The sequence below is a fragment of the Algoriphagus persicinus genome (assembly GCF_035156415.1).
In the GTDB taxonomy this organism is placed as follows: Bacteria; Bacteroidota; Bacteroidia; order Cytophagales; family Cyclobacteriaceae; genus Algoriphagus; species Algoriphagus persicinus.
Genome location: NZ_JAYEEY010000005.1, coordinates 115,344 through 211,414 on the forward strand (window position 1 = coordinate 115,344; position 96,071 = coordinate 211,414).

General features: G+C 40.4%; 85 protein-coding genes, 1 tRNA gene and 1 pseudogene (1 of these 87 only partly in view). 47 read left to right on the plus strand and 40 right to left on the minus strand.

Annotated elements, in window-relative coordinates; translation table 11 throughout:
* Together U3A58_RS05750 and U3A58_RS05755 are read left to right on the plus strand one after the other, a co-directional pair.
* Positions 1–704, plus strand: partial view of a type 1 glutamine amidotransferase gene (locus tag U3A58_RS05750; RefSeq protein ID WP_323822449.1) — the 3' portion only. The gene continues 121 nt to the left of window position 1, outside the view; the window shows 704 of its 825 coding nt (coding positions 122–825); the start codon falls outside the window, past its left edge; it ends in the stop codon at positions 702–704.
* Between the two features lie 6 nt (positions 705–710).
* Positions 711–1,901 (plus strand): hypothetical protein, encoded by a 1,191-nt coding sequence (locus tag U3A58_RS05755; protein ID WP_323822450.1) that lies wholly within the window; start codon positions 711–713, stop codon positions 1,899–1,901.
* Positions 1,902–1,966: 65 nt separating this feature from the next.
* Here U3A58_RS05755 and pyrE read toward each other — a convergent pair whose 3' ends face one another.
* Positions 1,967–2,611, minus strand: a complete 645-nt coding sequence (pyrE, locus tag U3A58_RS05760; RefSeq protein ID WP_323822451.1) for an orotate phosphoribosyltransferase — start codon at positions 2,609–2,611, stop codon at positions 1,967–1,969.
* A gap of 98 nt (positions 2,612–2,709) precedes the next feature.
* Here pyrE and U3A58_RS05765 point away from each other — a divergent pair, with 98 nt between their 5' ends.
* Positions 2,710–3,396, plus strand: a complete 687-nt coding sequence (locus U3A58_RS05765) for an NUDIX hydrolase (RefSeq protein WP_323822452.1) — start codon at positions 2,710–2,712, stop codon at positions 3,394–3,396.
* On the opposite strand, the gene coaD is transcribed toward U3A58_RS05765, so the two are convergent.
* The 4 genes from coaD to U3A58_RS05785 form a co-directional block, all read right to left on the minus strand.
* The gene (coaD, locus tag U3A58_RS05770; protein WP_323822453.1) at positions 3,384–3,839 is read right to left on the minus strand and encodes a pantetheine-phosphate adenylyltransferase; all 456 of its coding nucleotides are present in this window, start codon (positions 3,837–3,839) and stop codon (positions 3,384–3,386) included. The genes U3A58_RS05765 and coaD overlap by 13 nt on opposite strands.
* A 118-nt stretch (positions 3,840–3,957) precedes the next feature.
* Entirely contained in the window at positions 3,958–4,776 is an 819-nt protein-coding gene (locus U3A58_RS05775) for a DUF3822 family protein (RefSeq protein WP_323822454.1), read from the minus strand.
* A gap of 11 nt (positions 4,777–4,787) precedes the next feature.
* Positions 4,788–5,369, minus strand: a complete 582-nt coding sequence (locus U3A58_RS05780; RefSeq protein WP_323822455.1) for a hypothetical protein — start codon at positions 5,367–5,369, stop codon at positions 4,788–4,790.
* Positions 5,370–5,417: 48 nt separating this feature from the next.
* Positions 5,418–5,927, minus strand: coding sequence for an NUDIX hydrolase (locus U3A58_RS05785; RefSeq protein ID WP_323822456.1), 510 nt, complete (start codon positions 5,925–5,927; stop codon positions 5,418–5,420).
* Between the two features lie 14 nt (positions 5,928–5,941).
* On the opposite strand from U3A58_RS05785, the gene U3A58_RS05790 reads away from it, so the two are divergent.
* From U3A58_RS05790 to U3A58_RS05805, 4 genes are all read left to right on the plus strand, one after another.
* Positions 5,942–7,393, plus strand: coding sequence for an ATP-dependent DNA helicase (locus U3A58_RS05790; protein WP_323822457.1), 1,452 nt, complete (start codon positions 5,942–5,944; stop codon positions 7,391–7,393).
* 126 nt (positions 7,394–7,519) lie between these two features.
* Positions 7,520–7,651: a hypothetical protein gene (locus U3A58_RS05795; RefSeq protein WP_323822458.1), complete on the plus strand. Its 132-nt coding sequence runs from the start codon at positions 7,520–7,522 to the stop codon at positions 7,649–7,651.
* A 40-nt stretch (positions 7,652–7,691) separates the two neighbouring features.
* On the plus strand, positions 7,692–8,087 hold the full coding sequence (locus U3A58_RS05800; protein WP_323822459.1) for a DUF1573 domain-containing protein: 396 nt from the start codon (positions 7,692–7,694) through the stop codon (positions 8,085–8,087).
* Between the two features lie 302 nt (positions 8,088–8,389).
* Positions 8,390–8,524, plus strand: a complete 135-nt coding sequence (locus U3A58_RS05805) for a hypothetical protein (RefSeq protein WP_323822460.1) — start codon at positions 8,390–8,392, stop codon at positions 8,522–8,524.
* 24 nt (positions 8,525–8,548) lie between these two features.
* Here the strand turns inward: U3A58_RS05805 and U3A58_RS05810 are convergent, their stop codons facing one another.
* The gene (locus tag U3A58_RS05810; protein ID WP_323822461.1) at positions 8,549–8,752 is read right to left on the minus strand and encodes a transposase domain-containing protein; all 204 of its coding nucleotides are present in this window, start codon (positions 8,750–8,752) and stop codon (positions 8,549–8,551) included.
* Positions 8,753–9,163: 411 nt separating this feature from the next.
* On the opposite strand from U3A58_RS05810, the gene U3A58_RS05815 reads away from it, so the two are divergent.
* From U3A58_RS05815 to U3A58_RS05835, 5 genes are all read left to right on the plus strand, one after another.
* The gene (locus U3A58_RS05815; RefSeq protein ID WP_323822462.1) at positions 9,164–9,847 is read left to right on the plus strand and encodes a response regulator transcription factor; all 684 of its coding nucleotides are present in this window, start codon (positions 9,164–9,166) and stop codon (positions 9,845–9,847) included.
* A complete protein-coding gene (locus U3A58_RS05820; RefSeq protein WP_323822463.1) occupies positions 9,844–9,972 on the plus strand; it encodes a hypothetical protein in 129 nt (42 codons plus the stop codon). Before U3A58_RS05815 ends, U3A58_RS05820 begins: the two co-directional genes overlap by 4 nt.
* An 18-nt stretch (positions 9,973–9,990) precedes the next feature.
* Entirely contained in the window at positions 9,991–11,244 is a 1,254-nt protein-coding gene (locus tag U3A58_RS05825; protein ID WP_323822464.1) for a sensor histidine kinase, read from the plus strand.
* A 63-nt stretch (positions 11,245–11,307) separates the two neighbouring features.
* Positions 11,308–13,644: a TonB-dependent receptor gene (locus tag U3A58_RS05830; RefSeq protein WP_323822465.1), complete on the plus strand. Its 2,337-nt coding sequence runs from the start codon at positions 11,308–11,310 to the stop codon at positions 13,642–13,644.
* A gap of 394 nt (positions 13,645–14,038) precedes the next feature.
* Complete coding sequence (locus tag U3A58_RS05835; RefSeq protein ID WP_323822466.1) at positions 14,039–14,389, plus strand: TfoX/Sxy family protein; 351 nt, start codon at positions 14,039–14,041, stop codon at positions 14,387–14,389.
* A gap of 528 nt (positions 14,390–14,917) precedes the next feature.
* Here U3A58_RS05835 and U3A58_RS05840 read toward each other — a convergent pair.
* From U3A58_RS05840 to U3A58_RS05850, 3 genes are all read right to left on the minus strand, one after another.
* On the minus strand, positions 14,918–15,778 hold the full coding sequence (locus U3A58_RS05840) for a universal stress protein (RefSeq protein WP_323822467.1): 861 nt from the start codon (positions 15,776–15,778) through the stop codon (positions 14,918–14,920).
* A 152-nt stretch (positions 15,779–15,930) separates the two neighbouring features.
* Positions 15,931–17,520 (minus strand): BCCT family transporter, encoded by a 1,590-nt coding sequence (locus U3A58_RS05845; RefSeq protein ID WP_323822468.1) that lies wholly within the window; start codon positions 17,518–17,520, stop codon positions 15,931–15,933.
* An 11-nt stretch (positions 17,521–17,531) separates the two neighbouring features.
* Positions 17,532–18,875, minus strand: a complete 1,344-nt coding sequence (locus tag U3A58_RS05850; RefSeq protein ID WP_323822469.1) for a porin — start codon at positions 18,873–18,875, stop codon at positions 17,532–17,534.
* Positions 18,876–19,376: 501 nt separating this feature from the next.
* On the opposite strand from U3A58_RS05850, the gene U3A58_RS05855 reads away from it, so the two are divergent.
* The 3 genes from U3A58_RS05855 (at position 19,377) to U3A58_RS05860 (ending at position 20,748) form a co-directional block, all read left to right on the plus strand.
* Positions 19,377–19,664 carry a hypothetical protein gene (locus U3A58_RS05855; RefSeq protein ID WP_323822470.1) on the plus strand — a complete coding sequence of 96 codons (288 nt, stop codon included), beginning with the start codon at positions 19,377–19,379 and terminating at the stop codon, positions 19,662–19,664.
* Between the two features lies 1 nt (position 19,665).
* Positions 19,666–19,983 (plus strand): ABC transporter permease, encoded by a 318-nt coding sequence (locus tag U3A58_RS21770; RefSeq protein ID WP_416377283.1) that lies wholly within the window; start codon positions 19,666–19,668, stop codon positions 19,981–19,983.
* Positions 19,984–20,244: 261 nt separating this feature from the next.
* Entirely contained in the window at positions 20,245–20,748 is a 504-nt protein-coding gene (locus U3A58_RS05860; protein ID WP_323822471.1) for a pepsin/retropepsin-like aspartic protease family protein, read from the plus strand.
* Positions 20,749–20,919: 171 nt separating this feature from the next.
* On the opposite strand, the gene U3A58_RS05865 is transcribed toward U3A58_RS05860, so the two are convergent.
* The 3 genes from U3A58_RS05865 to U3A58_RS05875 are packed head-to-tail and all read right to left on the minus strand — an operon-like array spanning position 20,920 to position 21,699.
* On the minus strand, positions 20,920–21,081 hold the full coding sequence (locus U3A58_RS05865; protein WP_323822472.1) for a hypothetical protein: 162 nt from the start codon (positions 21,079–21,081) through the stop codon (positions 20,920–20,922).
* Positions 21,082–21,131: 50 nt separating this feature from the next.
* Positions 21,132–21,392 carry a hypothetical protein gene (locus tag U3A58_RS05870; protein WP_323822473.1) on the minus strand — a complete coding sequence of 87 codons (261 nt, stop codon included), beginning with the start codon at positions 21,390–21,392 and terminating at the stop codon, positions 21,132–21,134.
* A 25-nt stretch (positions 21,393–21,417) separates the two neighbouring features.
* Complete coding sequence (locus U3A58_RS05875; protein WP_323822474.1) at positions 21,418–21,699, minus strand: hypothetical protein; 282 nt, start codon at positions 21,697–21,699, stop codon at positions 21,418–21,420.
* 318 nt (positions 21,700–22,017) lie between these two features.
* Here U3A58_RS05875 and U3A58_RS05880 point away from each other — a divergent pair, with 318 nt between their 5' ends.
* From U3A58_RS05880 to mobC, 3 genes are read left to right on the plus strand one after another with little or no spacing between them, the layout of a single operon-like run.
* Positions 22,018–22,404: a plasmid mobilization protein gene (locus U3A58_RS05880; RefSeq protein WP_323822475.1), complete on the plus strand. Its 387-nt coding sequence runs from the start codon at positions 22,018–22,020 to the stop codon at positions 22,402–22,404.
* Positions 22,389–23,675: a relaxase/mobilization nuclease domain-containing protein gene (locus tag U3A58_RS05885; protein ID WP_323822476.1), complete on the plus strand. Its 1,287-nt coding sequence runs from the start codon at positions 22,389–22,391 to the stop codon at positions 23,673–23,675. The genes U3A58_RS05880 and U3A58_RS05885 overlap by 16 nt, the downstream gene beginning before the upstream one ends.
* Positions 23,676–23,694: 19 nt before the next feature.
* Positions 23,695–25,686 carry a conjugal transfer protein MobC gene (mobC, locus tag U3A58_RS05890; protein ID WP_323822477.1) on the plus strand — a complete coding sequence of 664 codons (1,992 nt, stop codon included), beginning with the start codon at positions 23,695–23,697 and terminating at the stop codon, positions 25,684–25,686.
* A 206-nt stretch (positions 25,687–25,892) separates the two neighbouring features.
* Here the strand turns inward: mobC and U3A58_RS05895 are convergent, their stop codons facing one another.
* The 9 genes from U3A58_RS05895 to sucC all read right to left on the minus strand — a co-directional run bounded on the left by U3A58_RS05895 (position 25,893) and on the right by sucC (position 36,742).
* The gene (locus U3A58_RS05895; RefSeq protein ID WP_323822478.1) at positions 25,893–28,979 is read right to left on the minus strand and encodes an efflux RND transporter permease subunit; all 3,087 of its coding nucleotides are present in this window, start codon (positions 28,977–28,979) and stop codon (positions 25,893–25,895) included.
* 12 nt (positions 28,980–28,991) lie between these two features.
* The gene (locus U3A58_RS05900; RefSeq protein ID WP_323822479.1) at positions 28,992–30,485 is read right to left on the minus strand and encodes an efflux RND transporter periplasmic adaptor subunit; all 1,494 of its coding nucleotides are present in this window, start codon (positions 30,483–30,485) and stop codon (positions 28,992–28,994) included.
* A gap of 39 nt (positions 30,486–30,524) precedes the next feature.
* Positions 30,525–30,746: a hypothetical protein gene (locus tag U3A58_RS05905; protein ID WP_323822480.1), complete on the minus strand. Its 222-nt coding sequence runs from the start codon at positions 30,744–30,746 to the stop codon at positions 30,525–30,527.
* A 19-nt stretch (positions 30,747–30,765) separates the two neighbouring features.
* Positions 30,766–31,950 carry a TolC family protein gene (locus U3A58_RS05910; RefSeq protein ID WP_323822481.1) on the minus strand — a complete coding sequence of 395 codons (1,185 nt, stop codon included), beginning with the start codon at positions 31,948–31,950 and terminating at the stop codon, positions 30,766–30,768.
* Positions 31,951–32,033: 83 nt separating this feature from the next.
* Positions 32,034–32,402, minus strand: a complete 369-nt coding sequence (locus U3A58_RS05915) for a hypothetical protein (protein ID WP_323822482.1) — start codon at positions 32,400–32,402, stop codon at positions 32,034–32,036.
* 373 nt (positions 32,403–32,775) lie between these two features.
* Positions 32,776–33,747, minus strand: a complete 972-nt coding sequence (rhuM, locus tag U3A58_RS05920; protein WP_323822483.1) for a RhuM family protein — start codon at positions 33,745–33,747, stop codon at positions 32,776–32,778.
* Positions 33,748–33,817: 70 nt separating this feature from the next.
* Complete coding sequence (locus U3A58_RS05925; protein ID WP_323822484.1) at positions 33,818–35,032, minus strand: site-specific integrase; 1,215 nt, start codon at positions 35,030–35,032, stop codon at positions 33,818–33,820.
* A gap of 382 nt (positions 35,033–35,414) precedes the next feature.
* A tRNA-Arg gene (locus tag U3A58_RS05930) sits at positions 35,415–35,488 on the minus strand.
* Between the two features lie 39 nt (positions 35,489–35,527).
* Positions 35,528–36,742, minus strand: coding sequence for an ADP-forming succinate--CoA ligase subunit beta (gene sucC, locus U3A58_RS05935; RefSeq protein ID WP_323822485.1), 1,215 nt, complete (start codon positions 36,740–36,742; stop codon positions 35,528–35,530).
* A gap of 231 nt (positions 36,743–36,973) precedes the next feature.
* Between sucC and U3A58_RS05940 the strand changes: the two genes are divergently transcribed.
* Positions 36,974–37,624: an ABC transporter ATP-binding protein gene (locus U3A58_RS05940; protein ID WP_323822486.1), complete on the plus strand. Its 651-nt coding sequence runs from the start codon at positions 36,974–36,976 to the stop codon at positions 37,622–37,624.
* 238 nt (positions 37,625–37,862) lie between these two features.
* Here the strand turns inward: U3A58_RS05940 and U3A58_RS05945 are convergent, their stop codons facing one another.
* Positions 37,863–38,312: a peroxiredoxin gene (locus U3A58_RS05945; RefSeq protein ID WP_323822487.1), complete on the minus strand. Its 450-nt coding sequence runs from the start codon at positions 38,310–38,312 to the stop codon at positions 37,863–37,865.
* Between the two features lie 142 nt (positions 38,313–38,454).
* On the opposite strand from U3A58_RS05945, the gene U3A58_RS05950 reads away from it, so the two are divergent.
* The 5 genes from U3A58_RS05950 (at position 38,455) to U3A58_RS05970 (ending at position 42,915) form a co-directional block, all read left to right on the plus strand.
* A complete protein-coding gene (locus tag U3A58_RS05950) occupies positions 38,455–39,267 on the plus strand; it encodes a DMT family transporter (RefSeq protein WP_323822530.1) in 813 nt (270 codons plus the stop codon).
* Positions 39,268–39,323: 56 nt separating this feature from the next.
* Positions 39,324–40,820: a nicotinate phosphoribosyltransferase gene (locus U3A58_RS05955; RefSeq protein ID WP_323822488.1), complete on the plus strand. Its 1,497-nt coding sequence runs from the start codon at positions 39,324–39,326 to the stop codon at positions 40,818–40,820.
* Positions 40,798–41,433, plus strand: coding sequence for a bifunctional nicotinamidase/pyrazinamidase (gene pncA / locus U3A58_RS05960; RefSeq protein WP_323822489.1), 636 nt, complete (start codon positions 40,798–40,800; stop codon positions 41,431–41,433). The genes U3A58_RS05955 and pncA overlap by 23 nt, the downstream gene beginning before the upstream one ends.
* Before the next feature lie 2 nt (positions 41,434–41,435).
* Positions 41,436–41,951, plus strand: a complete 516-nt coding sequence (locus tag U3A58_RS05965) for an acyl-CoA thioesterase (protein ID WP_323822490.1) — start codon at positions 41,436–41,438, stop codon at positions 41,949–41,951.
* A 376-nt stretch (positions 41,952–42,327) separates the two neighbouring features.
* Entirely contained in the window at positions 42,328–42,915 is a 588-nt protein-coding gene (locus tag U3A58_RS05970) for a hypothetical protein (RefSeq protein WP_323822491.1), read from the plus strand.
* A 372-nt stretch (positions 42,916–43,287) separates the two neighbouring features.
* Here the strand turns inward: U3A58_RS05970 and U3A58_RS05975 are convergent, their stop codons facing one another.
* Positions 43,288–44,532: an ADP-ribosylglycohydrolase family protein gene (locus U3A58_RS05975; RefSeq protein ID WP_323822492.1), complete on the minus strand. Its 1,245-nt coding sequence runs from the start codon at positions 44,530–44,532 to the stop codon at positions 43,288–43,290.
* On the minus strand, positions 44,529–45,494 hold the full coding sequence (locus U3A58_RS05980) for a phosphotransferase (protein ID WP_323822493.1): 966 nt from the start codon (positions 45,492–45,494) through the stop codon (positions 44,529–44,531). Before U3A58_RS05980 ends, U3A58_RS05975 begins: the two co-directional genes overlap by 4 nt.
* A 174-nt stretch (positions 45,495–45,668) precedes the next feature.
* On the opposite strand from U3A58_RS05980, the gene U3A58_RS05985 reads away from it, so the two are divergent.
* Entirely contained in the window at positions 45,669–46,826 is a 1,158-nt protein-coding gene (locus U3A58_RS05985) for an acyl-CoA dehydrogenase family protein (RefSeq protein WP_323822494.1), read from the plus strand.
* A 74-nt stretch (positions 46,827–46,900) separates the two neighbouring features.
* Complete coding sequence (locus U3A58_RS05990) at positions 46,901–48,583, plus strand: AMP-binding protein (protein ID WP_323822495.1); 1,683 nt, start codon at positions 46,901–46,903, stop codon at positions 48,581–48,583.
* 38 nt (positions 48,584–48,621) lie between these two features.
* On the opposite strand, the gene U3A58_RS05995 is transcribed toward U3A58_RS05990, so the two are convergent.
* Positions 48,622–48,852 (minus strand): hypothetical protein, encoded by a 231-nt coding sequence (locus U3A58_RS05995; protein ID WP_323822496.1) that lies wholly within the window; start codon positions 48,850–48,852, stop codon positions 48,622–48,624.
* A gap of 102 nt (positions 48,853–48,954) precedes the next feature.
* Positions 48,955–50,523, minus strand: a complete 1,569-nt coding sequence (hutH, locus tag U3A58_RS06000; protein WP_323822497.1) for a histidine ammonia-lyase — start codon at positions 50,521–50,523, stop codon at positions 48,955–48,957.
* A 339-nt stretch (positions 50,524–50,862) separates the two neighbouring features.
* Between hutH and U3A58_RS06005 the strand changes: the two genes are divergently transcribed.
* The 3 genes from U3A58_RS06005 (at position 50,863) to U3A58_RS06015 (ending at position 53,498) form a co-directional block, all read left to right on the plus strand.
* Positions 50,863–51,378 (plus strand): VanZ family protein, encoded by a 516-nt coding sequence (locus tag U3A58_RS06005; RefSeq protein ID WP_323822498.1) that lies wholly within the window; start codon positions 50,863–50,865, stop codon positions 51,376–51,378.
* Positions 51,379–51,645: 267 nt separating this feature from the next.
* Positions 51,646–52,452 (plus strand): helix-turn-helix domain-containing protein, encoded by an 807-nt coding sequence (locus U3A58_RS06010; protein WP_323822499.1) that lies wholly within the window; start codon positions 51,646–51,648, stop codon positions 52,450–52,452.
* 224 nt (positions 52,453–52,676) lie between these two features.
* Positions 52,677–53,498 (plus strand): helix-turn-helix domain-containing protein, encoded by an 822-nt coding sequence (locus tag U3A58_RS06015; RefSeq protein WP_323822500.1) that lies wholly within the window; start codon positions 52,677–52,679, stop codon positions 53,496–53,498.
* On the opposite strand, the gene menD is transcribed toward U3A58_RS06015, so the two are convergent.
* From menD to U3A58_RS06030, 3 genes are read right to left on the minus strand one after another with little or no spacing between them, the layout of a single operon-like run.
* Positions 53,470–55,161 (minus strand): 2-succinyl-5-enolpyruvyl-6-hydroxy-3-cyclohexene-1-carboxylic-acid synthase, encoded by a 1,692-nt coding sequence (menD, locus tag U3A58_RS06020; protein WP_323822501.1) that lies wholly within the window; start codon positions 55,159–55,161, stop codon positions 53,470–53,472. The genes U3A58_RS06015 and menD overlap by 29 nt on opposite strands.
* A complete protein-coding gene (locus U3A58_RS06025; protein ID WP_323822502.1) occupies positions 55,158–56,375 on the minus strand; it encodes a chorismate-binding protein in 1,218 nt (405 codons plus the stop codon). Before U3A58_RS06025 ends, menD begins: the two co-directional genes overlap by 4 nt.
* Positions 56,372–56,797, minus strand: coding sequence for a hotdog fold thioesterase (locus U3A58_RS06030; protein WP_323822503.1), 426 nt, complete (start codon positions 56,795–56,797; stop codon positions 56,372–56,374). Before U3A58_RS06030 ends, U3A58_RS06025 begins: the two co-directional genes overlap by 4 nt.
* Before the next feature lie 52 nt (positions 56,798–56,849).
* On the opposite strand from U3A58_RS06030, the gene U3A58_RS06035 reads away from it, so the two are divergent.
* Positions 56,850–57,470 carry a histidine phosphatase family protein gene (locus U3A58_RS06035; protein ID WP_323822504.1) on the plus strand — a complete coding sequence of 207 codons (621 nt, stop codon included), beginning with the start codon at positions 56,850–56,852 and terminating at the stop codon, positions 57,468–57,470.
* Here the strand turns inward: U3A58_RS06035 and U3A58_RS06040 are convergent.
* From U3A58_RS06040 to U3A58_RS06050, 3 genes are all read right to left on the minus strand, one after another.
* Positions 57,457–57,870 (minus strand): hypothetical protein, encoded by a 414-nt coding sequence (locus tag U3A58_RS06040; protein WP_323822505.1) that lies wholly within the window; start codon positions 57,868–57,870, stop codon positions 57,457–57,459. The genes U3A58_RS06035 and U3A58_RS06040 overlap by 14 nt on opposite strands.
* A gap of 109 nt (positions 57,871–57,979) precedes the next feature.
* A complete protein-coding gene (locus U3A58_RS06045; protein ID WP_323822506.1) occupies positions 57,980–58,768 on the minus strand; it encodes a zinc ribbon domain-containing protein in 789 nt (262 codons plus the stop codon).
* Positions 58,769–58,771: 3 nt separating this feature from the next.
* On the minus strand, positions 58,772–59,872 hold the full coding sequence (locus U3A58_RS06050; RefSeq protein ID WP_323822507.1) for a Nif3-like dinuclear metal center hexameric protein: 1,101 nt from the start codon (positions 59,870–59,872) through the stop codon (positions 58,772–58,774).
* A gap of 39 nt (positions 59,873–59,911) precedes the next feature.
* Here U3A58_RS06050 and lpxK point away from each other — a divergent pair, with 39 nt between their 5' ends.
* The 4 genes from lpxK (at position 59,912) to U3A58_RS06070 (ending at position 64,897) form a co-directional block, all read left to right on the plus strand.
* Positions 59,912–60,967: a tetraacyldisaccharide 4'-kinase gene (lpxK, locus tag U3A58_RS06055; protein ID WP_323822508.1), complete on the plus strand. Its 1,056-nt coding sequence runs from the start codon at positions 59,912–59,914 to the stop codon at positions 60,965–60,967.
* Positions 60,968–62,932, plus strand: coding sequence for a putative porin (locus U3A58_RS06060; RefSeq protein ID WP_323822509.1), 1,965 nt, complete (start codon positions 60,968–60,970; stop codon positions 62,930–62,932).
* A gap of 2 nt (positions 62,933–62,934) precedes the next feature.
* Complete coding sequence (locus U3A58_RS06065) at positions 62,935–63,546, plus strand: MiaE family protein (RefSeq protein WP_323822531.1); 612 nt, start codon at positions 62,935–62,937, stop codon at positions 63,544–63,546.
* A gap of 106 nt (positions 63,547–63,652) precedes the next feature.
* On the plus strand, positions 63,653–64,897 hold the full coding sequence (locus U3A58_RS06070) for an ABC transporter permease (RefSeq protein WP_323822510.1): 1,245 nt from the start codon (positions 63,653–63,655) through the stop codon (positions 64,895–64,897).
* Here the strand turns inward: U3A58_RS06070 and U3A58_RS06075 are convergent.
* The 4 genes from U3A58_RS06075 to sbnA form a co-directional block, all read right to left on the minus strand.
* Positions 64,841–65,299 carry a DUF3891 family protein gene (locus U3A58_RS06075; protein WP_323822511.1) on the minus strand — a complete coding sequence of 153 codons (459 nt, stop codon included), beginning with the start codon at positions 65,297–65,299 and terminating at the stop codon, positions 64,841–64,843. The two genes, U3A58_RS06070 and U3A58_RS06075, sit on opposite strands and share 57 nt — an antisense overlap.
* Before the next feature lie 177 nt (positions 65,300–65,476).
* Positions 65,477–66,913: a type III PLP-dependent enzyme domain-containing protein gene (locus U3A58_RS06080; protein ID WP_323822512.1), complete on the minus strand. Its 1,437-nt coding sequence runs from the start codon at positions 66,911–66,913 to the stop codon at positions 65,477–65,479.
* The gene (locus U3A58_RS06085) at positions 66,910–68,724 is read right to left on the minus strand and encodes an FAD/NAD(P)-binding protein (protein ID WP_323822513.1); all 1,815 of its coding nucleotides are present in this window, start codon (positions 68,722–68,724) and stop codon (positions 66,910–66,912) included. Before U3A58_RS06085 ends, U3A58_RS06080 begins: the two co-directional genes overlap by 4 nt.
* A 33-nt stretch (positions 68,725–68,757) precedes the next feature.
* Positions 68,758–69,741, minus strand: coding sequence for a 2,3-diaminopropionate biosynthesis protein SbnA (sbnA, locus tag U3A58_RS06090; RefSeq protein ID WP_323822514.1), 984 nt, complete (start codon positions 69,739–69,741; stop codon positions 68,758–68,760).
* A gap of 669 nt (positions 69,742–70,410) precedes the next feature.
* Between sbnA and U3A58_RS21775 the strand changes: the two genes are divergently transcribed.
* The 9 genes from U3A58_RS21775 to U3A58_RS06130 all read left to right on the plus strand — a co-directional run bounded on the left by U3A58_RS21775 (position 70,411) and on the right by U3A58_RS06130 (position 80,661).
* On the plus strand, positions 70,411–70,683 hold the full coding sequence (locus tag U3A58_RS21775; protein ID WP_416377286.1) for an ATP dependent DNA ligase: 273 nt from the start codon (positions 70,411–70,413) through the stop codon (positions 70,681–70,683).
* Between the two features lie 322 nt (positions 70,684–71,005).
* Entirely contained in the window at positions 71,006–72,205 is a 1,200-nt protein-coding gene (locus U3A58_RS06095) for an AI-2E family transporter (protein WP_323822515.1), read from the plus strand.
* Between the two features lie 341 nt (positions 72,206–72,546).
* Positions 72,547–72,738, plus strand: coding sequence for a hypothetical protein (locus tag U3A58_RS06100; protein WP_323822516.1), 192 nt, complete (start codon positions 72,547–72,549; stop codon positions 72,736–72,738).
* A 540-nt stretch (positions 72,739–73,278) separates the two neighbouring features.
* Positions 73,279–75,420 carry a catalase gene (locus U3A58_RS06105; protein ID WP_323822517.1) on the plus strand — a complete coding sequence of 714 codons (2,142 nt, stop codon included), beginning with the start codon at positions 73,279–73,281 and terminating at the stop codon, positions 75,418–75,420.
* A gap of 57 nt (positions 75,421–75,477) precedes the next feature.
* Positions 75,478–75,978, plus strand: coding sequence for a DUF6789 family protein (locus U3A58_RS06110; RefSeq protein WP_323822518.1), 501 nt, complete (start codon positions 75,478–75,480; stop codon positions 75,976–75,978).
* Between the two features lie 110 nt (positions 75,979–76,088).
* Positions 76,089–77,288 carry a peptidoglycan DD-metalloendopeptidase family protein gene (locus U3A58_RS06115; RefSeq protein WP_323822519.1) on the plus strand — a complete coding sequence of 400 codons (1,200 nt, stop codon included), beginning with the start codon at positions 76,089–76,091 and terminating at the stop codon, positions 77,286–77,288.
* Between the two features lie 159 nt (positions 77,289–77,447).
* Entirely contained in the window at positions 77,448–77,771 is a 324-nt protein-coding gene (locus tag U3A58_RS06120) for a hypothetical protein (protein ID WP_323822520.1), read from the plus strand.
* Positions 77,768–79,600: a flavohemoglobin expression-modulating QEGLA motif protein gene (locus U3A58_RS06125; protein ID WP_323822521.1), complete on the plus strand. Its 1,833-nt coding sequence runs from the start codon at positions 77,768–77,770 to the stop codon at positions 79,598–79,600. Before U3A58_RS06120 ends, U3A58_RS06125 begins: the two co-directional genes overlap by 4 nt.
* Positions 79,601–79,617: 17 nt before the next feature.
* Complete coding sequence (locus tag U3A58_RS06130) at positions 79,618–80,661, plus strand: ATP-grasp domain-containing protein (RefSeq protein ID WP_323822522.1); 1,044 nt, start codon at positions 79,618–79,620, stop codon at positions 80,659–80,661.
* A 117-nt stretch (positions 80,662–80,778) separates the two neighbouring features.
* Here the strand turns inward: U3A58_RS06130 and U3A58_RS06135 are convergent, their stop codons facing one another.
* The gene (locus U3A58_RS06135) at positions 80,779–81,723 is read right to left on the minus strand and encodes a succinylglutamate desuccinylase/aspartoacylase family protein (RefSeq protein WP_323822523.1); all 945 of its coding nucleotides are present in this window, start codon (positions 81,721–81,723) and stop codon (positions 80,779–80,781) included.
* Between the two features lie 310 nt (positions 81,724–82,033).
* Between U3A58_RS06135 and U3A58_RS21780 the strand changes: the two are divergent.
* A pseudogene (locus U3A58_RS21780) lies at positions 82,034–83,835 on the plus strand (GMC oxidoreductase).
* Positions 83,836–84,144: 309 nt separating this feature from the next.
* On the opposite strand, the gene U3A58_RS06150 reads toward U3A58_RS21780, so the two are convergent.
* The 3 genes from U3A58_RS06150 to mtaB all read right to left on the minus strand — a co-directional run bounded on the left by U3A58_RS06150 (position 84,145) and on the right by mtaB (position 88,057).
* Positions 84,145–86,154, minus strand: a complete 2,010-nt coding sequence (locus U3A58_RS06150) for an alpha amylase C-terminal domain-containing protein (protein ID WP_323822524.1) — start codon at positions 86,152–86,154, stop codon at positions 84,145–84,147.
* Between the two features lie 167 nt (positions 86,155–86,321).
* Positions 86,322–86,675 (minus strand): DUF805 domain-containing protein, encoded by a 354-nt coding sequence (locus U3A58_RS06155; protein WP_323822525.1) that lies wholly within the window; start codon positions 86,673–86,675, stop codon positions 86,322–86,324.
* A gap of 62 nt (positions 86,676–86,737) precedes the next feature.
* A complete protein-coding gene (gene mtaB, locus U3A58_RS06160; RefSeq protein WP_323822526.1) occupies positions 86,738–88,057 on the minus strand; it encodes a tRNA (N(6)-L-threonylcarbamoyladenosine(37)-C(2))-methylthiotransferase MtaB in 1,320 nt (439 codons plus the stop codon).
* A 232-nt stretch (positions 88,058–88,289) separates the two neighbouring features.
* Here mtaB and U3A58_RS06165 point away from each other — a divergent pair, with 232 nt between their 5' ends.
* The 3 genes from U3A58_RS06165 to U3A58_RS06175 all read left to right on the plus strand — a co-directional run bounded on the left by U3A58_RS06165 (position 88,290) and on the right by U3A58_RS06175 (position 95,921).
* A complete protein-coding gene (locus U3A58_RS06165; RefSeq protein ID WP_323822527.1) occupies positions 88,290–90,452 on the plus strand; it encodes a glutamine synthetase III family protein in 2,163 nt (720 codons plus the stop codon).
* Between the two features lie 539 nt (positions 90,453–90,991).
* The gene (locus U3A58_RS06170; RefSeq protein ID WP_323822528.1) at positions 90,992–94,309 is read left to right on the plus strand and encodes a SusC/RagA family TonB-linked outer membrane protein; all 3,318 of its coding nucleotides are present in this window, start codon (positions 90,992–90,994) and stop codon (positions 94,307–94,309) included.
* 28 nt (positions 94,310–94,337) lie between these two features.
* Positions 94,338–95,921 carry a SusD/RagB family nutrient-binding outer membrane lipoprotein gene (locus U3A58_RS06175; protein WP_323822529.1) on the plus strand — a complete coding sequence of 528 codons (1,584 nt, stop codon included), beginning with the start codon at positions 94,338–94,340 and terminating at the stop codon, positions 95,919–95,921.
* Positions 95,922–96,071 lie beyond the last annotated feature (150 nt).

The window sequence follows — 96,071 nt, forward strand, 5'->3', positions numbered from 1 at the left end:
TGAGAGGCAAAGCCGAAATTCCTGAAATCTGGGATTATGACCTCTTTATTTCAACCGGTGGACCGGGTAATCCGATGGATGGAGATGGTGATTGGGACTTGAAATATTTTGATTTTTTGGATCAAATTTGGATATGGAATCAAAATCATAATCATAAGAAATACATACTCTTCATTTGTCATTCTTTCCAGATGGCTTGTAGGCATTTTGGGTTAGGTACGCTGACAAAAAGAAAATCTACCTCCTTTGGTGTGATGCCGGTACATATGACAGCCGAAGGTCAAAAGGATTCCTTGCTGCACAATCTTGCTAATCCTTTTTGGGCGATAGACTCTAGAGATTACCAAGTAGGGCAGCCTGATATGAAGAAATTCAAATTGCTAGGGGCCAAAATCATCGCGCTGGAAAAGATCCGGGATCATGTAGAATACGAGCGTGCAATTATGGCAATTCGATTTTCTCAGGAAATGGTGGGGACGCAATTTCATCCTGAGGCAGATCCTGTAAGTTTTCTGGCACATTTGAAAAAAGCTGAGGTTAAAGAGAAAATTATTACGTCCATGGGTAAAATCAAGTTTAGAAAGATGCTGGAACACTTAGTAGATGAGGATAAAATATACAAGACGAATGAGACGTTGATTCCAAATTTTCTTGAGCAATCCATTCAAAAAGTAAAAGCTTCGAAATCGCTAATCTTAATTTGACGCACTATGATTGAATCCCGCAGAGCTCAGTTTAATAAGGGATTTTCTGTAGAGAAATATCGGACATTCCTTGATAATTTAGCAGAGGACTTCCATTTTTCGCCTACTTTCAGAGTAGCAGAAACCCCCTTTTTCATCCCTAATGGATTGAAAAACCAACTGGAAGAAGCCTGTAAAGAAGTATTTGATTTTGTCAGAAAACCTGACTTCAAAGCAATTACGCAGCGCGCTATAGATCTGAATACCGCAGTGCCAAATGAAGATACCCATACTCAGTTTATGGCGATTGATTTCGGTATTTGTGAAGAAAATGGACGGATTGTACCAAAACTCATCGAGGTTCAGGGATTTCCATCCATCTTTAATTTTCAGTTTAATCTTTTCCGGAAGATTCAGAAGTACTATCCTTTTACTTCAGAAATGACTCCTTATCTGTCGGGAATGGATGAAGACTCCTATTTGAATAAGTTGAAGGAAGTTGTGCTAAATGGCAACGACATCTCAGAAGTTGTTCTGTTAGAAATTGAGCCGGAGAAGCAGAATACAAAGATTGACTTTTACTATTGCCATAGAGATCTAGGCATTCCAATCATCTGCGTGACGGAAGTGATCAAAGAAGGGGAGCAACTTTTTTATAGAAATGAAGCTGGAGAAAAAGTGAGGATCAAGCGGATTTATAACCGAGTGATTTTTGATGAGTTGGATCTTCGTAGGGACTTGAAGCTACAGTTCAGTTTTGAAGAAAAGCTGGATGTGGAGTGGGCAGGACATCCGAACTGGTACACCAGGATTTCTAAGTTTATTTTACCTTATCTACATGGGCAATATTTTATAGAAACTACCCTATTAAGAGAAATAACAGAAATACCTGAGGATTTAGAGAATTATGTGCTGAAGCCTTTGTTTTCATTTTCAGGTTCAGGGGTGATTTTCAATGTGAAAAAAGCTGATGTAGAAGCTGTGAAAGATAAGGGTCTGTACATTCTCCAGAAGAAGGTGACTTATGCTCCTGTCATTCAATCTCCTGACGGAAAAGTGAAAGTAGAAGTCAGGATTCTTGCGCTGTGGCCAGAAGCAGAGGAGAAACCAACGATGGTGGGGAATCTGGTAAGACTGAGCCGCGGGGAAATGATAGGCGTGAAATTTAACAAAGACAAAGACTGGGTAGGAGGGTCTATAGGTCTTTTTGAAAAGTAGGCTTTGGTAAGTAGCAAATAATAAAGGCAGTGGGAATTCACTGCCTTTTGTAGTTTTTAGAAGAATTATTGTTTCCAGCTTGCCGGATCTTTTCTCCATTCCGAAAGAGATTCCAGCATGTCGTCGTTGATATATTTTCTCTGAACTGCCATGGGAAGCATCGCTTCGTAATGACTTAGGCATACCAATTTTACACCTGCTTTTTCGAAGTTTTGCGCAGCCACATCAAAGCCATAGCTAAAAATGGCAACCATTCCCAACACTTCAAATCCTGCGTCAAGCAGATCTTGAGTTGCTTTCAGTGAGCTACCTCCTGTAGAGACTAGATCTTCGACCACCACTACCTTTTGGCCTGGCACGACCTTGCCTTCGATCATATTTTCCATTCCATGGCCTTTGGCCTTAGATCGCACATAAATGAATGGAAGATCAAGATCATTGGCAAGTAAAGCTCCCTGAGGTATTCCGGCAGTAGCCACTCCTGCGATTGCTTCTACGTTTGGAAAATAATGCTGAATGCTTCTGATCAATTGTTCTTTAATCATTGTCCGCACCTTTGGAAAAGACAGAGAAAGTCTGTTGTCACAGTAAATTGGTGATTTCCAGCCAGATGCCCAGGTGAAAGGCTTTTCAGGCTGAAGTCTAATTGCTTTAATCTCCAATAATTTATCTGCTACCTCAGCAGCTACATTCACATCTAAAATTTCCATAAATCAAAAATAATAGATTAACGCTGGCTAAGGTTGTAGCAGGTGAAAAAAATATGCACTTTTGACTTATTCTAACCATGCCAAACCTTTGATTCAACATGAGAATCTTCGTGAATGATAAACCTTTTGACCTGATTAGCTATGAGGAACTGAATCCCTCGAAGTCTTACGAAACTGTTTATCACCAGCAAGAAGACTTGCCTGCCCATTTACCATGGAAAGATGATATATTATTTCATGAGCCTTCCCATGACTTAGTTATCCGCTTACTGTATCTGCTTCGTACCCGCAAGCTCAAGGATTTGGATTCCATCACTTTGGTCAGCAAGGATAAGGCTGCTTTGAAAAAGTTTGTGAAAAGTCGCTTTTCTATCATAAAGGCTGCCGGTGGGGTAGTTGCTAAAAAGGATAAAATTCTGCTGATTTTCCGGCTTGGAAAATGGGATTTTCCCAAAGGAAAATTCGAAAAAGGGGAGACTCCAAAGCAATGTGCTGTTCGTGAAGTGGAAGAAGAATGCGCCATAAAAGTCAAGGCGTGCAACCCAATCTGCAATACCTGGCATACCTACACACAGGACAGAAAAAGTATCCTAAAGAAGACGTACTGGTTTGAGATGGACTGTGTGAATGATGCTCAGATGACCCCGCAGAAAGAAGAGGGTATTGAGGATATCAGATGGTTTTATGAGGCAGATGCTAAAATCGCTTTAATCAATTCCTATCCATCGATGCGTTATCTATTTAAGCAGTACATAAAGAGTCATCTGAAACCTCAGACATTATAAGGGAGGAATTCTGCCACATTGCCCCCAAAGCGATGTACTTCTCGAATAATAGTGGAGCTGATGGCTGCATATCTTGGTGAAGTAATCAGGAATACGGTCTCCAATTCATCATTTAGGTAGCGATTCATCTGGCTGATGGTATTCTCATATTCGAAATCAGTCGTATTTCTCAAGCCTCTGATCAGGTACTTTGCGTCATGTTTTTTGGCAAGTGTAGATGTTAGTTCGTTGTACACGATGACCTTCACTCCGGGTATATTTTCATACACACTTTCTACTTTAGCCACCATATCATCGATCTCAAAGTATCTAGATTTTTTGGTGGAATTGTAGCCAATTCCGATAATTACCTCATCAAATAAATCCAGACTTCTCATTACGATATCGTGATGACCAAGTGTATAGGGGTCAAATGAGCCGGGGAAAATGGCGGTTTTTTTCATGTGATTATAATTGTTTTTTAAAGGCCATAACCTGTCCCGTGACGAAGGAAACGGGATGGAATCTCGCATGGTAGATAATCCTAATGGGTGACGCTTGAGTCATGCTCGATTTCATGGATCAATCATATTGCCAATTAGATTCAAATAGGTTTACTGATTTCAAATGCTTGAATCCGTGGGTGAAATTCTGATTGGCATGTGGAGTCAATAGTCGGAAATGATGAAAGTATTCCTTTCCCCAATTTTCAGTAATCCCACTTTCATCGGTAGCTCCAAAAAGGCTGACCCGCATATGGTTTCGATCAAATTTCAATTGCTCAACAAGAATCAACGAATATTTCAGAATATCCTCTTTGGAGTCAACAGAGAAGATGTTGAATGCTGAAAGTTCTTGATTTAAAAAGGCTGCGGCATAGATTTGATTGTCAAATAGGCTGATCAAGATTTCTTGTCCTATCAGATTAAATCGCTCTTTGAATAGATAAGAAAGGAATGAAACGGATCCATGATGGAAGGTCAAATCTGTAAAACGGGCTTCTAGGGATTTCCTCAGCTTGTCGGAAATGCACGAAAGTACCTGAAGATTATTGCTGTCCAGGGGCGTATTGAAATAGCTTGTATTGGCTTGTTGTTCTCTCGCAAACGCTAAGTAAGTGGCTTCATTGCCAGGGTGAAATAAAACACCAGGGATGAGACTGAAGTCAGACTGGTGCAGGTAGATTTTGGCAGGGATATCAGTTTTTAATAAATGATCTGAAATCACCAATTGATCTAAGGTGTTCCAATCGAAGTGAATGTATTCGTGAATACAAATATTGCTCTGGTTTTTATCCTTGGCAAAAATGAACAGAGAATCCGGATACAAAAAAAGTGATAGGCTTGCTGCATCTTCCACATCAAACCTATCACTCTTAAATACTTTAAGGTTGCTTTCCAAAATGGGAGGTTTTATTTCCAGTTACCTTCAGTAGAGGCATCTGTTCTTGAACCTACTTTTAAGGCTTTTTCATTATTGTTCAATCTTCTTTGTGGATTTAATGGAGCAGGATCTCTAATCTCAAATACGGAGATTTCATAAGAATTTCTTTCCACCTTGTCTGCGAAGAATTCGAACTGCTTTCCACCAGAACCTGGAACTACTGCAAGAGCGTCAAGCCTGAAGTCAGGATATTTTCTTTCGTTGAACAAGGAATCGATAACCGGTACTGAACCAAGGGTGTCGAATTTTACTGTAGTCTCTTCTTTGCCGTAGTCAAGAAGCGTGGTAGTCTCTGTTCTTTGGATAAGCCAGATCTTACCAGATTCGATAAATGTTTTAAGTTCATTCCAGTTTTCGGCATATCTTCCGTTAGAAGCCTGAAATGCCAATTCTGCATCCCTCAGCATTTGCAATTTTTCGATGATTGCAGCTTCGACTAGCGCAACTCTTTCTTTAGATTTCACATCATCTTCAACACCTTTCCAGAGAAAGTAGCCGAGAACAATTGCCACTGCGAAGAAGACCAAGGATAGTACTTTTGATAAATTCATTTGCTAAAATTTTAAGAATCTGGGTAAGGTTGAAGGTTATAAATCGTGCTATTTTAGAGAATTATTTTCAAAATTAAAATATCCTCGCAACAATACTAAGTCCTCAAGGCATTTAATTTCCCAAAAGATTTGATGAAGGGCTTCTTTTGGCAATGACTGGATTTCATTTATGCTCATCCACTTGATTTCTGAGATAATTTGTGAATCTGCATAAAGCTCAGGATCCATGCCTAGTGTCAATTTCCCTCCTATTTTTTCCACACGAAAGAAATGTTCCATCGCATGAAGTGGCGCAGCAAGGTATTCGTTTACGAAAAGATACTCTTTTACTTCTATATCCAGGCCGGTTTCTTCAGAAAACTCTCGTTTTAAATTTTCTATAGCAGGCTGTCCAAAATGCATTGCCCCACCGGGAACAGACCACAGGATCTTGCCATTTCCCATTAAATGTTTGATCATCAGGATTTTTCCGTCCTCTAGGAGAATGCCATTTACGCGCGATCTGAGATGATTTCCGAACTTTGCTTCGATTTCCTTGCTGATTTTGTCTTTTGGCATTTACATTCGTTTGTATGAGTAAAGATAATGAGTCATTGCTGAGGCCTTCCGCATTGCTGGGTAAATATTTTCCATTTGAGCCTACATCAGGGCAGGCTGCATTTTTCTCTAAGATGGATCACTTTCTCCTTATGGAGCCGGAGAAAAAGCCGACCTTCGTCCTGCGTGGCTATGCGGGTACGGGTAAGACCTCTGTTATCTCAGCATTAGTGAAAGCTCTCCCCAAATTGTCCATGCGCTCATTATTATTGGCTCCCACTGGCCGAGCTGCCAAGGTAATGAGCAATTACAGTGGTCGGGCTGCTTACACGATCCATAAGATTATCTACAAGCCCAAAGCTGAGGATGGGAGTTTGGGAGGAGGGTTTATTCTTCAAAAGAATTATTATAAGGACACCGTCTTTATAATCGATGAATCATCCATGCTGGCCGATGACGGTGGGATGTCCGGCAATTTACTTGGGGATTTGATCAGCTTTGTTTTTCATGGAAAAAATAGCCGGTTGATCTTAGTAGGGGATACCGCGCAGCTTCCGCCTGTAGGAAGTGAGTTTAGCCCTGCCCTCGAAGCTGATTACTTGTTGAGACATTTCCGATTGGATGCAGATTTTATTGAATTGACTGAAGTGATGCGGCAGCGCTTGGAATCAGGCATACTTTATAATGCTACCAATCTGAGGTATCAACTGCAGCAGGAGAAGCAAGAAATTAAGATCAGTACCAATCAGTTCAAAGATACCTTCAAAATGACCGGAGAGCGACTGGAGGATGGCCTGAGGTATGCGTATGATAAGTTTGATACAGAAAATACGACCATCATCACCAGATCAAATAAGGCGGCGGTACAGTATAATCTATACATCAGACGAACTATCCATTTTTTTGAAGATGAAATCAGCTCTGGAGATTTGTTGATGATCGTTAAAAATAACTACACCTATATGGCGGAGTCCGAAAAGGTTAATTTCCTCGCAAATGGAGATATGGCTGAGGTGATGAAAATCCGCTCTTTTGAGGAATTCTATGGCCTTCGCTTTGCCACGCTCGAACTTAGGCTGCTAGACTATCCGGACGAACCGCATTTTGAAGCAAAAGTTATTCTGGATACGCTGTATTCCCCCAGTCCCTCGCTGACAAGAGATCAATATAAAAGTCTTTATCAGCAAGTATCAGAAGATTATGCAGATGTGGCAAGTAAAGTGGAGCGTAAGGAATTGATTCGGAAAGATCCATTTCTGAATGCCTTGCAAATTAAGTTTGCCTATGCGTTGACTTGTCATAAGGCTCAAGGCGGACAGTGGAAAGCAGTTTTTGTAGACCAGGGCTATCTTCCCGAAAATCAAGTGGATAAGGATTTTACAAGATGGCTTTATACAGCAATTACCAGAGCGACAGAAGAATTATACTTAGTGAATTTTGCCCCGATATTCTTTGTAAAACCTAAAGAAGTAGAAGATTCGAGTTAAGAAGGTTTTGAAAATATACCTGCTTCAAAATTCCTTTTGGCAAGGTATTTTCCATACTTTCCTTAGTGAGAGCATCTTAATGCGTTGAAATCCGTTATTTTGAAGTTGATACAAAAAATTGAATATTTGAAATCGAGCATGACTCAAGCGTCACACACTGGAATGCTTATCAACCATGCGAGATTCTCCCGATCCGCGGCGGCGGACGGGACAGGCTATCCCGTTTCCTTCGTCTCGGGACAGGTTATGACCAATTAAAATCAATTAATAAGCATAAGAAAACCAAATAATAATAGCCATGAAAAAATTAGGATTCCTATTGACCGTTTTTGCTCTGATGTTTGCATTTATTGCCAATGCCCAAGAACAAAGTGGTGCTGTAATCACTTTCAAAGAAAAATCAATTGATTTCGGTGACATCACCCAAGGAGATAAAGTAGAGCACACATTTCTATTGACCAACACCGGATCTGCTCCGTTGATTATTTCCAATGTTGCAGCCACTTGTGGATGTACAGTGCCCAGCTGGCCGAAGGATCCAATTGCCCCGGGTAAATCCTCAGAGATCAAAGTGTCCTTCAATTCAGCAGGTAAAATGGGCAAGCAAAATTCCGTAGTGAGAATTTATTCTAATGCTTCGGAGCCTATCGAAAAAGTATCATTGATTTCCAACGTGCTGCCGAAGACAAAGTAAGTACGTATTATGACGAGTCCTTAATCTCGGGATAAGGTAGCCCTTTATCCTCCGGGCGGCATAAAGCTCCCATGCAATCCTCAGCTGGTTTATTCCTATTCCTTGGGATCTTTATTGGAACAGGGTAGGGGGCATTCCATAATTCATGTTTCACCAAAACAAAGAAAAATTATGGAAGATTTAACTTAATCAGTCCGCTTAAATGAAGTAGCTAAAATCAGGATCCATCCGAGCATCCCATAAAATTTGGTTTAGGAATTTAAGGGAATCGGTTTAAGCCGGATTTTGTATTTGGTTTCGTAATGAAGCAAGTAATTGCAAGAAAATCAGGCCGTTTGGAGACTGAGGCACAGCACTGCTGTGGTGAAGTCGAAAACAGTAACCCAGCGGCCGATTTTGAAGCAATTAAAGTCCGCAACAGAATTGCTAATGCATAATGCGGGTTTAAGCCTGTGCGGCTGCTAAGCTAAGGGAATAAGTTGGCACAGGTCTATTTGCCTATGGCTCTGGATTCTTTCAAAGACATTCTTCAGCCATTGAAATTCATTGACCTTGTTCTTTTTGCAGCTGGCCATAAAGGAGTACATCCCGGCAGCCATCCCTGCTACCTGACGTGATCCGGGGAAAAAAGACTTTACTTCCCATTGCCATGGGTCTGACCGCATTTTCTACCAAGTTGTTGTTGATTTTCTATCTGGCCATGCGGTAGGTACGCACTCAGTGCCTCTCATCTGGGCAGGGTAAGTCGATGGCTTTTCCCATCGGACTCTGCATTTGTATTGGTTCTCCTTACACCATTTATCCAGCCTGTCAATTACGGGGTGGGAGTGTTTCTTTCCGCTGTCCGTTGTCTCCAATCTAAGGTAGTATGTCCACCTGATTCTTTCCACTTACAGACCGGGGAATAGTACTCTTCGTGGGGTGTCTTTTTTTTATCGATTTATAATTGAGCTCAAAAGCCTCAAATCCGAAGGTGAATTGATAGTACTTCAGAATTCCTTCAAAAGAAAACCGTAGCTTATCGGAGACAAAGTTATGATCCGTAATTTGCTTAGTTATCCTGGAATGAGTTTTTCATGAAGATATTGTTGGTAGAAGATAATATAGACCTGACAGAGAATATCAGTAAATACCTTCTCAATGAAGGAATTCGTTGTGAATCTTCGCGTACACTATTTGATGCTCAGGACAAACTACTCAGCTACGCCTATGACTGTGTACTTCTTGATCTTATGCTTCCCGATGGAAGTGGGCTACAGCTACTGGATGTCATCAAAGCGCACAAAATTGAAACGAATGTGCTCATAATATCTGCTAAGGATTCTTTGGATGATAGGCTCTCTGGGTTGGATCAGGGCGCTGACGATTACCTACCCAAGCCCTTTCATCTTTCAGAACTATTGGCACGATTGAAAGCTATCTACCGAAGGACTAAAATGCAGGGCTTTGATGAAATGAATTTTAACGAAATCACTATACTGAATTCCAGTTTTCAGGCTTTGGTGAATGACAAGGTTCTGGATCTTACCAAAAAAGAATTTGACCTCCTCTTATTTTTTCTAATAAATAAAAATAGGGTGGTGGGTAAGCAGGCTATTGCGCAGCATCTGTGGGGAGATTACACTGATGATCTTTCAAATTTTGATTTTGTGTATCAGCATGTCAAAAATTTACGAAAAAAAATATCTCTTGCCGGGGGCAAAGGTTACATAAATACAGTCTATGGATTAGGGTACAAATTTGACACTTCAGTGGAATGAAATCGAGCATGACTCAAGCGTCACAGAGAGATGGTTATCCGATAAGCGAGATTCTCCCGATCCGCCGCGGCGGACGGGACAGGCTATCCCGTTTCCTTTGTCACGGGACAGGTTATGACCTATAAAAAACAAATTATAATCACATGAAACTCATTAATATCATCAGTCTTTGGTTTTTGGGTATCACTGTAGCAGCATTGCTTTTCGGTACTGCCTTTATATACAATAAACTAAGCTCGGAAATAGATTTTGAGCTTGGAATGGAGCTTGATCGGCAGATAAGTTCTTATGCAGAGCGTATAAGGAATGGCGCACCCGTACACAAACTCGCCATGGACAAATTGGAAATACAGCAAATCCCGATGGATTTGCCTATAGAAGATATTTGGCTCCGTGACACACTTGCCTATCACGATCCGATGAACAACAATGAGATACAGCTCAAAGCCAGCCGTTCTTTTAAAATAGATGGAAAGCACTATCGGATTTCTTATTATAATTTGGTGGTAGAAGCAGATGATATCACAGAGACAGTTGTCACCACCATGCTTGTGGTATTTTTCATTCAGTTGGTGTTTATAGGTTTTTTTCTCCGGGTGATTTCCAAAAAGATTTTCCGTCCTTTCAATGAAAGTCTGAATCGGCTACAATGGTTTTCATTCCAAAAAAACGAGCCTCTGGAGTTTTCTGCCAACGGCATTTATGAGTTTGACCGGCTAAATATGTTTCTGGAAAAAATGTCAAAAAAGCTCCTAAAGGACTATCGGCAGATTAAAGAGTTTTCAGAGAATCTCTCGCATGAAATTCAAACCCCCTCAGCGGTAGTTAGAGGGAAACTTGAATTGCTAATGAATGAAGATGTTTCTGAACCTCAGGCTGTATTTATCCAATCTGCATACGACAACAATGAGCGAATTCGTAGAATTGTCAAGTCATTAGCGATTTTAGCCAAGCTGGAAAATGAAGAATTTGAGTCTCCCGACCCTTATAATTTCAGCGAGGCAATGCATCATCTCCTAGGAAGCTTAGAAGAAATTATTCAGATCCATGCCATACGATTGGACCTAGAGATAGAGGATGAAGTAGTCCTGGATATCCATCCTTATGTTGCCGAGATTCTACTTCACAATCTGATAGGAAATGCCATTAAGCATAATTTAGAAGGAGGATCAATAGAAATCCAATTGGATCAACACGTACTGGAAATAAAAAATACCGGAAAAGAACCTTCTTTCCAACCAGAAGAGATGCTCAATAGATTCAAAAAAGAATCCGACTATTCAGATTCAGTAGGCTTAGGATTAGCTATTGTAAACCAAATCTGTAAAAACTACGGATTCCGTCTCCAATACAAATTTGAGAAGCAACTTCATGTAGTTCGCATACAATTTAGATGACCTGCTTCAAAATTGGTATAGAATGTTGGTGTAAACTTACACTAAAACCAACTGATTATCCCGATGAAGCTACACTATAAATTTCTTCTAATTCTAGCCTTGATAGCCAGTCCTCTAATTGGATTGGCTCAGACTTTTGAACTCACTGGTACACTTCGTGACCAGGAAAGGAATGAGGGACTCGGCTTTGTTCAAGTGGCACTTTTTGAAACTGAAAATTCCGCAACTCCCATTACTTATAGCGATACCGATGTACAAGGTCAATTTGTTCTCCAGGCAGAACCAGGAGACTATGTGCTGAAAGCATTTTTTATCGGCTATAAAGACCTTGTTAAGGATGTGCAGGTGAATGCTGATGTTTCTCTTGGTGAACTGACTATGGTAAGCGATGTGGCAAAGCTCGAAGAAGTGGTGGTTCAGACTACTAAGATGCCCGTACGATCGAGTTTAGAAGGGATCATAATATCCCCTGAAAACAATCTAGCTAATGTCGGTGGTACCTTATTGGACATTTTGAGAAATACGCCTTCTATTTCGGTTTCTGAAGATGGTAGCATTTCACTGAGAGGAAGTAATGGTACCAATATTTTAATAAACGGAAGGAATTCTTCGCTCACCCAAAATTTGGATCAGCTTCCGGCAAGTGCAGTGGAGGAAATCAAGATCATCAACAATCCAAATGCAAGATATGATGCAGCCGCAGAAGGTGGAGTGATAGATATTGTATTAAAAAAGGGGCAAGACCTTGGGACTCATGGGGGAGTGGAAGCAACCTATGGAACAAGGGGAAGAACCAGTATGGGTGGAAGAATAAATCATCGTAACGCCAGATTCAATGTGTTTGGAGGATATAATTACCGGAACTGGAAGAGTATTGGAGAGCGGAGTTCCATTCGGGAAATTTTCGAAGACCAGGAAAAGCTTGATCAAAATACCATAAGTTCAGAGCGGGAACCAAGCCATAACCTTAATTATGGAGCTGATTATTACTTCGGTAATAATGTGTTAAGCTATGAAGGTGTTTACCAATATGGACACCAATTCCAGACAAATACGCTTTTTTCTGAACTAACAAGTTTAGCAACAAGTGGTTCGGAGGAATCATTTGATTATGTCAGAAGAAACAATGAGGATGAGATAGATGAAGGATTGGATAATGCTTTGATTTTTGAGCATAATTTTAAAAATAAAGGGCATTTACTTCGGGCTACTGCAAGTCACTCTTATCGTAATCAGTATAAAACGCAGAATATTGGCATTTTTACCAATACGCTAAATCCATCACCGGAGAATTTGACTGGAGAAGAGCAGGCATTCACTGACGAAGTGAGAAATATTACCGTGCTGCAGGCTGATTATATTCAACCCTGGGAGACAGGAAAATTTGAAACAGGTTTGAAATCAAACATAAGAAAGTTTGATAATGATTATCGCTACTTGAGATATATGGAAACCAGTGATTCTTTTGTTGAAGACCCAGCTGTCAGTAACCAGTTTCTTTATAAAGATCAGATTCATGCTGGATACGCCATATTTTCATCTAAAAAAGAAAAATTTGAATATGCACTGGGACTTCGAGGTGAGTATACTCAAGTGGATACTTATCTGAAGAATACAGATGAAGCAAATAACCAGCGCTATTTCAACCTCTTCCCAAGTGTTCAGGGTATGTACAATCTAAATGAAAATCATTCCTTGAAAGTTACCTATTCTAGAAGGATAGACAGACCTACATCATGGAGATTGAATCCTTTTCCAGATATCACAGATTCCTTGAATATCAGACGTGGTAACCCCGATCTAGAACCAGAAATGATCAATTCTTTTGAACTTGGGCATTTGGCAAATTTTGAAAAATCAAGCTTCACAACCAATTTGTTTTACAGGCAGGTAAATGGTCAGCTTGACTTTATCACCATCGTGGAAAATGGAATTTCCTATTCTCAACCATCAAACTTGTTATCTTCCCAATCGTATGGTATGGAATTCATCGGTATCTCAGAAGTTAATAGTTGGTATTCAGTGAATGGTGGACTTACACTTTTCAGAATAGCAGTGGATGGATCAAATATCAGTGAGGATTTCACCAATTCGGGTTTTTCTTGGAATGCAAAACTTACTCAGGATTTCAAATTACCGCTAGGTATTAATCTACAATTGGTAGCTAATTACGATTCACCCGAAGTTGAAGCCCAAGGTCGGGATCTTGCACAATACTACATGGATGCTAGTGTTCAAAAGTCTTTTATCGAGGACAAAGCAAGTATTCTATTCAGTTTGAGAGATGTGTTCAATACACGGAGATTTGCAGGACAAACGCTGACAAACACCTTTTCTCAGGAATTCAGAGCGAAGAGGGAAACCAGAATCTTTCTGATAACAGCAAGATATAATTTCTAACTAAGGCTCATATCCTCACTGACTTTAGCGTCTAGGATCTTGGCATAGTGTTGCGTTTGTTCCAATGATTTATGGCCAAGCATTTTGACAAGGGTTCTAGTGGAAGCCCATTACTTAGCTTGACAGTGGTAGCAAAAGTATGTCTTTCCATATGAAATTGAGTATGTCGCAGAACGACACACAGAGGGATGATTATCAGATAGCCTGTCCCGATCCGCCGCGGCGGCTCGGGACAGGCTATCTGACCACTGAAAAACAATTGTAAACACATGAAATTTGGAATCATTGGCAAACTGATGGACGTTCTTATGGGAAAACGTCAATCCGATAAACAGATAAAAATTTTCTTCACGGAATTAAAAGATTATGTTGAGAAGAATATAAATTAAACATCATGGCTTATAGCGAATTTTTAGCCGATAGAGTCCGCCAGCGATTCTCTTCAAAATCATCTGTGGTTGAAAAAAAGATGATGGGCGGACTTATTTTTATGGTAAACGAGAAAATGTGCATTGGTGTAGATACTGACCGTAAAACCGGAGATGACAGATTGATGGTAAGGGTTGGCAAAGAGCCTTATGAAAAACTTTTAAAAAAGAAAGGATGTAGGGAAATGGACTTTACTGGTAAACCTATGAAAGGATTTTTGTTTATCTATCCGGAGGGTATTGACAGTGAAAAAGACCTTGACTTTTGGGTTAGTAAAGCTCTTCAGTTTAATAATCAAGCAGTGAAATCAAAATAAGTGTTCACTCATCACTTTACCATTGCACGGAGAAACAAATCAAAATAAACAACTGAATACTTGCATAAGTAAATACTTATGTTTACTACTTGAATAAGTAAACGCTTATATATAATGGCAGAAATAGCAAGACGAGATGTTTTTCAAGCAATGGCCGACCCCACAAGACGGAAGATTATTGAACTCATAGCTATACCTCCACAGGTGTTTCTCCACAATAGGTAAGTATCAAAAAAAGAGCTAGGAGACAGATTGGCTTCATCTGCTAAAAAATAGAATCAAAAATTCATAAATCCAATAAAAAAGATATGATAGGTTTGAAGAAATTAAATAGCTACTTATTGCATTTTCAAAATAGATGAGCTTGAACAGCCATGTACCAAGGACTTTCATCCGGAGTATTTACACCTTACTATACTATATAGCAACTTGTGGCCAACGATCTTTTGCAAGAAAAAGGTCAGAACACGCCCAAAAAGCTTGGTTTTGACCTAAGGGAAAGTTGGCTTTATTAGCATAGCTGTGATTCTAGTTTATAATCACGACAGTAATATTTTTATCGTTTGCAATTAAATTTTCGGCTACACTACCAAGTAATAAATCCGAGTCATCAGATTTTCCTTTCTTAGAAATGATAATCAAATCTGCTTTATACTCTTTGGCTTTTTTAAAAATTGCAGTACCTATAGGCTCGCTTTCTACCAATAGTGTTTCGAGCTGAGCAGTTACAGTTGTTTTTTTCTTGAGTTTTTCAAATTTGGCATATGCTTCGTTTTCTAAGCTTTTCTGGATTTTTTTCTCATTCCCTAGGAAAGGGAAATAATGTATTCCGATCCTTAGAATATGAATCAGGATCAAATCAGCATTCGTATTGCTGGCGATAAGTTCTGAAACTTCAAGTACCCGGCTCGAATAGGAAGAAAAATCAATGGGAGAAAGAATTTTGCTGATTGTCGGTTTTGCAGTTTCCGGTACAAGAATCAAATTACATTGTAGAAGGCGGACCATCTTGCTACTGAATACCCCAGAGCCTTCTAGCCCCATCTTTTTTCCCAAAAAGAAAAGATCAAAATTACTTTTGTTGATCCAATTGACTAGTTCGCTAAAATCTGGTTTGGGGTGGATATATATAGTAATATGACTATTATTTGACCCAAAAACTGCATCAACATTAGCTTGGATTTCTCTGTGGATAAGCTCTTCCAGTGTTAAATTCCTTTTGTCCAATACGGCTTGCAATTCCGAGGAGACTTCTTCGATTTCTATTTGGTGAATAATACACAGCTCATCAAAGTCGAAAAGTTTATCATACCCTTTTATAAACTGAAGGATCGTCTCATCCATTTCAGTTAAGTCTGCTGCTAGAGCTATTCTTTTTAGATTTTTCATAAGATTATAATTTTTTTCTAAAAGGCCATATTGAATCTCGCATACCTTATATTATACCAGTGTGTAACACTTGAGTAATGCCTGTCTGGCTCATGCAGGCTCGATTTCATCTCAAATTTATTTTATCATTGTCAGATGCTGGAAATTCAATTTTATGGCTCTTGGGATTTCTCTTCACTCTTTTTGATACTTTTCTTGATCTTTTTCTCGTACCGTTTTTTATCAGCTGGTTTTTCAAGTTGTTCCAACTTCTGATACTCTGATTTTAATCCTTTATTTAATGAATACACCATAAATAAAAGTATCACCAAAAACGGTAGTCCAGTGGTGATGGTAGCTGTCTGCAACGCACCCAATCCACCACCGACTAGCAGCACTGCTGCAACGGCCCCCTCTGTTATAGCCCAAAAAACCCGTTGGGCAACTGGGGACTCTAACTTACCACCGGAAGTAATATTGTCAATCACTAAAGAACCTGAATCCGAGGAAGTAACGAAGAATGATGCCACAAGAAATAAACTTATAATAGAACCTAAAAGACTAAAAGGAAACTGGTCAATAAAGACAAAAAGTGCAGTCGAAGTATCTGAAATAATCTCATTAGCCAATACATGGGTGCCAGATTGTGAATCCAGGTAAATGGCGGATCCTCCCATGGCTGTCATCCATAGAAATGTGAGCAAGGAAGGGATTAACAAAACGCCAAAAATAAACTCTCGAATAGTTCTTCCTTTAGATACTCTAGCGATAAACATCCCGACAAATGGAGACCATGATATCCACCAAGCCCAGTAAAACACCGTCCAATCTCCTTGCCATCCTTCATCTATGAAGGCTTCTGTCCAGGTAGACACGGAGATAAAATCACTCAAATACGTTCCGACATTTTGGGGAAACCCTCTTAAAATATAAAGCGTGGGGCCAAAAATTAAAATGAAAAGCAGGAAAATTGCCGCAATTCTAATGTTCCATTCACTCAAAAACTTGACTCCCTTATCTATCCCGGAAACTACTGATACCGTTGCTATGGAGGTTATGGAAGCAATCAATATTACCTGGGTAGTAGATGTATTTGGTATTTCAAAAAGGTAAAAGAGGCCACCACTGAGTTGCTGTACCCCAAACCCAAGTGAGGTGGCTAGGCCGAACAAAGTTGCCAAAACTGCAAAAACATCAATTGTGTCTCCGATCCAACCATAGATTCGATCACCCAAAACGGGATAAAATACAGACCGGATCGTAAGAGGTAACTTCTTGTTATAGGTGAAAAATGCTAATGCTAAAGCTACAATGGCATAAATAGCCCAAGCATGTAGTCCCCAATGGAGAAAAGTCAAGTTCATCGCACTTTGTGCAGCTTCGGTACTGTAATTTTCGGAAGTAGGGGAGTTTGCATAATGACTAACAGGCTCCGCGACACCCCAAAATAGTAAGCCAATACCCATACCAGCACTGAATAGCATGGCAAACCATGCGGAAGTGGAAAATTCGGGTTTAGCGTCATTTCCCCCAAGCCTGATCTTTCCATATTTACTAAAGCCTACATAGATGCAAAAAAGGATGAATAGGTTGACCGCTAAGATAAATAGCCAACCTGTTTTATCGGTTATAAAATCCTTGATGCTGAGAAAGATCTGTTCCATAGGTTCCCCAATCCAGAGCGTAAGGCTTATAAAAAAGAATATGAGAAAGGTGGCAGGCCAAAATACCGGTGGGTGGATATCGAAGTATTTATTTTTCATGTTAAATGGTTTTAGAAATAATAACCAAGGTTAATGTTTAGTCTAGTGTTCCAAGGAGGATTGCGGTCAATGGGATTGGTATCGCTGATGGGATCCTGGTAATTGATTCCCCTGCCTGTTCCTATGGAGTTTCCTCCAAATGAATCGGTAAGCCATGGTTGGTTTATTCCTCTGGCAATATCAAAATAGCAATATATTTTACCTGCGCTCACCAGAGCACCCGGCACAAACATATGCGTGGGAGCAAAGCGCTGGTTTTCTCCGTTTATGCGGATTTCCCCGAATTTTTGCATGTAAGTATAGTCGCTGTATAGCTGAATATTTCGAATAGGGCCCCAGTTTACGGGAAGATCATAGGAAACGCCAATGGTGTACATCGCTGCCTCGGAGGCTACATCGTAAGTACCAAAACCATAAGCACCCATTTGGACAAAATCCAGAACGACTTCGTCGTCGTCTTGGACATTTTTGAAATTATAATACAAGGCCTGAGTCTTTAGATTCCACTTTCCCCAATTGTTTTCAAAATGAATGGCCCCAGCGAATTGTCTGCCAGTGTGCGTAGTTTGCTGATTGTAAACCTCATGGGTTTGTAGGGAAAGGCCGACTTCACCGGATTTAAGAAGTTTTGCAGCCCTTAAATTGACTTGCCTTCGTTCGATATTCCTGTTTCCTGGGATGGGAACTACATCGTATGAATACCTGGCAGAGGCAGGGACTCCATAACTCAGTTCGTTGGTCCCTCTTGGTTCTGAAAGTAAAAAGTATGCAATATTAAATCGCCAGTTTTCAAATTCTTTAGTAAAGTTAAATCCGATTTGGTGATCATCTTCAAGTCCAACGTAATAAGGGGTCGTAAACCACCAACTGTGGGAGGCATAGGTCAAGAGGCCAAATGGAACTTGGGTAATGCCAACCTGCAAATTGGTCGTAGGATTGAACCGGTAACCAATCCATCCATATTTGATAAAATGGGTATTGAAAGTAGGGTAAAATCGATATTCAAAAGAAAGCTGCAAGCCATCGCTATAGGAGTCTACATTGATTCGCCAAGTGTCCCATGTCCAATCGTTTCTGAGATCTGTGCCCAAAGGGAAGGTTTTTCCCTCGTAGTGTGTGTAGATTGTATTTAACCGGAGCGCTCCTCCGATTTTAAGCCAAGAAGTGTCTTTTCTGGTTTCTTGAGCAGCAAAGTTTGCAAACTCCAGCGTGGCTTTGGAGTGGCCATAATCGTTCTTAAAAAGGTTAGCTAGTGTATATTCCCGCTTGACAGAATCTACAGGTAGATCTCTTGCCAAGATGGGAGTGGAGACAAGTAATAGTTGCAAATGTAAAAAGAAACTTAAACGCATCATAAGATTTTCCTGCTTCAAAAAAAATAGACCTAAACTGCTGATTATTAGTAGTTAATACAAGGATTTTAGATTCATGAAATCTATAATTTCTTTTAAAAACCTTTTTTAAATAAGCTTTTAGGAGACGGATGTCCTAATACATCCTGATATATTTTTAAGTATATCCACATAAATAGGGAAATATGAGTTGTTGTTTTTTGTCAAATTTCACCTTCAACTTCGCTTATAAATAATTCGCCTTCCAACCTGAGTTCGATTAATAAAGTGTAGAATTATTGGGATGTGAATATAAATAGAACCGGTGCACTTGAGGATATTTAAGTATCTGAAATTCAAACATACACATGTGGGTCACATGGTTCTATCTAACAATAAAATTACTGAAATTTTCTATTTAGTCGATGAATTTTAAGAGAAAGCAATTTTAATAACCCAATAGGTAAGACAATAAAACTGAATGAAGCGGATGCCTACAATGAAGCAAAGACAATCATCGGGGTAGTGAAAGATTTTCGTTTTGGCTCACTAAGAGAATCTATAAAGCCGATGGTGCTATCAATGTTGCAAATCCCGTACGGCCAAATAGTAGTGAAATTTGAAAAATCAAGAGGGCAGGAGGCTATTGCTGCCTTGGAAAAGGCTTACAAAAAAGCGATGCCGGATGCCGTTTTTGAGTATGATTTTTTGGATGAGTTGAATGCCCAAGAATTTGTAAGAGCAGCGTGGGCAGAAAATAGTAAACACTGCTGCATCACTAGCTTTTATAACCTGTTGCTTTGGTTTATTTAGTATGGCTCATTTATCTGCTATCCAAAGGATAAAGAAAATTGGAATTAGAAAAATTATAGGGGCGACAGTCTCAGAAATATTACTATTGTTTTCGGCTAATTTTCTAAAACTTATCCTCTTTTCATTCGTCATAGCCGCTCCCATAGCGTGGTACACTTCAAATTACTGGTTACAGGATTATGCGTATCGAATCGATCTGACATTCAGAATATTTGCTATTTCAGGATTCGCTTCACTGGTAGTTGGTGCAACTACCATCAGTTTCCAGGCAATTAAGGCCGCACTGATGAATCCGGTGGAGAGTTTGAAGAGCGAGTGATGAAAGTGTAAGGTAATTATCAAGAAGTCGATATTCTTGACTACAGTGAATAGCCGATCATTTTTTGCAGGTGTATTCGCTGGTTGAATTGCACGCTTGTGGGCATAATTGATCGCTTATTAAGTGCGGAGTTTTTTAATGTGTGGTTTAAGGGCTTCTGGAGGAGGTTTTAGCTGGCATCGTAATGGAAAGGGATAATATTACTATGGATCAATTGATTGATTTCTAGTTAATTAAGTAATCATATTATTCCGAATTCTTATGTGTTTCAATACTATAAAAACAATACTTCTGGTCATTACTCTGACTGTCTTATCACCGGAACTGTCCAGAGCTCAGGGAGGCTATTATACAGTTAAAATCCACAATCTCTATCCCAAGCCTATCGTGAAAGTTACCATAAACGGCAAAAAAGCTTATTTACTGTTGGACACAGGATCAGACATCGACCTAATGCATAGCATTGCTGTCAAGAAATATAATATTTCAATTAATACGAGAAACATCGGATCCAAAGAAATGCTTGCTAGCGTGAATGGTATGGAGCGCACTTTTGATTATGTCTATGATATTGACATGATGATCGGAGAAAAACACATATATGGTAATTTTATTTCAATGGATATTGGCAGTATAGTCACCTCTATTCGCAATAAAACAGGGATGACCATTTCAGGTATTATTGGTTCTGAAACTATGAAAAACTATCGCTTCATCATCGATTATGAGAAGGCAGAAATTTTATTGAAAAGTGAACTGGATTAGCATCTAACATACCCCATTCAGGTAATCCATTAACAATTATCCTATACGTTCAGTCCAAAATTCGGTAAGAATTCCCATTTGATAATTAAATAGATAGATTAGATAACAAGAAAGCCCGGGTTCTTTGAATTCGGGGTTTTTACTGTTATTTAGAAGAATTCCTGCGCTGCCTCAGCCCACTTCCTTGTTCCTGCGGAAAAGGGCTTTGGCACAAAGAAGATCTGCCCCATCCCAACCAATCATTCCCTTTCTTCCATGAGTTTTTTGGGATAAGGCAGATTTGAAATTCATTAGGATGTTCGATCTTCCTTGATTTTTGTGAGACTCTAGCATGCCGGTTTACTACTCATTTTTTACTATTATAAATTAAAAGGCATGGCAGTTCAAACGATCCCTCTTCTTTTCTTTCTGGTGTTTCGTTGCTTTTTAACTGTTACATTTCCTTTCAGCTTCTGGGTTTCTTTCCGGATTCCTGATTGAATAACGCTTTCTTTAGGTACTACTGATTTTGACTCGTTGATTTCACAAATTCCTTGAATCAATTCTTCTGTAAAATCATCGTCCCGGCCGAAGGAGGTTAATGGATTTGCATCCGGGTCTATTCTCTCCTGCCACTTTGGTTTATCTGTTTCTTCACGTTTCATACGATGATAGGATTTGGTGTTGTTATTAACCGTCATTTGATATGTTCCTGAGTTTGGAATTTAGAATGGTAAGTCCTGCCTTCTCCAGACTCTCCGAGATAACGGTGTTCAGTTCCTCTTCTGACTCTTTGGAAATCCGGATTGCAGGATTTCCTGATTCTGATTTTTGTTTCATACCTCTTGCAATTACTTCAGTTAAGAGCAATACGGTTTTGCGGGGAATTTTCAGATCGATTTTTACTGTATCATGCATGCCGGGTACCGCAAGCAGCGTATCGTAAATAGTTTCAAGTGATGAGATAGCCATAGCTTCATTGGTTTTAGATTTAGAACAATTTCATTGCTAAAGCTACTCTGATCCAATGATTTGAGCCTATTTAGAAATTGATCAGGATAGGTAAATGATCCCTTCACTTTTTATACTTGTATCACCTACCGACTCGGGTTATGAAATGGCCAGAGATTTTTCCAAAGCTTCAAAAACCTTAAAAAGCTAACGGGATTTCCTGTGTCCTCCGAAATCGGCAAGATGTACGGTTGTATCACAACCGGATCTTGAAACCCCTTACTCCGGAGTCGTGGGGTTTGAATTTGAAATGCTGTTGAACTGTGAAAATGAACCGCGATGAAAGAAGAACACAAGAGAAACAAATGGTTGCATATCCGATTGACTGACCGGGAATTGCTGAAGCTAAAGACAAATTTTGGGGAGACCGTTGATGATAGTTTAAGTGAATATTCCAGAAGGATATTGCTCAAAAAGGTGGTGGTTGGCAGGTATCGAGATACTAGTATGCAAGAACTTTTAAAGGAGTTGACTACACTGAAGCGGGATCTCCATGGCCTGGCTACCAATTACAACCAGTTGGCTAAAAAGATGAATATGGCTACTGAAAATGAGGTTACTTCCAACCGTTTCCAGGTTGAGAAACTAGAGCAAAGCATCCAAGTAGCACTGAAGCAAGTCAGTCGATTTATCGATAAAACAGTGGAGAAATGGTTGCAATCATAAAAACCAATACTTCCCTAAGAAGGCCTGTTCACTACAATGAAAATAAGGTAGACCAGGGAGTGGCAGAACTACTTTTTGCCCAGAATTACCCCAGCAAAGATGCAGGGCAGTCAGTTGAATTACGCCTAAAGTATTTGCTGAAACTTGCTGGATTGAATTCCAGAACGTCGGTAAATGCAGTCCATATTTCTTTGAATTTTGCTCCCGGAGAGAACTTTGAAAAAGAAAAATTACAAAAGATAGCCAACGAATATATGCGTGGGATCGGCTTTGAAAACCAGCCTTACCTGGTATATAAACATACCGATGTTGGCCACCCACACCTGCATATTGTGACGACTAATATTGAGCTCGACGGCAAGCGGATTCCCTTGCATAATATCGGAAAACTCAAGTCTGAACCGACCCGAAAAGCAATCGAAAAACAGTTTGGTTTGGTGCCAGCCGAGTCCCAGAAACAGGGACTTTTTATCGCCAAACCAGTTGCCATTTCCAGACTGGATTATGGTAAGTCAGAAACCAAACGGGCTATAGGAAATGTGCTTCAGCATGTGCTTAAAAACTACAAATTCACTTCTCTCCCTGAGCTGAATGCAGTACTGAGCCAATACAGGATAGTTGCCGATAGGGGAAGAGAAGAATCACGGATTTTCAAAAACAGGGGATTGGTTTATCGGGTGATGGATGATCAGGGAAACAAGGTCGGGGTGCCGATCAAAGCAAGTAGTTTTTATTTTAAAGCAACACTGAAGTCCATAGAATCCAAATTCGAATCCAATGAAATGAAGCGTAAGAACCATATTAAATCCATCCGTTCTGCGATTGATCTAACGCTGATGAAGATGCCTGGAAAGAGTCTCAATGAGGTGATAAAAAGTCTAGAAAAACAGGGGGTCGCTACTGTAAAAAGAGAGAATCAAGAGGGGAAATTATATGGGATCACCTTTGTCGATCATCGGGCCAAATGTGTCTTTAACGGAAGTGCATTGGGTAAAAATTATAGCGCAAAAGGGTTGATGGATAGAACAGCTATTCAATCAGAAAAGAGTGGGTTTAGACCGGAATCACTGACAAAGACAGGCAGGCAAATGGGGGGTAAGCGAGCAGGTCAGCCAGAAATTACGATAGGAGGGATCGGACAAACACAACATGCATTAAACGATTCGAGGGGCCTGTTGGAAACAGTGGTTTCGCCTGCAGAAACCTACAGCTACCTGCCTTTTGAGTGGCGGAAAAAAAAGAGGAAGAGGAAGAAAAAAGTAACAAAGTAAGTACTTAAACCAAGGGAAGATGGGAATGCAGACAGGCGAAAACGAACAGGGATTGCCCAAGATTTTGGATATGACCCGGTTGATGGGGATCGGGGTTTTGGGGCTGCATTTTTATTTCTTCTGCTATGCAACATTCAGGGATTGGGGGTTGGTATCGGATGTGACCGATAGTGTACTGAGGGAAATTCATGGGACGGGTCTGTTTCTGGATTTTCATACTTCGAAGTTGATAGCATTGGCGATGTTGGGGATTTCCCTGCTGGGAGTTAAGGGGAGAAAGAGTGAGAAAATGAACACCAAGACAGCTAGTATGTATGGGGCGGCAGGTCTAGTCATTTACTTTGGGAGCTATGTTGTACTACAGTTTAACGCTTGGTTGGAATGGATTTCAGCTGCCTATATGGCGGTAACTTCATTAGGTTTTTTGCTTATCCTTTCAGGCGGAACAAAGCTCTCAAGAATTATCCATGCCAAGCTCAATAGCGATGTGTTCAACTCAGAAAATGAGACTTTTCCGCAGGAAGAAAGGTTGATAGAAAATGAATTTTCTATCAATTTACCTGCAAAATATAACTTAAAAGGAAGGCTCAGAAACAGCTGGATCAATATCATCAATCCCTTTCGTGGCCTGATGGTATTGGGGACACCTGGATCGGGAAAGAGCTATTTTGTTATCCGTCACGTGATTACCCAGCACATCAAAAAAGGGTTTTCCATGTTTGTGTATGACTTTAAATTCGATGATCTGTCATCCATTGTTTACAATACCTGGTTAAAAAATAAGACTAGGTATAAAGTGGTTCCCGAGTTCTACGTGATCAATTTTGATGACCTTACACGAAGTCACCGCTGCAACCCGTTGGCACCGGAAACCATGGTGGATATTACCGATGCAGCTGAGTCGGCACGGACTATATTGATGGGTTTGAACAGAGAGTGGATCAAGAAACAGGGGGACTTTTTTGTGGAATCACCCATCAATTTTCTAACTGCCATCATCTGGTTTCTGCGAAAATACAACGGTGGGGAGTTCTGTACTTTACCCCATGTCATTGAATTGATGCAAGTCGAATACGATGAGTTGTTTACCGTATTGCGCACCGAAAAGGATATTGATGTGCTGATCAATCCTTTCGTAAATGCCTACCTGAACGATGTGATGGAGCAGCTGGAAGGACAGATAGCATCTGCCAAAATATCTATGGCAAGGCTGTCTTCTGCACAGTTATACTATGTGCTTTCCGGTAATGATTTTACGCTGGATATCAATAATCCTGAAGAGCCAAAGTTGGTTTGTATGGGAAACAATCCCCAGAAAATACAGATTTATGGAGCGGTACTCTCCCTGTATGTAAACCGTCTGGTTAAGCTGGTGAACCAGAAAGGAAAGCTAAAAAGCAGCCTGATATTCGATGAATTTCCGACCATCTATTTAAATGGAATGGACAGTCTGATAGCTACGGCTAGGAGTAATAAAGTGGCAACCACTTTGGGAGTTCAGGATCTTAGTCAGTTAAGAAAAGACTATGGAAGGGAGCTAGCCGATGTGATCATGGGGATAGTTGGGAACATTGTTTCAGGACAGGTGAGCGGGGAATCTGCAAAGCAATTATCGGATAGGATAGGGAAGATAATGCAGGACAGGCAGAGCCTTTCCATTAATAGTGCAGACACTTCAATCAGCAAATCAAAACAGCTGGAATCCGCAGTTCCTCCTTCCACCATATCCTCCCTTTCTTCCGGTGAATTTGTCGGTATGGTAACTGATAATCCAGACTGTAAAATGACTCTGAAAGCATTTCATTCAGAGATTATCAACGACCATAATGCCCTGAAAAAGGAGCAGGAAAACTATGTCCCTATCCCTGAAATCCGCAAGTTGGATAATACTATCGTACAGAGAAATTATCTTCAGATTAAGCAGGATGTGCGGGATATTATCCTTTCTGAAATGGATAGGCTGTTGAATGATCCGGGGCAGAAGCATTTGGTGATAAGGAAGGGTGGTTAAAAAGTTTTCAAGTCTTATTATTTATGGGCTAACTGGAACGGGGCTTTTTTTAAACATTTATTATTAATCCCCTTTAATAGAAGTGGACAATAAAGGGGGTAAAAACTACTTATATTGAATTGATCATTTCAACACTTAATTACAATTTTGTTAAACTAAAAATACCCCGAAGCAAAAGTAACGGGGCATTTATTCTATTTATCTAATTACTTTTCTTCTCTTTTCAAAACCAACTCATACACACACGGAATCACAAATAGATTAAGTAAGGTGGCAGTAAGCAACCCTCCCAAAATAACAATAGCCATAGGACTCTGAATCTCATTTCCAGCCTCAGCTCCTTTTAATGCCAAAGGAATCAATGCGAGCCCTGTCGTAAATGCTGTCATTAAGATTGGGTTTAGACGATCCATAGCACCTTCAAGCAGTAGTTCAGCTCCGACTTTCCCTTCTTTTCTCAAGTCTTCATACCTTGACACGAGTAAGATTCCATTTCTGGTCGCGATACCAAACAAGCTGATAAAGCCAATCGTAGCTGCAATACTGATAACACCCGAAGTGAAATAGACTATCAAGATACCTCCAATCAGTGCTAAAGGTAAATTGAGCAGCACCACCAAGGAGAGTTTGATATCCTGAAACTCGTAATACAACAAAAGGAAAATAACCAAAACTGCCATTCCTGCTGTGATCAACAGAAGCTGAGAAGCTTTGGCCTCACTCTCAAACTGTCCGTCATACTCGACACGATATCCTTCTGGAAGCTGAATTTGATCTCCAATGATTTGTTGGATCTCATTGACAACAGATCCAAGGTCCCTGCCTTGCACATTGGCAGCAACCACAATTTTCCGCTGTACATTTTCTCTGCTAATGGTATTTGGACTACTTACAGACGCTATACTTGCAAGCTGATTCAAGGGGATTTGACCTCCATTAGGCAAGGAAATCAAAGCTTTGTCAATACTAGCTCTAGTATTTCTGGATTCTGGCCTGAATCTAACCACTAGATCAAAGTACTTTTGTCCTTCATAGATTTCACCTGCCTTTTCGCCTGCAAAAGCAATATCAACCTGCTCCATCAAATCAGACACTGTCATTCCGTTTGCTGTCAGTAATTGCCGATTCGGAGTGATCCTCAGTTGAGGAACTTCAACTTGCTGATCTACTGCTACATCGGCAATACCCTCAATTGACATGATGCTTGTTTCGATATTCTTCCCAACCTCAAACAGCCGCTGTAGATCAGAGCCAAAGACTTTGATGGCAATATTAGCGCGGGTACCAGAAAGCATATGATCAATCCGGTGAGCAATTGGCTGCCCAAGCGTGATACTTGCTCCGGGAACCAAACTCAGTTTAGTACGCACTTCTTCGAAAAACTCTTCTTTGGTTTTATCTGAAAGTACAAACGGAACGTCAATTTCCGCCGCATTTACGCCTTGGGCATGCTCATCCAACTCAGCCCGTCCTGTTCTTCTGGTAACCACATTTACCTCAGGCATATCTAAGAGTATCTGCTCTACCAAAAGACCGGTTTTGTTACTTTCCTCCAAAGACATTCCAGGAATACCAACGACACTGGTCACCAAAGAGCCTTCATTGAACTCCGGTAGAAAGCTGCGACCCAGTTGAGAGAAAAGGATTAAGCTCACTATAAATGCAGCAGCAGTCAAACCGATAATCCATTTGGGAATTTCAAGTGCTCTTCGCAAGATTGACGAATAGTGCTTTTGCAACCAGCGTTCTACTTTGGTTCCTTCCGCTTGTTTTTCAAGTACCTTATCATTTTTCAGCAAATAGGAACAGAGAACAGGAGTCACCGTCACTGCTACGATCAATGAAGTCAAAACTGAGGTGATAAAAGCAATTCCCAAAGGCTGCAATAATCGTCCTTCCATACCACTCAAAAAGAAGAGCGGAATAAAAGAAACAATAATTATCAGGGTAGCTATAATGATCGAACTTCGGATCTCAACTGAAGCATCCTGAACTACCTGAAGCACTGACTGACGCTCTTCAATAGGCTTTCGAACATTCTCTCTCAATCTCTTAAAAACATTCTCCACATCAATAATCGCGTCATCGACCAATGCGCCTATAGCAATAGCCATCCCTCCCAAACTCATAGTGTTGATCGTATAGCCCAAAAGCTTTAAAACGATCACGGATACCAATAACGAAATTGGAATTGCGACTAAAGAGATTACCGTAGTTCGCCAATTCATCAAGAAGATAAACAGGACAAGTGCCACGAAAAATGCTCCCTCAAGCAAAGTTTGATTCAGATTCGAAATAGAAGCCTCGATGAAATCAGACTGCCTGAAGATCTGACTTTTGATTTCCACACCAGCTGGCAGCGTGTTCTGCAAATCTGCCAGAGCCTCATCGAGACTTTCCGTAAGTTCCAAAGTATTGACATCAGGTTGCTTAGAAACAGTCAGAATCACAGCTGGCGATGCATTCAGAGATCCATCTCCGATTTTGTCTGCTGCTCCGATCTGCACGGTGGCCACATCTTTTATTTTAATGGATTGTCCGTTAACCTGCTTCAAAACTGCCTCTTGCAAATCTTCCACTGCATACGCTCTGCCACTTCCCTTGATTATGTATTGATTTCCAAATTCATTCAATACACCTCCGGGAGCATTTATATTGGACTCAGTTACTTTTTCCAATAATTCTCCAAGCGTAACATCGTAGTATTTCAGTTTTTCGGGATTGGCAAAAACTTGATATTGCTTAAAGTCACCGCCGATCACCACCACATTTGCAATTCCACCAATGGATTTGATCCGTGGGCGAATCGTCCAATCTGCCAGAGTACGTAATTCCATGGGAGAAAGACTATCCGAGGTAACTCCCAAAAGCATGATTTCACCCATAATAGATGAGATCGGTGCCATCGTGGGAGTACTTACACCATCAGGTAAATTTTCCTGAACCATAGGAATTCGCTCACTCACAATTTGCCGGGCACGATAGATATCGGTACCCCAGTCAAATTCTATCCACACAATCGATATCCCCGCAGCCGATGAAGAACGAATTCTTCTGACATTGGGAGAACCGTTCATTGCTGTCTCCAACTGGTATGTAACCAGTTTTTCCACTTCTTCTGATTCCATCCCATGTGCTTCTGTCAAGATCGTAACAGTCGGTGCCGTCAGATCAGGAAACACATCCACATTCATCGTTCGTGCCAAAAACAGTCCTGTAATACTGAGTACAACAGCACCAAAAAGCACTAACAATCTATTGTGAAGTGAAATCGATAAGATTTTATTTAGCATAGCTTAGATACATTAATGTTCATGGCCATGCGCTGCTGCCTGTCCTGACATAGAAGCCATCTTCACTTGATATGCACCACGTGTAACGACCACTTCACCAACCTGCACTCCATCTAAAATTTCTACTTCTTCCCCATTTCTTCTGCCTATCCGGACAGCTCTTCTTTCAAAGCTTTCTCCGGACTGCTCTACAATCACAGAATAATTTCCGTAGTCTTCCAGCAATGCGGATTCAGGAATAACTGCTGCCGATTTGGACAAGCCAAAAGCTATTTGTACTTCAGTGAAACTGCCTTCAGGCATTTCCACCACATCGTTGATTTCTGCAAATATCGATAGCAAGGGTTGGTCACTTTCTACTTCTTTACCCACAGATAACACTTTACCTTGGGTTGTCTTCAGGCTTGACCAATGATTAGGGCTATTTTCATAATAGATATCGTGGATATTCTGAAGCTGAGTTGCATAAGATGGGCTAACCTGAACTTCCAAGAGACTGGTTTTATGACTGGTAATGGTCACCAAACTTGCGCCTTCAGAAACAAATGCTCCATTATCCACGGCAATGGATTTTAGATAGCCCTCAAATGGGGCAACGATTTGCTTGCCACTGGATGTGTAGCCAGCATTAAGAGTCTCATAGGTTGACTTAGCAACCAGGTACTTTTGCTCCACCAGCTCAAATTCGGACTTGGGAACTATCTTGGATTCAAACAGCTGCTTCTTTCGCTCATATTCTAGACTTGCCTGATCAAAATCAGCTTTCGCTTTTCTTATTTCTGCTGAAAGATTATTTGAAGTCAATCCGGAACTGCTTACAGACATCAGTAATTGTCCTTTTTGTACTTTCATCCCTTCGTTGAGATTACTACTGTTGAAATTCACTTTTCCACTAGTTGTGGCGATAAGCGTCTGATAATCCGAAGGAGATACTTTCCATCTTCCTGAAGTAGGGATAGTCTCATAGATTTCCTTTTCTACAACTTTTGCAGTTTGAAAATCTATCTTCCAAGCCTGCTCTTTCAGAAAAGTAATGGAGCCGTCATCAACTTCCTCTGTGCCTAATGCTTTTATCGCATCTTTCACAGTAGCATAAACTGTAACCTGATCAATTATGATCCGATCTGTTACAGCAGGAGTTTTGAGCTCAAATACTAACTGGTAGTTTCCTGCTTCCTTTGGTTGCAAAGTCGGCTTGAAAATACCCGGAGAATCCGGGGCTTCAGCAGTATTACGAATTCCAGTTTCACCTTTGATTAGGCTTACCGTCAATGTACCCTCACGGACAGGTTGATGCTTGTCCATTATGGTAAAGTGAGCAGCAAATCGACTCGTAGCTCCTACCACCAAGGCTGGATATTCTACAAACAACTCTGTTTTATCCGTCCATACCGTAGCATCCAGGGTGGGGATTTCCGCTGACTCTTCTACATGCCCACCATTTGCATCGTGGGCATGATCCTCCTCTTCCTTTGCCTGACATGAGGCAAGAATGAGTGTAATCATTAGAATTGCATTTCGCATAATCAATATCCTTTGAGTAGATTAATGATCGCTGTGAGTAGCTCCATCTTCATGGGTATGTACAGCAGAATCCTTTTCTACCTTGAATTCTTCTTGATGATGATCGGCATCTTCTCCTTCATGTGCATGACCTTGGGCCTCTTCTGTAGTATGTTCATGACCGTGATCGTCCTCAGTTTTTTTGTTGCCACATGAGACAGAAACGATCAATAGAAGTGCGAATAGAATATTTGAGATTTTCATATTTTCTTAGTTTTGTATGTTATAATTGATGTTTTAATAGCTCAGCTTTGGTTTGATTTAATTGTTTTTCCATTTCCAACATGGAATCGATTGCCTGCTGATAAAATTGCAATTCGAGGTAATACTGCATAAAAGAAAGCTCACCCAATTCAAATGCCTGAAGCAACAATGCTTCACTGCCCAAGGACTGAAGAGTGGACTGATATTCCTGATATTTATTTAGCATCGCCTGATACACTTCATATTCACCCAGAAAAGCGGTACGCATCTCATCTGTTTGGACTTGTGTAAAAGACTTTTGGTAATCATAGTTTGCCTCAGCGGCCTTGACGGTATTTCGGCTACGCCACAAGGGAATAGAAACTCCACCATAAACGCCTGAGTAGTTAGCCCCGGAAACTCCTTGGTAGTTATACCCTGCAGTTAGATTAGGAAGGGATTTACTTTTAGAAAGTTTGATTCGCTGCTGAGCGACTTTCTCTTGCTCCAAAAGGACTTTCAATTCAGGATCTACCTGCATTTTTTCTAGCCATAAACTTTCTGGATCATCAATAGTCAGCGATCCAAAGTAATCATTTGGTGCAAAGTCCAACTCCTTTCCTCGATTCAGGTTTTGAAGTTGAAGCATGATCTTTTTTCGATCAGCATCCAAAATATCCAGCTTAAACTGTTCTTGAATCCAGGCGATTTTAGCCTTATTGAGTTCCAGAATCCCGGCTTGTTCTAGCTCAAAGAGCTCATTAGTCTGATCAAATAACTTCTTCGACTGCAATACTCTGACTTGCTCAACTTTCTCCTTTTTGGCTAAGAATATCAGTTCATTCAAGAGTTTGACAGCTGGAAGTAATACCTCTTGCCGTTTCAACTGATATTCCATGACACTCTGTGCTTCTTGCATCTCAATAAGATTACCACGAGTGCTATATACCGTTGGGAATTCAAATGACTGGGTAATTTGAAACTCTGTATAGTCACCAGCTACATGATCTCCAAAAGGCAGGTAATACGCACCGGCCTGTGGATCAGGGAGGTTATTAGATGCTTTTTGCGATAGCTTTTTACTTTCCAAAAAGGAAGAAAAAGCTTTAAGTGTGGCATTATTCTGTTCGATTTGCTGTAAAGCATCCATTGTACTGGGAGATTGAGCTACAGCAACAAACGAAAATAAGCACACGCAAAAAGCGAGTACATTATTTTTTAACATGAAGTAGAATTTAGAATGAATCAATAATTCTCAATGAAAACTTATTTCATTGACTTTGATAAGTCATCAAAGATTGATTTATCCTAAAGTGGGGGGCCTCGTAAGGCTATCGAAACAAAGTAGGTATTGTTATCCATCCCTAAAGCTTCAGGGACAGATTGTTTTAAGATGAGACCTACTTCATCAAGTGGTATGTGAAAAAGTGCAGCTATTGTTTTCTGCTCTCTGTTTTTTTCAACGTGAGTTTCGGAAGACTGTACCTGAGTAGGGGAATGATCAACTAGCTGTTGAGAATGCGCATGGTTCGCAAAAAGAAGGGAAAGAAAGTCTAATGGACTTTTCTCGTCGGAATGATGCTCATGCGAAGTTCCTTTATGGTCGTCAGCATGATGATCAGAGAGAACTTCTATTTCATGCTGGTGATGAGCATGGGGTGCCAATTGGTGCAGCATGAACAAGCAGAACATGCTGAATAGAAAACGAGCTATTATCTTGGAGAACGTACGCACCTCCTACAAAGGAATTTAAATTATCCTATAAATCAAATGATGGTAAAGAAAAAGAAAACTCCTTTTAACCTGCTCAGATTTTCAGCTATATTCTTAAAAACTGAAATAAGGACTTATAAATCCTAGGCCTTTCCTGAAAAAGGAGTGTATTTTGTAGGTAAGTGTCTCAGAAAACTACTATTTTTTTAAACACTCATTCTTCGAAAAATTCAGTTAAATGGTAGGTTTGAAGATTATGCTGTTCAAATAAATTCCATATTAAAAAAGGTGGGGCAGAAAGACTCTACCCCAAATGTAATATCTGACTTGAGAGAAATTAATAATTCCGATTAAGAACACTAATTACCAATTTCTTTACTGTTTCCATTTCCTCTGGTTTGCTGGAAGCAATGAACAAGGTTAAGCTGGCCAGTGCATCATTGCTGATGATAGGGTTTCCCTTCTGATTATGCAACAGATCGTTTGACTGCAAAAAGAGAAGGAAGCAAGCTGCGGCAATCCTTTTGTTGCCATCGACGAACCCGTGATTTTTGACAATCAGGTATAGAAGCGTAGCTGCTTTTTCCTCTAGAGTAGGGTAGAAGTCCTCTTCACCAAAACCTTTACTGATTTGTGAAACTGCACTTTCAAAGCTTCCGTCTTTTTCCTTCCCAAATACGCCGGATTCAAAATCTGATCTCATTGCTATAATCACCTTTTTATAGTCGGATAGCTCTGGGTAGTTGGCTTGTCTTTTATTTAATCCTTTTCTATCGAGGTTTTCATGGTCATAATCATCCAGCAATTCCAAACCTTTTGCAAAATGATTGAGCCAGTCCAAGTTTTGATCTTGTGCTTTTTGTTCAATTGCACGGCTTAGGATCCGGATTCCGTCTTTCAGGGTCTGGACTTCTTGTTGCTTCTGAGAAAGCCTAGTTTCATTGATTGCATAGCCCTGAACAAGGAAATCTTTGAGTCGTTGGGTTGCCCATTGGCGGAATTGAGTGCCATTTTTTGAATTTACTCTATATCCAACTGATATGATCATGTCGAGATTGAAATGATCTATATTCCGTTCAATTTTCCTTTTTCCCTCCAGTTGAACTATCCGGAAATTCCGGATAGTTGGAACCTTCTCCAATTCATGGCTTTTATAGATTGTTTTGATATGTTCATTTATTGTTCTTACATCCTTTCCGAAAAGCTCAGCCATTTGCTTTTGACTTAGCCAAACTGTTTCCTCCTCAAATTTTACCTCAATTTGAGTCTGTCCATCACTTCCCTGATATATTTCGATTTGATTTTCCATTGTTGTTGTTCAATTTAAGATTCATTTACGAGTTTGAGACTCTTCGTTAAAAAAGAAGGTAGTCTCGATTTCATTGTAATTTTTCCCTTAGAGCCTTCATGTCAAAACTTATCTTTGTATCCAGGATTTTTGCATAATGCTGAGTTTGCGTTATGGATTTGTGCCCTAGCATTTTCGATACTGTTTCGATAGGTACTCCATTACCTAATGTAATGGTCGTAGCAAAAGTATGACGAGCAATATGAAAAGTTAAGGGCTTATTGATGCCACATACATCTGCTATTTCCTTTAAATAGGAGTTCATTTTCTGGTTACTTAGTACAGGTAGTACATGCTTCCCACTAATACACATCTCATGTGTTTTGTACTTATTGATCAGTTGAAGTGCTTTAGGGAGAAGTGGTAATCGAGTGGGAGAATTCGTTTTTTGGCGATGAGTATGTATCCAGAGTTCTCCATCAATTCCATTAACTATCTGATTTTTCCCCAAATTTTTAACATCAATGTATGCGAGGCCAGTATAACAACTGAAGAGAAAAATATCACGAACATGATTCAGGCGGTCTGTTACGAAGATTTTTTCAGAAATTTTTTGGATTTCTTCCACTGTCAGAATTGATCTGATTACTTCCTTTTTTACCATTTTAAATTGGAGAAATGGATTTCTGATTAACCATCCATTTTTTACGCAAATCAATACGATCTTTTTGAAATTGGTCAGATATTTCATTGTAGTATTATGGTTACAGTTTTTGACTGTCTTTAACCAGAAAGAGAAAGAGGAAATAAAATCGTAATCCAAAAGCTGTATATCCATATCTTCCTTATCATATTTCCTGCGGATAAAGCATAGTGTATGATTCAAAGTTGTAAGATAGCGTTGCAAGGTAGCGGGGGTGTACTCTTTGCCAATCAGGGATTTTACTTGACTATTATGATCATGAAAAATTTCAATAATCATCATCTTCTTTTCGCCGATCCCTAATAAAAAGTTTTTAATGGCTTCGGCAGATACTTCTCTATCTGTATCGATCAGGTACTTTTTAGCCTGTAAGGCTTTAAAATATATTGTTTCAAGATAAGAGTTGAGGATTTTGCTGTCCTGATTATTGCCCTCAGCTCTCCCGGCAGCCGCATTCCATCGTGAAGTCTTCCATAATCGCTTAGTAGAGAGTTCTTTGGATATTCTATCGACAGTGATTCGAAGGTAGATATACCTTTCGCCATTTTGATTTTTTTTGGATTGTTTCAAAAAGAAGAATAATCCGAAGCTTTTTTCTAACATGATTAGTTTAGTTAGGTGAAATAAATGTCGGAATACAAGCTCTAAATCACAAGAGGTGCACTTATTGAACATGTTGGTAATCAATTGACTAAGTTCTTTCAAATGCGTCTTTTTTTTCGAGTAGGTGAACTACACGATTGACGCAATGGAATTACAGGTAATTATGAAGATTTTGGTGGTATTGATCATAAAAAAACCTATAAAGAATTTCTTTACAGGTTTTTTTATGAAGTTGTTGATTTTAGCCGATCAGACTGTTAAACCATTGGTTTTCAGTCTTTTAAATCAATACCGTATTTGATTTTTCTGAGATTATCACTTGAATTGTTCCTTTTCAAGGATCTAATTATAGTATGCCCTAGACCGAAATCTAGGGCTTTTGTGCACTCGGAAGGATTCGAACCCTCAACCCTCAGAGCCGAAATCTGATATTCTATCCAGTTGAACTACGAGTGCATGATGTACCGATGATTGCTCATCAGTACACTTTATGATTTATGCTTCGAGTACAGCCTGTACTTTTTCAGCAGCTTCTTTAAGCGTAATAGCAGAGGAAACTTTCAATCCTGATTCATCGATGATTTTTGCTCCTTCAGAAGCATTGGTTCCTTGTAATCTTACGATGATAGGAACTCTGATGTCTCCTATAGTTTTGTAGGCTTCTACCACACCGCTAGCGATTCTGTCGCATCTTACGATACCACCGAATACGTTGATCAAGATAGCCTTTACATTAGGATCCTGAAGGATGATTCTGAAACCAGCCTCTACAGTGGTAGCATTTGCCCCTCCTCCTACATCTAGGAAGTTAGCAGGTTCGCCACCTACCAATTTGATCATATCCATAGTTGCCATCGCAAGACCGGCACCGTTCACCATGCAGCCTACGTTTCCTTCTAGTTTCACATAGTTCAAGCCAGATTCGCCAGCTTGTACTTCCAATGGATCTTCCTCTGCCACATCTCTCAATGCTGCCAATTCTTTTTGTCTGTAAAGTGCATTGTCATCGATATTCACTTTAGCATCTACTGCCAGGATCTTATCATCAGACGTTTTCAATACCGGGTTGATTTCAAATTGAGAAGAATCAGTTCCTTCGTAAGCATTGTAAAGTGCCGTGATGAATTTCACCATTTCTTTATGTGCAGCACCGGAAAGACCTAATCCAAATGCTACTTTTCTAGCTTGGAAAGGCTGAAGACCTACTTTAGGGTCTATCCACTCTTTCATGATTTTTTCAGGAGAGTTTTCCGCAACTTCCTCGATATCCATTCCACCTTCGGTAGAGGCCATGATTACATTGCTTCCTGTAGCTCTATCCAACAGGATAGACAGGTAATATTCTTTTGGCTCAGCAGCACCTGGATAATACACATCCTGGGCGATCAAGACCTTATTTACAACTTTTCCTTCGGGACCAGTCTGGTGAGTTACCAATGTACCTCCAAGGATATTTTTAGCTTTCTCGGATACGTCTTCCAATTTCTTGGCAAGTACGACTCCGTTTGAACCAGTTTCGTTGACTTTACCTTTTCCACGACCACCTGCGTGAATCTGAGCTTTGATCACAAACCAGCTCGTACCGGTTTGCTCCTTCAACTTAACTGCCGCTTCGTGAGCTGCTTCAGGTGTGTCGGCGACTATACCTTCCTGAATACGGACTCCGTAACTTTTTAATACTTCTTTAGCCTGATATTCGTGAATATTCATGTGTGTATGATTTTTTTCTCAAATGTCACATGGAATCTCGCATGGTTGGGTGTGTTACCCCTGTGACTTTTCAGTCATGCTCGATTTCATCCTTTGGAAATTTTTGCTCGAAGTTAAGCCCTAAGACTCGATAAATCAAACCCGGGTTTTTCCTTTTGCACTAAAAAAAGCCGTTATTTCCCCATTGAGATAGGCATTTGTCCTATTTTTGAAAGAATAAAAAATGTTAGCATGCTGAAAGCCAACGGAATCCATAAATCCTATGGAAGCCTACAAGTATTAAAAGGGGTAGATCTAGAAATTTTAACTTCAGAAATTGTTTCCATAGTCGGTTCCTCCGGAGCTGGCAAAAGCACTTTACTTCATATTCTCGGAACTCTGGATCACCCTGATCAGGGTACTTTAGAGATGGATGGCAAAATGCTTCTCAGCCTAAAAGGGGACGAGTTGGCAAAATTCAGAAATGAACGGATTGGTTTCATTTTTCAATTTCATAACCTGTTGCCGGAATTCACTGCTCAGGAAAATATCATGATTCCAGGATTGATCGGCCGGACTTCTGCGGAAATACTGCAAAGGAAATCTGGAGAACTGGCAGAATTGTTAGGGATCTCACATCGCTTAGATCACAAGCCTTCCACACTTTCAGGAGGAGAGCAACAGAGAGTCGCGGTGGCCCGGGCACTGATCAATAGCCCGGCAGTTGTCTTTGCAGATGAGCCTAGTGGAAACCTGGACACGCAAAATGCCAAGGGCCTTCATGAGTTGTTTTTCACGCTACGCAAAGAACTGGGGCAGGCTTTCGTCATTGTCACGCATAACGAAGAATTGGCAGCCATGGCGGATCGACAAGTAGTCATGCAGGATGGGTTGATTTTGTGAGATTTTAGACGCTAGATTCAAGAAGTTAGATTAGGAAGGGAGATTCGAGAAAAAGAGAAAAGAGATTTCTCAGTTCCCGAAAAATCGGGATTGACAGTTCCTTCATCGAACTGACTCCTCAAAGGCTATTAAATGTTGCGCCTTGGCGCCTTTGCGGGAGCTTTAAAGACATTGCGCTTGTGGGAGATTCAAATACGTTGCGCCGCCGCGCCGTTGCGAGAAATTTCATAAAGTAAGCTTACTTCTGCAGACTATTCAACATCGCCTCTATATGTCCTTTCGACTCAAACATATCCGAAAATACCGCTGCGATCTTATGATCTTTATCAATGAGGTAAGTAATACGCTTTGGCATTTTGATAAAAGGAACCAGCGAGTCATAGGATTTACAGACCTTACCTGTAGGATCAGAAAGCAATTCAAAAGGTAATTTGTGCTCTTTCTTAAATTTATTGTGAGTTTCTAAATCGTCCTTACTCATTCCAAAAACTGGGATATCCAGATTTCGAAATGCTTCAAACTGATCTCTGAACTCACAGGCTTCAGCGGTACATACCTTAGTAAAATCTTTTGGATAGATGTAAAGCACAAATGCCTTGCCTGCTAGATCCTTAGTAGTATTAAGCGTTTGAATGCCAGTGCACCCTAAAGTAAATTCCGGTGCGGTACTCCCTTTTTTTAAAGCCATAGACAGTACAACCCAAGCAGCCTAGAATGGTTCGGGTATTTGTTCAGATTTTACAACTATTTTTGAACTATTGCCCTTTCAAATTCCTTAGAAAACATCACTCCGAAAAGCTACTATTTTGAAGATTAACAGTGTTCAGTCCATGCTTTTGGCTGGAATATTTTTCGCTCTGATGAATGTCTCAGTTAAGTACATTCCACATATTCCTGCTATAGAAATAATAGTTTTTAGATCAGTATTCTCCTTGATTTTTAGCTATTTGGTTCTGAAAAAGCAAAAGGTAAATGTCTTTGGCAATAATAAGAAATGGCTGATTATCCGTGGGGTAGTTGGATCTATTGGTTTGATTTCCTTCTTCTATACACTTCAAAATATACCGTTGGCGAGCGCGGTCACGATACAATATTTGTCACCCATCTTCACTACCATTTTCGGGGTGTTTCTACTGAGAGAAAGAGTAAAGCCTATCCAATTCCTATTTTTCGCCATATCTTTTATAGGCGTGATCGTAATTCAGGGGGTTGATGCCCGAGTGGATACCTTTTGGGCAATTGTAGGGATTATCTCAGCGATATTTTCCGGCTTGGCTTATAATGTCATCCGCAAGCTTAAGAATACCGAGCATCCATTGGTCATCATTTTTTATTTCCCGCTCGTGACCTTGCCCTTTGCGCTGATTGTCTCAGCTTTTGGCTGGGTGAATCCTGTAGGCTGGGATTGGGCGATCTTGCTTTTCATCGGTATATGCACGCAGACAGCTCAGTATTTCTTGACGATAGCTTATCAAAATGCAAATGTGTCCAAGGTGGCTAGTCTTACCTACATAGGGATAGTTTATGCATTGATATTTGGTTTTTTCTTTTTCGGAGAATCTTTCAATGCTCTTGTTTATGTGGGAATGGGGCTTGTTTTGCTGGGAATTCTACTGAATATGCGAGTGAAGCAAGTTTCGTAAATGAATTGGACAGGAATCGAAAGCAGGTTATTTTTGAATTAAGCTAACTACGGGAAATGAAAATTACGAAAGACTTATATCAAGGATCGCTGGCGCTTCTTACAGATTTTTATCAGCTGACTATGGCCTATGCTTACTGGAAGTCAGGAAAAGCGGAGCAGGAAGCTGTGTTCAATCTTTTCTTTCGCAAGCATCCTTTTCAGGGTGGGTTTACTATCGCTGCCGGCTTAGACTATGTAGTGGATTACTGTAAAAACTTCAAGTTTAGTGAAGAAGACCTGAGTTATCTGGCTACCATGAAAGACAAGAATGAGAAGCTGGTATTTGAAAGCGGTTTTTTGGACTACCTCAGAAAAATGAAATTCAGCTGCGATATAGATGCAGTGGAAGAAGGAACTGTAGTATTTCCAAATACCCCGTTGGTTCGGGTGAAAGGTCCCTTGATTCAATGTCAATTACTGGAAACACCACTTTTGAATATAGTCAACTTCCAAAGCCTGATAGCTACAAAGGCGGCTCGGATCAATTTGGCCGCTCAGGGTGAGCCTGTATTGGAGTTCGGCCTACGACGTGCTCAGGGAATTGATGGGGGATTAGCCGCTTCGAGAGCAGCCTATATTGGCGGATGTGCTTCTACGAGCAATGTAATGGCGGGCAAGCTGTTTGGAATTCCTGTCTCGGGTACACATGCACATAGTTGGATCATGTCTTTTGAGACAGAGATTGAAGCTTTCGAAGCCTACGCTGATGCTTTTCCTGATCAATCTATTTTTCTAGTGGATACATATGATACGGTCAATGGAATTAAGAATGCCATTAAAGTAGGAAATGCTTTGCGCAGCAAGGGCAAAGAAATGATTGGTATCCGAATCGACTCTGGAGATTTGGCCTATTTCAGTAATGTGGCAAGGGAGATGTTAGATGCAGCAGGTTTTCCAGATGCCAAAATAGTCGCTTCGAATGATTTGGATGAGCATATCATTACTTCGTTGAAAGGTCAGGAAGCATCTATCAATGTTTGGGGAGTTGGGACTAAATTGGTGACAGCTTTTGACCAGCCAGCGCTGGGCGGAGTATATAAACTATCTGCAATCCGAGATGAAAAGGGTGCTTGGATTCCGAAAATCAAACTTTCCCAGCAATCCGTGAAAATTAATATTCCGGGACTTCACACGGTAAAACGGTTTTATTCTAAAGGGAAAGCTGTTGCAGATATGATTTATCTTGAGTCCCAAGAATTGAATCCACAGGCAGCACTGATAATTGCCCCAAATGATCCAACCAGAAGAAAGCGGCTGATGCCGGCTTTTTATCAGGAAGAAATATTATTGAAGCCGATCTTTTCCCAAGGTAAGTTGTGCTATAAACTTCCTACTATCGGGCAAATCAGAGAAAGAGTGCAAAGTCAGCTGAACTCTCTGGATAAAACGCACAAGAGATTGGTCAATCCCCATTTGTATCCCATCGGTCTAGAAGAAAATCTGCATCATTTGCGAATGGAATTGGTACTGAAAGCAAAACAAATAGACAATGGCAATGAATCTGAAAAATAGTGCATTACTGATAATAGACGTGCAAAATGACTTTCTCCCTGGCGGAGCTTTGGCTGTAACTAATGGGGATGAGGTAGTTCCTGTCATTAATGCTTTGCAGGAGAAATTCAATTTTATAGTTGCTACACAAGATTTTCACCCGGCGGAACATGGAAGCTTCGCTTCAAACCATGATGGTAAAAGTCCAGGTGAGGTCATAAAGTTATGTGGTTTATCTCAAATCCTGTGGCCACTTCACTGTGTGCAGGGATCAGAGGGGACAGAGTTTCATGAGGAGTTGAATCCGATCAGGTGGAAGGCAATTTTCCAAAAAGGCAAAAATCCGGAAGTGGATTCCTACTCAGGTTTCTTTGACAATGCGCGAAGAGAAGATACGGGACTTGGAGATTTTCTTCAAAACGAAGGGATAATGAATGTGTTTGTGACGGGGCTGGCACAGGACTATTGTGTGAAATTCACAGCATTGGATGCCGTAAGTTTGGGATTCAAAACTTACCTGATCACAGATGCGACAAGAGCCGTGAACCTTGCGCCTGAAGACGGAGATAGGGCTTTGGAAGAATTGAGAAATGCAGGAGTGATATTAATTGAAAGTACAGCTATACTAGATTAATCATGTTTGAATATAACTCAGAAAAGCATTACCCAAAGGAAACCGAAAGTAGAGTGCTGATCAGATTTCAGGATTGTGATCCGCTTCGGCACCTAAACAACGCCAAGTATTTCGATTACTTTTTCAATGCCCGGGAAGATCAAGTGCCTAAGCTATATGGAGTAGAAATGATGGATTTTATCAAAAAATACCAAGCCGCTTGGGTGATCTACAACCATAATATTTCCTATGTGAAGCCAGCGATGGTGGGCGAATGGGTACGAATTAAGAGCCGCATTATCTGGCATAATCACAATACAGTAGTTTTAGAATATTACATGACTGATGATAGTGAGATGCAATTGAAAACTCTCCTGTGGACTACCATGCGCTATGTGACATTGGCAGAAGGTAAATCCACGGATCATTTCGGTGTCGTAAATGATTTCTTGACAGCTACATCATGGAACATTGATATTTCTGGAATCCTAGTGAAAGATCGCGTAAAAACACTTTCACAAGAGCTTAAAAAGAGTTGACAGAATTCAAATAGTTGTATCTAAGCGAACAAGACCTGTACATGATCGTACAGGTCTTTATTTTTTAAAATATTTATTTTCAGATATTTACAACTATTTCAAAAATTAATTTTTACTAACAATGGTAATAAAGTGTAACCTGCATTTTCATCAAATCAGCCTGGAACTGTTCGGGTGCAATACACTATCAAGGTAAACTGATCACTTTTAAAACACTTCTAAGTCAGGAGCAGGAACGTTAGCCAAATTATATTTTGCATCAAAGGTAATTATCCTAAAGATATATAACCTTTAAAATAGCCGGAAAAGACCCTCCTGGCGCAGTTGGTATATGCTTAGCAAGAGAGAGAAGCATAACTCTAAACCAACAAATATTATGAAAACCTTATTCACATTCGCACTAGCTGGACTTTTAGCGACCAGTACATTTGCCGCCATCGAGCCTGAAGATTTGAAAGAAATGTCAACCGTGCATGCTATCTATAAAAAAATAGATGTACATCTTAAAGAAGGCGTGGGCAAAGCAAAAATTACCATTTTCGATATGAACGGGAAAAAACTTCATTCACGATCTGTAAAGGCAAATGAGAACTTACGTGTTCCTTACAATTTGAACAGCCTTCCCTGCGGAGAGTATCAAGTAAAGATTACTACCGAGGAGGCTGAAGTGATCTATACTGTGGAGACCGTGGAGAAAGTAGAGGCTGCTCCGGAGGTATATCCTCTGATGGCATATGGCAAAAAAATAGATAACAACACGATTAATCTTTTGGTGTTAGGATTAGAAGAAGCGGGAGTAGATGTCAAAATCAAAAAGGTGGCTGATGACAAGCTAGTCCATCAAGAAATGGTAGAACAACCAGAGGGATTCCGTAAAAATTACAGACTGAATGGTGTTCACGCCGAGGACGTTTATTTCGAAGTAACTGACGCAAAGGGTAGAACCCGAAAAATATACATTTGAATTCTAAACCAACCTCTTGTGCCAAGACCCTGAATTGAAAGATTTGGGGTTTTTTAGTGCTTTTTACCGATAAGGACACAAATTATTACACAAAGAGCACAACTGTGTGTTTTCTATTATTATTCAGTTGTTCTGCTTAGTATGTCGAACCGTGAAAATAGACCCTTGAATATTTTTTTACCCTAAATTGGAGTAGGGGCTTCAGGGAGGTTAAATCCCATTCTAACGCTTGTTGCACTTTTTTACTTTATGGTGCATATGGTTACCACAAAGTCATAAAGCAAGCTGGATTTAGTGTCTGCCTAGAGTAAAAGTCTTAATGCACGGAAAAACTATGATAACTATGTGCCTAAGTGGTTAAAATAGCTTAAGCTATCTCCCCAGTATATGAACAGTCAAGTCATTCGCGATCTGCTCCAGATCTGTTCCTAAAATCTCCTTGTTTACCCGAAGCACATTCTCTCGCTCCAGTTTTGGCAATTGCTCAAAGCCATAAAAGGCTCCTAAGATTCCGCCGGCTATTGCTGAAGTGGTGTCATTATCTCTTCCATAATTGACCAGGAAAGTAAGGGTACGCATAAAATCAAAGTCTGCATAAATCATCGCTGTGAGTGTCTGAAGCCATATTTCACCAGCATGAAAGGGCATATCCTGTAGGCGCTTGTCAAGTTGCTCAAAAGCAAATTGAAGCGCTTTGCTATCTTCACGGAGTTGATTTCCCGAGCTGTCTTGCTTTGCTGCTTCTGCAGAAATCCAGAGCGCATTTTTTAAAATAGTATGTGCTGTACGACCTACCAATCGGCTTTCAAAGTAATTGGCTGGATCCAATCGCAAGGAAGCGAGCAAATCATCTTTGGTAGCATTTGCCTTCATCCCAGCTGCTGTCATAGCAGCAGAGAGTGCGGAAATATCTTTTGCATAGCCAATATCATACAAGGAAAGTTTGTAAGCCTCTTGGTATGCCTTTTCTGGATTTCCGGGAAAAAAGGAACCCAGCGTGGGAGAGTAAAGCAATCCTGCACAAACCATTTCTCCACCATAGAATTTCCCCAATGAATCTGCATAACCCAAGAGGTTATCATCGATAAAAGGCTGACTTACCTTAGCCCATTCTTGTAGCCATCCCAACTTCAATGAAGCTGATTCAAATGGTTCAGGATCAGTGGTTTTTATGTCTTTAAATTCCTTTGCATAGCCCTGATAAGTAGCAAGAATTTGCTTCGCAAAATCCTTTGCATTCAATTCATTGCGCTGTTGAGTCAACAAATACTCGGAGGCCAAAACTTTCCAGCGCGTATCGTCAGTAGTGCCTCCGGCAGGAAGATTGGCTATCCAAATTCCTTCTGGAGAGACTTCGCGAATCATGGAATCTAAGCTTTCCACAAAACCATATTCTAGCTTGATCGCATCCCTTGTCCACATTTCCGTAGGGGCGCCCATCGCATCTCCGATCGCAGATCCTACCAGCATTCCCAAGATTTTATCATGAAGTTGCTTTTCGGTCAGTCCGATTTCAGGAAGCTCCTGATCAGAAAATTGGACGGGAGATCTGGATTCTTTTCCACCGCAAGCAGAAAATATAACTAGGAAAAGAACAAAAAGATAACAGTTTTTCATAGGGACAAAATAAGAGTTTTAGCCTTCTCCAGTAAGGTTTTCTTTTGATTCAGATCTAAGCCAACTGGAAGTTGTGCGATGCCAAGTAAGCGACGTAAGATTTCTACGCCTTGATAGGCATTTAATAATTCTTGAGAAACAGGATGCTGATATTGTTTGAGGAATGCCAGTTTTACATCCTCACCCTGCTGAGCTAGATCTAGATGGGCAAAGAGTACTCCCAGATCAAATTCCCGATCTCCCATAAAACCAAATTCCGGATCAATCACTTTCAATCCATCAGCAGCTTTGAGCCAGGACCCTGGGTAAAAGTCTCCATGAAGCAAGGTATTTCCATCTGTTAAATAGCGCTCTCCTAGCTTTTCAATGGCTTGTTTCAGTTTAGAGTCAGCTTTATATTCTAAACTTATTTGTTGTAACCCCGCCTGAACTGAATCTAAGTCAAAGCCATTTTCCATCATGAACGGGAAATGAAATATATGCTCATGATTAAGTCTTTTCATGGCAGAATTATCAGGGAAATGAGTGATTTCTAGTTGATGTAAAGCGTGCAAATAGTTGCTTAAGCTTGTTACATCTTCTGGATTCAAATTAATATTTGACTGATAAAAGACAGCAAAGTCAGACCTATTTCCCAAGTCCTCCATAAGTAAAATATGCTCTTTGGGATAATAAAGTAGAATACCAGGGCTGTATTTCCTTAGAATTTTGTCTCCTTGTAGCAGCTGATAATAGGTATGCTCGATCTCAATTCTCTCAATAGGAGCTGGGATTTGGGGGAATTTCCTGACATAGGGTTTAGATTGCTTTAGGATCACCGATCTCAGGTTGGTAGTGATACGCAATACCAAGTTCATGTTGCTTTCTCCTGCAGGTTTAGCTGAAATCAGCTTTTCATTTGTTTTCCAGACTGGAAGTGAATGCAGCGTTTCCAGGCTGGAATGCTCATTTAGATTGATCATAGTGCTGAGCTTGTCGCTTTAGGTAGCTAAACTATAAATATTGATACACAGAAAGGCAGGTTTTGTCAAAAGATATAAGAGAAGAGGCAAAAGGTCACTTTGAAGACAAAAAGAAAGCCTAGGGAGTAAAAATCCCTATTTTTGATTTGAATTAAACCCTTAAATATAGATAACATGTTTGGACTACCCCGAACACTTTTCGACGAGGAGCATGACCTCTTCAGAGTTAGTGTCAGAGACTTTATTGCCAAGGAAATTGCTCCATATAATTCCCAGTGGGAGAAGGATAAAATGGTGTCCAGGGAAAGTTGGCGCAAACTTGGTGAAAAGGGATTTTTGGGAATACAGGCACCAGAGCGTCTTGGAGGCTTGAATATTCAAGATTTCAGATACAACGCTATTTTTATTGAAGAGCTTGGACTGAGTGGATGCTCTGCTCCGGCCATAGGATACCCGCTTCACAATGACATTGTTATTCCTTATATCATGCACTTTGGCACTGAGCAAGCCTTGCAAAAGTATATTCCCAGGATGATTTCCGGTGAATTTATTGGCGCTGTAGCCATGACGGAACCGGGAGCTGGAAGTGACTTGCAGGGTATCAGCACGAGTGCTATAGATCAGGGAGATCATTATTTGGTGAATGGAAGTAAGACATTCATTACTAATGGCTATCTGTCTGACGTAGTGGTGGTCGCAGTGAAAACTGATCCAAAGAAAGGGGCAAAAGGGATTAGCCTTATCTTGTTGGATAATTCCATGAAGGGTTACACCAAAGGACTTCCATTCGAAAAGGTGGGGCTGCATGCACAAGATACTTGTGAATTGTTTTTTGAAGATGTGAAAGTCCCCAAAGAGAACTTGCTTGGAGAGGAAGGAGAAGGATTCAGATACTTGATGACCGAGCTGGCTCAGGAGCGATTGGTAGTGGCACTGGCAGCTGTTGCTTTGGGCGAATATATGCTTGAGGAAACCATTAAATATGTAAAGGAACGAAGGGCATTTAATCAGGCGATCTCTGACTTTCAAAATACCCGTTTTAAATTGGCAGAAATGTGTGCGGCACTAGAGCAGGGTAGGATTTATTGCGACTATCTTGTGCAACTTCACAATGACGGGAAGCTGGATTCTGCCATGGCTTCAGCGGCCAAATACAATATGACCGAACTGCAATGTAAAGTCGCTGATGAGTGTGTACAGTTGCACGGGGGATACGGATACATGTGGGATTATGGAGTAGCCAGAGCCTATGCAGATGCCAGAGTTCAGCGGATTTATGCAGGTACCAATGAAATTATGAAGGAACTGATCGCGAGAAAAATTTTGAAATAGGAAAGAAATCTTTTGACCTAAGCCAAGATTTTGATTAATTCAACAAATAGATACACCCAACAATAACCCATCTCATGAAGGATTTTCCCTGGTTTAAGTTTTACCCTGAATCTGTACCGAAGGAAGTAGATTGTACTGCCTACGCTAGTGTTGCAGAGCTTTTTGAAGAAAGTGTAAACAAATACGGTGATGCTGTGGCGTTTGAATGCATGGGAAAAACCATGACATTCAATAAGCTGAATAAACTGACTGAGGATTTCGCATGCTACTTGACGCAGGTATTGCACTTGAAAAAGGGAACCAGAGTGGCTATCCAGTTGCCCAACACTCTTCAATATCCAGTTGCCATGTTTGGGGCGCTTCGGGCAGGAATGATTGTGGTGAATACCAATCCGCTCTATACTTCTTCAGAGATGAAGCATCAGTTCAAAGATTCAGGAGCTGAGCTGATCATCATTGTAGCCAATTTCGCAGATAATCTGGAGAAAATACTTCCTGAGATTCCGGCGAAGCATGTAATTGTAACCGAGTTGGGGGATCTACTCGGTGGGTTCAAGGGCACCCTAGTCAATCTGGTAGTGAAATACGTCAAGAAGTTGGTGCCAGCCTATGCTATTCCAAAGGCAGTTTCCTTCAAATCAGCTTTGGCCCAAGGGGCAAATCATAAATTTAGACCTGTAGCACTCACATTGGAGGATACGGCCTTTCTCCAATACACCGGTGGTACGACAGGAGTATCCAAAGGTGCTGAATTGACACACGGGAATATTGTGGCAAATATGCAGCAGATCTCCGCCTGGATGAAGCCGAAATTGAAGGAACGTGAGGAGATCGTCATTACTGCTTTGCCTCTGTATCACATTTTTGCCTTGACGGTGAATTGTCTTGCCATGCTCAAAATAGGCGCACACAATCTATTGATTACCAATCCTCGTGACATGTCTGCTTTTATCAAAGACCTTTCAAAAAAGAAGTTTACAGTCTTCACAGGTGTCAATACTTTGTTTAATGGTTTGCTCAATCAAGAAGCATTTAAGTCCCTTGATTTTAGTAAGTTAAAAATAGCAGTAGGTGGAGGCATGGCAGTGCAAAAAGCAACTGCTGAAAAGTGGATGGCGGTGACAGGGACTCCTTTGGCCGAAGGCTATGGCCTAACCGAAACCTCCCCGGTAGCCTCTTGCAATCCCATTGATGGCACCGAAAGAAATGGCACGATTGGGGTTCCGCTGCCGAACTCCGAGTTTATGATAATAGATGATGAGGGAAATACGCTTCCGGTAGGTGAGCGTGGAGAAATATGCATCAAAGGCCCGCAAGTAATGAAGGGATATTGGCATAGGCCAAAGGAAACAGCCGAGGTGATGATGGGAGACTGGTTCAAAAGCGGCGATATCGGAGTTATGGACAAAGATGGCTTTGCAAAGATTGTGGATAGAAAGAAGGAGATGATCCTTGTTTCCGGATTCAATGTATATCCCAATGAAGTAGAAGATGTGATCGCCTCCTATCCTGGAGTGCTGGAGGTAGGCGTAGTAGGTATTTCTGATCCCAAGTCTACCGAGCGTGTTGTAGCGTATTTGGTGGTGAAAGATAAGTCAATCACCAAGGACCAAATCATCGTGCATTGTCATGAATCACTTACGAATTATAAATGTCCAAAGGAGGTTCATTTCACAGATGAATTACCTAAATCTAATGTGGGCAAGATTCTGAGAAGAAAAATCAAGGAGGCACATATGGAGAAGGTGGGGATGTGATGATCCCTGACTATTCATGTCAATTGCCTTACCATTTATCAAAATACCCTGTACAGGGTATTTTTTTTGGGGTTGATCGGATGGATACGCTTATCGGCTTTTGCCAATAAATCCGAGTAGTCGCCAATCTCTAGAATCTTATCGTCCTCGATTAAAATCCCTGCATTTGTCAGGATTTCAAGTTGCTCATCTTTTAAAGCTCCTTTTAACGGAAGTTTATCAAGCGTTAGCAGTTGGGTAATTGGGCCGATTAGTTTTAGATTTTCCATGGTTTGTTTTTCCGCAGATTAGCGCTGAAAATCCTGCAGTTTTTTAGCAGATGGTTTTTGATGATTTGCGTCTTTTTCTGTGAGTATCAGCTGACATTTTTTTTAGTACTCAAATAAGTTACTCCATTCTGTTTCATAAGGTAATCCTTCCGCTTCTGCTACTTGATTTGCAATTTTGATCAATTCGCCACTTTGGATCATCTCAATTGCAGCTTCCATATCTTCGGTCATTACTCTGTCATTAATAACCGGTGTGATGCTTTTTCTTACATGTTCGTGAATGGCTGTCATCACTTTGCCCGATTTGAGTGGGGCATGGAAATCCATCGCTTGAGCAGCATAAAATAGCTCAATTCCCAGAATTTTCTCCACATTGCCGATGACTTGCAAAGCTTTTCTCGCACCAATGGATCCCATACTTACATGATCCTCTTGTCCCAAGGAGGTTGGAATACTGTCGGCAGATGCAGGAAAACAAAGTCCTTTATTCTCAGAAGCCAAAGCCGCCGAGGTGTATTGCGGGATCATCAGACCTGAGTTCAACCCCGTCTCTTTCAAAAGTAATTTGGGAACTCCGGGAGTATCACCCTCCAAGGAAAGATAGATTCTTCTATCGGAGATGTTTCCCAATTCTGAGGCGGCAAGACAGGCATAATCCAATGGCAACGCAATGGGCTGTCCGTGAAAATTTCCTCCGGAAATAGTATGATCTTCGCTGAAAACGACTGGATTATCCGTCACGGAATTGATCTCGATTTCGATGGCATCTTTCAGGTGAAGCCAGGCATTTCTGGAAGCCCCGTGAACCTGTGGCATACATCGCAGAGAATAGGGATCTTGAACCCGTGCGCAATTCAAATGGGAATTCACGATTTCGGATTCATTCAATAAATTCAGAATAGTCTGCGCTACATGTTTATTTCCTGCAAATGGCCTTAATTGATGCAATTCAGCAGAAAAAGGTTGGATTGAACCCATCAATCCTTCGATCATCATGGCGCCGGTAATGTCCGCATGGACGAGCAAATTATGTAAACGATCCACGACTTTTACTCCATATGCCCCCATAAACTGAGTGCCGTTAATTAGGGCCAAACCTTCCTTTGGGCCAAGAGAGAGCGCTGTCATTTCCAACTTTTCATAGACGGAAGATGTAGCTTGAATAGCCCCTTCAAAATGCACTTTCCCCAAACCTAACAGCGGTAAAAATAAATGTGAAAGTGGTGCCAGATCACCGGAAGCTCCCACTGAACCTTGAATCGGAACCATAGGAATTACCTTATTATCCAACATCCATAACATACGATCCAGTGCCTCTAGTCTGATTCCCGAAAATCCCTGGGCCAAAGCATGGAGTTTCAATACCAGCATCAGTTTTGAGATTTCAAATGGAACGGGTTCTCCCAATCCAACAGCATGGCTTTTTAGTAGATTCTCTTGTAAAGTCTGCGTGTCAGCTGCGGAGATTTTACTCGTACAAAGAGGCCCAAAACCTGTATTGATACCGTAGACAGCCTTTTCTCCTCTGGCAATATGGGCAACTGCAAGAGCAGATGCCTGAACTTTATTGCGGGTCACTAAACTTATTTCACCTTTTATTTCTTCTCTTGCGAGTTGCAAGGCTGTGCCTACTGTAAGATGGTCTTGGCCATATTGGAAAGTGTTCATCATAGTTGGGTTTAGATTCAGGGTCTTGACAAAGATATCATGTATTGATGATAAGCTTAGATATCAATTATGTCATGCCTTGGCGATATTTAAAATGGTAGAAAATGGGATGGGTGTGGCTATAGTCCCGTCTTCGCTGAAGGAAGGTTACCAACTTAATGTACGCTTTATGGAAATTCCGAATATTGCGCAATTCACGGAGCTTTCTGCAAAAAAAAAGAGGAGAACAGAAATCCTGCATTGAAGCAAGTTTTGCCGCTACTGTAGAAAAAAAGATATTCGTGATTTCCTGAACAATAATTTTTGCAAATTCGATTATGATGGTAATTCAAAACAACTAGAATGGAGAAGGCTCAAAGCACTATTGACAGGCTGACAAAAACTTTATTACTTATTTATTTGATCGTCTTGGGTTGGATCATTTTGCTAAAGCTAGGTGTGCAGTTTTCTTATATGGAAGAGCGGAAAATCAACTTGATCCCTTTTGCTAATGGCTATTATAGCATAATGGAAACCATTTTGAATGTGGTGATTTTTATTCCGCTGGGCATTTATGGTGGAGTTTTATTTAGAAATAAGGCTTTCGCTATTAAGCTTTTTTTCTTTTTTCTGATCAGTTTAATGTTAGAAGGGCTGCAGTATGCATTTAGATTTGGAACATTTGATATCACAGATCTGCTTACCAATACGTCTGGTGGAATTATAGGTTACTTGCTGTTTTGGATACTTCAAAAATTTATCATGAAGCCTCTAAAGGCCCAAAAGTACATCAATGTCGTTGGAGCTATTGGTACATTCCTTATTGTTTCGCTTCTGGTTCTACTCAAATTGAATATGCTACCAATCAGATATCAATAGGGTGAAACTGCAAAAACGTACACTTCAGTGACCAGTCAATTTGACAAGATCTCCTTAGCCCTCAAGGTGGGGGAATTCCTTCAAATAAATAGCCCACCTACAGCTGATAAATCATAGTTCCTGTTTTATAATAATTATAAATCAAAAGCCTTAATTTGAGCTCTAAACTCAAATGTCGGGCAAATGTCGGGTCAAAACCTAGTCCATTTCGTCCTTTGTCACATTCCAATCATAGAAATTGCCATGGTTAATCAAAAACTATTTACAATGCAACAACCAGAACTTGGCAAGAAAATCTCTGAGATGAGAAAGGCAAAAGGACTGACTCAGGAGGAGTTAGTCGAATTATGCAACCTGAATGTGCGGACGATCCAGCGGATCGAAGCAGGAGAAGTAACTCCTAGAAGCTATACGATCAAAGCCCTGTTTGAAGCTTTGGGGATGGACTGGAAAGAATGGGAAGTAAGTGCGTCTATTGAGAATGCCAAACCAAAATTGACATGGCTTTATATGGGTTTTGGTACTGGATTGATCTACTTCTTTCTTTCTTATTTTGAAATAAGTATGGAGATAGAGGCGATTGAGGGAGGAATGGTGAATTCCGTGAATTTTGGGTTGGTCAAAGTGGGAGTATTAATTACTTTCTCACTTTTCATTTTCGGACTGATCAAAATGGCTACTATCTTTCCTAACAAAATTCTTCAAATCGCCCTTTGGGTGATGCTCGCAGCGAATGCACTTTGGATTGTAATTGATTTAATTTCATTAAAAGTAGATAGCTTTGGTCTATCGGATTATTATTTTGTAAAATTAGGATGCTTTGGCTTAGCCTACGGATTTATGGGAGCTGGATTTCTTTGTTATAAAAATCTCTGGTCTAACATCCTGCAAGTGCTCGGAGCATTGGGGGTTGTGTCTGGAGTTATGATTTTTTCAGTGGTCGGCGCTTTATTCGGCTTGATTCCATTGACTCTTTTTGAGATAGGAGAACTTGGGTTTCTGATCTGGGGAATCAATAAAATCGGGGGAACTTCTTCTCCCGATTCTACTTTTACTGCTGAATTACAGTCTTGATTTTTGCTTCTATTTAATCCAAAATCTCTACATTTTTTGTTATGACTTTTCTATTTCCAACAAGAACTAGGATCATTGTATTTACTAAGATCTAAGTCTATTTTTTTGCTACTTTAGCAAAAAACCTAATCGACGGGCAAATGTCGGGTTAAAGCCGAGCCTATTACGTCCTAAGTTTAATTTCAATAATAGTAATTGCCATGGTTAATCAAAGTATATACAAAATGAAGCAACCTGAACTTGGCAAGAAAATATATGAAAGCAGAAAGGCAAAAGGCCTGACACAGGAGGAGTTGGTCGAAAAGTGCAACCTGAATGTGCGGACTATCCAGCGGATTGAAGCAGGTGATGTAACTCCGAGGAGCCATACGATTAAAACGCTTTTTGAGGCTTTGGAAATTGATTTTGAGGTAGAGGAGATAAAGTATTCCCAAAATTATAATCAAACACAAGAAAAGGAATTAGGTATAAAATTCTCCCCAATTGTTCTTTTTGCCGGAAGTTTATACCTAATCCTAACCCTTATAGAAATACCGTTAGATATTAAGTATATCGCCGATTCTATTTCAGGAGGGATTTATATTCCATTTAAGATCGGAATCTTTGTTTGTTACTTCATTTTTATGTGGCCTTTTCTGAAAATAGGCCAATTTTATGGTAATAATGTTATTAGTATGTCAGTCTTTTTCTTGCTGATTGCTAGATTGATAGCCTATTCATATTCCATGATTGTAATTTTAGATGATAATCTTCAGCATGAAATCTTTTACATGATTCCTAGTATTATCTTTTGGGGAATGGGTTATGTTTTACTGGGGTATAATTTGAGCAAACTTAGGATAATCGAGAGTTTTGGTTTAAAGCCAATCGGAATATTGGGAATGGTGTCTGGGTTTTTGATACTTTCTTTTATAGGTCAAATTTTAGCTCCCTTTACCATTTATATTTTTGAAATAGGATTATTGTATTTCTTGAATAGGTATTCTAAAAACACGTTGAAAGTTAGCTCTACTAATCCTAATTTATCGACCGAAGCTCAGTTTTGATTTTCTCCTTTACTTCTTTCAAAATCTCTGAATTTTTAGTACTTGAAGTCTCAATTTCCAGGATTTTAGGATGAAGCGAATCTTCATAAAAGTCTTCTAGCGAAGCTTCCAGTTCCTCTTGATTCACCACTTTGGAATAAAAGAATCCAAACTCTGTCGCCAAATGATTAGCAGTCAATGTCTGTTTGGTTTCAAAAAACTCTTCTAATTCTGGCTGGTTTGCAGGACCGTCGATCAATCGGAAGATTCCTCCCGCATGATTATTCAGCAAGATAACCCGAAGGTTAGGGATAGTATAATTGTGCCAAAAAGCATTACGATCATAGAAGAATGCCATGTCTCCTGTAATCAATGTCACGATGTCTTTGGTGGTAAAAGTACATCCCACTGCCGTGGAATTGGATCCATCGATTCCTGAAGTCCCTCGATTGCAGATTACTTCCTGACCTCTTTTCCCGAGCATATTCAAATAGCGGACAGCCATGCTATTGGCTACATGGATTTTTGAGGTAGTTGGTATTTTATTCAAGCAATAGGCTAGAGCAGGGTATTCCCCGAAGTATTCTCTCTGTAAGATCGGAGACAGATTGGAGGATACACATTTTTCCAGAGAATGCCATGACTGATAATATTCCGTGTCTTGGTGACCAAGGTTTTGGACAAGCCATTTGAGGAAAAAGATTGGAGAAGTGGCTATGTTCCTTGTTAGTCGCTGATAGGTGTCCTTTGCATTCCCATCGGATTGAATATGCCAATGTGATGCCTGCGTGCTTCGGAGGAATAGCTTGAGTGATTTTGAGATAATGGACTTGCCAAAACTAATAATCAAATCTGGCTTTAGACTGTTTGAGAATTCTTGACTTCCCAGCCAATGGTCATGCAATGTGATCGTCTGATCAGACTGGAGATTGCTAATTGTATCTGCGACGATTACTACTTTTTGATGCGTGGCAAGCTGATCTAACAAGGCCTGAATATGTAAGTCAGGTCTTTGCTGACCAGGAATAATTAGGATTCTTTGGACTATTTCCAGTCTGTTTTTGAGCTTGATGAGAGATTCATCGGTAGGTTGGGTTTTGCTTTTCAATAAATTAAATACCCGCGGCTTTTCAGGGAAAATAAGCGTTTCTCCTTTTTCTGGGTAAAAGGGCTCTCTAAGTGGAATATTGATATGAACTGGCCCTGCCGGAAATTGTTTGGCGAGATTGATTGCTTCATTTACAATTCTGGATGAATGCCACAGTTGATCAGGATTGGATGCGATATCAGGTAATTGAAAACTTCCTTTCACATGTTTTCCATACACATCAGGTTGGAAAATGGTCTGTCCATCGTATTGGTCAATCCATTCTGCAGGTCGATCTGCCGTCAAGACGAGCAATGGGATTTGCTGAAAAAAAGCTTCTGCAATTGCTGGGTAATAATTCAAGGCTGCGGAACCACTCGTACAGACAAGTGCTACCGGTTGCTCCAATTGCTGAGCCATTCCCAGAGCAATGAAAGCAGCTGAGCGCTCGTCAGATATAGTTCTGGTGTGAATTTGAGGATGCCGGGCAAAAGCAAGCGTCAAAGGTGCACAGCGTGAACCAGGTGAAAGGATGGCATTTTCAATGCCTTTCTTGGCACAAATGGCTACTAAGTCAGTGATCTGAGGGAGAATCAAACGCTTGGATTTTGAATGAATTTACCAATGATCTGGCATTTAAGTTCTGTTTCTTCCCATTCCTTTTCCGGATCAGAATCTTCGGTTACACCAGCTCCCGCATAGAGAATAGCTTTATTTTTCACTAAAGAGGCGGTTCTCAAATTTACATATATGGAGGTTTCGCCTTGAATGTTAACAGGACCTAAAAAACCCGAAAAGAAGGAACGGTCAAAGCCTTCAAATTCTTGGAGGAAATCATGTGATTCTTTTCTAGGCATACCACAGACTGCGGAAGTAGGATGAAGAAGGTTTAGCATAATTGAGCCAAGTTGCGGAAAACCTGTGGCTTGCATGTCAATTCTGAAGTCAGACCTTAGATGTAAGAGATTTCCAGCCAACACAGTTTTTGGGCCATGTTCTTCGTATTCTCTTAGTCTTATTTTCTTGAAGCATGAAACTATATACCTACTTACTAGCGCTTGCTCTTCAATTTCTTTCTGAGTCCAAGCTACGGTTTTCAAAGGATTATCACCTGTAGCCGGTTGAGTTCCTGCCAGCGACATTGTCTGGAAAATATCACCTTTGGTTTCTATTAAGGTCTCCGGAGACGCTCCCATCCAGGTTCCAATAGTTGGAATATGGAAAAAGTTGACGAAAGAATTTGGATAGGATTTTATTAGACTTAAAATTGTGCATCCTAGATTAAAATTTTCAGGAATGTCAATTGTTTTGGTTCTGGCAGGGACTACTTTTTCCAGATGTTTTTCACGAACTGCCTGAATGCTCATTTCTACCAATTGAAGAAAATGTGCTTTGTCTTCACTGAGACTTGAGGGTGGGCTTTTACTCGTGAGTGTTTGGTTTAGCAGCAATTCACTGATTTTCTGCTGTGAAAGGGAGCCTTGATTTTCAAACTGGATTATGGCCCATTCCGGCAGCTCATCTTCGTCAAATGGGAGATTTAGATCAAATGAAAGATGTTTGCTGGCTTTTATGTAATACGCTTTTTCGTCCACTTGATCAGCAAAAGGATGGACAATGAACCCAGGCTCCAATTCGTCCAAGCTAAGATCGACTTTTAGAGGTCGGTCAGCTTCATCCATTACAATTTCAAGAGTGTTGGATTTAGGCTTTCGCCAAAGAGCAAAAGAGCCACCTGAGGTAAGTCCTAGTTGCAGTAAAAGATGAATTATGTCTGTTTGGGTGTGGTTAGTTGATACTTCGGTATTCATTGCTTTTTATCTAAAATAGCCATGGTAATTCGGCTGATACAGCAGAGTTGACCTTGTTCGTTTGTGATTTTTATTTCCCAGACTTGAGTGCTTTTCCCAATATGGATTGGTTTGGTGATTCCTGTGACCAATCCAGACTTAACGCCTTTGATGTGATTTGCGTTTATTTCCAAGCCTACACAGATTTGTTTTTCCAAGTCAATAGTGAGAGAAGATGCTACGCTCCCAAGTGTCTCGGCCAGAACTACATTGGCTCCCCCGTGTAACAAGCCCATGGGTTGTTTTGTTCTCTCATCCACGGGCATAGTAGCACTGAGGAAGTCATCGCCGAATTCTGTAAATACAATTCCCAAATGATCAGTCATTGTGTTTCTTCCGTTTTGGTTGATTTGATCCAATGAAGGCTTTTGGGAGAATACCATGTATTTTAAAGTAAATGAGTTTTCTTTGGGGCGGAGACAAAAATAGATAATCTTGAATCGAAAAAAAATTTACTTAGTTAGGCACGGACAAACTGATTTCAACCTTAAAGGCGTAGTGCAGGGAAGTGGAATAGATGCGCCGATCAATGAGAATGGAAGAAAGCAGGCCGCGGCATTTTTTGAGGCATATAAAAATATTCCATTTGATCAGGCATACTACACAGGCCTTCAGCGTACGAAACAATCAATTCAGTCTTTTTTGGACTTAGGTATTCCCGCCATTTCTACTACAGACCTTAATGAGATTTCCTGGGGAGATTACGAAGGACTTCCTATGTCGCCTGAAGAAAGTCATTATTATCAGCATATGCTGGATCAATGGCAGCAGGGAAATCTAGATTATTGTATTGCAGGTGGAGAAAGCCCAAACCTCGTAGCCAAGCGTATGCAGCGAGGAATCGATGCGATTATATCAGGGCCTGGAGAGACTATATTGGTGTGCATGCACGGACGTGCGATGCGGATCTTTTTAAGCTTGATTATGAAGCAGGATTTATGTCACATGGATATGTTTGAGCATAAAAATCTTTGCCTGTATCTCTTGGAATGTAAGGAAGATGGGACTTTTGAATTGCTGAAAAGAAACGATACCGAGCACCTTATGGAGCTGTAGTATTTCGCTTATCGTTCTTCTCTTTTTTCTGACTGGCTTCAAAAGCCGATAAGTAAGTGTCCAATGTCTTTTTGTTGGCGGTCATGTCGATAAGACGAAAAGCAATTTCTTGAAGCTTCATATCTTCACCTTTATCTAGTGAAACTAAAAATTGACCTAGAAAGCAAGCGTCTAATTCACATGTTGGTATGTCGATAATCAGCGCCAGCTCCGAATTTCCTGAGTAACTCCTGGTTTTGAAAGCAGAAGGAAATTGGGACTGGATGTCCTTCATTGAGGTATTCAGTGATTTTAATTCCTTTGACTTAAATAGTACCAAAAAAGTTTTGGATTCAGTCTCTTTTGCAAAGACCGAAAGAGAGATAAATAGGGTGATGATTAGAATTCCAAGACTTTTCATAGCTCTCAATATAGAAAAATAAATGTGTTGAAAACAAAAAAGCTGGATAAAAAGAAACCCCGAATGAATCCGGGGTTTCTTTTTAACTATAGAAATGTAAGGTTTTGACTTAAGCTTTGGATGCTTTAGTTGCCTTAGTCGCTCTTTTTTTCTTTGGTGCTACTTCTTCGACGATCTCATCTTCTACACCGGCTAGGATTCTCCCGCAATGCTCACAAACGATGAGTTTTTTCTTCTCGCGAATGTCAGCTTGTCTTTGTGGAGGAACAGTATTGAAGCATCCGCCGCAAGCACCTCTTTTTACCAATACCACCGCTAGACCATTCTTGGCGTTAGCTCTGATTTTGGTGTAAGATTTTAGAAGTCGGTCGTCAACTTTCTTGGTGGCTTTTTCACGATCATTGCTAAGTTTCGCTTCATCAGATTCGCTTTCCGATACAATCGAAGTCAATTCGCTGTTTTTCTGTTCCAAATCTTTCTGGCGATCTTTTTTCACAGTACTTAAATCTTCCAAGTCCACCTTTTTGGTGTCAATTCTATAACCAGCTTCGGTGATCTTTTTCTTAGCAACCTGAATCTCTAAATCCTGAAGTTCAAGCTCCTTGGTGATAGCATCATATTCGCGGTTGTTGCGAACATTCATCTGCTGCTCCTGGTACTTTTTGATCAGTTTTTCAGAGTCCTTGATGCTTTCTTTAAGCGCCTTTATTTCATTTTCAAAAGAATCTATTTCACTTTGAAATTTCTCCAATCGAGTTTCATACCCAGCAATTTCATCTTCTAAGTCCTGAACCTCTTCTGGAAGAGCTCCGCGAACTTTGATGATGGCGTCTAGTTTTGAATCTAAAAGTTGAAGGTTGTGAATAGCTTCGAGTTTCTGTGCTACTGTACTTTCCATGTACTATCGGTAGGATGAGGGATTTGTAACTACTTTTGTCAAATAGAGTGCAATATTAGGGAAATTTTGTGACAAAAACTCCCAGAGCAATTCTTTTGTGAAAATTTCACTCTCGTAATGCCCGATATCACATAGAATTAATTTCCCGTCAGCATCGAAAAACTCGTGGTATTTCACATCGGCAGTCACAAAGGCATCTGCTCCTGCTCTTTTCGCATCGCTGAGTAGGAAAATTCCCGCTCCACCACAAACGGCTACTTTTTTTATTTTTCGGGAGATTAGCCGTGTATGTTTGATTACGTCCAGGTTCATTTTGGCCTTGAGGTAATCCAAAAATTCCTCGCTTTCCATTTCCTGTGGAAGCCTACCAATCATTCCTGCGCCTACTTCTTGATTTTCATTTTCAAGAGGGTGCACATAGTAAGCTACTTCCTCATAAGAATGCACTTCGCGCAACTTTTGTAGGACTTTTGGAAGTGCATGATTGGAAACCAATACTTCTATTCGAATCTCTTGCTCTTCGTGTGCTTTTTCGCGTTCGCCAATGGTCGGATTTGCTTTTGCCGAAGGGGTATATGTCCCAGTACCTTTTACCTGAAATGAGCAATTAGCGTATTCGCCAATCTTTCCCGCACCAGCAGTAAAGACAGCCTGGAGGACCTTATCTTTTTCTGGTTCTGGGACGAAAAAAACGAGTTTGCATAGTAATTGCTTTTTTGGCTGTAAAATCTTGGTGTCCAGAAGTTCCAATAGATCTGAAATCCTCTTATTCACACCGTGAGCTACATGGTCTAAATTAGTGTGAATGGCATAGATAGCGATATCATTTTTGATTGCTTTAATTACTGTGCGCTCTACATAATTTTTTCCTGTAAAGCTTTTAAGTCCTTTAAAAACAATCGGGTGATGAGCTACAATCATGTTAGCTCCCAGTTCTATCGCTTCTTCTACGGTGGCTTCTATACAGTCCAGCGAGCAGACTATACCCGACACTTCTGAGTCTCTATTTCCTGTGATCAAAGTAGCGTTATCGTATGACTCCTGATAGGATGGAGGGGCGATTTGCTCGAGATAGGAAATCACATCGCTAATCTTGTATCCCATAATTTTTCTGTTTATTTGATCAAAAATAGTAATTCTGGAATGCGCTGGTACGCTTTTTTACTTTATCCTTTTGCTTTATTGTACGATTTGGTCATGACACTTCGGAATTGGTTTTTCGACTTGGGCTGGCTGAATAGTGTCTTTTCGCCGATTCCAAGTATCGTAGTAGGGAATCTGAGTGTGGGTGGGACTGGCAAAACTCCTATGGTGGAATTTTTGATTCGAATGCTTCGTAAAGAGAAGCGTTTGGCAACACTAAGCAGAGGATATGGAAGAAAAACGAAAGGGTTTCTAACGGCTACTTCGCAAGTTTTCCCTGAGGAAATCGGTGATGAGCCATTTCAGATTTATCAAAAGTTTGGAAAAGAGATTTCGGTATTCGTAGGTGAAGATCGAGTGAAAGCACTGAAGGAAATAGCCTCAAAATCAGATGTGCCCGAACTGATTATTTTAGACGATGCCTTCCAACATCGCTATGTTAATGGGGATTTGAATATTCTTTTGACTACCTATCAGAAGCCTTTTTCCTCGGATTTTCTTTTGCCCATGGGTAGACTCAGAGAAAGTAGAGTTGGAGCCAAAAGAGCAGATGTAATCGTGGTAACGAAATGCCCAGAAGATTTAAATAGCCCTGAGAAAACTAGCATTGCAAGCCTCGTAGCTTCTTATAGTCGGCCAAATACTCTCGTGCTTTTTTCATCCATTTATTATGGTAAACCTGAGCCAATGCTGCTTTCCCTATCTTTTTCACCCAAAATCATACTGCTAACAGGGTTGGCAAATGATCAGCCGCTGATAGATTACGTAAGTGAAAAATATGACTTGCTAGAAGTACTGAGCTATCCAGACCACCATGATTATTCACAGGTTGATTTTGATAAAGTCCGTACTGTTTATAAGCAACATGCGGCTCAAAACCCCGTTGTGCTGACGACTGAAAAAGATGCGGTGAAAGTTAAATCCGATGTACCCAAGGGATTTCTGGAAGAAATTCCGATTTTTGTGCTACCCATAGAGGTGAGGTTTTCACCAGCTGACGAGTTAGCTTTGGTACAACTAATCCAACAAAAGGTCTTCAAAAAGGACAATATCTAAGTGAATAAACGGTTACTCTGTTTTATATTTTTCCTCAGCATCGCAAGTGTTCACTTCGCTTTTGCGCAGCGTACTGTACCTCCTACACGCCAAAATACGGGTCAACAGCAAAATGGAGAATTAGTTGATCCAGGGGAGGAGGAGGAATCTATAGGAAGAAGGTCCTTATTGGATGATAGTACCAGGATGGTTTATGGTCCCAAGACGAGTTTGTACTTTTTCGAAAAAGACATTAAGCGAAACAATCTGATTCTTTATCCGCAGGATACTGCTTTGAATAATTTTCATAATTATGACCCAGTAGCCAAAAGTAACTGGAAGTATCAGGATCTGGGAAATATTGGTAGTGCAACTAAGCCAATTTTCTATGAAATCCCTGATGTGATCGGAACTAGAGCTGGGTTCTCTGTTTATGATTTGTATTACCACGCTCCAGAAAACAACAAGTATTTTGATACCAAATCGCCCTTCACGGAGATGTCTGCTTTTTTTGGGGGAGGTCAACGGAATATGCTGGATCTAGCATTTGCCCGGAATATAAACCCTAGATGGAATGTAGGCTTTAATCTACATACCATACGCGCACGAAAGACGCTGAATCCGAATGCACGAGATGATAACATGACAGTTCAAAATTCCTATTCTTTACATACCAATTATCGCTCAGAAAACGGGAAGTATTGGTTTTTGGGGAATTTCTCTAGAATGCTCCACAAAGTGAATGAGATAGGAGGCATCATTCCTCCGGAGGAGGATACCACTTCAGTGTATTTCACTTATGAAGACGCTAAAGTATGGCTGAGCAATACGCAAGCGAGTGATCTGCGTCAGGAATATCGTTTTTATCACGAGTACAGCGTCCGTGATGAGCTGCAGATTTACCATATTTTTGAGCATAAGAACAAGGACTTCACCTTATCGGCGGCATTGACAAGAAGGGATTCACTTTTCTACCCTAGTACTCGGCACAACGCAGCAGTGAATAATACTCAGTCGGATACCACAAGGAATTACAGTGATTTCAAAGAATGGGGCAACGAAGTTGGTTTCAAAGGCAGTTTCAAAGGGTTCTATTACAATGCTCACGCAAAGTTTCGTGCGGGGCGGATGAAAAGCACGTTTTATCCGGATAAAGCGAATAACAGCTTCAATGAAGTTTATTTGGGAGGGGAGCTGATTGGGAAGATTTCTGAGAAATGGTCTATCAGTGCGGATGGAGAATACCTGATTCCAGGAGCTTTCAGGCTTCATGGTTTGTTTGTGTCTCCTTGGCTGGAAGTGGACTATACCAAGGCGGTTTATAAGCCTACGGCCATGCAGCAACTGTATTATGGGAATCACTACCAATGGGATAATGAGTTTGGTAATATAGGTGTGGATCAGGTACGAGGTGTTTTTAAGATAGATTTCAATAAAATACAGCTCAGACCTTCGCTGACAATCAACCGCATCAATAACTATATCTTTTTCAATAAAGACCGAATGGCAGAGCAGGCTAGCGGAGAAGCTTTTATGTTGATTCCCGGTTTGAAGTCGAGCATAAGAATTGGCCAGAAATTTCAATGGGATACCGAGGTGATATTCACTCAAATTTCAGGAGAGTCAGGTGATAATTTTAGAATTCCAAAACTCTACGGCAACACTAAGTTTTACTTTGACAGTCCCATGTTTAATGAGAATGTCTATGTCCAACTGGGCATTGATGTTCGATATCATTCGGATTATTATGCTGAGGCATATTTTCCTTCCACCCAGCAATTTCATCTGCAGAATGATTTCAATGTTTATGCCTATCCGGTTGCTGATATTTTCCTCGACTTTCGTATCAATCGTACGCGAGTTTTGCTGAAATACAATCACCTCAATAGTGGCTTGATGAATAAGGAGGGTTATTTTGTGACTCCGGATTACACGGGTTACAAGTCATTCATTGATTTGGGAATCACCTGGTATTTATTTGATTAATGATGAGTTGGGAGGAAAGCACCAAACAGAAGATGTTGCACTTGAAGCTGCCCACAGATCCCAGATGGGTTGGGATAGCTGAGATGCAACTGGAAGATGTATTGACCGATCATGCTTATTGCGAGCAAAAGGCTGCTTCTTCCTGCATCAGTCTGATTTTGAGATTCAATGACCTAGAGGAGTTGGTCGATACACTGACTCCAATTGTGGGCGAGGAATGGGGGCATTTTGAGCGTGTACTGGAGCAGATTCGTAAGAGAGGTTTGAAGTTCGGCTTTCCCAGAAAAGATGAATACGTCATTCAGCTAACTGGTTTTGTGAAAAAAGGCGGTAGTAGAATTCAGCAACTCACCGAGCAATTGCTGATGAATGCCTTGATTGAAGCAAGAAGTTGTGAGCGATTTAAGTTACTTTCTACTCATCTGGAAGATCAGGAGCTACAGAAGTTTTACTATGAACTGATGATATCTGAGGCAGGACATTACGTTACTTTTATCGAGCTGGCTAGAACCTATCAAGATCCGGCCAAAGTGAATGAAAGATGGCAGGAATGGTTGAGTTATGAGGCTGAAGTGATGAATGATCTTGCCGTCCGTGGAGATAGAATTCATTGAGTAGATCTTAATTTTTTTAGACGAATAGTCATTTTCCTTGTTATTATTTATACTTGACTTATCTAGTCGCAATTGCACTTAAAATCCGTTCTATTACGAACATACTATGAATTTGATCGAAAACGTACGTGAAGCGGTACGCTCCATAAAAGTTAATTTGTTGCGCACCATCCTAACAGGTGCCATCATTGCCATAGGTATCTCCTCCCTTGTCGGTATGCTTACCGCCATTGACGGGATTAAAACTCAAATAGCAGATAGTTTTTCTGGTTTGGGAGCGAATTCCTTTGATATCAGAAACAAAGGATACAGCGGAGGCCGAGCGATTCAAGATGGTAAAACAGAGAAAATTTATCCAAAACTTAGCTTTCGAGAAGTGATGAATTTCAAAGAGAAATACAGTAGTGTTGGTATTTCTACGGTCTATACCTGGGTGACTGGATCAGCAGAAATTAAGAGGGGGTCTAAAAAGACCAATCCAAATGTCCGTGTTCAAGGGGGTGATGATAACTATTTGACGATCAAAGCTAAAAAACTTGAATTTGGCAGGAATTTCAGTAGCATGGAAATTCAAAATGGCTATAATGTTTGCATAATCGGTAAAGAGCTGGGAACTACACTTTTTGAAGCAAATGAAGATCCCTTAAATCAAAAAATCACTGTATTAGGCAGACCATATACAATCGTGGGTATTCTCGAAAAGCAAGGGGGAATGGGGCCAGATCAAGGAGCAGACAGACAGATTCTAATTCCAATAGAAAATGCTAGCCGCCTGGATACAAGAGGTAATTTTAACTATAATATTACAGGAGTAGCATCAGGTCCGGAGCGGATAGAATATGAAATGGGACAGGCAGTCGGTATGATGAGGGAGATTCGCCAAGATAGAGTAGCGCAGGAGGATTCCTTTGACTTGACAAAAAGCCAATCTGTGGCGGAAAGTCTGGAAGAAGTAGCCGGCTATCTAAGAATGGGTGGTTTTGGGATCGGTTTTATCACCCTGCTGGGAGCTTCCATAGGTTTGATGAATATCATGCTCGTCTCTGTAACCGAGCGTACAAGAGAGATAGGTATTCGGAAGGCTTTAGGAGCTACGCCGCTTAGAATCAGGCAGCAATTCCTCCTAGAAGCTATAATGATCTGTATTTTGGGAGGAGTCATGGGTGTGATTTTAGGGATCTCTATCGGCAATGTAATCGCATTAGTCATTGGAGTAGGCGGATTCCTCATTCCTTGGCTTTGGATGATAGTAGCCTTTGTAATCTGTATTTTCGTTGGACTGATGTCTGGATATTTACCAGCTTACAAAGCTTCCAAATTGGATCCAATCGAATCGTTGAGATACGAGTAATTCTCCATTGGAAAGTTGGGATAAGTATATCTTTTCTTGCCCAGTATTTGGATCGATTTCTACCGGATCTTTGTGGTTTTCGATGTCATTTTGACAAAAGAAAAGTGATAGATCATCACAAAATTTAAGAAATTGAAAGCATTGGGATACCTCATCTTTTTGTAATCCAAGATGGAGTATGATTTCATCACAGGAGGAATTAGTGTCCTCCAGATACTTTTGTACTTCCAGGTCTTTAGATCTATCATAAAGCTTATGAAAATGAGCCGAAACCATCAACACAATAAAGCTCGATTTGTATTTGACACTTCGAACCACTGATTTGGCTTGTTCCAAGTTCACTTCTCGCTGCTGACGATAGTCAAGCGGTTCTCCGGAGCCAGTCAGGTTCTCCCGTTCCATTTTGGCTGATTTTGAGGCAATTAAAGACCGAAATAATTTGAGCGCCGTGGCGTAGAATTGCTAATGCATAATGCGGGTTCAAGTTCATTCCACTATCCATTGCAAGCAAAGCATGAGCTTTGTGAGAGTAAATTTTCCAGCCTTTGTCGATTGGACTCACTATCCTTTGAGTACTATTTAGATGGTTTCATCATTTTGAAAATGAGCTGAATTTATTTTACCATTTTCTGTATTCCGATTCCAGATTAGATTGGTAGCTAAAGGGAATAGATGAGCGCTCGACTCGAAAAAATGCATCATGTACCCTGCCGTATTGACGAACACCACCAAGTCCCCTACTTTGGGGAGCTTCGATAAGGCTATTTTTCGTTTCAGCAAGATATCCCGCTCCAGACAATAAGCTCCTGTAAAATACACTTCCACGGGATCTCCTTCCAAGTCTTCTTGGTAAAGGACGAAAGGATCGAGTAGAAAATCAGCACTTCCACTCAGCATCTGCGTCATATTCATTTCCAATCCTACTAGCCAGTTGTCTTTAGAGTCCTGTTTACGAAAAGCTACTTTAGCGATAGTTAATCCTACTTGATCTAAGAGTGACCTACCTGGCTCCATCCGGATTTCTATGTTAAGTTTTTGGGCAAGTTCTGCTAGACTTTCTCCTGAATGGGTTCTATGAGAAAGAATTTTGCGTAGAGAATCTCCTTTGGTGACGGTACTCCAGAATGGATAGGTTTTTAGTTTGCCATGCAAGACATCACCTTGTACTTTCAATCCCAGTCCTTTGTTTTTATAAGTAATCTCCCTGGTTTTTTTACTGATTGCTTTGCGGAGCTGTTGGTTGAAATAAACCCACTCCGACTCATTCTTTAAGTAATTCATGAGGATTCCTCCCCCTATATCTATAAAATCTGTTTTCAACCCCTTCTTTGAGAGGAGCTGCGAAAATGCCAGGCATTGAGCTAAGGCATATTCCCTTTCTTCGATAGAATAACCATTTAAGTGAAAATGTAATCCTTTGTATTCCAATAGGTTGTATTTATCTGAGTCAATAAAATTGGAAGTAACAAACTCATCAATCGTCAATAGGTCAAATCCAAACCTACTAAATAGCTTTTTTTCATTTATAAAAAATCCACTTAAGCGAAAGCCAATTCTGGCCTTCTTGTTTTGCTCTTCAGCAACTGTCTGTACTAGCTCACACTCGTCTTCATTGTCCAAGATGAGTAAACTGCTATAGTGAACCGCTTTTTCTACCAATTTCCTGTTTTTCACCGCAGCTGTTACGATCAATTCTGAAGCAGGAATCGCCATGTCAAGGCATTGGGTATATTCTTGCAAGCTTGCGGTATCTATTCCCATTCCCAGAGCGTAAGCTTTTTGTACTACTGCTTTGGTCTTGTTGGCTTTTCTGGCAAAGAAAATTTTATGCTTGAGATCAAACTCTTCAAAGACTTTCTGATAGGAATTGTAATTTTCCTCCATAGAGTCGGGGTGGTGAATGTTAATAGGAGATCCATACTTGTGAAAGAGTTCGTTCAAAACGGTCGTTTCCTCCATGAGTTGGTGCATCCATAGAGATGTAATAGGTGTCAGTTTAGGTGAGTTTTCCATCATCTATAGGTAGGGTTGAATTGGGATTCTTGCTGAAAGGAGAGCATGGTTTCCATCAAATCTTTTGCCCAGCCACTCACGAAATCATTTCTTTTTCTGGAAAGCGTGTCATTATCGTATGTAAGTCCTTCGGTGGGCGTGCCTACGAAGGTAATTGCTTCGTTTGCAAGGCCGGAATCATCCACAGGATGGCCTTTTTCATTGATTGCAAGACAACCTGGTCTGAAGTCAAGGCACCCCTCTTGTCTATTGACATATGGAAATATGACCTGAGCCTCCAGTAGGTTTTCATACAATTCTCCTGCACAATGGTGAAGTTGTATCTTCGGAATTCTGGCATCCACCAAATAGTCAGCAACTGCAACCTCCGTCCCGTTGTTAGTCAGGGAAAACGAATTGGATATAGAAACTTGTGGATTTTTCGAGAAAGAGAAATCAATAATTCCTGCTTCCGCTACCGCCAGTATTTTTCTCATGTTTTCAATCGGTGGCCCGTAGGAAATTCTATTTAAATGGCCTGCATATTTTTCTAAGAAAATCTTTTGGGATTGTGGTTTTAGTCCGCCGAATTTATAGAGCTCATTGAAAAAATCACTCAAATGTCTCCACAGGTCAGCTGTGGCAGCAAATGCGCTATTTTCTACGCCTATCTCTGCTTCGAGAATACCTTCCTGAATAAATTCCAGTGTACGTGCGTGTAATGTCGCGTCTGAAAGTGGTTCTTCTAAAAACGTATGGAAATTGAAGCGTTCAACTTCGGGATACTGTTCGTGGAAGCTTTCAATCTGTGATTCTACCTGAGTGAAATCTTTGTAGAGTAAAAGCTCGTGACCCCTTTCGCTAAACTTTTTGCTATAAAATAGTGTCGTAAATTCCTGTTCAATTAATGGCAAAAGCTGCCGCTCGAAATCGTATTTTCCATGCAAGGGATCTATATACTCAAATGACTCTTCACGAAAATAAACTGGCTTATGAGCGGTCGTGCTGAATGTATTTCCTCGCGGAATCATCGGTAAACCAGACTTTGAAAAAGGATAAATAATTTTTGGCTCCAAGCCGGATTTAATGTAGGAAATATTTCCATTTGCACTCTCTTCAAACCGCCCTTTTTTTCCTTCCGTAAGAGCCAATACAGCATCAATGAAGGTTAATCCCATGCCTTTGATCGCAACTTTTGTTCCCGCAGGAATATGTCCAAGGCGCTGATCAACAGGGTAAATGAAATCTACATGATGAGGCTGAGAAAGAGCCTCTGGATCATTGACACATGGGTGTCCAGACGCTATAAGAATATGTTGAAAGCCTTGGAATTCTCTGTTTGACCTAGTGACAGAATTTCTGAATACGACATTGTAGTTCTCCTCATCTTTCTGAATATCCAACACATCGCCAACGTGCTTTAGGATAGAGACACCTGGTGGACATGCATTCAAAAGTTCTTCAAATCCTTCTGAAAGATATTTGCCCACCATGCTACGTGATGAAAAAGAAAAAGCATTTGCATCTGGAAATTCTTCCGAGTGATTTTGCAACCAATCGATAAATGATTTTGGTTCTGGAACTATGGGTTTTGGATTTTGCTCAGACCACATGTTGATGTAGCCATTTACATAGTTCATCAATAGGTAAGACGGCTGGGCTGGATGGTAAATATCTCCAGCACCGAAAGAATCTGATTTGTTGAATAGATGGATCTCTACGGGACTAGATTTTTCCAGAAGCGCTAGATTAGCTAGCAATCGCTCTAGTCCATAGAGACCTTTTGGCCCTAAGCCGACTATAGCGATTCTTTTTGTAATAGTCTTTTCGGTCATTTGATGGTTTTTTAGTGACAAACTGGATAATAGTTAGACCAGAACTTTTTCAAGCTGGGTAAAATTTTCTTTTACCCAATCCTCATTATAGATTGTATCAAGATATCTCTCTCCCCTGTCGCATAAAATCATGGCGATGGTGGCTCCATCTGGGAAAATTGGAGCTAGCTTTTGCACAGCCGAGACTACTGCGCCAGAGGATCCACCACATAGTATCGCTTCAGAATCAAGAAGTCTATGACATCCTGTGACACATTCTTGGTCATTGACATGGACTACATCGTAAATTGATTCTCTCCGTAGAAACTGTGATTTCCTACTGGCTCCATGTCCGGGGATTTTTCTATCTCCCGGCGCAGTTCCGAATATTACACTGCCCACAGCATCTACTGCGATCACTTTTGTTTTCAGGTCGTTCTTTTTAATATATTCAGCACAGCCCATCAATGTCCCACACGTACTGGTGGCTGCAAAAAGGTAATCTGGTGGCTTGCCTAGATCCTTGATTATTTCATGCATAGTCTGCCAGTGAGCGGCAGGGTTTTGAGGATTTCCATATTGATTGGTCCAGATGCTTCTGGGATTGGAAGCCAATATTTCTTGAACTTTATCCAGCCGGGCTTGTAAATATCCTCCTTCTGTGGCAGGGGATTGGACAAAATTTATTTTGCCTCCATAGGCTTTAATAATTTTAATATTCTGGCCATTTACCATTGGATCTACTACTACTTCTAATTTTAGACCGAAATATTTGCAAGTTTGGGCTAATCCAACAGCCATATTCCCAGAGCTGGATTCCACTACTGTATCTCCTTTATTTAATTTCCCGTTTTCCATCGCATGGGTGATAAGTTGTAGCGATGTGCGGTCTTTGATACTTCCCCCGGGATTGAAGGATTCCATTTTTGCAAAAATCTTTTGTTGACTTTTTGGAAATAGTCTGTTTAATCTAATTAAAGGAGTATGCCCAACTGTATCCAAAATTCTTGAAAAGTAGGGTTGATGTGGGGTTGTCATAAGAGTTGGTTGGCTTTGTCTTTCAGACTACTAAAACCGAACCTGTAATATTTCTTTGGTTACCTTGGTAAATATTTATTTCAGTTTGTTGATTCGGGATCCTGGAAGTAGGTAGTCCAGAAGAGGATCTGATTATTCTCTAACTGAGGTTAGATCTGGCATAAGGTGACTTTTACTATGCGTGTGGAGATTTTTTTCTGACTAAAATTTAAATTTTAGAATTGCTAAAAGCATAAAATTGAAAGGAAGTGCGTATGAAGTAGATCTTCTCATAATTGTAGAATTCTGTACAACATCTAGGAATTATTTACCCCACCCACTCAATTTCAATTGATTATCGATCTTTAAAAATATTCATCCCCGAAAGTTTCACGAGTTGTGATTCATCCGTCAGATCCAGCCTTATGGTGTGAGTGATACCAGATTGTTTTCGATGGCGTATCTATCGGTGCCTTCTTCGGCAGGTTCCAGAGGTACTTCGGTAAACCAAAAAAATTTTCTACCCATAGGGTCTTCAGATGGCTTTACCAGACCATCATATTGACGGACAGACTGCCCTCATTCTATTACTCTGAAGCCCGCTCAGAAGACTGGGTTAAATTTAAAACGCAGGAGAGCATTGAAACTATCATATGTGGCTATACTAAGTCAGAAAGTAGCCCTTTTGGCTTGTTGATTCTAGGCTTGCGAAAAAAAGATGAACTTGTTTACGTTGGCAATTGCGGAACTGGTTTTTCCATTGCTTTGCAAAAGGAGTTAATCTCCCAGTTTGTGAAGATCAAACAGCCAAAATCTTCTTTTGCAGAGAAAATTAATTTAAATGGAAGAGAGCCTGTATGGTTGCATCCTATAAAAATGACTTCACAATTTTTACGATTATGGATAGGCTTAAAAAGCATCCGAACCTTTTTAAAGAAGTGCTCGGTAATGAAATCAGTATAGAAAAAGCACTTCAAAGACTAAATGGGTAGCTACCCGAATTGAGAATAATTTTTCACATGCCCCCTACGCCGGTACGGGTTTTTATATCGATTAACCCCTGAAAGTGACCTTTGTGGCATTAATTTGCTCATTTGATTTTTTGGCTATATGATTGATCTTTATTTAAGGTAGAAAACAAACCTTACCCAACTATGCGTATTAAAACTACACTACCACTTTTAGTGACTGTTTTCTGGGGAATTACGTATAGGGCAATTTAAATTTGCCATGCCACTTCGAAAATAGTGAGTCTTTAGGCTTAATTCAGTCTTAAATCAACGAAATGAAATCAAAAGAAATCCTATTCATCCTTACACTCTTGGTGCTAGGAACATACTTTTTTATCCTGGGAACCATTGAGGCTGCTGGCTTTCTCAAGCCTATGGTTATCGCCATACTATTGACTTTGATTTGCATACCGCTGTGCAGAAAGCTCGAAAGCTGGAAGCTCCCCCGAGGCTTTTCAGCTTTTTTAAGTGTGATTTTAACCTTCCTGGTATTCATCTCATTTTTTGTGATTTTGTCAGCTCAGGTAGCGAATATCTCAGAACGCTGGCCGGAGATAAAGAAAAAAATGCAGCCAAAAGTGGAGGAAGTTCAGCAGACCATTATCGAAAAAACAGGAATAGATATAGAGCAACAAACTGGCATGTTTAACTCTCCAGGAAATTCTGGAGAAACTCAAAGTCCTAATGAAAACTCGCAAGAAGCAAAGGAAGCATCTGATGAGCCCACCTCGGGTCAGTCATCTACTGAAAAACTTGTTTCAAATGCTTCGGAAGAAATCGGGATGATCGTAATGAATTTCTTTAGCTTTATTTCAAGTGCCGCCCTTACGTTGGTCTACCTGTTCTTTTTGCTGCTATACAGAAATAAAGTGAAGCGCTCCATTCTAAAGTTTTTCAGCAAAGAAAACCTCAGAGAGGCAGAAGAGGTAATGAATCACTCTATTGAGCTTGGTGTAAATTTTATCGTCGGAAGATTCATCCTAATTGTATTTCTGGCCATTATTTACAGCATTGGATTGTCAATATCCGGAATTGAAAATGCCATTTTGATCAGTGTAATTGCTGCTTTTTTATCTCTTGTACCATTTATTGGAAATATTATTGGGTATGGATTATCTCTAATAATGGCTGTATTTGCAGGCGCAGAACTTTGGGCATTGATTGGAGTGTCGTTGACTTTTGGAGTAGCTCAATTTGTAGAAAGCTACATTCTAGAGCCCTATGTAGTGGGAAGCAAAGTGGATATCAATCCTCTTGTAACTATCGTTGTGGTGATCCTGGGTGGTTCGATATGGGGTATCGTCGGAATGGTGTTAAGTATACCAATTGTAGGTATTGCAAAAATAATTTTTGATGCAACTCCTGTACTTAAACCACTTGGCTATGCCTTGGGAGAAGAAGATGTAGAAGGTGCAGATGAGGAGAATTTCTTCAGTAAGTGGGGAGGAAAGTTATGGGATAAATTGAGTAAATAGAGCATTTTGTATAAAAGAGACCTAGAGGATAATTCCACAAAATAGGGAAAGCCATAATTTACCAAAACTCTTTTAAGTTCTATTAGCCCGAAAATAAGATTTGTAGGTTATAAAGGGCTCTGACAAATACTTAAGTTGGATTTTGTTTTGGTAAGGAGCATCAACCTATTCAGTTAAATCAACACAATATGAAATTGAGCATGACTAAAGAGTCACAGTGAGGTATGCTTATAAATCATGCTAGATTCCATATGACCTTTGCAAAACAATTATAAACACATGAAAAATTAATTAGCTGTACTTGGATTGGCATTATCCTCAGTGATGATAGCACAGAAAAAATGGAAGACGAAAGTATCACAGATGATGGTACTATGGAAGTAGATGAGTCCACTTCGATCAATGAAAAAATGAACGCTGGAACTGACTCCAGCATGAGATTGACGGATGGCACGCATATCCTGGTAATTATCCTGCCTAATGACTCGATCAACTTTCCCCAAGAATTAATAGCTGTGACAGAAAAAATATGATATACATTCAAATAATATTTTGGTAAAAGGAAGATTTACTGAAAATAATATCATCTATTACGAGCTTGAATTCAGAATGAAAGATGACCCAGATCAGACTTTCACCTTCGACCAAGAAGGCAAGAGAAAATAAGTTGATTAAAAGATATGCTGACAGGATGATGTGAGGAGGATAGGATTTCTAACTCTTGCATCATCTTTTTTCTTTTTTGATACTATCGATTATCCATTAAGAATTAGATTTTTATCCTCACTCTGAGGAATTTATAAGACATTTTTTGTTGTAGTCCTTCTAGTGAAATTTAGTGAATAGAGAAAAAACATTTTTTTTGAGCCGAGCGAAATAGATTATGAAATTCTTATTCCACAATTTAAGATTGTTTAGAATTACCTTATAGAGGTTTTTGCCATCGATTCATGCTTTTCTGCAAATTATCCACGAGATAGATAAAGTATTACCCTGTTCGCTATTTATTTCATTCCTGTGCTTGGAATGTTTTTAGAGGTTTTGGATGATCCAACCACTAAAAAAACTCTACAATGACTGAAAAAGGAAAACCTGAAAAGAACGCTGAAAATCCGAAGATCGATGACCTCTATATGAATATGGAGGATGGCATCGGGGAAGCGATGACCACTAACCAAGGGTTGAAAATCAATGATGATCAAAATTCGCTTCTTGCTGGAGAAAGAGGTCCTACACTTTTGGAGGACTTTCATTTCAGAGAGAAGATGACCCACTTCGATCATGAGAGGATTCCTGAGCGGATCGTCCATGCCCGAGGATCAGGTGCACATGGATATTTTGAATCGTACGGAGATTTATCTGAGTTTACTAAGGCAGGATTTCTTAGTCAAAAGGGCAAGACAACACCTGTTTTTACTAGGTTTAGCACCGTAGCTGGGTTTAAAGGATCTACTGATTTGGCTAGAGACGTTAGAGGCTTTGCCGTGAAATTCTACACTGAAGAAGGGAATTATGATCTGGTAGGCAATAATATGCCTGTATTCTTTATCCAGGATGCTTTGAAATTCCCAGACTTCGTACATGCAGTGAAGCCAGAGCAGCATAATGAAATACCTCAGGCGGCATCTGCGCATGACACATTTTGGGATTTTATATCATTGATTCCGGAGAGTATGCACATGATCATGTGGGTTATGAGTGACCGGGCTATTCCACGAAGTTTGAGCATGATGGAAGGTTTTGGAGTTCATACATACAGATTTGTGAATGAGCAAGACGAATCATTTTTTGTGAAATTCCACTGGAAACCTGTCGCTGGAACTCATTCGGTCACTTGGGATGAAGCCCAGAAAATCTCAGGACAGGATCCGGATTTTCACAGAAGAGACTTATGGAATGCTATAGAAAACGGCAATTTTCCCGAGTGGGAATTTGGTGTACAGATCGTAGAAGAAAAGGATGAACACAAATTCGACTTTGATCTGCTAGATCCTACCAAACTAATTCCTGAAGAATTGGTACCTATACAGCTTATAGGGAAAATGGTGTTGAATCGAAATCCTGAAAATTTCTTTGCAGAGACAGAACAGGTCGCTTTTCATCCGGGGCATGTAGTTCCTGGTATTGATTTCACCAATGACCCGTTGCTCCAAGGGCGATTATTTTCCTACACGGATACTCAACTTTCTAGATTGGGAGGTCCTAATTTCCATGAAATCCCTATAAACAGATCTATCGCTCCGGTGCATAATAACCAACGTGGCGGTATCGCGCGTCAGACAATTAACAAAGGTCAAAGTAGCTACCATCCAAATAGCATTGGAGGTGGATGTCCTTTTCAAGCAAAGATGGCAGAAGGCGGATTCACTTCTCACCATGAGAGAATAGAGGGGTACAAAATCAGAACACGCAGCACGAGCTTCATGGATCATTTCAGTCAGGCAAAGCTCTTCTTTGAAAGCCAGACGAAAGTAGAGCAAGAACATATTAAAGAGGCTCTTTGTTTCGAGCTCGGTAAGGTGATGAATGAGGGGATTAGAGAGCGAATGGTCGGCATGCTAACTTTTGTAAATAATGAGTTGGCAAAAGGTGTGGCGGAAGGATTGGGTATAGATCCAATCACTAAACCTAAGGAACCTCTAAATCACAGCTTTTCGGCAGATGCCGATCCAAAAGACTATCAGCCGACTGAAGTCAAAAAATCAATTGATAAGTCACCGAAGCTGAGCCTAATGGCGTCACCTGGAAAAGGTATTAAAGGAAGAGTAATAGCCATACTTGCCAATGACGGCGTAGATGAAGTTTCTCTTAATTCTTATAAGGATGCCTTCAAAAAAGAAGGTGCAGAAGCAAAAGTTATTAGTCTGCACTCAGGGATGATCTCTGGTAGCAACGGGGATAAAATCAAGGTTGATCATAGCATTTTAACAACTTCTTCAGTCCTTTTTGATGGAGTTGTAGTGCCTGGAGGAGCCAAAAGTATAGATGCATTGAGTGCTGACTCTTCTATTATTCGTTTTGTTGATGAAAGTTACAAGCATTTCAAGTTCATTGCCATCAGTGAGGATGCTCAAAAACTTTGGGGCAAAACGTATGCCTCCAAAAACCCAAAACCAAAAGGTATTCTTATAGATGAAAGTCCTCAAGATTACATAACGGCACTAGAAAAGCATAGAATCTGGGAGCGTGAAGACGCTAAGCAAATTCCAGTTTAACCAGCATACAGGCAAATCAACAGCGATTTGCCTGCATTATTTTAACCTGCTCAAGTTATGGATATCAGACATTTCTTTATCACGGTCGTTTCTGGAATCGTAGGTACACTTGCCATGACTTTGACCATGTATCTATATTCTTATTTAAGTAAGCACTATACCCAAGTGATTCATATATTGGGAAATATCCTTGTGGGAGAGTGTAATTATTCCTCACCAAGTAAGAATGCTCTAATCGTAGGCATTATAGCCCATTTTGGAGTGGGAGTGCTTTTATCATTTGCATATTTTCTTCTTTGGAACTGGGGGATTTTCAAAATTAATTTAGAGGATTCTATTTTGATAGGGGCAATAAGTGGAGTAGTGGCGATTTTGGTTTGGAAGGGGTACATTAGGCTCCACTCAAATCCGCCAAAATTCTCCCAACTCCATTACTTTCTCGCATTATTTTTAGCTCATATAGTCTTCGGTATGGTCAGTGTGAATGTATTTCAATTGATCACTGACAATCCTGAGTTATGGCACGACCTTCAGAAGGAAACTAAACTGTCACCATGAGAAATTTGAAATCAACATTCGCTCTTAATGTCGTACTGTGCGTTTTCATTTGCTCATGCAACAACCGGCCTTTGCGGATATTTAAATCTAACTCGGCTAGAACCCAGTATGTGAATACCCTTGAGAGCTCGGGTATCAGTTCTAACAAAATTGTGGTGGAATGGTTGAACTCAGCCAATGAAGCGATACTCAATGCTCCCCAACTGGAAATTCCCATCGCTATCCAGGGAAGCTTTAAGTCTAAAAGTATCAATGCTGAAGCATGGAAAATCCAATTAGAGCAGGGAGCTTCCGTCAATATAATGGTTCACTGGCAGGCTAGCGACAGCAGTAAATTATTTGTGGATTTGCTGGCAGGACCAGACTGGAAGGAAATGAAGTCCTTTGCTGCGCAAAATGACTCTGTGAAGGTCGAAGCAAATCAGACGGGAGATTACCTGCTTCGAATTCAGCCGGAATTGTTTGGTGAGGGGAATTTTCAAGTTAGAATAAATGGAACAGCTACTTATGCAGTATTTCCGGTTCAGGGTGAAAATAGTAGAGCTATTCAAAGTGTTTGGGGTGATGTGCGGGATGGCGGTCGAAGATCCCACGAGGGAGTAGATATTTTTGCAGCTCGTGGCACACCTGTATTGGCTCCGGTATCAGGTGTAGTAACAGCTGTCCGTGATCGGGGATTGGGAGGTAAGCAAGTTTGGATGAGGGATAGTGAACGAAACTGGAATCTTTATTTTGCTCATTTAGACAGCCAGCTAGTAAGAAATTTGCAGCGGGTGAATCCCGGTGATACGCTGGGGCTGGTGGGAAATACAGGCAATGCTCGAACTACAGCTCCGCATTTGCATTTCGGGATTTATAAAAGCGGTGCTATTAATCCCTTCCCAGCGATAAAAAACGATTTTGAACTTGCTCCAGAGCTTCCAGATGAGCAACTACCTTCTGTCATGAAAGTGAATGTATCTCAGGCGAATTTAAGAAATGGCCCGACCACACAGTCAGATGTTGTGTCTAAACTGATGGTAAACATACCTGTTCTCATCAAGGCAACAACGTTAGATTGGGTTCAGATCGAGACCATAGACGGAACGATTGGATTTCTGTATAAAAATCTACTTTCGCCAATAGACTCAAGTGCTTTGGAAAACAAATCAACCTACGCATTTACCAACCATTCGACTTTGTCGACTTCAGATAGCTTGCTGGTGAATCTGGAGCAATTTTGGAGAATCGGGACGACAGCTGAAGGATTTGATATAATAATAGACAAGGATAGTAACCTGCTTTTTTATCCCGTATCACAAGATCAATAGCTGGAGATCTACCCATCTTGGGAACATTTCTGCGCATAAATATTGTGTGCATAAGGAGCGAAAGATCTTTAATATTTTTTGAATAGATAGAAAACAGGGTTATCCCCATTCTCGCGGTAATTTGATTTTTTATAAACTTTTTTCTGTCAAAGGGCATCCATGTTGCCTTCAACCAAGGCAAAAGCTAGGAACACTAATAAGCCAGAAAACACACAAGACTCAAACAAAAAAACTACTGAAGAACTCATCCGAGAAGCCAAAGTGACTAAGGAAGACATGCAAGCACTAGGTTTGAAATATGAGAATTTAAGTGATGACAGAGGTGACGATGAGCAACTTATCGAGAGAAAGAAAGCAGTTGATTTCACGGGAAATGAGCTGGATGTACCTGGAAGCGAATTGGACGATGAGCAAGAAAGAATAGGTTTGGAAGACGAAGAAAACAACTTCTATAGCAACACTGACGAAGAGGAGAAGTTATGATTGACAAAAAGACAAAGGAAGCACTCACGGAGGCCTTGATAACGGGAAATGTACTCAATCTTTCACTAGGGGGTAAAAACCGTATAAGGATAGAGAGAAGACTGCCTTTTCTTTTGATCTATAGGGACCAAAAACAAGATCATTTTAAGATCCCCAATCTTGTGAGGACTGAGTCATCTTATCTCATCACAGATTCGGGTACAGATTTCAACTCGGATATAGCAATTTTAGTAAAAGAGTTGACAAAAGAACTGTCTGAAGAATATGGATCTGTGATGGTTCTTGAGGTGTGGATAGGAAATCCCGACAGTAAATCGTTTGTACTAAAAACCGCGAAAGATAAAGCACCCAATACGGTCAAAGCATTTCAAGATGGGCTTGAGGCATATTGCAAACAAAAAGACCTGACTGTCCGAGTGGAGAAGAGTACTATACGACACCCTTCCCATTTGGAAGAATTTCTCACTTTGAAACAATGCCAGGAAGCAGGCATTTATTTGATGGGTCTGGAGATTCCTCCTTTCTTCCAAAATCAGAACAGAAAGGAGTTTTTCTATTTGGTTTTTAAAGACTTCAAGCTTGCTTTTTCTAATATCTTACGAAAGGCAGTATATGAATTTATACGGGTTCAAACCTCGTTCGACATTCCCAATTATCAGCGATTAGGCAGCACAGAGGTAGACAAAAAAGTCTGGGAAGTGGATAAACAACTCTCTGATATTGAGGCTAAGTACCAGTTTTTATTACTGATTTCGCCGATAAATACTATGCAAGCTAAGGAGGAATTTATAGCAAACCGGCATAGCAAAAATCCCAAGTTTCTCTATCGGAATCTTCCCATTGACCCAGATCGCCTGAAAGAGGAGTTGTTTCGGATTGACATCAGGGCCATAGAGGATCCTACACTCTCATTTCTTTATACTGAAAAGCGAGAAGAACTTGAAAAGCAGATCACAATGCTTAAAGAGAGGGGGACGAAGAATTTTATGTATAGCAGTATCCGTTTATACAGTTCTCCGGGGGTAGAGTTACATGAGACAGCGAAACTTATTTTGAAAACACTTCCTTCAGATAGTTATGAAGAGGTAGAATGGATAGATCCTTATGATATGGCTAAATATTGTATGGATGAAATAGAACATTATAGAAAAATATATCCCGAGCTCGACTCAAAAGTGGAGGTCAAGAATGACATTGTTGGGATGCTGGTTTCCAAAGGCCAGCTATACATAGGTTCTAGTTTTAAAGTTCCTATCCAGCGAATCAAAGCCTTGGTTCATCATGAAATTGGCACCCATGTTCTCACATTTTACAATGGAAAAATTCAGCCTTTTGGGCAAATGAGCAGCGGTTTTGCTGATTATGATGAGTTGCAGGAAGGCCTTGCTGTCCTGGCAGAATATCTTGTAGGCGGGCTCACCAATAATAGACTTCGAACGCTTGCTGCAAGAGTGATTGCAGGTAGATCGGTCACAGAAGGAATGACGTTCGAAGAGACCTATCATACGCTCACGCAAGAATACAGTGCTTTGCCAGAGCAAGCTTTTGAAATTACAGCAAGAGCGTATCAGGGCGGAGGCTGCACCAAAGACATAATTTACCTCAGAGGCTTGATCAAACTGATAAATTATTTGCGGGATGGCGGCGAATTAGAGCCACTTTATGTAGGTAAAATTGGCTTCAAACATATCCCTCTAATTCAGGAATTACGCATTCGTGATATTATAAAGCCAGCTCCGCTTGTTCCAAGCTATCTTAAAACAGACTATGCCCAAGAGCGATTGCAAAAATTAATGAATGGTCTCAGCTTACCAGAACTAGTCAATTAACCACTAACCACCAGAACATGAAAATTGGATTTGTAGTAAATCAAATAGAAACCGAGACTGGGGCCTATAGCACAACACTGTTATCTTCAGCAGCTGTTCACCGTGAGCATGAGGTTTTCATCATCAGTGTAGGACAGCTTTGTTATCTAGAAAATGGTAAAATGGGCGCTATAGCAGTCAGAGCTCCTAATAAAAAAAATCGTAGTTTGGAAAAATATATGGAAGCTATTCACAGTCCGCAAGCTGAGCGAATCCATATTTCATCAGATGATCTAGATGTGTTGTTTTTGAGAAACAATCCCTGTGAGGAATTTGGCGAAAGAGCTTGGGCCCAGACTGCGGGGATGGTTTTCGGTCAAATCGCTAGCGCAAATGGTGTGCTTGTAGTGAACGATCCCTATGCACTGATGTCATCTTTCAATAAAATGTATTTTCAGCATTTCCCGGAATCCGTCAGACCAAGAACGATCATCAGTCGTGATGCAGATGAGATAAAGGAATTTTATAAGAAAGAAAAGAAGAAGATTATCCTAAAGCCGCTTCAAGGGTCAGGAGGGAAAGACGTATTCTTGGTTGACAATGATAAAAATCTCAATCAAATCGTGGAAACGATCAATCGATATGGCTTTGTGATTGCGCAGCAATACTTACCAGCAGCCAAAAACGGTGATATCCGGGTGCTCATGATGAATGGAAAGATCCTCGAAATAAACGGAAAAGCTGCAGCTGTAAACCGGGTGAATAACAATGATATTAGGAGTAACCTACATACGGGAGGAGAAGCAATCCATGCGGAAATTACCGACGATGTTCGGAGATTGTGTGAGATTGTGGGTCCAAAATTGGTGCAGGATGGAATGTTTTTGGCTGGAATAGATATTGTTGGGGATAAGATCATGGAGCTGAATCTTGATAGTCCCGGCACTATAAATGCCATGCATAGGCTTGAAGGAGTGGATTTTGGCTCTGCGATAATTGCGGCGCTGGAGCGAAAAGTAATGTATCAAAAGCACTATGACGGAGCTCTTCCCAATGCTTTTTTAGCCACTTTGAATTTATAGTCAACACGATTGGAAATAAATAAACGGGAAAGCTAAAATTCGCTTACCCGTTTATTTTACTAATTTTTAACCTCGCTCGAGACGTGTGATTTTACACATTATATTTTCACTAAATGACTACGCCGGCTTTACTATAAAAAAGCCATCAGAGCCTTGGGATTGGTATAGGGGCAAAAAGATTCTTCCAGTAGAATCCGAAAAAATAGTCTCTCCATCCAGAGAGGCTAGTCGCTGTCCCTTATTTATTTTAGTGAAATTAGAGTAGCCGGGATGCATTTTGAAAACCTGGTCTTTACCAATTTCTTGTCGGAAAGTCACCTCGAAATTATCATTTGTTGGAGAGGCATTTTCTAGCATTTTATAATAGTCATCATAAGCTGTACCCGATTTTTCCAACATTCCTGTTTTCACTAAAATGAGCCAAATAGCTGCTTCATGATAATCGACTGACTTGGGGTCGTCATGTTGCCCAGCTTCCATAGTGAAGCCTGCATGACCTTTCAATGTCTGATAGTGATCGAAATGCCCAGGAATGTATTTCTCAATGCCCTTTACTACAGGCAAGGGCATCTGTTTCGCAAAAGCAAAACTCTCTTCACGGAGGTTGACGCTGATATACGGAGCAGTGCTGGATGAGGTTGTGTGTAAATCCATGAAATGAAATTCTGTATTGGAGGCTTCGTTTTCTAGCTTTTCGACGATAGCAAGCAACTCATTAAACTCTGAGCCTTCATGAAAATCCAGCTTCGTGTTGGCTTTTAATTGCTTCTCATTTTCAAGAGTACAAACTCTGTTTAAATCCTTATCGATCAGACGAACGCCTTTTTTCAACGCAACTATATTCCCCGCAACACCTACTATTTTCCCTTTCAGTTCAGGCTTTTCTTTGTAGAGTTTCTTGAACACCCGCTGTAAGGCAAGTACACCGCTTGGTTCGTTTCCATGTACTCCGCCACTCACTAGCAGATAGGGGCCAGGAGCTTGATTATTTGGATCGGAAGGGTATTCACCTATTACTCTGGTGAGGTTTTCTTTAGCTAAAACTTCACTCTTCGATTTCATGGTATACGCGGTTGGGATCACTATACATAGCCAAACTTTATACCATGAGAAAAGAATTGGAGCAAGATGGAAAAAGATCTTTTACGAGCGAATATAGGGTGATTATAAAAAATTAGATACTCAATTTATAAAGGAAAGAAAGAGATACTTAGTATTTCTTGAGATCAATTTTCCTCAAAATGAGAAGCGTTACTTACGAATTAAGAACTTAGAAGACAGCTAGAGTTTATCTTAAAACTCCCAAAGGATTTCTTCTGAACTTCATGGAGATTTCAGCAAAAGTCTACCTGAATTTCAATAGATTCAAACCATGAAATCGAATCAATTTGACGCTATTGTAGTAGGATCTGGTATCAGCGGAGGTTGGGCAGCCAAGGAACTTTGTGAGAAAGGCTTGAAAACCTTGGTGTTAGAAAGAGGCAGAGATGTTCAGCATTTGAAGGATTATCCTACCATGACGGCTGCACCTTGGGAAATGCCACATCGCAATCAAATTCCTCGGGCAGATAAACTTGAAAATCCTGTCGTTAATAGATGCTATGCTTACAAAGAGGATACTAAACATTTTTTTGTCAAAGACTCAGATCATCCCTATGTGCAGGAAAAGCCTTTTGACTGGGTGCGAGGATATCAGGTCGGGGGCAAATCATTGATTTGGGCAAGACAAACCCAGCGCTGGAGTAAATATGATTTTGAAGGACCAGGCCGTGACGGGTTTGCAGTAGATTGGCCGATTAGATATGAGGATGTTGCTCCATGGTATAGTTATGTGGAGCGTTTTGTAGGGATAAGTGGGAGCTATGAAGGTTTGGAGACGCTTCCAGATGGAGAGTTTTTGAAGGCCTGGGAGATGAACTGTGTGGAGAAGGAAATCCAACAAAGAATCAAGGCTGCCTACGATGATCGAGATGTGATAATCGGTCGATGTGCCCATCTCACAGAACCTATGGAGCAGCATCTGGCGCAGGGAAGAGGACAGTGTATGGCAAGAAACCAGTGCTATAGAGGTTGTCCATTTGGAGGATATTTCAGTTCGANGCCCATCTCACAGAACCTATGGAGCAGCATCTGGCGCAGGGAAGAGGACAGTGTATGGCAAGAAACCAGTGCTATAGAGGTTGTCCATTTGGAGGATATTTCAGTTCGAATTCCTCTACATTGCCTACTGCGGCTAAAACAGGAAATCTGACTGTAAGACCAGACGCGGTCGTGCATTCCTTGATTTATGATGAGAAGAATGGAAAGGTCATAGGTGTACAAATCGTAGATAGTGTGACCAAGGAGGCCAGTGAGTACTTTGCAAAGGTGATTTTTGTCAATGCTTCTGCCTTAAATTCTAATTTGATTTTACTGAACAGTACCTCAAATCGATTTCCAAATGGACTGGGTAATGATTCAGGGGTATTGGGAAAATATATAGCATTTCATAATTACCGTGGGGTAGTCAATGCAAATTATGAGGGATTTGACGATAAATACTACTTTGGTAGAAGACCCACCGCAGTGATGATGCCCAATTTCAGAAATGTAAAAAAACAGGAAATGGACTTTATGCGGGGGTACATGACTTTTTATTCTGCGGGAAGAGCGGGCTTTGGACATTCCCTGGATGCTCCTTTTGGAGAAGAATTCAAGGAAGAGAATTCTAAACCTGGACCTTGGTCTGTATACATGATGATGCAAGGCGAAACCATTCCTAAAGAAACCAACCAGATCTCATTAAGTCCAGACAGACAAGATGAGTGGGGGATTCCTTTACTTCAGATAGATGTGGGTTACGATGAAAATGATGAGAAAATCCTGAAGGATTTTCACGAACAAGCAGAAGAAATGCTGACGAAATCGGGTTGTGTGAATATTCGTAGAGGAGATTCCAAGCAAGCTCCGGGACTCGATATTCATGAGATGGGAGGAGTGAGAATGGGCAGAGATCCAAAGACTTCCTTGCTCAACGGATTCAATCAGATGCATTTGGCCCCCAACGTTTTTGTCACCGATGGCGCATGCATGACTTCCACGGGAACGCAAAACCCTTCTATTACTTACATGGCTTTGACAGCTAGAGCTGTAAATTATGCTGTAAGTGAAATGAAAAAGGGAAACCTGAAATAGGGGAGGGGCTAGCTATGGTTGTCTATATAAAATCAGTTTTTGAGATAAATTTATGCATTTGAGTCTTTACAAACTGGGATGAAAATCCCATTGGTTTGCCCGGTTCAATACTTCAGTCTTGGGCCAATTTCAAAGCAATGTTCAGACTGCAGCAGAAAAACCTTCATGAAGGTGGGCTTCTCAACTGATGATGAAAGTGCAACAAAATCCTGCTTTCGGAGAAGCAGGATATAATACAGTTATTCGAATTTCTGTAGCTTGACAGCCTGTGATTTTTTTGGATTAATCTGAGTATTTTGGATAAGAGATTTAAATTCTTTTCAAAACTGACACTGTTCGATTGGGGACATACAATTTGACAGAATGATGCTCATCGGTAGAGTAGATCACATGTTGATCTAAACGCTCGAAGCCACCAAATTCTTTTTCATCAGAGTTGAGCAGGATTTTGTATTCTCCGGTAGCTTTGACATGTATAGGAAGTCCAAAAAATGACTCGGTAGGATGGAAGGAGAATACGAAAATCAATTCACCTCTTTCATAAGCCAAAATCTTTTTATCAGGATCCAGATGGAGTTGTACCGCGGGAGCAGAGGCTAAGAGTTGGTAATCATTTGCAAGTTTAATGATGGCTTTGTCCCAGGCGTCCAGCTGCCCATAGCGAAGTAGAGAATCATCTACCAGTGACCATTGTCTCCTGGCGTACTGATAGCTCCAGTCATTGCCCTCTCTCGGAAAATCCACCCAATCCGGGTGGCCAAATTCATTTCCGATAAAATTCAGATAGCCCTCACCACCTAATGTGAGAGTGATCAATCGGATCAGTTTATGGAGAGCAATTCCGCGATCTACAATCAGGTTTTGCTGAAGTAGGGACATAGAAAAATACATCTCCTTGTCCATCAGCCTAAAAGCTAGCGTTTGATCACCGACTAAGGCTTGATCATGACTTTCGGCGTAGCCGATTGATCTTTCTACCTGAGGTCTGTTAGTAAGCTGGTGCCAAAGCTCAAACATATCCCATTCCTCATCTTGCTTATGCTTGAGGGTTTTAATCCAAAAGTCAGGAACGCCCATTGCCATTCTAAAATCGAATCCAATTCCTCCATCGGCAATCGGTCTGGCGAGGCCAGGCATTCCACTCATATCTTCGGCAATAGATAAACTCTCTGGTTTGAAGCTGTGAATCAGAGTATTCGCTAGTTGTAGATACACGATCGCATCTTCATCCACGTTTGCATCAAAATACAAATCCACTGAGTCAAAATCCATGAATAATCCATGATGAGAATACATGATAGAAGTCACGCCATCGAAGCGGAATCCATCAAAATGGAATTCCTCTAGCCAATAGCGGATATTTGAAAGTAAAAACTGTTGCACTTCCCGCTTGGCATAGTCAAATACCTTAGAATCCCAGGCTTCATGATAGCCCTTATCTCCAGCATGGAAATATTGATTTTGGCTACCGTCAAACTCATTCAGTCCTTCATTCACATTCTTGATCGCATGGGAATGTACGATGTCCATTACCACAGCTATTCCCATTTCATGTGCTTTGTTCACCAAGGACTTCAGCTCTTCAGGAGTGCCAAATCTGGATGTGGGAGCAAAGAAATTGGAAACATGGTAACCAAAAGATCCATAGTATGGATGCTCCATGATTGCCATGAGTTGGATGGTATTATATCCCGCAGCTTTGATTCTGGGGAGTGTTAATTCTTCGAATTCTTGGTATGTCCCAACTCCAAGATTCTCTTGAGCCATTCCGATGTGGCATTCGTAAATTAGCGGTTGACTGAGGCTATTCTTCGTGGTAAAAGTATCATCGGTCCAATTGAAATCTTCCGCAAACCAAAGCTGACCAGCCACATCATATGTTTGTTCATCTTGGATGACTCTCCTGATATAGGCGGGTATTCTATCTAGCGCGCCATTTTCGGCTACGACATGGACTTTTACTTTACTGCCATGGAGGAACCTGTCTTTGTATTGCCCATAAGGCAGGAAAATCTCCCAGTCACCACGTGAGCTTTTTTTCATGGGATGAGAGCTTCGATTCCAATCATTGAAATCACCGAAAAAATAAAGTTGAAAGGCCGCAGGAGCCCATTCCCGATAAACCCAGCCCTTTCTCAAGGATTCAAAATGTACCCCATAGAAATTATGGACAGAGGCATATTCGATAATATTTCCACTGAAATCATTGACTTCTTGAATGACTTCTTGAAAACGGTCAAATCTTCGCTGGATTTGGGGTTCGTATTGAGCAAGCCAAGGTTCTTCTAAAACTAAAGCGATTTTATGTGAATCTTCCACCAGTAATTTTTTTTTAGCTGATTTGAATTTAGAAAAATGTAGGTGAAAATTCGCATCACTTTTTAGTTTACTGTTCTATTTTTTGAGACAAAAAGGAAAAGCAGTACAGAAGTATCGCTTTCTATTCCGCTAATTTTTTTTACTCAATTGATATATCCTAAAAGGATTTATACAATATCCGTCTTTCGCGGATCTGGTCCGTACTCATTTTCCCCATTTTGTCCTTTTTTAGCAGCCAGCCAGATAAAACCAATAAAATTGACTGGGGGTGGGATCAATAAGTACAAAGCATATTTCCAATCAAGCCCTATATCGTGGAGTCTTTTGATAGCTTGGATTAGCAAAACGCAGATAGATGCAATCAGTGCTACTCCGGCACCATAGAAAATTGCCCATGATTGCGTTTGGAAACTGTCCCATAGTATCAAAAGGCAGAGGATATTGATGAAATAAAAAATGATAAACATGACCAGATACATTCTTCTGGTGATCCTTCCTACGGGTTTGAATATAGTGTTCATACTTAAACAACGGCCTCAGGATTAAGTTGTTTAAGCGCTGTAAGATTTGATAAAATTTGGTTTTAGTGTTTTTCGTACACCATTTCGGGTTCCAGTACCTCTACATTCCCTTTGTGATTGATCAGATCAAGGGTTACAAGTTTTAATTCATTGATCAGCATAGGGTCATATTTGGCAGCGACACGAATGTAGTTTTCAGTGAAGCCATGGATCTTACCGTCCTCTATGTCTTCTTCAAAAAGTACGGTGAATGTATTGCCAAGATTCTCTGAATAGAATTTTCGCCTTTTTTTCTCTGATAGAATTCGAAGCATTTTGGAACGCTCGTTTCTCTTTTTCATCGGGACGACCTCATCCATCTCTGCTGCTCTGGTATTGGCTCGCTCCGAATAGGTAAATACATGTAGGTATGAAATGTTTAGCTCATTCAAGAAATTATAAGTTTCGAGGAAAAGTTCATCCGTCTCGCCCGGAAAACCGACGATGACATCTACTCCAATGCAGGCATGAGGCATAAGCGTTTTGATCTTGGTCACGCGATCTACATACAGCTCACGGAGGTATCTTCTGCCCATTTTTCTCAAAATAGTATTGGAACCGGATTGAAGTGGGACGTGGAAATGTGGGACAAATCGCTTGGATTGTGCCGCAAAGCTGATGATCTCGTTAGTGAGCAAGTTTGGCTCAATAGAAGATATTCTTAATCGATTGATACCTTCTACATCATCTAATGCATAGACGAGGTCAGCGAATCGCTCATTACGTTTACCGTCTACTATTCCAAAATCACCAATATTAACACCGGTCAATACGATTTCTTTAACATCAGTGGCAGCGATTTCACGAGCGGACTGAAGTACACTTTCTATTGTATTGCTTCGGCTTTTACCGCGAGCTAGGGGGATAGTGCAGAATGCACAGCCGTAATTACAGCCGTCCTGAACTTTCAGAAATGTCCTTGTACGGTCATTGATCGAGTATGCATTATTGAAAACAGTCGCTTCCTGAATCTCTGAAGCCAAAACTTTTGTTTCATGAGCTTTTGCAAAATCATCCAAAAGTTCGATCAAGCGGAATTTCTCAGCAGCACCAAGGACAGCATCTACACCTTCGATTTCAGAAATTTCTTTGGGTTTTAATTGAGCGTAGCAGCCGATTATTGTGACGTAAGAATCAGGGGAAATCTTTTTCGCTTCTTTTACGATCTTCTTACACTTCTTGTCGGCATTCTCCGTGACCGAGCAGGTGTTAATGATGAAAATGTCAGGATTTTCTTGAAAATCGACTTTCAGATAACCTTTTTCTTCAAATTGGCGACTGATAGTGGAGGTTTCGGAGAAATTTAGCTTACATCCTAATGTATAAAAGGCTACTTTTTTCACAATTTCACTTTTGATAATGAGATTGCAAAGGTAATTAATCTTCGCTTGTTTTCAATTCTCCAAATTTCCTTCCGAATTCAATGTATTTTTCCGAAAATGGTGCCTTTTTGAGATGATTTATTGAAAAAAGTGTAATTTTTTTGAAAAAACAGGTCAAAAAGGAGTCAAAAGCTTTTTCGAATACATATTTTTCTATTTTTGTGTGTATAATTTTAAACCACATATTGTAGAAATGGCAACACTCAGACAACAAGCCTTAGCACTAGTGCAGACAAGACAGCGGGTAGCTGTAAAAGCACCATCCAACAAAATCTCAGACTTTTTTGGCACCAACACTTTCGGCACAGCTCAAATGAAAGTGTCATTAGCCCCTTCATCTTTCAAAAGGGTGATGGAAGCTATTGATAAAGGAACCAAGATTGATAGTTCAACTGCCGAAGAAGTAGCTTCTGCTGTAAAAACTTGGGCATTGTCCAAGGGAGTCACACATTATACGCACTGGTTTCAGCCTCTTACAGGTTCTACGGCAGAGAAGCATGATTCATTTTTCGATGCCCTAAGTGGTTTGGAGAAATTCAAAGGCAGTGCGCTAGTGCAACAAGAACCAGATGCATCTTCTTTCCCAAATGGCGGCATCCGTTCTACTTTCGAAGCTAGAGGATATACTGCTTGGGATCCCACTTCACCGATTTTCATATTCGAAAATACGCTATGTATCCCTACGATATTTGTAGCCTATACAGGTGAGGCACTGGATTACAAAACACCCCTGTTGAAATCAATAGAAGCTATCAACGATGCCGCAGTAGCTATCTGTCAATTATTTGACAGAAATGTGAGAAAAGTACAGCCTTCTCTAGGTGTAGAGCAGGAATATTTTGTGATCGATAAAGCTCTTTTCGCAGCAAGACCAGATTTGGTGATGGGGGGAAGAACTGTTTTCGGACACAGCCCAGCTAGAGGCCAGCAATTAGACGATCACTATTTCGGATCTATTCCTACTAGAGTAAAGGACTTCATGGTTGACTTCGAGAATGAAGCTCTGCAATTGGGCATTCCGGTGATGACTAGACACAACGAGGTAGCTCCGGGTCAATTTGAGGTAGCTCCCTTGTTTGAAGAAATCAACAAAGCAACTGATCATAACCAATTGCTAATGGACGTGATGGAGAAAGTAGCTGAGAGACATGACTTTAAAGTACTTCTTCATGAGAAACCATTCGCAGGTGTAAACGGCAGTGGAAAACACAATAACTGGTCATTGATTACGGATACAGGAGTTAACCTTTTTCAGCCTAGTAATTCTGCAAGAGAGAATCTTCAATTCTTAACGTTCTTGGTAGCAACTGTAAAGGCGGTCTACGATTACTCAGACCTTTTGAGAGCAAGTATCGCTTCTGCGGGCAATGATCACCGTCTTGGTGCCAATGAAGCTCCTCCTGCAATCATCTCTGTATTCTTAGGTGCTACGCTTACTGAAGTGTTGAATGAGCTTGAGAAAAACGGTAATATCAAGATTGAAAAGGGTGATAATATGTACATGAAATTGGGCATCTCTAAGATTCCTGAAATCATCCTGGATAATACAGATAGAAATAGAACCTCTCCGTTTGCCTTCACAGGTAATAAATTTGAGTTCCGCGCTGTAGGTTCGCAAGCCAATGTGGCTGGGCCTATGACTGTTCTCAATGTAATCGTGGCAGATGTATTAGCTGATATGGCCAAAGACATCGAGAAAGAAATGAGTGCTGGTAAGGAGAAGAAAATTGCGATCGTCAACGTATTGAGGAAATATATCAAGGATAGCAAGAAAGTTAGATTTGAAGGTGATGGCTACTCTGATGAATGGGCAGCTGAAGCACAGAAAAGAGGCTTGTCTAACTTGAAGTCAACTCCGGCGGCTTTGGACGTGTATGCTGCTAAAGCTACCAAGGAGCTGTTTGAAAGACACAATGTAATGAACAGTGTCGAAGTGCATGCGCGTCATGAAATCATGCTAGAGAATTTCATGAAGAAGATACAGATTGAAGGCCGTGTGATGGGAGATTTGGCATTGAATCATATTATTCCAACTGCAATTCTTTACCAAAACAAGATTATTCAAAATGCTAATGGCTTGAAAGGTCTTGGTTTGGATCATACTGCGGCAGTAGAGACCATTAAAGAAGTCTCTAGACATATCGAATCTGTGAAAGCTAACATCACCGCAATGGTAGAAGCCCGTAAGAAGCTGAATAAGGAAGAAGATATCGTAAAAATGGCTAAAGGATATCAGATAGAAGTCAAGGAAGCATACTTTGATAAGATCCGATATGCTGTAGATAAATTGGAGCTGTTGGTTGACGATGAGTCCTGGCCATTAGTGAAGTACAGAGAAATGCTTTTTCTTAGATAAGTTTTTCTATATCAGATAGTTCGAGCCGTCCTGTAAGGGACGGCTTTTTTTTTGCCCTGGCTAGTATTGTCAATACAAGCACTCAATATGCCTATGATTGAGTATTTCTCAGCTCGAAAAACATAAGTTTAAGTGTACTAATTTTATAGTAAAAAAAACTGATTTTTATTCACATGTTCTGATAAATTTCATTGAGTAATTCGATACTTACCAAAAATCACTTGAATAACTGCTTTTAATAGATAAAAATGAGTTACTCGTTTGATTACTTAACAGAAAAAATATGTTAATATCACAGGTTTTACAAAAAAAATACAATTAGATGTTTTGTTAGCAATATGTTTTTTCTAGCTTTATGAGACGCTAAACTTCTAGAGCAGTGATAGAAAGAAAATTGCTGGAGTGGTGGCGTCATTAACTTTATCATAAACTCCAATTCAAACTAGTATGGAACAATCACTACCAGCATTTCATCACGATAATCGGACGATGGAGCATGGCATTAAGTATTTATTATTGTTAACCTCAAATTACCAGCTATGAGAAAAATTTTATCAATTGCTTTCGCTCTGGTCATGATGTTGGGCTATTCAGCCTCGGCACAGACTCAAAAGCGAGTTTTGAAGGGAGTTGTGACCTCTAAGGAGGACGGACTTCCGATGCCTGGAGTCACTGTCTTGGACAAGACGAACCAGACAGGTACCACTACTGATTTAGATGGTAATTATTCTATTTCGGTAGAATCCTCTTCTGTTTTGGTATTTTCATTTATTGGATATGCAGCTCAAGAGTACTTAGTGGGCAACCGATCTGAAATTAACATCAGTCTAAGCGAAGATACCAGCGAACTTTCTGAGTTTGTCGTAACAGCCTTTGGTATGGACAAAGCGCAAAAGTCTTTGGGATATGCTACTAGTACAATTAATGCAGACGAACTGGTAAAAGTAGGTACATCGAACGTAGCTTCTGCTTTGTATGGTAAGGCTGCTGGTGTCAAAATCAATGCAGGTGCAGGTGGAGCAACATCCGCTGTCAATATTCAAATACGTGGTGTTAACTCTATCACAGGTAAAAGCCAGCCATTGATTGTATTAGATGGTGTGCCAATCCGAAATGAGGAGGTAACAAATAATAACTATTGGGGTGACCAGCGACTGAGAGGTAATGGACTATTGGATATCAACCCTGCTGATATTGATAATATCTCCATCTTGAAAGGTGCTTCTGCTGCCGCTTTGTACGGGTCCGAAGCTGTGAATGGTGTTGTATTGATTACTACTAAGAAAGGTAAAGCAGGCAAAAATGGCATGCAAGTAGATTTTAATACGAATTACTCCGTAGATGAGATTGCGTATCTGCCAAGATACCAAAACGTAAGGGGGCCAGGAATGCCGTCACAAGTGCAGAATTTGGGACAAGCTGAAGATGGATTTAACTATACAGAAGATGGAATCCGAACAGTACCTAATACCACAACTAACTATGGGCCTGTCTTCGATGGAAAGCCAATGTTGGCATGGGATGGAGTCTCTAGACCTTATGTAGCACAGGAAGATAATTATGCAGCCTTGTTTAATAATCCTGTCAGTTCTCAAGTGAACGTTTCGATCTCTAATGCAACTGATAAATCAAACTTCCGTCTTTCTTTGACGCGTCAGGACAATGAGTCTTTAAGTTTGAATTCTAAGAACAGTAAGAATATTGTCAACCTTAATTCTGGCTTTCAGGTAAGCAAAAGACTTAAGACTGACTTGATGATTAATTACATAAATCAGAACACTAAAAACCGTCCATATTCAATTGATCGCATGATCAATAATTTCGGCGGTATGATGACCCGTTTTGACAATGGAGCTTGGTACTTAGATAAGTATCAGACAAGTAGAGGATATAGATTTGTGACAGGTAACGGACAGAGTTTGACTCCTGATGAGAATATTACAGGAAATGGTTTCAGAGGAGATATTGCAGATTATGTATGGAGAGTAAATAATAATCGCTCATCAGAGCTCAGTAATCGTGTGATTGGTAGTTTGACAAATACATTCCAAATTACTGAAGAGTTGAATTTAAGAGCGCGTATATCCACTGACTTCACAAGTAGATCTTCTGAAAATGAGAACGCAACTGAAAGACCACTGGCATTTGGCCCATCTGGATCTTTTGGCATGCAATCAGAATTGTTCAATATCCTATACGGTGATTTGATGCTTAATTACAAAAAAGTAATCACAGAGGAGATTACTGTAGGTGCAATGATTGGTTATACAGCAAGAACTGAAAGTTTCAGCAGCATAGGTAGAAGTACTAGTGGTGGTTTGAGTACCGAAAACCTTTTTGATGTCGTTGCTTCGACAAACCTTCCTAATAATAACTCCGACCGTTCATATAGAACTATTGATGCAATTATTGGTACTGCAAACTTTGACTACAAAAATATTTGGTTTGTAGAAGGTACAATTCGAAGGGATAGAATCTCTACTATGAATCCTGATAATAATGCGTTTACCTATCCTTCTGTCAATACAGCTCTTGCTATTTCAGATGCATTTGAATTACCTGAATTTATTACTTTCTCAAAGTTGAGAGGTTCTTGGGGTATTGTTGGTAATTATCCTGATATCTATAGAGCGAATATTGCCTATACTCAGAATACTTTGGGTGTGCAGCAACCTGGTGGAGCAAATGTGCTTTATACTGAATTGCCTTCATCTTTTGGGAATGATCTGATCAAACCAGAACAAAAACATGAGTTTGAATTTGGCCTAGATACAAGGTTCTTTAATAACCGTTTTGGTATAGATATTTCTTATTATAATGCGCAGATCCGTGATCAGATCTTACCATTGACCTTGCCTTCTTCTTCAGGAGCTACATCTGTATTAACTAACATCGGCACACTAAGAAACACGGGTGTTGAAATTCAATTGACTGGAGATATCATTTCAACACCAAACTTCCAGTGGAATGCCATTATTAACTTAGCTAGAAATGTAAACAAAGTCGAAAAGCTCGCAAACAATGCTACAGAACTATTACATGCTGATTATGATGGAAACGCTGCACAGCTTAGATCTGTAGTCGGAAGACCAATGGGTGACTTCTATGCTCGCCCTATTGCACTTGATGACAGCGGTGATAAAATCGTTCAGCCAAATGGTCTTTACAAGATCGATGATCAGAACTGGGTGCAAGTAGGCAATGCTATGCCAGATGCCGTAGGCGGTATTATCAATAATGTTTCATTCAAGAACTTCAGTTTATCTGCTGTGATGGACTTCCAGATCGGTGGTAGTGTAATGCCAACAGGTATCAACTGGATGATCAGCCGTGGGCTAACGGAGGAAAGTTTGAACTATATGGATGAAGCTAGTGGTGGATTGGCTTACTATAAAAATGCTGATGGCCAAGGTGTAGGTGTAGCACATTCTACAGCTCAGGGTCCTAATGGTGAGACAGTTTATCACGATGGTATGGTGATGGATGGTGTAGTAGCTGATGGCTCTACCAATAATAACGTAATCTCTCAAGCCTACTACTATTGGAATACCTACAATTGGGGTGGACCTCAGTATAGCCAATCGAGATATGAATTGTATATCCAGGATAATGATTACATCAAAATGAGAGAATTGTCTTTGGCTTATACAATACCAAATCACATCACTTCTAAAATCGGTGCATCCAATGTGAATATCTCTGTATATGGCAGAAACTTGTTTTTCCTTTATAGAAATATCAAGGACCTAGATCCAGAAGTATTGACTGGTGGATCAAGATGGACTCAGACGCTGACTAGTGCGGGTACAAACCCAGCTACCAGAACATATGGTGTGATGTTAAGAGCTAGATTCTAATTGTTGGTTAAGTTAAAAACATATAAACATGAATTTTAAGAAAATATTTATATACACCCTATTGATCAGTGGCTTAGCCAGCTGTACAATAGATGACTTTGCAGATGATTATTCTGATCCATCCAAGCTCGCTAGTACTACAGTAGGAAAGCAGTTTACTGGTATGATTATGTCTAACCGCCAATCTGTATTACCGTCCTATTGGGATTACTTTGTAATCAAAAGAATCACGTCTAACAGATTTACTCAATCAGTAGGATGGGTAAACGTTGAAAACCAATATGTTCCAGGTTCTGCGGCAGTAAATGACAGATGGAATAATTACTACAACTTCATGGCTCAATACAGAGAGCTTCAGAAAGTGTATAATGGTTTGACTGATGTGCAGAAGCAAGATAATCGTGTGTTTATGATTGCTGCTGCCACCTATTTCTACGATCATACGCAGCAAGTAGTGGATTTACATGGTGATATTCCGTGGACTGAAGCTGGTATGCTTAGTACAAATGGTGGTGATTATGCTAAATCCTACGCGGGGTATGATAAAGCAAGTGATATCTACACTAAGATGTTGGATGATTTGGCTGGCTTTGCTACTGAAATAGGTTCATTGCAAATCAATCCTGCTTCTGCTGTTGAATTTAAAACGCAGGATTTGATCAACAATGGAGATATTGATATGTGGAAGAAATATATCAATTCCTTGAGATTGAAAATGCTCACAAGAGTAAGTGGTACGAGTGAATTCAGCGCTAGAGCTAAATCAGAAATTGCCTCTATTTTGTCTAACCCATCACAATTTCCTATTGTAGAAGATAATGCAAGTAATGTCATGTGGGATATTTACTCTGTAGGGACTGTGATCGGTGGAAATGATTTCCGTAGCGGTTTAGAAGACTGGAACGGTAACATTGCAGGCAAAGCAATTTTGGGCCACATGGTGGATAATGAAGATCCTAGATTGACTTATGTGTTCCAACCTGGTACTGAATCAGATGGAGAATATATAGGTCTTGACCCGTTGATGAATCCTACTGATCAAGATGCTTTGGTGTTGACTCAAACGTTGAGTGTTTACAATTTCTCTACCATCAGCAGAAATCAATATTTTCCAGGTATTCTTGTTACTGCACCGGAGGTTCATTTGATGGCGGCAGAATTTTTCTTAAAAGAAGGACAGGATGCTATGGCAAAAATGCACTTTGAAGAAGCTATAAAGCAATCAATAAGTTTTTACCAGTACTTGAGAAGTATCAGTAATAATGCTGAATCAGATGCGCCAGTTGTGCCAACAGAACAGTCAATAAGCAGCTATTTGTCAATGGATGAAATTTCTTGGAATGCAGCCTCTGGTATGGACGAAAAACTATCTTTAATCGCTGATCAGAAATGGCTTCACTTCAATGTCATTCAGTCAAATGAAAACTGGCATGAATTGAGAAGACTTGCAAAAGTAGATTTGAACTTCTGGACAGATAATTCCAACCAGCAAAATCTTCCTCCATCACGTTGGATGTATCCAGGGTCTGAGCAGACTTATAATTTGGAAAATTATGTAAAAGTTCAGCCACAGGATAAGTTGTCAAATACTCTTTTCTGGGATGTAAATTAATAATAGATTGGGTTACAATGATTATTAAAGGTGGCTGTCTCATATTGATTTTCATTATTGGAGACAGCCTTTTTTATTCAATAGAGGCCGATTTCCTGAAATCGGTCTCTATTTTTTTGACTACTGTTTAACTCTTTAGCAATAGGCGTT

Excerpts from the sequence above, each read along its gene's own strand:
- U3A58_RS05755 (WP_323822450.1), top strand. The coding sequence starts at position 711 with ATGATTGAATCCCGCAGAGCTCAGTTTAATAAGGGATTTTCTGTAGAG.
- pyrE (WP_323822451.1), bottom strand. The coding sequence starts at position 2,611 with ATGGAAATTTTAGATGTGAATGTAGCTGCTGAGGTAGCAGATAAATTA.
- U3A58_RS05765 (WP_323822452.1), top strand. The coding sequence starts at position 2,710 with ATGAGAATCTTCGTGAATGATAAACCTTTTGACCTGATTAGCTATGAG.
- coaD (WP_323822453.1), bottom strand. The coding sequence starts at position 3,839 with ATGAAAAAAACCGCCATTTTCCCCGGCTCATTTGACCCCTATACACTT.
- U3A58_RS05780 (WP_323822455.1), bottom strand. The coding sequence starts at position 5,369 with ATGAATTTATCAAAAGTACTATCCTTGGTCTTCTTCGCAGTGGCAATT.
- U3A58_RS05785 (WP_323822456.1), bottom strand. The coding sequence starts at position 5,927 with ATGCCAAAAGACAAAATCAGCAAGGAAATCGAAGCAAAGTTCGGAAAT.
- U3A58_RS05790 (WP_323822457.1), top strand. The coding sequence starts at position 5,942 with ATGAGTAAAGATAATGAGTCATTGCTGAGGCCTTCCGCATTGCTGGGT.
- U3A58_RS05800 (WP_323822459.1), top strand. The coding sequence starts at position 7,692 with ATGAAAAAATTAGGATTCCTATTGACCGTTTTTGCTCTGATGTTTGCA.
- U3A58_RS05805 (WP_323822460.1), top strand. The coding sequence starts at position 8,390 with ATGAAGCAAGTAATTGCAAGAAAATCAGGCCGTTTGGAGACTGAGGCA.
- U3A58_RS05810 (WP_323822461.1), bottom strand. The coding sequence starts at position 8,752 with ATGCGGTCAGACCCATGGCAATGGGAAGTAAAGTCTTTTTTCCCCGGA.
- U3A58_RS05815 (WP_323822462.1), top strand. The coding sequence starts at position 9,164 with ATGAAGATATTGTTGGTAGAAGATAATATAGACCTGACAGAGAATATC.
- U3A58_RS05820 (WP_323822463.1), top strand. The coding sequence starts at position 9,844 with ATGAAATCGAGCATGACTCAAGCGTCACAGAGAGATGGTTATCCGATA.
- U3A58_RS05825 (WP_323822464.1), top strand. The coding sequence starts at position 9,991 with ATGAAACTCATTAATATCATCAGTCTTTGGTTTTTGGGTATCACTGTA.
- U3A58_RS05830 (WP_323822465.1), top strand. The coding sequence starts at position 11,308 with ATGAAGCTACACTATAAATTTCTTCTAATTCTAGCCTTGATAGCCAGT.
- U3A58_RS05835 (WP_323822466.1), top strand. The coding sequence starts at position 14,039 with ATGGCTTATAGCGAATTTTTAGCCGATAGAGTCCGCCAGCGATTCTCT.
- U3A58_RS05840 (WP_323822467.1), bottom strand. The coding sequence starts at position 15,778 with ATGAAAAATCTAAAAAGAATAGCTCTAGCAGCAGACTTAACTGAAATG.
- U3A58_RS05845 (WP_323822468.1), bottom strand. The coding sequence starts at position 17,520 with ATGAAAAATAAATACTTCGATATCCACCCACCGGTATTTTGGCCTGCC.
- U3A58_RS05850 (WP_323822469.1), bottom strand. The coding sequence starts at position 18,875 with ATGATGCGTTTAAGTTTCTTTTTACATTTGCAACTATTACTTGTCTCC.
- U3A58_RS21770 (WP_416377283.1), top strand. The coding sequence starts at position 19,666 with ATGGCTCATTTATCTGCTATCCAAAGGATAAAGAAAATTGGAATTAGA.
- U3A58_RS05860 (WP_323822471.1), top strand. The coding sequence starts at position 20,245 with ATGTGTTTCAATACTATAAAAACAATACTTCTGGTCATTACTCTGACT.
- U3A58_RS05865 (WP_323822472.1), bottom strand. The coding sequence starts at position 21,081 with ATGCTAGAGTCTCACAAAAATCAAGGAAGATCGAACATCCTAATGAAT.
- U3A58_RS05870 (WP_323822473.1), bottom strand. The coding sequence starts at position 21,392 with ATGAAACGTGAAGAAACAGATAAACCAAAGTGGCAGGAGAGAATAGAC.
- U3A58_RS05875 (WP_323822474.1), bottom strand. The coding sequence starts at position 21,699 with ATGGCTATCTCATCACTTGAAACTATTTACGATACGCTGCTTGCGGTA.
- U3A58_RS05880 (WP_323822475.1), top strand. The coding sequence starts at position 22,018 with ATGAAAGAAGAACACAAGAGAAACAAATGGTTGCATATCCGATTGACT.
- U3A58_RS05885 (WP_323822476.1), top strand. The coding sequence starts at position 22,389 with ATGGTTGCAATCATAAAAACCAATACTTCCCTAAGAAGGCCTGTTCAC.
- mobC (WP_323822477.1), top strand. The coding sequence starts at position 23,695 with ATGGGAATGCAGACAGGCGAAAACGAACAGGGATTGCCCAAGATTTTG.
- U3A58_RS05895 (WP_323822478.1), bottom strand. The coding sequence starts at position 28,979 with ATGCTAAATAAAATCTTATCGATTTCACTTCACAATAGATTGTTAGTG.
- U3A58_RS05900 (WP_323822479.1), bottom strand. The coding sequence starts at position 30,485 with ATGATTACACTCATTCTTGCCTCATGTCAGGCAAAGGAAGAGGAGGAT.
- U3A58_RS05905 (WP_323822480.1), bottom strand. The coding sequence starts at position 30,746 with ATGAAAATCTCAAATATTCTATTCGCACTTCTATTGATCGTTTCTGTC.
- U3A58_RS05910 (WP_323822481.1), bottom strand. The coding sequence starts at position 31,950 with ATGTTAAAAAATAATGTACTCGCTTTTTGCGTGTGCTTATTTTCGTTT.
- U3A58_RS05915 (WP_323822482.1), bottom strand. The coding sequence starts at position 32,402 with ATGCTGCACCAATTGGCACCCCATGCTCATCACCAGCATGAAATAGAA.
- rhuM (WP_323822483.1), bottom strand. The coding sequence starts at position 33,747 with ATGGAAAATCAAATCGAAATATATCAGGGAAGTGATGGACAGACTCAA.
- U3A58_RS05925 (WP_323822484.1), bottom strand. The coding sequence starts at position 35,032 with ATGTTAGAAAAAAGCTTCGGATTATTCTTCTTTTTGAAACAATCCAAA.
- sucC (WP_323822485.1), bottom strand. The coding sequence starts at position 36,742 with ATGAATATTCACGAATATCAGGCTAAAGAAGTATTAAAAAGTTACGGA.
- U3A58_RS05940 (WP_323822486.1), top strand. The coding sequence starts at position 36,974 with ATGCTGAAAGCCAACGGAATCCATAAATCCTATGGAAGCCTACAAGTA.
- U3A58_RS05945 (WP_323822487.1), bottom strand. The coding sequence starts at position 38,312 with ATGGCTTTAAAAAAAGGGAGTACCGCACCGGAATTTACTTTAGGGTGC.
- U3A58_RS05950 (WP_323822530.1), top strand. The coding sequence starts at position 38,455 with ATGCTTTTGGCTGGAATATTTTTCGCTCTGATGAATGTCTCAGTTAAG.
- U3A58_RS05955 (WP_323822488.1), top strand. The coding sequence starts at position 39,324 with ATGAAAATTACGAAAGACTTATATCAAGGATCGCTGGCGCTTCTTACA.
- pncA (WP_323822489.1), top strand. The coding sequence starts at position 40,798 with ATGGCAATGAATCTGAAAAATAGTGCATTACTGATAATAGACGTGCAA.
- U3A58_RS05965 (WP_323822490.1), top strand. The coding sequence starts at position 41,436 with ATGTTTGAATATAACTCAGAAAAGCATTACCCAAAGGAAACCGAAAGT.
- U3A58_RS05970 (WP_323822491.1), top strand. The coding sequence starts at position 42,328 with ATGAAAACCTTATTCACATTCGCACTAGCTGGACTTTTAGCGACCAGT.
- U3A58_RS05975 (WP_323822492.1), bottom strand. The coding sequence starts at position 44,532 with ATGAAAAACTGTTATCTTTTTGTTCTTTTCCTAGTTATATTTTCTGCT.
- U3A58_RS05980 (WP_323822493.1), bottom strand. The coding sequence starts at position 45,494 with ATGATCAATCTAAATGAGCATTCCAGCCTGGAAACGCTGCATTCACTT.
- U3A58_RS05985 (WP_323822494.1), top strand. The coding sequence starts at position 45,669 with ATGTTTGGACTACCCCGAACACTTTTCGACGAGGAGCATGACCTCTTC.
- U3A58_RS05990 (WP_323822495.1), top strand. The coding sequence starts at position 46,901 with ATGAAGGATTTTCCCTGGTTTAAGTTTTACCCTGAATCTGTACCGAAG.
- U3A58_RS05995 (WP_323822496.1), bottom strand. The coding sequence starts at position 48,852 with ATGGAAAATCTAAAACTAATCGGCCCAATTACCCAACTGCTAACGCTT.
- hutH (WP_323822497.1), bottom strand. The coding sequence starts at position 50,523 with ATGATGAACACTTTCCAATATGGCCAAGACCATCTTACAGTAGGCACA.
- U3A58_RS06005 (WP_323822498.1), top strand. The coding sequence starts at position 50,863 with ATGGAGAAGGCTCAAAGCACTATTGACAGGCTGACAAAAACTTTATTA.
- U3A58_RS06010 (WP_323822499.1), top strand. The coding sequence starts at position 51,646 with ATGCAACAACCAGAACTTGGCAAGAAAATCTCTGAGATGAGAAAGGCA.
- U3A58_RS06015 (WP_323822500.1), top strand. The coding sequence starts at position 52,677 with ATGAAGCAACCTGAACTTGGCAAGAAAATATATGAAAGCAGAAAGGCA.
- U3A58_RS06025 (WP_323822502.1), bottom strand. The coding sequence starts at position 56,375 with ATGAATACCGAAGTATCAACTAACCACACCCAAACAGACATAATTCAT.
- U3A58_RS06030 (WP_323822503.1), bottom strand. The coding sequence starts at position 56,797 with ATGGTATTCTCCCAAAAGCCTTCATTGGATCAAATCAACCAAAACGGA.
- U3A58_RS06040 (WP_323822505.1), bottom strand. The coding sequence starts at position 57,870 with ATGAAAAGTCTTGGAATTCTAATCATCACCCTATTTATCTCTCTTTCG.
- U3A58_RS06045 (WP_323822506.1), bottom strand. The coding sequence starts at position 58,768 with ATGGAAAGTACAGTAGCACAGAAACTCGAAGCTATTCACAACCTTCAA.
- U3A58_RS06050 (WP_323822507.1), bottom strand. The coding sequence starts at position 59,872 with ATGGGATACAAGATTAGCGATGTGATTTCCTATCTCGAGCAAATCGCC.
- lpxK (WP_323822508.1), top strand. The coding sequence starts at position 59,912 with ATGCGCTGGTACGCTTTTTTACTTTATCCTTTTGCTTTATTGTACGAT.
- U3A58_RS06065 (WP_323822531.1), top strand. The coding sequence starts at position 62,935 with ATGAGTTGGGAGGAAAGCACCAAACAGAAGATGTTGCACTTGAAGCTG.
- U3A58_RS06070 (WP_323822510.1), top strand. The coding sequence starts at position 63,653 with ATGAATTTGATCGAAAACGTACGTGAAGCGGTACGCTCCATAAAAGTT.
- U3A58_RS06075 (WP_323822511.1), bottom strand. The coding sequence starts at position 65,299 with ATGGAACGGGAGAACCTGACTGGCTCCGGAGAACCGCTTGACTATCGT.
- U3A58_RS06080 (WP_323822512.1), bottom strand. The coding sequence starts at position 66,913 with ATGATGGAAAACTCACCTAAACTGACACCTATTACATCTCTATGGATG.
- U3A58_RS06085 (WP_323822513.1), bottom strand. The coding sequence starts at position 68,724 with ATGACCGAAAAGACTATTACAAAAAGAATCGCTATAGTCGGCTTAGGG.
- sbnA (WP_323822514.1), bottom strand. The coding sequence starts at position 69,741 with ATGACAACCCCACATCAACCCTACTTTTCAAGAATTTTGGATACAGTT.
- U3A58_RS06095 (WP_323822515.1), top strand. The coding sequence starts at position 71,006 with ATGAAATCAAAAGAAATCCTATTCATCCTTACACTCTTGGTGCTAGGA.
- U3A58_RS06100 (WP_323822516.1), top strand. The coding sequence starts at position 72,547 with ATGGAAGACGAAAGTATCACAGATGATGGTACTATGGAAGTAGATGAG.
- U3A58_RS06105 (WP_323822517.1), top strand. The coding sequence starts at position 73,279 with ATGACTGAAAAAGGAAAACCTGAAAAGAACGCTGAAAATCCGAAGATC.
- U3A58_RS06110 (WP_323822518.1), top strand. The coding sequence starts at position 75,478 with ATGGATATCAGACATTTCTTTATCACGGTCGTTTCTGGAATCGTAGGT.
- U3A58_RS06120 (WP_323822520.1), top strand. The coding sequence starts at position 77,448 with ATGTTGCCTTCAACCAAGGCAAAAGCTAGGAACACTAATAAGCCAGAA.
- U3A58_RS06125 (WP_323822521.1), top strand. The coding sequence starts at position 77,768 with ATGATTGACAAAAAGACAAAGGAAGCACTCACGGAGGCCTTGATAACG.
- U3A58_RS06130 (WP_323822522.1), top strand. The coding sequence starts at position 79,618 with ATGAAAATTGGATTTGTAGTAAATCAAATAGAAACCGAGACTGGGGCC.
- U3A58_RS06135 (WP_323822523.1), bottom strand. The coding sequence starts at position 81,723 with ATGAAATCGAAGAGTGAAGTTTTAGCTAAAGAAAACCTCACCAGAGTA.
- U3A58_RS06155 (WP_323822525.1), bottom strand. The coding sequence starts at position 86,675 with ATGAACACTATATTCAAACCCGTAGGAAGGATCACCAGAAGAATGTAT.
- U3A58_RS06165 (WP_323822527.1), top strand. The coding sequence starts at position 88,290 with ATGGCAACACTCAGACAACAAGCCTTAGCACTAGTGCAGACAAGACAG.
- U3A58_RS06170 (WP_323822528.1), top strand. The coding sequence starts at position 90,992 with ATGAGAAAAATTTTATCAATTGCTTTCGCTCTGGTCATGATGTTGGGC.
- U3A58_RS06175 (WP_323822529.1), top strand. The coding sequence starts at position 94,338 with ATGAATTTTAAGAAAATATTTATATACACCCTATTGATCAGTGGCTTA.